Consider the following 110719-nt stretch of genomic DNA (forward strand, 5'->3'; position numbering starts at 1 on the left):
CCTCTCTCAGCGTTCCTTTCTGACCCTTTCGGCAGCGAAAGTCATAAGACAAGCAATTCCAGGAAAAGTGTGAAACGGTTTTCCGTACGGAATTGCGCAAAAACAAAGAGATAGAGCGGTTCGGCGTTTCCGTGAACGATGAACCACTCTAGCCATTGTTGTAGGGGAAGAGCTTGAAATACGGCTGCGCTTCCTCGATCACACGGGCAACCGAGGGGCGTTGCAGCAACCGGTCGTGATAGCGCCTGACCGCAGGATATTCGTCTCCGAACGGCTCGACCTTGTTGGCGTAGAACAGCGCGGGGGCGGCAGCGCAGTCGGCCATGGTGAAGCTCGCACCCACCGCCCATGTCGTCGACTGCATGTCCTGTTCAATGATGGCGTAGGAGCTGCGCAGCTGGGCGCGGGCCTGCTCGACGCCGAACGGATCGGTCTTGCCCTCCGGCCGCAGCCGGTCACCAACGATCTTCTGCATCGGTTCCTGGACGTAGAAGTCATAGATGCGGTCGGCAAGCCGGGTCTGACGGGCGAGATCGAGATCGCCGGGGATCAGCTCGACCGGTCCGGGATAATACGCGTTGAGATATTCGACGACGATCGTCGATTCCGGCACGGTCCGGTCCAGCGCCTCATCGCGCAGCACCGGCATCTTGCCGGCCGGCCACAATTTCAGGAACGCCGCGCGCGACTGTTCATTGCCGAGATCGACGACGACCGATGTGAATGGCGTGCCGTTCTCATAGAGCGCGATCAGCGGTTTCCAGCAGAAGGAGGCCAGCGGGTGAAGATGCATCGTCAGGGACATTTTTGCTCCTATCTTTGGTGCTTCGTCTCGCGGGCATCCGGTGTCAAGGTTCGGCCCGCTGCTACGTGGCCCGGCTGTGGGCGACGATCGCATCGATGATCGCGGCCCAATCGTCGGGATGCAGCTCGTGGCCGCCGCCCTCGATCCGGACCAGTCTTGCACCGGCGACCGCGTCGGCAAGAGCGGCGCCATGCTCGGCTGGAAAGATCGGATCGTCGGTGCCGTGGACAACGAGGAGCGGAATCTTCATCTCGTGCAGCCGCCCCGTCCAGTCCTCGCCGCTCCGATCTTCGCCGCCCTTGAGCATGAAGTGATTGGTCGCGCTGAGAAAGCCGCCGGACCGGTCGTAGTCCTGTTCCACGAACGCTCTCGTCCGCGCCTCATCGAACGGATGCGCGGTGCCGGCGAGCGCACGCGCGTTTTTGACCATGAAATCGACCGCTTGGCCACGGTCAGACCAGTCGACCTTCGCGCCTTCGGCCGAATGTTTCCTATAGGCCTCGGTGGTTCCGGGCAAATGCGACGTATCGATGCCCAAGGGCGAGCTGCTGATCACCGTCAGCGAAGTGACACGCGACGGGTATTTCAACGCAACGAGCTGCGCGATCATGCCGCCCATCGACATGCCGACCACGTGCGCCTTTCGGATTCCCTGGTCGTCAAGGACGCGGACGGCATCGTCCACCATGTCGTCGAATGTATAAGGCGGCTCGCCCGGCGCGTATTTGGTCGAACGGCCGGTATCGCGATTGTCATAGCGGATCACGAAGCGACCCTCGCCGGCCAGCTTCCGGCAAAACGCTTCGGGCCACCAAAGCATGGAAGCCATCGCGCCCATGATCAACACCGCCGGATGGGCCGGATCGCCGAACGTCTGGGATGCGATTTCGGGGTCTTCGGCGTTTTTCATGGCTTTCCTCCTTGGGCTTCCAATCCGATTGCATTTTGCAATCAGTTGCACGATATTAAAACCGATACGATAATGCAACCGGTTTTTGGAGATTCGCATGAACATCGATCGTCGGTCCGGATGCCCCATCAACCTGTCGCTCGAAGTGTTCGGTGACCGGTGGAGCCTGATCATCCTTCGCGACATCATCTTCGGCGGCAGACGCCACTTTCGCGAACTGCTCAACGGCTCGATGGAGGGCATCGCCTCCAACATCCTCGCCGACCGGCTGAAGCGGCTGATGGAGCTCGGCATGCTGACCAAGGCAGACGATCCCTCCCACAAGCAAAAGGCGATCTACAGCCTGACCGAAATGGCGATTACGCTGGTGCCAATCCTGGCGCATCTCGGCGCCTGGGGCCGCGTCTGGCTGCCGGTCAGCGAAGAGCTCTCTATCCGTGCCGAGCTTCTGGAAAAAGGCGGCCCGCCGATGTGGGATAAGTTCATGAACGAGTTGCGCCACGAGCATCTGGGTGCGTCTCCCGCCCCATCTGGACCCACCGTCCGCGCGACTTTGCAGGCCGGATACGATGCGGTAGTCGCCCGCAAGGCTGAGCGAGTTGGCTGCGATCCGGCGCCATGACCAACTTATTTTCCCAATTGCGGGCTGGCTCTGCTATCAAGGGACTGAAGATAATTTACGGATTGGATAACGCTCTTGGTCGAGAACTCTAAGGACACTGCCCGTGCGCGGGCCGATTTGCGTTTCAAGAAACAGGAAGAGGCAGCCACGGTTCGCCAGAAGGCGATGGCGGAATATGTCGCCGAGAGCGACGCTCGCCAAGCCAAGACCAACAAGCTGCGGGCGCTGCGCCTCGCCAAGGAAGCGGAAGACCTGGCCAATGCGCCTCCGGCCCCGGTGAAGAAGCCTCGCGCCAAGAAGAAATAGGCCGGCGCTTCCAGAATGCATGCTTCCTTTCGCACGCGAAACAGTTCACTCGGAGTCTGTTCTGCCGGTTGATAACTGGCGCGTTTAGGAGACGGCCATGACCGCACTGACGCTCGACAAAGCCCTTGAATCATCGCCGCCGCCTTTGCCAAGGGTGCCGAGCTCAAGCTCAGGCCGCTTGGCGTCTCGGTGCTCGACGCCGGCGCCCATCTGGTCGCGTTCCAGCGTCAGGACGGCGCCTCGTTCCTGCGTCCGCAAATGTCGGCCGGCAAGGCCTATGGCGCGCTCGCTATCGGAATGGGCTCGCGCCGGGTGGAAGCTTTCGCCAAGGAGCGCCCGCATCTGATCGCCGGCGTCTCCGACGTGTCGGGCGGGCGCGTCCTGCCGGTCGTCGGCGGCGTGCTGATCCGTGACAACGCCGGCACGATCATCGGCGCCATCGGTATTTCCGGCGACACGTCCGACAATGATGAAACGGCAGCCATCGCCGGTGTCGAGGCGGCTGGCTTCTCCGCTGACCCGGGCTGAGTCGGGATCCTTAACTCATATTGATGTCGCGGGTGGCCGACCGCATCGACACCGAAAAGCCGGCCAGCACGTCGATCAGCGCTATGACCATCAGTGTGAAGAAAACGGAATGGGCGGCGCCCTTCACCAGCAGGAACTCGACCAGATAGGCCACAAAGACGAAGGTCGACAAAAGATGGTCCATGATCGAGGCATTTGTCGTGCGCGTCGACTTCACCACTTCGACGAACAAGAAGATCAGTGCGATCAGCACGATGAGGTCGCCGAGGGTCATCGAGAACACGCCACCCGACATCATCCGGACCGAAAACATTTCGGTGGCCCACGGATCGTCGCCGCTGCCGAATATTCCCAGAAGCCCGAGATTGTAGAGGATGAAAGGCACGATCAGCAGCGGGATGGCACCGAACATGTGGCGGCTCCGGTTGGACTGATCTTTGTAGAGTGCGCCCGGCGTTCGCCGTCAAGAATTTTCGTGCGGCCGATAAACACGGACAAAGACGGCGTGAAACAACAATGTCAGGCCCGGCTGATACGATCAGTTGTCGCAAACGCAAAAAGACCGGCCAATGGCCGGTCGTTTCGCAACCCATAAACCGTCGAAAGCTCTCTCAGCTTTCCTTCGGCTCCAGAACCTGGCGACCGCGATACATGCCGGTCTTCAGGTCGATATGGTGCGGACGGCGCATCTCGCCGGAGTTCTTGTCCTCGACATAGGTCGGGGCCTTCAGTGCGTCGGCAGAACGGCGCATGCCGCGCTTCGACGGAGAGGTTTTTCGTTTCGGAACGGCCATGGATATGCTCCACTACATGGTCAAAACGCCCCGGCGGCCCTCGTGAAAGGGCCACATCAGGGGCCGGAATCTGAGAAAGTCGGGTGCCTATACACGCCCGACGGCGTTTTGGCCAGCGTCGCCGTGTTTTTTTTTGACACTATCGCAGGCAACCGACATAGGCGCCGGCGCGGCCGGCGCGCCGTTCGATCAACGCGGCAAGCCGCCTCAGTCCCGGCCCGGGCTTCGCCGGATTGCGCACGATCGGATTCGGCAAGGTGACGGCAAGCAGCGCTGCCTGCCGGCGCGACAGCTGTTTTGCCGAGACGCCGAAATGATGCTGGGCGGCGGCCTCGATACCGTAGATGCCCGGTCCCCATTCGGCGATGTTGAGGTAGATCTCCATGATCCGCCGTTTCGACAGCACCGCATCGAAATAGACGGCCAGCGGCAGTTCCACGACCTTACGGACCGAGCCCAACGGCCGCGACCATAGATAAAGATTCTTTACCGTCTGCATGGTGATGGTCGAGGCGCCACGTGTCATCTCGCCGGCGAGCGCATCGTCGACGACGCCGCGCAACTCGCCCAGATCGACGCCGCGATGGAAACAGAACTGCCCGTCCTCCGACATGATGACCGAATATGCCAGCACCGGCGCCACATCGTCGATGGAAACCCAGCGCCGATCGTAGCCAGAAAACGTCGCCAGGTCCTTCAGCATCAATGTCGACACCGGATGCACGAATGTCGGCAGGTACAGGAAGGTCAGCACCACCGGCACCAGCGCCAGCACGACGGCGACGGCGATGCCGCGCCGGACCCAGCGTTGAAGACCGATGCGGCTGCCGCGTCTCGGTCTCGCCATGTCCAACCCTTCGGTTTCGTGATCGACGATCGGTTCCGCCAAGCCACCCAGTCCGCGCTACTCCCTGCCCCCGGCATAATGGCGCTTGGCTTCTTGCGCAACGTCTGAGTGTCGGCTACCGCTCCCGACCATGACGAAAGACGATCAAATGGCGTTCGAAGCTGCACTTATTGCCCGGGCAGTTCCGCTCGAGGCGCTGCTGAGGCGGTTGCTCGACGGACGGACGCTTTCGGGCGAGGTCGCGCGGCCCGAACGCCTGATGGCGGCAATGCGACATGGCGTGCTGAACGGCGGCAAACGACTGCGTCCCTTCCTGGTCATGGAAAGTGCTGCACTGTTTTCAGCCGACGGCGAGGCGGCGCTGCGCGTCGCGGCGGCGCTCGAATGTGTGCACTGCTATTCGCTCATCCATGACGATCTGCCGGCCATGGACGACGACGATTTGCGCCGCGGCCAGCCGACCGTGCACAGGGCTTTCGATGAGGCGACCGCCATTCTTGCGGGCGACGCCTTGCTGACACTTGCCTTCGACATCCTTGCCGACGAGGCGACAATGCTGCCGGCCGAGCGCAGGGCAACGCTGGTGCTGGCACTGGCCCGCGCCGCCGGGGCGGGAAGCATGGTCGGCGGCCAGATGCTCGATCTCGAAGCCGAACAAAGCCGGCCGGACGAGGCCGGCATCATCCGGCTTCAGGCGATGAAAACCGGTGCGCTGATCCGCTTTGCCTGCGAAGCGGGCGCTATCCTTGCCGGCGCGCCGTCGGGCGACCGCGAAAGGCTGGCCGAGTTCGGCTCGGCGATCGGGCTTGCCTTTCAGCTTGCCGACGATCTGCTCGACCTGACCGCCGACGCGCATCAGATGGGCAAGGCGACCGGCAAGGATGCCGCGGCCGGCAAGGCGACGCTGGTCGCGCTGCACGGACCGGGCTGGGCGCGGGGCCAGCTCCATGGCCTCGTTGACCAGGCTCATGCGCTGCTCGAGCCTTTTGGCGCACAAGCCGCGCTTCTGAAACAAGCGGCGCAGTTCGTAGCGGCCCGCAACAATTAAAAGCGCTCCCTATGGCGCGCCGGAGAATTGGCGACTGATCGGCCGGACGCCCTCGCAACCGGCCGATCGGGATCATTTCCGGCGATGTCGGACCACATGGACCCGCCATACCAGTTGCCGAGCCATTCTTCAGCCTCGCGGCAGGGTTCCGCGGCTCGGGTGGACAGCGGTCAGCCTTCGCCAGTTGTCTTTTCCACCACTGGCTGCGGAACCGGTTCCATCTCGGCCGCCGCCTCGACCGCCTGCGCCTCGGCCGGCTTGCGCCGGTTGCGGATGAAGGCGGCGATGCGGTCGCGGATTTCGCCGGCGCTGAGGAACACCGGAACGCGCGCCACCGGCGCGGTCGGCTCAAAGGACAGGCCAAGGCCGGTGATCCTGCCCTTGTCGTCGACGTCGCGGACGATCAGCTCGATCGGACCGAGCAGCACGCGGTCGGCGTATTCGGCGTGGCCGCCGAGCCGGGTAGTGACCAGGTCGCCAATGCTGAGCTTGCGTTCCGCTTCGGTCAGGCCCGGCGCGTAGGCGGTCTCCAGTTCCTCGGCGGGGCGTGACGGATCGACGGCGAAGGCCCCGAAGAAATCCGCGTCCTCGGGATCGACCACGGCACGGCTGGCGAACAGCTTGTCGAGCAGGCGCGGATAGCGGTCCGGCACGAAGATGTAGACATGGTCGCCGGCCGCGAGCCGGCCCATATCCTGGAAGCGCATCGAGCGTCCGTCGCGCAGCACCAGCGACGGCCGCGCCCAGCGCGGAATGCGTTCGCCGCGCGCCACCGGGCTGCCAGGTGCCACGCGGTAGGCGAGAAGCTCATGATGGGCGGAGCCCGGCAGTTCCAATTCGACCTTGTCGAGCGGTCCCAGGCGGGCCGGCACGATAAGGCCGAGACGGCGCGCCAGCGGCCCGACGGTCCATCCCTGGATGATCAGCGAGACCAGCACGATGATGAAGGCAGTGTTGAAGATGAGGCGGCCGTTCTCAAGACCGCCGAGCAGCGGCGTGATGGCAAGCAGGATCGACACGGCACCACGCAGGCCAACCCACGAGACGAAGGCGACTTCCGGGCGTGGCAGACGGAACGGCACCAGGCAGAGCCAGACGGCGATTGGCCGTGCCACAAATACCAGGAACAGGCCGAGCAGCACTGCCGGCACCAGGATCGCCGGAAATTGCGAAGGCGTCGCGAACAGGCCGAGGATCAGGAACATGATGATCTGCGCCAGCCACGACATGCCGTCCTGGAAGCGCTTGAGGATGGTGACGGCCCGGATATCGGAATTGCCGGCAATCAGGCCTGCGAGATAGACCGCCAGGAAGCCGGAGCCGCCGACGGCACCGGCGGCAGCGAACACCATAAGCGACAGCGTCAGCACGAAGATCGGCAGCAGGCCGTGATCGAGATTGAGGCGATCGACAAGGCGCACGATGGCCATGCCGCCGAGAATGCCGATGACCGCGCCGAGCCCCATGTTGACAAGGAAGCCGACGGCAAGATCGGTGACCAGCACCTTGGCCTCGGGGTGGGTATTGGCGGCGATGACCTCGACCAGCGTGATGGTCAGGAAGATGGCGATCGGGTCATTTGTGCCGGATTCCACCTCGAGCGTGGACCGCACGCGCTCGCGCAAATTGATCTCGCCGGCGCGCAGCAGGAAGAACACCGCCGCGGCGTCGGTCGAGGCGACGGCGGCACCGAGCAGGAAGGATTCCAGCCAGGTCAGGTCGAGCAGATAATAGGCGGCGGCGCCGAAGAGCCCGGTGGTCAAAAGGACGCCGAATGTGGCCAGCGACAGCGCCGGCCCGGCCGCCTGCCGCAAGGCGTTGAGCGGCGTGCCGAAGCCGGAATCGAAAAGGATGACCGCCAGCGCCAATGAGCCGGCAAAATAAGCAACTCGGGCATTGTCGAAATGGATGCCGAGACCGTCGGTTCCGGTGGCGAGGCCGATGCAGAGAAACAGCAGCAGGAGAGGGGCGCCGAAACGGAAGGCGATCAGGCTTGAAAACGCGGCGGCAACGACAAGTGCTGCGCCAACGAGCGTCACAAGATAGATACCATGCTCCATTCGTTGGTCGCCCCTAGTCGATATGCTCCGGCATCACGGGAGAGTGGGGCGAAGACATGGCCGCTGCAAGGCAGCAGCGTGGCTTTTTGCCCCACGCTGCCGATCGTCGAAAGTTTTGGCACCCCCGAGCAGCGGAGCGTGCCTCGGCGGTTCGTGCTGCAATGAAAAACGCCCGGACTGAGCCGGGCGTCTCCAGGTCGAGAAGCTGGCTCTGCGATCAGGCGATGGTCTTGCCGAAGGCGACGGCGGTATCGCCCATGCGGTTGGAAAAGCCCCACTCATTGTCGTACCACGACAGCACCGAAACGAAGTTGCCGTCCATGACCTTGGTCTGGTCGAGCGCCACGATCGAGGAATGCGGATCATGGTTGAAGTCGATCGAAACATTGGGGTGACGGGTAACGGCGAGGATGCCCTTCAGCTTGCCGTTCGAGGCGGCGATCACCGCGTCATTGATCTCCTGGACGGTGGTCGGCCGCTTGGCGATGAACTTGAAATCGACGAGCGAGACGTTCGGGGTCGGCACGCGGATGGAGATGCCGTCGAGCTTGCCCTTGAGCTCGGGCAGTACCAGGCCGATGGCCTTGGCAGCACCGGTCGAGGTCGGAATCTGCGACAGCGCGGCGGCGCGGGCGCGGTAGAGGTCCTTGTGCATGGTGTCCAGCGTCGGCTGGTCGCCGGTGTAGGAATGGATCGTCGTCATCATGCCCTTTTCGATGCCGACCGCCTCATTCAGCACGGCCGCCAGCGGCGCCAGGCAGTTGGTGGTGCAGGAGGCGTTCGAGATGACGATGTGGTCCTTGGTCAGCTTGTCGTGATTGATGCCATAGACGACGGTGAGATCGGCGCCCTCTGCCGGAGCGGAGACGAGAACGCGCTTGGCACCGGCGGTCAGATGGGCGACGGCCTTGTCGCGGGCGGTGAAGATGCCGGTGCATTCGAGCGCGATGTCGATGCCAAGCTCCTTCCAGGGCAGTTGTGTCGGATCCTTGATCGCGGTGACCTTGAATTTTTCCTTGCCGACGATGATCTGGTCGCCGTCAACCGTCACCTCGTGCGGAAAGCGGCCATGCACGCTGTCGAAGCGCAGCAGATGCGCGTTGGTCTCGACCGGGCCGAGATCGTTGACCGCGACGACGTCGATATCCTTGCGGCCGGATTCATGGATGGCGCGCAGGATGTTGCGGCCGATGCGGCCGAATCCGTTGATGGCAACTCTGACGGTCATTGTTCTCTCCCTGGGAGTTGGAGGCCGAAGATCAAGTCCGCAGCTTCATAACGGCGGACGGGCAAAGAATCCAGCCGCCGAGGCGTGGATTTAAATCGATTAGTGCTCCACCGCCCGGCAAAACCGCTATGCCAGCCTTTGCCGGGCGGGGCTCACTTTCATTTGCCATGCAGACGGGCTTCCGCCGCCTTCACCGTTGCCTCGGCTGTGATGCCGAAATGCGGGTAGAGCTGTTCGATGGTGCCGGAGGCGCCGAAGCCGGTCATGCCGACAAAGATGCCGTCGGTGCCGATGAAGTGATCCCAGCCCTGACGGATGCCGGCTTCGATGGCAATCTTGAGCGGCGCATTGCCGATCGTCCTGCTGCGATAGTCGGCGCTCTGCTTGTCGAACAATTCGAAACACGGCACCGAGACGACGCGGGTCGCGTGGCCGTGCTTTTCCAAGGCCTCGCGGGCGGCCAGCGCGATCTCGACCTCGGAGCCCGAAGCGAAGATCGTCACCGCCGCCTCGCCACTGGCGGCGGCAAGTTCATAGGCGCCGCGGCTGGAGAGGTTTTCCGCAACGAAGTCGTTGCGTACCGTCGGCAGGTTCTGCCGGGTCAGCGCCAATGTCGAAGGCGTCTTTTCCGACTCAATGGCCAACTGCCAGCATTCCGCGGTTTCCACCGCGTCGGCCGGGCGTAAGACATTGTGGTTCGGAATGGCGCGAAGTGCTGCCAGATGCTCGACCGGCTGATGGGTCGGGCCGTCTTCGCCAAGGCCGATGGAATCATGGGTCATGACGAAGATCGAGCGGATGCCCATCAGCGAAGCAAGCCGCATCGCCGGACGGGCATAATCGGAAAAGCACATGAAAGTGCCGCCATAGGCGATAATGCCGCCATGCAATGTCAGCCCGTTGAGCGCGGCCGCCATGCCGTGCTCGCGAACGCCGTAATGAACGTAGCGCTGGCCGTAATCGTCGGCGGTGATGTTCTTGGTCTGGCTGGTCTTGGTGTTGTTGGAGCCGGTCAAATCGGCCGAGCCGCCGATGGTTTCGGGCACGGCGCCGTTGATGACCTCCAGCGCCATTTCCGATGACTTACGGGTGGCGACCTTCGGCTTGTCGGCGGCGAGCTTTTTCTTGTAATCGCCAATGACGGCGTCGAAGTTGGCTGGCAGCGTGCCACTGATGCGGCGTTCGAACTCTGCGCGCAATTGGGCATCAGCCTTGGCAAGCCGGCTTTCCCAGTCGGTGCGCGCCTTGACGCTGGTCCGCCCGGCGGTACGCCATGCGTCGACGATGTCGGCCGGGACCTCGAAGGGCGGCGAATCCCAGCCGAAGAATTTTCTGGCGCCGGCGATTTCCTCGGCGCCGAGCGGCGAGCCGTGCGCCTTGTTGGTGCCGGCCTTGGTCGGCGCGCCGAAGCCGATCGTCGTCTTGCAGGCAATCATCGTCGGCTTGTCGGAGTGGCGGGCCGCTTCGATGGCATAGGCGATCGCTTCCGGGTCCTGGCCGTCGATATGGCTGGCATTCCAGCCGGACGCCTGGAAGCGGGCGACTTGGTCGGTGTTGTCGGCCAGCGACACCGGGCCATCGATCGAGATGTTGTTGTTGTCCCAGAAGACGATCAGCTTGTTCAGCTTCAGATGTCCGGCAAGCGCAATGGCTTCCTGGGATACGCCTTCCATCAGGCAGCCGTCACCGGCCAGCACATAGGTGTAGTGGTCGACGAGATCATTGCCGAAAGCGGCATTCATGATGCGCTCGCCGAGCGCGAAGCCGACAGAATTGGCGAGGCCCTGGCCGAGTGGGCCGGTCGTCGTCTCGATGCCGGCGGCATGGCCGTATTCCGGGTGACCCGCGGTCCTCGACCCCAATTGGCGGAACTGCTTGATCTGGTCGATGGTGATGTCTTCGTAGCCGGTCAGATAGAGCAGCGAGTAAAGCAGCATCGAGCCGTGGCCGGCCGACAGGATAAAGCGATCGCGGTCCGGCCAATGCGGGTTCTTCGGATCGTATTTGAGAAAGCGGGTGAACAGCACCGTGGCGATGTCGGCGCAGCCCATGGGCAATCCGGGATGGCCGGAGTTTGCCTTCTCCACAGCGTCCATGGCGAGAAAACGGATCGCATTGGCCATCCGGTCATGTTGTTCGCGCGAAGTCATGCTTCCTCCAAAATGGGGGTTTGGGCCTTGGGAAAGCCCTTGAAAAGGGTGCGCGACACATAGCAGGCGCGGCCTTTTAGTCAACAAATCGGTGTGCTTTTGCCGGTCTTGTGATGGCCATGCGCGACTTACATTAGCGTTAGCAGGGGACAGTCGCGACAGCTTTATTGACGTGCGGTTCACACGACGCGTAATGTTTCAGGGATAACGCGTTCTGAACGTGGATGATTCGGTGATGGGCAGGGCGCAGGACGAAAGCCATGACCGGGGAAACGACCCTCAAGGAAGTCATTGCCAGGCTGGGTAAGGCCATCGAAGGGCTGGAAAACGCCGTCGCGGCCAAGCTCGAGCACGAGCGGGACTATTCGGAAGCCGAGGCCGAAGTGCAGCGGATGAACGCCGACCGCTCGCGGCTGGCGCAGGAGCTCGACAATTCCGAAGCTCGCGCCGAACGGCTGGAAGATGCCAACAAGGAAGTGTCGCGAAGGCTGGTGACAGCCATGGAAACCATCCGCGCGGTACTGGACAGGTAGGCCAATGGCACAAGTCACGGTTTCCATCGACGGCAAGCAGTATCGGATGGCCTGCGACGAGGGCCAGGAAGAGCATCTGATCGATCTTGCCGAGCGCTTCGACCGCTATGTCTCGCATCTGAAGGATTCTTTTGGCGAGATCGGCGACCAGCGGCTGACCGTGATGGCCGGCATCATGGTCATGGACGAGCTTTCGGAACTGCAGAAGCGGGTCAAGGGCATGGAAAGCGAAGTGCTGACGCTGCGCAAGACGCGCGACGATGCACTGACCAAGGCCGACAAGAACGATTCCGCGCTGACCGGGGCGCTCGGCGCGCTGGCCCAGCGCATGGAAGACCTGGCGACGACGCTGGCAGTGAACAAGGCCTGAGCCAGCGCAGCGAAAATTCCTGCGGCATTTGCCGAGAAGCAATGAAAATATTTCGCCGCCGGCCTTGATGCCGGCGCAACAGGCATTTGAAGGATGACGCCGGAGTGATAGAAAGGCAAAAGCAGCGCCGGTCAACGCCGGCTGCGATCTGCACTCACAGGGTAGGGACACGCTATGAGCCTTCGTATCAACGATATCGCACCGGACTTCACCGCTGAGACCACGCAAGGACCGATCAGCTTCCATGAATGGATCGGCGACGGCTGGGCAGTATTGTTCAGCCATCCGAAGAACTTTACGCCGGTTTGCACGACCGAACTCGGCACGATGGCCGGGCTCGAAGGCGAGTTCAGGAAGCGCAACGTCAAGATCATCGGCATCTCGGTCGATCCCGTCCAAAGCCATGAAAAGTGGCAGAATGACATCAAGACCGCGACCGGTCATTCGGTGAACTACCCGCTGATCGGCGACAAGGATCTCAAGGTCGCCAAGCTTTACGAGATGCTGCCGGCGGGTGCCGGCGAGAGCTCGGAAGGCCGCACGCCCGCCGACAATGCCACGGTGCGTTCGGTTTACGTCATCGGGCCCGACAAGAAGATCAAGCTGGTTCTCACCTATCCGATGACGACCGGCCGCAACTTCGACGAAATCCTGCGCGCCATCGATTCCATGCAGCTGACCGCCAAGCACCAGGTGGCGACGCCGGCGAACTGGAAGCAGGGCGAGGACGTCATCATCACCGCTGCCGTCTCGAATGAGGATGCCATCAAGCGCTTCGGCGCCTACGAGACGATCCTGCCATATCTCAGGAAAACCAAGCAGCCTTCCGCCTGAGCAGGCAGAGGCGGCACGGAGAATTTTCGGTTTTCCTGGTCGTGTGAGTGTGGGGTGCTTGACGGCGCCTGGTTGACGGACAACCATGCCTTTCATTTGCCGTGGCAGAGAAAGTCATTCCTGCCACGGTGAGGATCAAGGGGGGCTGGGATTGGACGCATTATCGGCCAGGTCGCAGGTCACCGGCTTCTATGACAAGCCGAGCGGGTCCGTCCAGTATGTGGTCGCCGACATGGCGACCCGCAAATGCGCCATCATCGATCCGGTGCTCGACTTCGACGAAAGGTCCGGTGCAACGGCAACGAAAAACGCCGACGCCCTGCTCGACTTCGTCAGGGAAAGCGGGCTGGAGGTCGAGTGGATCCTCGACACGCATCCGCATGCCGATCATTTCTCCGCCGCCCATTATCTGAGGGGGAGAACCGGAGCGCCGACGGCAATCGGCGAAAAGGTCATCGACGTCCAGAAATTGTGGAAGGTGATCTACAACTGGCAGGAATTCCCCGCCGACGGTTCGCAATGGGACAGGCTGTTCGCCGACGGCGCAACTTTTTCGGTCGGCGGCCTTCCGGCAAGAGTGCTGTTTTCGCCGGGCCACACACTGGCCTCGATAACTTACGTCATCGCCGACGCCGCCTTCATCCACGACACGCTGTTCATGCCGGACAGCGGCACCGCCAGGACAGACTTTCCCGGCGGCAGCGCCGAGCGGCTCTGGCGTTCGATCGAGGACATCCTGGCGCTGCCGGACGAGACACGTCTGTTCGTCGGTCACGACTACCAGCCGGGTGACCGCGAAGCGCGGTGGGAAAGCACGGTGGCGGAGCAGAAAGCCGGCAACATCCATGTTGCCGGCTGCAAGACGGAAGCCGACTTCGTCGCGCTCCGCCAAGCCCGCGACAGGACGTTGCCGATGCCGCGGCTGATCCTGCACGCGCTGCAGGTCAATATGAATGGCGGACGCCTGCCGGAACCGGAATCCAACGGGCGGCGCTATCTGAAATTTCCGCTCGATTGCCTGTGAGGAGATGGGTCGCTGCCACTACAATGCCGTTCAGACTCGGCGCTGCGCTCATCGTCCCGCGATGGTCATCCAAGTTATTGATCCTGAGTCGATTTTTGCAATGTTTGAATCCGATGATCCATACGGGGACCGCGTCGGCAGCCGGATGAGGAGCGGCGCAGACGCCAGCCAGTCCAGCGTCAGGGTTTTGTTCGGCGGGCTAAATGTTCATACGTGATTTGCCAAGGATCGCTCTCGGAAGATCTTTCCTCGCCGATCCAATGGAAGCTGGTGGCAGTGATCTCAGTGAAACGCCATCGAGTTTGCAGACCGCGCGAGTCATTGCCGAGCTGGACAATGTCCTTACCCTCGGCCCGCCCGATCTGGCGCGAGTGATCCCGGTTGAGCGGGTCGTTCCATATGATATGCCAGCCATCGATCCCAGGGTCGAAGATGCGCAAGGTCGTACCATACATCGTCGACGGCGCAGGGCGCTTGGGCCTGATCCAAACGTCCTGAATCGCGCGGCCTTCGAGCACCCAGCCAAAATGGCATTCGCCATCCCATTTCTGGATTGTGCCGTCGTCGAGGTAGTGGACCGAGTCCATTTCCCAGCTTCCAATTAGCCATCCATACAGGGCCATGTCTTTCGCTCGGTCGGCTGGCGGACCTTCGGATCCGAGAGCGGCCAGAAACGGAGAAATGGTCATCGTCACACTGCCTTTCGTTTTCAATAAACGAGCTCAACTGCCCGGCGCAGCCCCGGCGGCTCGTTGTCGCGCCGCCTGCCGCGAGCGCCGGGTTGTGGAATGCCGCGGTCGGCGCCGCAACATTGCCGCCACAGCTTGCAGTCTTGCGGTTTTCAGGGCTTGGGGAAAATTGCGGTAATGCCGCTATCGATGCGATCGTCTGGGGGCTACTGAGCAGTTATAGCGGCGGATCGGACATCCGCGAAGGCGCCGCGGAACCGGCAACCCGCTAATGCATGTCGCGCAAAAGTGTGCAGCGGTTTTGCGATAACGACATGCACAAAAACAAGACTCTAAAGCGCGTCGCACAAGGCCGGCCGAACGCGACGCGCTTTAGAAAAAAACGGCGGCGCCAGTTACCTGACGCCGCCGTTATTTGTTTCTACCGGAAGGCCTTACGCCGCCGGCTGCGCCTCGATGGTGCGCAGCGCCTGCGTCTGGCGCTTGGCTGCGGCCTTGACCGCGTCCTGCACCTTCTCGAAGGCGCGCACCTCGATCTGGCGCACGCGCTCGCGGCTGATATCGAACTCGGCCGACAGCTCTTCAAGCGTCAACGGCTCATCGGCGAGGCGGCGCGCCTCGAAGATGCGGCGTTCGCGGTCGTTGAGCACGGCAAGAGCGCCCGACAGCATGCCGCGCCGGTTTTCCAACTCGTCCTGCTCGATCAGCATCTCTTCCTGGCTTTCGTGGTCGTCGACCAGCCAGTCCTGCCATTCGCCGGACTCGCCTTCACTGGCCCGGATGGGCGCATTGAGCGAGGCGTCGCCCGACAGACGACGGTTCATCGACACGACTTCCGCTTCCGAGACGTTCAGCCGGGTGGCAATCTCGGTGATCTGATCGGGCTTCAAATCGCCTTCGTCGAGCGCCTGGATCTTGCCCTTCACCTTGCGCAGGTTGAAGAACAGGCGCTTCTGGTTGGCGGTGGTGCCCATCTTGACCAGGCTCCACGAGCGCAGGATGTATTCCTGGATCGAGGCCTTGATCCACCACATCGCATAGGTGGCGAGACGGAAACCGCGCTCCGGTTCGAATTTCTTGACGGCCTGCATCAGGCCGACATTGCCTTCCGAGATCACCTCACCGATCGGCAGGCCATAGCCGCGATAGCCCATGGCGATCTTGGCGACGAGCCGAAGGTGGCTGGTGACGAGCTTGTGCGCAGCCGTGGTGTCCTCATGCTCGGCATAGCGCTTGGCGAGCATGTACTCTTCCTGCGGCTGAAGCATCGGAAAGCGGCGGATTTCTTCCAGGTAGCGGCTGAGACCGCCTTCGCCGGAAACGATACTGGGTAATGACTGGGCCATGATAGCGCCCCCTCTCTATTGGAGTGATGCCCCCGAAACGCGGCGGGCATGTGGCGCGAATGCCAAAGGCACATTCGCACCAACCGACATATATAGGAACAAAACCAGAAAGACAGGCATTTGTTCAACACGAAACAGTGTGTCACGTTGAAGTGAACAGCGCCGGTCAGGTTTTCAGGTGGTTGGTTCAGAGCTTGCGGAAGCCGTCGACGAGTTCCTCCATGTCCCACGGTATCGGTGCTTCGAACCTCATCGTTAGATGGGTATCCGGATGCCGAAATGCAAGGAGGCGGGCGTGCAAAGCTTGTCGCGGAAACGTTTTTACCTTGCTTCTTAGCGGCTCGGGCAACCGATTGGCCTTGGTGCGGAAAGCCTGGCCGTATTCGGGGTCGCCAATCACCGGATGGCCGATATGGGCCATGTGGACGCGTATCTGGTGAGTGCGACCGGTTTCCAGCCGGCATTCGACCAGGCTCGCCGTGGCGAATTCCTGCTGCTGCTCGCCAAAGCGCTCAACGACGGTGAAATGCGTGACGGCGTGGCGCGCATCGTCGCGGCCTTGCGGCACCACGGCGCGGCGTACCCGGTCGGCGGCGCGGCCGAGCGGCGCGTCGACCGTCCCGGTCGGCCTTGCCGGTATGCCCCAGACCAACGCCAGATACGCGCGCTCGAGATCGCCGGTCAGGCCGTGGTCGGCAAAGGCCTCCGACAACGCCTTGTGGGCGCGATCGGTCTTGGCGACGACCATGACGCCACTGGTCTCCTTGTCGAGGCGGTGGACGATGCCCGGCCGTCTCACCCCGCCGATGCCCGACAGGCTGTCGCCGCAATGATGGATCAGCGCGTTGACCAGCGTGCCGGTCCAGTTGCCGGCGCCGGGATGCACGACCAGCCCGGCCGGCTTGTTGATGACGATCAACTCGCTGTCCTCGTAGAGGACGTCCAGCGCAATATCTTCGCCTTGCGGCGCCGCCGGTTCCGGCTCCGGCACGTCGACCGACACGCTGTCACCTTGTGCCATCTTGCGCTTCGTTTCGTCGACCTGCCTGCCGCCGATCCTGACCGCGCCCTGCTTTATCAGCATCTGTACCCGGCTGCGCGACATGTCGGGGCCGAGCCTAGCCGCCAGCCATTGGTCGAGCCGCTGGCCGGCCGCATCGGCGCCCGCCTCCAGCACGATCGGTCCGGCCCCTATTAATTGTCTGACCTCTTCGTTATGAGCGCTCATCGAAAACAGTTCCGGAATCTGCTGCCATGGCCCGGCCGCTTGCCGACGAAGACGAGGAAAAGCCGCTCGACCCCGAGGTCGAAAAGGTGCGGAGGAAGCTCGTCCGCTTCGTCGCCATCAATCTCGGCCTGCTGTTCCTCGCCCTTATGGTGGTGATAGCAGCACTTGTCTACAAAGCGCGCAACGCGCCGCCTGCCGCCCCTCCGCTAAGCAGCGACATCCAGGTGCCGATCGGCGAAACGGTCAACGGCGACATCGTGCTGCCGGTCGGCGCCAGGGTGATCAGCCAATCGCTGTCCGGCAATCACCTGTCGATCGACGCCGAGCTGCCCGACGGCAGCCGCGCCATCTTCGTTTATGACATCACCGAGCGCCGCATCGTCGGGCGTTTTTCGATCAGGAACAAATGACCGGTTTTGCCGAACACCGCAGCATTGCCACGGTCGCGCTTGTCGTCGCAAATTATGACGAGGCGATCTCGTGGTATGTCGACCGGCTGGGTTTTGTCCTCACCGAAGATGTCGATCTCGGCGGCGGCAAACGCTGGGTCACGATCACGCCGGGCAACGGGCAGGGCGCGCGGCTGCTTCTCGCCGAGGCATCCGGCGATGCGCAAAAGCACGCCGTCGGCAACCAGACCGGCGGGCGGGTCTTTTTGTTCCTCGAAACCGACGGTTTTGCCCGTGACCATGCGTTGATGCTCGAAAAGGGCGTCGAATTCCGCGAGGCGCCCCGGCACGAGACCTATGGCACTGTGGCGGTTTTCGCCGATCTCTATGGAAATCTCTGGGACCTGATCGAGCCAAAACGCTAGGCTTGCAGCGGATATTTCACCGGCGCGATCGGCAGCCGTAAGCCTAGTTGCTTTTTCCCAGCCGTCAGCCTATATCGCCGGTTCTTGAACGCGCCCATCGTCTAGCGGTCAGGACACCGCCCTCTCACGGCGGGAACAGGGGTTCGATTCCCCTTGGGCGTACCAAGTCTCTCCAAGCTCTCGGCAAACCATCAATCCGATCCATCGCCTTGAGTCGCGGCGGGTTTGGCTCATTGCCGCTTCTGGCGCAGCGGAGCCGATTGCATTAGCATTGCATCGTGGGTCTTGAGGCACAGCGTTAGCGGCGCGCAGAACGTCGCGCTGAACAGGGCAGTCGATGCCACGCGGGGAGGAGCCAGATACAGAAACTACAATCGCAAGGCGTCCATCACGCTGGTCGGCACTGCCTGGAGCCGACCTGAGCTACAGCTGCCGGCGGCGGATCGTTTTGGCGAGCTCGGCGAAGGCGCCTCTCCCTCGAAGGGTGGATGCCGGGAAGGCCCTTAGCACCGGCCAGCGAAGCTGCGCGCGACGCGCATGGCTGGGCTCTAAACGCGCCATACTTTAGTTGCAGTATCGTAGCTTCTTTGCCGTTCGAATTTCTCTCGGTCATGGCTTCGCACGATACCAAGATATGCTGCGAACGACACATCCACGGCGGGGCTCAACCATTCGATCTATTCCGGCAAGCCGAAAAGTGTTTGCGCGCCTGCTATTCCTCCGAGCGGATGACTGCCCATGGCGATCATCCGCTCGGTAGTTTCTGCCTCGAACACTGTCGACGCGAGCACCGTCCGTCCCAACGGCTTGCACAGCCCTTCGATGCGGCTGACAAGATTTACAGCCTTGCCGATCGCGGTGAAGTCCAACCTGCCGGCAGTGCCGATATTCCCCCAGAGTATCTCGCCGACATGCAGGCCAATGCCATATCCGAGCTCAGGGCCGCCATTGCGGCGCCGAGTTTGGTTGAGATGATCTATCCCGGCGCGCGTGGCCTTCACGGCGCGTACCGCAGCGTCACATGCGGCATTTGCATCGCGCTCGCCAATCGGGAAAATCGCGAGGACGCCATCACCTATAAACTTGAGAACCTCACCACCAAATGCGTGCACCGCGCCGGCGACGCAATCGAACCAGGCATCAAGTACCAATACGATCTCGTCTGCATCATGAACCTCGGATAGATCGGTGAAACCTCGAAGGTCCGCGCACAGAAGCGCAGCCCGTATCGTCTCTCCCTTTAATCGACGAGAATGACCGTTGAGCACATGTGCTGCACTGCGCTTTCCCAAATATGCTTCGAGCAATGCGCGTTTCGCGGACCGTTCTGCGAGTGCGGTCATCGGAGCCGCAGCAAACCGGGAGATTTGCCGCAGCAGCTCTGACTGCGCCTCATCCGGAGTATGATCGAACGCCCACACCAAAGTCGGTGCGACACCGCCCGCTCGCTCGTCGAACACGATCGCCCGCGTTGTGCCAAGCCACTCCCGCAGCACGAGCCGGGGATCGGCATTCTGGCGGTCGGCGCCTATCCCCAAACCCTCGACCACTTCACCCCCAGACGCTCGCCAGAGCCAGATACGGCGTGAAATGATTGGGTCGGGAGCATCCTGCGCCAGCGCGCCGGCGATGATCGGCAAGCCGTCTTCCAGCAAATGCGTTGAGAGCTGCAATAGAAGTCGCCCACCGTCGCCAATATGCGCGGCGTCGTCCAGAAGGAATGAAAGCGACTTTGCGAGAAGCATCGGTAGAAGGTCACTCGGCTCCGGCTTATGCTTACGCCTCGAACATCTTCTTGCAACTCCCCATATTCGCTTCAATCATGCACGGCATTCGATGCGGATGTGACCTGGAGTGAGCGATGGCGGAATCGGTTTACACAGAAATTGAGGTCGCCGCGCCACAAGCGACCGTGTTCGCGCTTTTGACGGATCCGGACCAGATCGTGCGATGGATCGGGACCGAAGCGAATTTGGATGCATCGCCGGGCGGTCTGTTCCTCGTCAATGTCGGTGGTCGCCATATGGCGCGCGGTGAGTTCACCGAGGTGATCCCGGTCCACCGTCTTGCCTACAGTTTTGGCTGGGAAGACAACGAGACAGTGCCGCCCGGCTCCAGCCATGTCGAGATCGACCTGATCGCGAGGGATGCGGGGACACTGATCCGCTTCACGCACAGCGGACTGCCGAACGCAAAGGAGCGTGACAGCCACCGAAGGGGATGGGAGCACTACCTCTCAAGGCTGAAGATCACTGCCGATGGGGGACATGTCGATCCCGATGTGCCGATGAAGAATATGTGATTTTCATCTAAGGGCCACGGATGCCCGTAATCCGAACCAGGCGCGGCATGCGTCAACGAGGCCCCTTTGACCTGCCGTCGCCAAACCGGCCGCTCGGGAAACCCAGCGACCTGCGGGCCGCCGCACCATTACAGCTGCCGGCGACGGATCGTTTCAGCGAGCTCGGCGAAGGCGTCCGCGATCCCGGTGCCGCTCTTGGCGCCTGCGTGGAGTTCTTGAAACTCAGCGCTTCTGGCGCAACGTCTCGGATTGAATTAGCATCCGTTCATCAAAGCTCCGGCCGCACTCCTGCAGGATGCGGAATGCGGAGCGCAGGCGAGCGAGGCCGGGCGCGGTCACATGCCGGGCGCCGATCCAAGCGCGACTGGGCATCCGAACTTCCGTTCGGCGGCAAGACGGCGTGGCCGGGAGGAGTCAGATGCAAAAACTACAATCGCAAGGCGTCCATCACATCACGCTGGTCGGCGCCGGACGTCAGACCTCGATCGATTTCTGGGAGGGCGTGCTCGGCATGCCTTTCATCTTCGAGCAGCCCAACCTCGACAAGCCAAGCGAAAGCCATCTCTATTTCGATCCGGGCGACGGCCGGCTGATCACCGTCTTCACCGACGAGAGCCGCACGCCGGTCAAGCGGCGCACGCCGACCGATACGGGCTGCGTCCATCACATCGCTTTCGCGGTGTCGCGCGTCACCTTCTTGCAGGCGGTCGCCCGGCTCAACGAGCGTGAAATCAAGCACAGCGGCGTCAAGGATCGCGGTTTCATGGATTCGATCTACTTCGAGGATCCGCTCGGCCTGCTAATCGAGCTCGCCTCCTACCGTTTCGAGCCGCCGGCGGGCTTCACCCATGCCGACGTGCTGATGCAGGCGCACAAGATCCGCGTCGCGCGCGGCGATTACAACATCGCCGAAGTGCACCTTGCCGATGCGATCCAGGCGCTTGTCGAGCACTTGCGCGCAACCTTGTCGGAGGATCGCGCACCGAAAAATCCATACTGACGACACGCCAAACAAAGGGAGGACATAATGGCAAAGACAGCAACGAAGAGTGCGAAAAAGCCCGCCGCCAAGGCAGCCAAACCAGGAGCGAAGCCGGCGGCCAAAGCCGCCGCCAAGTCAGCGGCGAAAGTGGCAAAGCCGGCGACGAAGGTCTCCGGCAAAAAGCCCGCGAAGGTCAAGGCGAAGCCTGCGAAAAAGCCGGCGCTCACGCTCAGCATGCTGAAGCCCAGCGTCAACAATATGAGCGTTCGGGTGTTTGCACGCGCCGCCGGGCTCGATCATTCCGAAACCGACGTTTGGGGCCTCACGCGCTCGCCCGAATATATGGCGCGAAACCCGGCCCATCTTACGCCGATGATCGAGGACAAGGGCCTGCCGAGAGGTGTCTTGTGGGAAAGCTGCGCCATCATGCAGTATCTCGCCAACAAGCACGGGCTGGAGAAATTATATCCCAAGGCGCCGGCCAAGCGGGCAATGATCGACAGCGCCATGTTCTACCTGATCGGCACGCTCTACCCCTATGTGGCGCGCGCCACATATCCTGTACTGAATTTCCCGCAATATGCCGGCGAGGTCGGCCACAGCGACGCTCATCCCGACAAGAAGTCGGAAGCCCAGAAGGCCGCTATAGAAGCGATAGCCGAGCCGCTGGAGGTGTTTCACAGCTTCTTCAGGAACGGCAAGCCGTTCATCGGCGGCAAGAACCCGTCGATCGCCGACATCCGTTTGGCGGCGACGCTCGAGTTCCTCGCCGTCATCGACTACGCGCTGCCCCAATGGGCAAAAGACTATATGGCGGCGATCGAGAAGAAGCTCGGCAAGGCCTATGCCGACCCGGCCGCCGACGTGCGCGGCTATATCGCCTATGTGCGGTCGCAGGCCAACGCCTGAGGCACAAGCCAATAGCGGTCGTCCGCACGTCTGCAGGAGCCGGTAATGAACTGGGGATTTTCTTAATCTCCCCTGTTTGCACGATGTGGGGAGCTTAAGGTTTCGTTAACCTAAACCCTTTCTACTGAATCCACCTCCAGCCCGCGACCACGGATGTACTGGCGCGGATGGAAAGCAAAGGTCGGCTGCGCGCCGGCCTTTTGCTTATTTCAGCCCCTGTCGAAGTTGCGCCAGACGGCGTTTCACGACGCCTGCATGGCTGATGAAACGCGTCGCCGCCATCTTGTCATCGCCGCTGTCGGCCCTACCATCGAAGTTCGTCCCGTCCTCGAGGGCGGTTCAAGGACAGAGGCCCTGCCATGAAAAGCATTGCTGGAATGATGGTGATTGCAGGCGCCATGCTGGTGGGCGCAACCGGTCAATCGAATGCAGCGACGCTCAACACCATGCCCGAGGTCGGGGCTGCCATCCAGGCGTGCTGGACCCCTCCGGCGAATGCCGGGAATTCCACCGTCACCCTGAGCTTCAGCTTCAGGCGCGATGGCACGCTGATCGGCCGGCCCAAGCCGACCGCCATCCGCGTCGCCGGCGAGGAGAAGACGCGCCAAGCTTTTGTCGACGCGGCGGTCGCGGCCGTGGACCATTGCCTGCCGTTGAGCTTTTCACCGGCGCTGGCTCAAGGCATCCCGGGCAAGGTGTTCACTCTGCAATTCAACTCGCCCAAACAAGAACAGGTTGCACCGCGAGTGAAGGCTTCGCCTTGATCTTTTCCGACAACCGGATTCCACTTTTCGGGACCTAATGCATGTCGCGCAAAAGTGTGCAGCGGTTTTGCGACAACGACATGCATTAGACAAGAACCTAAGCGCGTCGCATGAGGCCCGGTCGACCGCGATGCGCTTTAGTGGCGCCTTCGTCTCGCCTCGACATGTCGCGCCAGTTCCGGCATCTCGAAGACATAGTCGCTCCAGGCCGATTCCGGTATCTGGCCGGCAAGATAGCACTCCAGCAAAAGCCCCTGCTCGTGGTCGAGTGGCCTCGGTGCGCGTTCATGGTCCAACCCAAGTGAATGGAACAGATTCCTGGTCAGGTCCGCGACAGTGAAGTGGATCGACATTTGCGGTCTCCTCCTTTGGCCGCTCAACGCCGATCCCAGGGCTAAGGTTTCAGCAACGGCCGGCCGGTAACGCCGGATTGATCGCGATGCCGAACCCGCCGCGCGTATCAAACTTCGCCGTGGCGGGCGTCCGCCGGCGTTGCTGCCGGTTCGTCTCAATCTTGAAATAAAAATGTAATATTGAATTTACACGAGTGGATCTAATACACTAGAGCTAAAGTCTCTGGTGGCGGTTTGATCTACTTCAATTAGGAAAGACTGATTTAGCTAGTACTTATCCATAGTCGACAAAGAAATCCTGTTCTCGGTGCAACAAGGATAATGGTCGTTCCAGTGACACGCTTCTGGCCCCTCACGGTTCTGATGCTGGTGTCGGCAATAGCCGTTGCGCTCGGCACATCCTTCTCCTACGCGGATAGCTGCGGTGCCATCAGGAGCCAATTGCTTTCGGCGGGGCGCAGCGGCGGGACCAGCCCCGAGCTTGCCCAACTGCGCCGGCAACTCGCCGCGATTCAAAAGCTTGAGAGACAACGCAGATGCACGGCGAAAACGGCCGGCTTCTTCTTCAATCCCTGCGCCGACCTGGTCAGCAGCAAGGCGGAGGTGCAACGGCAGATCGCCAGACTGTCGAATTCGAGCAGGGACACGTCCAGATTGAAGGCCAGGTTTGTCGCGCTGGGCTGCGCCGCCCCCGCTGCCAAGAAACAGCCGGCGCAGCAACGCACGGCACCCAAGGCCCAGTCCGCAGGCACAACAATTGGCGGCAATCGGATGCTGTTTTGCGTTCGCTTGTCGGACGGATATTTCTTCCCCGCGCCAAAATCGCAGTTCGCCAAGGGCGACGATCTGAAGGAAACGGTCGATCAGTGTCGCTACATCTGCGACGATGCCGGCGTCGACCTCTATACGCTGAGCGACGCCACTCGCGAGACCGAGGAGATGGTCGCGCTCGAGTCGGGAAAACCCTATGTGGAGCTACCTGCCGCGTTCCGGTACCGCGACGACGCGAACTTCAATGCCTGCGACGTCAAGCGCTATTACCGGCGCGTCGCCGAGCTCAGGGCACGAACCGTGACACCGGCCAACATGAGCAACGCCATCATTCCGTTGCCGACGGCAAAGCCGGATCTTGGCGTCGTCGCGGAAATTCCTGAATCCGGGATCGAAACTGCCGGTGCCGCTCTCGCAGGGGCAAAAACGCCGGTTTTCGAGGTGCCAGGGATTGCCCAGCATCAGTCGATCGAGAAAGCGATCGGCGCGCGGCCGGTGAGAGTGGTCGGGCCGGCCTTTTTCCCGGCGGACTGACCAGGGCGGGCGATGTTCCGAGACGGCTGGCCGGATAGCCGCTTCAAGGCCTGGAGCCGTACGCATCGACGGACGTCGGCTGGTTATTCGCAGACCATGCGGGCCCGTTTGCCGGGCTCGCTGACATTCTTGCAAGTTAGCGGCTTCGTCGGCTCCGGCGACAGCATGGGCGGGTTGTTGGTGATCCTCCTCCGAGGCGTTGCAACGGAAGCCGCGCTCCTGCGCACCGCCGGCCTTTTCGGCGTTTGCGGCGCCACTGGAAAGACGTCGGTCTCCAGTTGCGACTGTTCGGCTTGCGCCTGCGGCGAAGGCCTGTCCCAGAAACGGCGAACATCGAGCGGCTTGGGAATGATGACGGTGCCGTCATTGCTGCGCGCGCAGCCGCTTCCCAGAGGCAGCGCCAGGCACAGGAAGACAGGCAGAATCCGTCGAGACATCAGCAATACCCCTGCAAGCTTATAACGCTGCTTCGGCCTAACCGACAACCGGCGGAATAGGGCGAAGGGAGTAGATACCGTGAAGTAGAGTCGTCGCACTTCCAGTCGAAGGCGTTGCTCGAAGATCGAGCGCCGGGTCGGGCGCGGATGGAGGTCCAGCGCGAGTTAGAACCTTGCGATTCGTCAACGCTTCCAGCGTAAGGCCATGGTGCGATCGCACCATACCAAAGCTGCGCTCAGTGGCGACAATGGGATATTCGAAGTTCCGCTCCTCCAGTTACGGGCGGGAGCAGCGACCGCCGGCAAGAAACAGGGTCAGATTTACCCCAACGGACCTGTTTCGGCGATGGCGCGGCCATGACACGTTCTGGCTGCATGCAACGCGCTCCCGTCCGGCTTTTTTCTTTTAAAGCCGGTGGCTACGATCGCCGAGCAGACGATGCCGGCCGGAATTCACGCAAGCTGCTGATTCCAGCGGCAAACCGCGGCCCATGCCGACAAAGCCCGCGGCCGCTCCTTCTTAACCCGGCTGGGCGCCGTTACCGGAGCGACATGAAACTGTCATGCGACTGTAATAATCGGGGGCTATTGGCCTCAGCGGGCGCCGGAGGAATGGCGCCGAGAGACCATATTCCGAACAGGAGCAGGCCACATGAGACATTTCATCCGCTCGGCGGCCGTTGCGATTGCAATGGCTGCGGCGACGACCACCCTCACCCTGTCCGCCGCGCTCGCCGCGGACATCTCCGGCGCCGGCGCCACCTTCCCCTACCCGATCTATGCGAAGTGGGCCGACACCTACAAGAAAGACACCGGCGTTGGCCTTAACTACCAGTCGATCGGTTCCGGCGGCGGCATCAAGCAGATCAAAGCCAAGACCGTTACCTTCGGCGCTTCGGATGCGCCGCTCAAGGGCGACGAGCTTGAAGCGACCGGACTGGCTCAGTTCCCGATGGTGATGGGCGGCATCGTTCCCGTCGTCAATCTCGAAGGCATCAAGCCGGGCGAGTTGGTTCTCGACGGCCCGACGCTGGCCGACATCTTCCTCGGCAAGATCACGAGCTGGGATGACGAAGCGATCAAGAAGCTTAATCCGGACGTCAAGCTGCCTTCGCAGGCGATCGCGGTCGTTCACCGTTCCGATGGTTCGGGCACGACGTTCAACTTCACCTATTACCTCGGCGACGTCAGCGCGGACTGGAAAGAAAAGGTCGGCGTCGACAAGGCCGTGGAATGGCCGGTCGGCATCGGCGCCAAGGGCAATGAGGGCGTTGCCAACAACGTTTCCCAGACCGGCGGCGCGATCGGTTATGTCGAATATGCCTACGCCAAGCAGAACAAGCTCACCCACACCGATATGATCAACAAGGACGGCAAGAAGGTCGAGCCCGCCGCGGCGGCGTTCTCGGCGGCAGCGGCCAATGCCGACTGGAGCTCGCAGCCGGGCTATGGCGTCATCCTCGCCAACGAGCCGGGCGCCGAGTCCTGGCCGATGACGGCGGCAACGTGGATCCTGCTCTACAAGAAGCCGGATGATGCCGCGACCACCGGCGAAGCGCTCAAATTCTTCGCCTGGGCATACGACAAGGGCGACGAGATGGCCGGCGAACTGGACTACGTTCCGATGCCCGACAAGGTGGTTGAGAGCGTCAAGGCCATGTGGGCCAAGGAAGTCGTCGGCGACGACGGCAAGCCGCTCTACTCGGCTATGTAATCTCCTCCAGGGAGGGCGTCGATGGCGCCCTCCCTGTTGCCTTTAATCGCGAGGACCCAATGACCATCGCTTCCGATGCCATGCCATCATCTGCAGCAGCCCGGGCCAGGGAAGCTACGGTGCGGCGCTTCGCGCTCACAGATGCCATATTCCGCGGACTTACCCGCGCTTCCGCAATTCTTGTGCTGGTCATCCTCGGCGGTGTCGCGATCTCGCTGTTTGCCGGCTCATGGCAGGCGCTGTCGTCGTTCGGTTTTTCTTTCCTGACGACTGAGAGCTGGAATCCTGTTACGGAAAAATTTGGCGCACTGGCGCCGATCTACGGCACGCTGGTGACGGCGGCCATTGCCATCCTGATCGCGGTTCCGATCGGCATCGGCATTGCAATCTTTCTCACCGAGCTCTGCCCGCGCCCGCTCAGGCGCCCGATCGGCATAGCGGTCGAGCTGTTGGCCGGCATTCCTTCGATCATCTACGGCATCTGGGGCCTGTTCGTGTTCGCGCCATTCCTGCAGACGACGATACAGCCCTTCATCATCAACATCTTCCATGGCGTGCCGGGACTATCCAGCCTTTTCGCCGGCCCTCCTTACGGCATCGGCCTTCTGACCTCGGCGCTGATCCTCGCCATCATGGTGCTGCCCTTCATCACCTCGATCACCAAGGACGTCTTCGATACGGTGCCGGCGGTGCTGAAGGAATCGGCCTATGGCATCGGTTGCACGACCTGGGAAGTGACCCGGCGCGTGGTCATTCCCTATACCCGCATCGGCATCATGGGCGGCGTCATGCTTGGCCTCGGCAGGGCACTCGGCGAGACCATGGCGGTGACCTTCGTCATCGGCAACGCCCACCGCATCAGTGCCTCCCTGTTCGCGCCGGGCACGACGATCTCGGCGACCATCGCCAATGAATTCACCGAGGCCGACGGCGACCTCTACACCTCCTCGCTGGTTTCGCTTGGCCTGATCCTCTTCGTCATCACCTTCCTGATCCTTGCCGCCGCCCGCTATATGCTGATGCGGATCGACGCCCGTACGGGAGCCTGACCGATGTCGACATCCTCATCGCTCCACAGCCGCCGCAAAGCCAGGAATTCGGTGATGATGGCGCTTTGCGTCGTCGCCGCCGGCATCGGGCTTGCCTGGCTGGCGCTCATCCTCGGCGCACTGGTCTATAAGGGCACAGCCGGGCTTTCGTTCGCGGTCTTCACCGAGATGACACCACCACCGGGCGAGGCCGGCGGCCTGCTCAATGCCATCGCGGGCAGCCTGCTGATGACGATCATCGCCGTTGTCGTCGGCACGCCGATCGGCGTGCTGGCGGGAACCTACATGGCCGAGTATGGACGCTTTTCGCGCATCACCACCGTCGTCCGCTTCATCAACGACATCCTGTTGTCGGCGCCGTCGATCATCATCGGCTTGTTTGTCTATGAGCTGATGGTGCGGCCAATGGGACATTTCTCGGCCATTGCCGGCGCAGTTGCGCTTGCCATCCTGGTCATTCCGGTGGTCGTGCGCACCACTGAAGACATGCTCAGCCTAGTGCCGAACGCGTTGCGTGAAGCCGGTGCCGCGATCGGCGCGCCACGCTGGGTGGTGATCCGTTCGGTCGCCTACCGCGCCGCATTGTCCGGCATCGTCACCGGCATATTGCTGGCGATAGCACGCATTTCCGGCGAGACGGCGCCGCTGCTCTTCACCGCGCTCAACAACCAGTTCTGGAGCAGCAATATCAACGCGCCGATGGCCAGCCTGCCGGTGACCATCTTCCAGTTCGCTCTCAGCCCTTACGAGGAATGGCAGCAACTGGCGTGGACCGGCGCACTCATAATCACCCTGACGGTTCTGGGCTTGAGCATCCTCGCCCGCAGCCTTACCGGACGCAGAGAGGACAGATGACACAGATGTTGTCCCCAGACATGACGATGGCCGAAACGGTAGCCGAGAAGACGAAGATCGAGGTCAAGAACCTCAACTTCTACTACGGCCAGAGCAAGGCGCTGAAGGACATCAGCCTGTCGCTGCCCGAGCGCAGCGTCACGGCCTTCATCGGCCCTTCGGGTTGCGGGAAATCGACGCTGCTGCGTGTGTTCAACCGCATCTATGAGCTCTACCCAAAACAGACGGCCGAGGGCCAGGTGCTGCTCGACGGCAAGAACATTCTCGACCGGTCGCAGGATCTCAACCTCCTCAGGACCAAGATCGGCATGGTGTTCCAGAAGCCGACGCCGTTCCCGATGTCGATCTACGAGAACATCGCCTTCGGCGTCAGGCTCTACGAGAACCTCGGCAAGTCCGAGATGGACGGCCGCGTCGAACAGGCGTTGAAGCGCGCCGCGCTGTGGAGCGAGGTCAAGGACAAGCTCAACGCCAGCGGCTTGAGCCTGTCCGGCGGCCAGCAGCAGCGGCTCTGTATCGCCCGCACGGTGGCGGTGAAGCCGGAAGTCATTCTGCTCGACGAACCGGCTTCGGCCCTCGACCCGTTGTCGACCGCCAAGATCGAGGAACTGATCGACGAGTTGCAAGCCGACTACACGATCGTCATCGTCACCCACAACATGCAGCAGGCGGCGCGCGTGTCGCGCCAGACCGCCTTCATGTATCTGGGTGAGCTGGTCGAGTTCGACCGGACCGAGAAGATCTTCACGTCGCCCCGCGAGAAGCGCACGCAGGACTACATCACTGGCCGCTTCGGCTGAGCCGTTCCGATCATGCATATGAGGACAGGACCATGGGCGAACACACAGTCGCTTCTTTCGACGAGGATCTCGAGCAGATCAGCAAGCTGATCCGCGACATGGCCGACCTCGCCGGTTCGATGGTCGGCGGGGCGACCAAGGCCCTGTTGAATTCCGACAACGTGCTGGCGCAACGCGTCGTTTCCGACGACGCCATCATGGATGCGCGTCAACGCGAACTGGACGACCGCGCCATCACCCTCATCGCCAAACGCCAGCCGATGGCCCACGATCTTCGCCATGTGGTCGGAGCGATCCGCATGGCGGGCGACCTCGAACGCATCGGCGACCTTGCCAAGAATATCGCCAAGCGCGTGAGTGCGGTCGGCCTCAGCGCCACGCCGCGGGACCTGTCGCATTCCATCGACGCGATGGCGCAACTGGTTCTCATCCAGGTGCAGGGTGTCATCGAGGAATATGCTGCAGGCGATGCGGCCGCGTTGGCCAAGCTGCGTGCCGCCGACGAGCGCATCGACGTCAAATACACGTCCGTGTTCCGCGAGCTCTTGACCTACATGATGGAAGATCCGCGCAACATCACCGCTTGCACGCACCTGCTGTTCTGCGCCAAGAATCTGGAGCGGATCGGCGACCATGTCACCAACATCGCCGAAAATGCGTATTATGTGCTGACCGGCGAGCAATTGCCGGTCAATCGTCCGAAGCAGGACGAAACGACAATGTCCGCACCGGTGACATGATGGGGGTGCCCAGCCGATGATCGCACCACGCATAATGGTGGTGGAGGACGAGGAGCCGTTGGGTGTGCTGCTCCGCTACAATCTCGAATCCGAAGGCTACCAGGTCGAGGTGGTGACACGCGGCGACGAAGCCGAGATCCGTTTGCAGGAGAATGTGCCCGACCTTTTGGTGCTCGACTGGATGATACCAGCGGTTTCCGGCATCGAGCTCTGTCGTCGGTTGCGGGTGCGCCCCGAAACCGAGCGGCTGCCGATCATCATGCTGACCGCGCGCGGCGAGGAGAGCGACCGGGTGCGCGGTCTTTCGACCGGCGCCGACGACTATCTGGTCAAACCGTTTTCGACACCAGAATTCATGGCCAGGGTCAAGGCGCTGCTACGGCGCGCCAAGCCGGAAGTGCTGTCCAGCGTGCTGAAGGTCGGCGACATCGTGCTCGATCGCGAATCGCACAGGGTCTATCGCAAGAAGAGCGAAATCAGGCTCGGGCCGACCGAATTCCGGCTGCTCGAGTTCATGATGCGGCATCCGGGCCGTGTCTTCTCGCGCAGCCAGTTACTCGATAATGTCTGGGGCGAGACAATCTACATCGACGAACGCACCGTCGACGTGCATGTCGGGCGGCTGCGCAAAGCCGTCAACAACGGCCGGATGCCGGATGTCATCCGCACCATCCGCGGTGCCGGCTATGCGATCAGGGAAGATTGACCCGCCTGGTCATGCTACGTTCTTTCTGACGCTGGGCCTCATTTGCGCGCCCGGCGCGAAAATCTCCTGGTCGACGAAGCTTAACGCCCGCATCGCGCAGCCTTCGCGGATCAGCGGCAATTCGTTCGGCTCTGTATCGAAGGAGATCGAGCCTGAATGCTGGCCGCCGGCGGTCTGGGCGATTGCCTTCCGCAAGGCCGGCTCGATCAGATCGAAGGCGGCGGCACTGGCGCCGACCATCGCGACCGGTGCCGGATCGATCAGCGCGAACAGCGAGCCGAGACCGAAACCCAGCGCTTCGCCGGCCTTGCGGTAGGCCTCGCGTTCCGGCCCATCTTTCTCGCGCGCCCGGGCCGCCAGTGCTCGCATGTCGGCGTCGCTGACGTCGGCGACCGGTTCGCTGTCTTCGCTCATCTGCCTGGCGTTGCGCCAGATGGCGTAGTTGCCGGCATACGCCTCGATGCAGCCGCGCCGCCCGCAACGGCAGAGCGCGCCGCCCGGACGATGGATCATTTGGCCAAATTCGCCGCCCGAGGAATGCGTCCCGGTGAACAGTTCGCCCTTCAGCACCAGCCCCATGCCGATGCCATGCGAAAGCAGGATGGCGATGAAGTCGTCGCGATAGCGATCCGGATTGCGCCAGCGCAAAGCCACCGCCATCATGTTGCAGTCGTTCTCCACCGTTGCCGGGATGCCGAATTCGCCCTCCAGCATGTCGGCAAAGGCGATGTCGGTCTGCGGCGTGATCGGCGACCACAGCATGGCGCGTGCAGGGGAGTCGGTAATGCCCTGAATCGCCAGGGCGATGCGGGCGACACTGCGGACGTCAAGGTCTGGATCCTGCAGCCGGCGCCGGACGATGGCCATGCATTCACGGATCAGCTCGTCGCGCGGCATGGTCAGCGTGTCCAGCCGGCGCTGTTCCTCGGCGACCACCTGTCCCGTATAGTCGATAATGGCGGCCGACAGGAAATTCAGCGACAACACCACGGTCAGCACCGCCGCCGCTTCCGGATTGAGGGCGAGGCCGACCTGCGGACGACCGCGTTTCAACGAAACGGGCTCACTTGCCTTGCTCTCGGCGAGGATGCCTTCCCGTATCAGGTCGGAAGAGATCGCCGATATGGTCGAATGACTGAGGCCGGTGGTAGCTGCGATCTCAGTACGCGATGGCTGGCCGGCCCGGCGCACCGCCGAGATCACCATCGCCCGGTTGCGCCGGCGCAAATCGTCATGGCGGATTCCGACCGACATTGTTTTGCTTTCCTCCCGGTTGCCGCGGCCGCTCATGAACCGGAAGCCGTCGGTAATGTCCGACAAATAGTGTCGGATGCAGGCAAATAGTGTCAGATGCAGGTGGCGCTGTCATCGTTTATTCCGACGCTCGAAAAAACTCGCAGAGTCATCAAAATCCATCAGAATCGATGTTGACAGCAGCCGGAGATCGGGCCAGTATTTTTTCGAGGCTCGAAAAAATTAGAGCTTCTAAGCTGGTCTTTGAGCCAATTGGTCACGCCGTACGCGGCGCAGGGAGGATATGATGAAGAAATTCACGACCGCCATTCTGGCGGGTGTCGCCATGACGCTGGCGCTGGCGTCGGTGGCGCAGGCTAAAGACAAGGTCATCGGCGTTTCCTGGTCGAACTTCCAGGAAGAGCGCTGGAAGACCGACGAGGCCGCAATGAAGGCGGCCATCGAGGCCGCAGGCGACAAGTATATTTCCGCCGACGCACAGTCCAACCCCGGCAAGCAGCTCACCGACGTCGAGAGCCTGATCTCGCAGGGCGCCAACGCACTGATCATCCTGGCGCAGGACGCCTCGGCCATCGGGCCGGCCGTGCAGAAGGCACTGGACGAAGGCATCCCGGTCGTCGGCTATGACCGGCTGATCGAGAACAAGGACGTGTTCTATCTGACCTTCGACAACAAGGAAGTCGGCCGCATGCAGGCCCGCGAAGTCTTCAAGGTGAAGCCGGAAGGCAACTACGTCTTCATCAAGGGTTCGGGTTCCGATCCGAATGCCGATTTCCTGTTTGCCGGTTCGATGGAGGTGCTGAAGGAGGCCATCGACGGCGGCAAGATCAAGAATGTCGGCGAGGCCTATACGGACGGCTGGCTGCCGGCCAACGCTCAGAAGAACATGGAACAGTTCCTGACCGCCAACGACAACAAGGTCGATGCCGTGGTCGCCGCTAATGACGGCACTGCCGGCGGCGTCGTCGCCGCGCTGACGGCGCAAGGGCTGGCCGGATCGGTTCCGGTTTCGGGCCAGGACGGCGACCACGCCGCGCTGAACCGCATCGCGCTCGGCACACAGACCGTGTCGGTGTGGAAGGATGCGCGCGAGCTCGGCAAGAATGCCGCCGAGATCGCCTCGCAACTGGCCGACGGCAAGCAGATGACCGACATTGCCGGCGTGAAGGATTTCACCACGCCCGGCGGCAATACCGTCAAGTCGCTGTTCCTGACCCCGGTCGCCATCACCAAGGACAACCTCAACGTCGTCATCGACGCCGGCTGGATCAAGAAAGAAGAGGTCTGCGCCGGCGTGACGGCTGGCACTGTTCCAGTCTGCAACTGAGCCGACGATTCCGAGAAGTCCGAACGCCGCGGCCGCTCGCCGCGGCGTTTTTTCAACAAGAGTTGTTTTTCCGCTTCCGGCGGATAACTTCTAGGCTGCTTCCGGCATCCGCGGCAGACGGCAACCCGGCGGGAGAAACATCATGACCGACACGACGTCCAACACGCCGGTCGACAACACGGCAGACCGGGCACGGGAATCCGAGCTCGGCATCGTTGCCCGATTTCTCAAGGCAACCGAACTCGACACGCGCATGCTCGGCATGGTCGGCGCGCTGCTGGTCATCTGGGTCGGCCTGCATGTCATTTCTAGCGTACGGCTCGGCGTCAATCCGTTCGACTTCGACAGCCGGACCTTCCTGACGCCACGCAATCTCTGGAACCTGTCGGTGCAGACTTCGGCCGTGGCCATAATGGCCGCCGGAATGGTGCTGGTTATCGTCATGCGCAATATCGACCTGTCGGTCGGCTCCGCCGAAGGCCTGATCGGCGTGGTCATGGGTTTTGCGCAGGTGCATTTCCTGGTGCGAATGGTCGGTCTGCAATTAGGCAACCCCTGGATCTGGATCCTGGCACTGGCCATCGGCCTGGCGCTTGGCCTTCTGATCGGAGCGTTCCAGGGATACATCATCGCTTATCTCGAGGTGCCGGCCTTCATCGTGACGCTGGGCGGCCTTCTGGTCTGGCGGGGTGCCGCATGGTGGGTCGTCAGTGGGCAGACGATTGCGCCGCTGGATGCCACTTTCCAGCTGATGGGCGGCGGACCGACGGGTTCGATCGGCGCGCGATGGAGCTGGATCGTCGGAATTGTCGCGTGCCTGGCGGTTGTGTTCATGCTGCTCAACGGGCGGGTGCAGCGCAAGCGGTTCCGCTTCCCGTTACGCCCGATCTGGGCCGAGACGTTCCTCGGGGCCGTCACTTGCCTTGTCATCATGGGCGCCATATGGCTTGCCAATTCCTATCCTTGGCCGGTCGGCATCGTGAACAGATATGCGGCGGCCAACAATATAACCGTTCCCGAAGGCGGGCTGTTCATCGCCCATGGCATCGCCATACCCGTGCTGATGGCTGTAGCCGTAGGGCTGATCATGACCTTCATCGCCAAGCGTACCCGTTTCGGCCGCTATGTCTTCGCCATCGGCGGCAATCCGGAAGCAGCCAACCTTGCCGGTATCAACACGCGCTGGGTGACCATGAAGGTGTTCATGATCATGGGCGTGCTGGCGACGATCGCCGCAGCGATCTCGTCAGCCAGGCAGAACTCGTCGACCAATGCGCTGGGCACGCTGGACGAGCTCCTGGTCATCGCGGCGGCGGTGATCGGCGGCACGTCGCTCGCCGGCGGCTCCGGCACAGTGCTCGGCGCCATGCTCGGCGCGCTTTTGATGCAGTCGCTGCAGTCCGGCATGGTGCTGCTCGGCATCGATTCGCCGCTGCAGAGCATCGTTGTCGGAGCCGTGCTGGTGGTCGCGGTGTGGCTCGATACCGTCTATCGCAAACGGGTCTGAGCATGATCCCGCAAGGTGGAAACCGGTTTTCGTACAACTTGGTGCTCAAGCAGGACCTCTAGGGAGGAAGGACGAGCATGGCAGACAAAACCGCTCCCACGCCGCTGATCGACATGCGCAACATCTCCATCGCTTTCGGCGGCATTCGCGCCGTCGACGATGCCTCTGTCGACCTTTTCCCGGGCGAGGTGATGGCTTTGCTCGGTCACAACGGTGCCGGCAAATCGACGTTGACAAAAATCCTGTCCGGCGCCTACAAGCGCGATGCGGGCCAGATTTTCGTCAACGGCGAGGAGGCTTCGATCTCCAATCCCCGCGACGCCAAGAAGTACGGCATCGAGACGATCTACCAGACGCTGGCGCTGGCCGACAATGTCGATGCGGCCGCCAACCTGTTTCTCGGCCGCGAGCTGATGACCGGCTGGGGTACGCTCGACGACGTCGCCATGGAGGCCGAGGCGCGCAAGGTGATGGGCAGGCTCAATCCGCGTTTCCAACGCTTCAAGGAGCCGGTGGTAAAGCTTTCGGGCGGCCAGCGGCAGTCGGTGGCGATCGCCCGCGCCATCCTGTTCAATGCTCGCATCCTGATCATGGACGAGCCGACGGCGGCACTCGGGCCGCAAGAGACGGCGCAGGTCGGCGAACTGGTCAGGCAGCTCAAGGCCGACGGCATCGGCATCTTCCTGATCAGCCATGATATTCACGACGTGTTCGAGCTTGCCGACCGTGTCTGCGTCATGAAGAACGGTCGGGTTGTCGGAACGGCGCGCACAACCGACGTCACCCAGGACGAGGTGCTCGGCATGATCATCCTCGGCAAGTGTCCACCCGGCGCCATTCCGGGGCCGGGCGCGCTGAAGATCGCCGCATGAACGAGAATTAGCCGGCTAATCACAAGCCGCCAAAATGTGCCAGCCGTCACCATGCTTTGGCCTCGCCATTGTGTTGGCGTCGGGACTTGCCCATAAAGATGCCGAACCGTCCACGGGACGTATCAGCAATTGAAGAAGCTTTTTCCGACCGTCGCTTTTATCGCCGTCGCGCTGATCAGCCTGACGATGGCGGGTTTTGCCTATTTTGCCACCCAGGAGGCGGCCCGCATTAAATTCGAGGCGACGGCAGACGACGCGCTTAACCGGATCGAAAGCCGCATCGACCTGGACCTGTCGCTGTTGCGTTCGACCCGGGCGCTGTTCGACGCACGCAATGGCGGTATCTCGCAGGGCGAGTTCAAGGCTTTCTTCAACGCGATCGACATCGACAATAATTTCGCCGGCCTGCGCGGCATCGGTTTCCTCCGCCTGGCGAAAACTGGCAACGAGGCGGCGGTCGAGCGCGACATCCTGCACGATCACGGCGCAAGCCATCCGATCTATCCCGACACGAACTTACCGTGGCGTACGCCCATCGTGCTGTTCGAACCACTGGATCCGTCCAACAAATCCAGCATCGGCTACGACATGTTCACCGGGCCGGCGCGGCGCGAGGCGATCGAAAAGGCGATGGCCGACGACCAGCAGCACGCCAGCGGGCTCGTGCAGTTCGGCAAGGATACGGGTGCCGCGCAGACCTTTACCGGGTTCCTCGTCTTCGTCCGGCTCAATGTCGAAACCGCGCCGGACGCCGTGAACGCGACGAGATCCTCGACTGCCGGCTTCCTTTATGCGGCCTTCCGCGCCCGTGATCTGTTCCAGGCTGCGCTCAGCCGGGCACCATTGCTGCCGGTCAACACCGAGATCTATGACGGCACGGTGGACAGCGACAACCTGCTGTTCCAATCGGAAACGCCGCCTGTTTCGAGCCTCGGCGACAGGCTGCTGGTCACCCGCAAGATCACCGTCGCCGGCCGGCCGTGGGTCGTCCTGTTCAGGCCGACAAGTGCTTTCTCGCAACCTTCCTCGCGCGCCATCCCGGTGATGCTCGGATTGTTCGGACTGCTGCTTGCGGGCGCCATCGCGCTGGTGGCCCGCTATCAGGAGCGGGCCTATGAGGCGGTCTCGCTGCTTCACGAAACGACCGAAAAGAGCCTGCTGGAAAAAGACCTGATGCTGCAGGAGATGAAGCATCGCATCAAGAACTCGATCACGCGGGTGCTGGCAATCGCGCGCCAGACAGCATCGCACACCACCGACGTCCAGGAATTCTCGGCTTCTTTCTCGGCCCGGCTGCAGGCGATGGCGGCTTCCCAGGACATGCTGACGCGCTCACGCTGGCAGAAAGCCGATCTCGGCGACCTGCTGCGCATCGAGCTAGGCCAGGTGTTCGGCAGCGAGCTTCCTGAAGGGCTACTGTCGGGACCGCAGGTCCTTCTCGATGAAAAGACGACGCAGGCACTCGGCCTCGTCTTTCACGAACTGGCGACGAATGCGCTGAAGCATGGCGAAGCCGGCAATTCAGTCGGTGCGCTGAAGGTCGACTGGTCGCTCGAAGCCCGTAGCGGCACCCGGACATTGGCTCTCAACTGGCGCGAGGCCGGTCAGAAGAAGCTCGAGACACCGGCAAAGAGCGGTTTTGGCACCAGATTGATCGATCTCAACGTCACGCGCGAATTGCGTGGCACAATCAGGCGCGATTTTCGCGAAGATGGCTTGAACGTGGAAATCAGGGTTCCGCTGCCGGCCTGAAACGCCGTCTCGTGGGCCGCATCGCAACAGCGCTTTAAAGAGCAAACGCGGAGACAGGTGGCCTGCCTCCGCGTTTGCTGTTCGCCTGGAGCTCGAAACTAGTTGCAGCGAGCTGTGTAAATCCGGCCGTGACGATCTCTGTATTGGCAGTAGCCATTTTGCAGACGGCGAACGAGCAGACCGCCAATCGCACCGGCGCCGGCGCCGATCAAAGCGCCCTTGCCGCCGCCGACAGCGCCACCAATGAGCGCGCCGCCCACAGTGCCGATACCCACGTTCTCTTCCGTGGTGGTGCAGCCGCTGACCGCAACCACGGCAACCATGGCAATAATCATCTTCCGCATGGAGTCATCCTCACTTTGTCCTCACTTTAATAAGCTCCAGCCGCCATTTAGCATGAAAGTGCGGCCTTTGCCCGCACGATTTCATTGTTGATTAAGATAGTCTTTTTCGGGGCGTGCGCCGTTCGATGCTACCACGAACCCGGAAATCTCCAAGGACGCATCGAGCGTGCCGCTGGGACGCACTTCCAGACGATCCCGTCATGGTCGTCCTCGAGCGCCGGATCGACGGCAAGGCATCTGGCGACGACATGTTGGGCCTGGCCTTGCAGGTCGGTGACCGCGAACGGGCACGGCCGAGCACTCGGGCAGTGGTTTCAAAGCGATCAAGCAGAGGCGAGTTCGATTCAGATCAGTTGGGACGCGGCGGTCAGGACGATCGCGGCCATAAGCGCGACGGCGGCGAAGCGGAGGGGCGAAGCACGAGGCGCGGGCGCTGCGGACGCGTCGGGATCCTGAAAACCGCCCATCGAGACGCGAGCGGCCTGTTCCAGTCTGTTCAAGTCGGCAGCCGACAAGGCCCATTCCTTTCATTTTGTGCCAAACTCAATCGATGTCCGGTGGATCGGCACGTTCGCACAGGATCGGACTTTATGGTGAACAGTCGGTTAAAGTCGGCGGTGCGCTACAAGCCTTCTCGCGCCGACCGCCGTTCGTTCAATCGGTCTCGAAATTGCCGTGAGGAACGACAAGGCGGTATTCGAGGCGGTTCCCGGTGATTTCGAGTGTCGCCGTTCCATTCAATGAAGTGGGCACGACGCGTTCAAGCGCGACGCTGCCAAAACGTTTCTCGCTGCGCTGATTGTCGTTGGCTCCGATCACTTCGGCCCATGTCAGCGACAGCGCAGGCTCGCCAGCCGAAGCTGCCGTCAGATCGGCCGTCACCTCGACGAAACCGTCGCTGCGCGACAGTGCGCCATAGCTGACCGAATTGACGGCAAGCTCATGCATGGCCAAGCCGATGTGCAAGGCGGCATTGGGGTTGAGATATGGATTTGCGCCGCGGAAACGCAGGCTGTGCAAGGGATCCGCGCCGTACCTGCCGACCTGACCGGAAACCAGCTCGCGCAGCGCCGCTCCCCGCCAGTTGGATGATGTAACCAGGTCCTGCGAGGAGGCCAGCGACTGCAATCGGCCCCGGAAGCGCGTCAGGAAATCGTCAATGCTGCCGGAGTAACGGCCCGTCTGGGTGGCGATGCTCTGGATAATGGCCAAAAGGTTCTTGGAGCGATGACTGACTTCGCGCAGCAGCGCCTTCAACGTCTGCTCCCGGCGTTTCTGCTCGGTTGTTTCGACCATGGTGGTCACGACGCCCTGCACCGCGCCGGTCTCGCTGCGGTCGGCGTCTATCCACACTTGAAACCAGCGGGCGCCGTCATCGGCCGGCACGCTGAGTTCAAGATGTTGAGGATTGCCGGAGACGATGACGTCGTGCTTGGCGGCGCCGATACGCTCCGCCTGCGCCGGCGGCAAGATGCCGTTGTTGTCGGAGGCATCGGAAGTCCAGGGGGCGCGCATGTTGCGCGCCCACACCGTCTTCATCTCGCGATCCTGGTACAGGACGGAAATCCCGGCATTGTGCAGTGCATGGAGAAGGGCCCGGCCAAGCTGCATCCCGCTTTCGGCGGGATGCAAAGCGATGATCTCATCACTCTGGCCGCGGTCTTTCATTTTTCCGACTCTGGACGCATCGGTCAATTTGCTCAACCCATGTCGGGCTGAACGGTTCGCGGAAAAATGGGTTCCAAAAGGAGGAGGTTCGTATCAAGCCTTAAAAAGCGGTCCGCCGAGCGGCATCCCGTTGGAGGACACTGCCCGGCGGTGGCTGGAAACCGTTTGAGGGGTGCGGCTTCCAGTGTTCGCTTGAATGGCCGCTTGGCATTCACGCTCGTCTGATCAGGCCGGCAATAAGCGATATGATCAGGAAGGCGAGAAAGATGAAGAACAATATCTGCGCTATGCCGGCCGAGGTGCCAGCGATGCCGCCGAAACCAAGCGCACCGGCGATTATCGCCACGACAAGAAATACGAGCGCCCAGTAAAGCATGATCGATCTCCTTCCAATGCTGCGGTGAAAACGTGATTCGCCTCCGTTTGTTCCACCATTTTCCGAAAAAGACGATGCTGAAAATCTTCAGGGCCCGAATTGCCGCGGTGTGTGGAAAGGTCCAGTTGGTTGCCCCAGTTGGTTGCCAGTGAATTGAGCCGGCGTCACGCCCATCTGATCCGAGGGAGCGGCTGTCTCGGCGGACGCAGTTCGGCCGCCCGCTGTTTCATGCCGCGGCTTTCGCGTGCCGGTCAAAGAACAGGGCCTGGCTGATAAGAGCCTTGACCATGTCCGGATTGAACGGCTTGGTAACCAGGAAAGCTGGTTCCGGCCGCTCGCCGGTGAGCAGGCGCTCGGGAAAGGCGGTGATGAAGATCACCGGCACCGAGGTGGACGACAGGATCTCATTGACGGCCGCAATGCCCGAACTGCCGTCGGCAAGCTGGATATCGGCAAGCACCATCTTTGGCCGCGCCTTGCCGAACATCGCCACCGCCTCGGCGTGGGTGCGCGCCGTTCCGACGACGCGGTGGCCGAGGCTTTCGACCATTTCCTCGATGTCCATGGCGATCAGCGGCTCATCCTCGATGATCAGCACGTCGGTTGCCACCTGACGGGAGATCTCGTTGCTCGCCTGCGCGAGAAGTTCGGAGAATTGCTGTTCGTCGACGTCGAGAATCTCCGCCGCCTCGTCTTCGCTGAAGCCTTCGACCGCAACCAGCAGAAAGGCTTGGCGGGGACGAGGCGCAATTGCATTCAGATTGGCCGCGGCGCGCTGTTCCCATGCCGACTGGGCATGCTCCTGCGGAACGCGAATGGCCACCGAGGTGAAGAGCTTGGCAAAGACCTTGTAGAGCGCGATGCGGTCGTTCGATGCGTCCGGAAAGATGTCGACATCGGCAATGATGGCCTCGAGCATTGCGGCGACCAGCGCGTCGCCGCTCTCTTGCGATCCGGATACGGCGCGCGAGAAGCGGCGCAGGAACGGCAGGTGCGGAGCGATGGTTGCTGATAGGCTCATAGTGGACGTCTCCCTCATATGACGTGATTGCATGTTACAGCTAAAAACGGTTTGCAAGCCCAGCAATTGAAACGCTGGCTCCTTGAAAAAGGTTCCAATCGTGCGGAACTAATATGTGAGGCTGGCGTTTAAAGGCGGGTTGGGCAACCAGACGAGGCTGCCGCTTGCCTTGCGTTATGTGTTGAAGGGCGGCTTAAGGCTGGGACGAAGGGCGAAATGAAGAACATGACGAAAGCTACCACGGCTGGCGTTGGCAACGGGCGCCGGGCCGCTTCCCGCGACCCGCTTGGGCCGAACTCGGAAATCGGCCGCAAACTCAAACAATACTATGACGAGCTGGTCTCCGACAATGTGCCGGATCGCTTCGCCCAACTGCTCAGCCAGTTGGAAAAGGCCGAACCTGTACAAAAGAAGGACTGAAGCATGGCGGCCGTCTCTCAGGGCTTCAAGACCGACTTGCTCGGCTCGATCCCGAGCCTGCGGGCTTTTGCCGTGTCGCTGACGCAAAACGCCGACAAGGCCGACGACCTGGTGCAGGAAACATTGGTCAAGGCCTGGGACAAGCATGAAAGCTTCCAGCCCGGCACCAATCTGAAGGCGTGGCTGTTCACGATCTTGCGCAACGAATTCTATTCGCAGATGCGCAAGCGCGGCCGCGAGGTGCAGGACAGCGATGGCGTCATGACGGCCAGGCTTGCCGTTCACCCGGCCCAGCACGGCCAGCTTGACCTCGAAGACTTTCGCGGCGCGCTCGAATTGCTGCCAGAAGACCAGCGCGAAGCCATTATCCTCATCGGCGCGTCGGGCTTCTCCTACGAGGAAGCGGCCGAGATCTGCGGCTGCGCCGTCGGAACGATCAAGAGCCGCGTCAGCCGCGCCCGCACACGGCTGCAGGAAATCCTGAAGATCTCCGGTGAAGACGAGTATGGCCCGGACGCAATTTCGGCTCAGGTAACCGGGTCGACGGCTGCGTGAAGCGCCGGCGTGTTCGAACCGCTCCGCGCCTCAGCGAAGAGGCGTGCGCCTGCAGGCCGTTACCACTGCCTCGACGAGATCGTCTCCCGAATAGGGCTTGGTGACCAGCCTGACGCCGGGAAAGGATTTCTTGATCTCGTCGGTATCCGAATAGCCCGAGGCGAAGACGAACGGGATGTCCGCTTCACGCAGCCGCGAAGCAAATTGGAGCGTCGAAACGCCGCTCAGCATGAGGTCGACGATGGCCACATCGAATTGCGCGGCAACGTCTTGCTGTTCGATCTCAGTCAGATCACGGGCGATGACCACATCGAGCGCGCCGTAGTCGCGGCAAAGCTGCTCGATATCCATGGCAATCAGGAACTCATCTTCCAGGATAAGAATCCGCAAACCGTCAAGCGATGGGCGCACGCAGCAATATCTCCTTAAATTCGTCTCTATCGTGAAACGGGGGAAGTCATGATCGTTATTTGGCATGCTGTCATTTAAAAAAGACGTGCCGGCGCGGATGCGTCGGCCTCAGCCCATGCAAGGCATTTGCAACGCGCGCTGCCGGAGATAGGGTTAGAAGAGGTTCGTGCCGGAACCTTGGGGTCTGTCGGGCGTTTCGACCGAGCAAAAGCATGGAGAGTGAAGCAATGGCGACTGCCGCAGGAAAGGCCGCGAACGAAGCCCGCACGAATTCCGATATTGAGGCCGACATCGCACAATTGAAGGCCGACATCGACCAACTTACCAAGCTGTTGGCCAAAACTGGCGAACATGGCTACGGGGCAGCACGGCGAGCCGCGGCCGAAAGCGTCGAGCAGTTGCGAACCCAGGGCGAGGCAGCCTTCGACAGCCTGCGCAGCAACGCCAGGGACATCGAGGCGCAGATGATAGCGCATATGCGCGAAAAGCCGGTGACTTCGCTGGCGATCGCCGCAGGCGTCGGATTCCTCTTCGCGCTTCTCGCGCGCCGTTAGTTCTGCACGTATGGGAATGCTTGCATCGCTGATCTCGGGCCTCGCCTCGGGCGAAACCATTGCGGCGGTGCAACGCGCACGCGTCGCTGCGATTGTCTATTCGATCGCAGCGCTCGCGGCGCTGTGCGGCCTCGGCTTCCTCGTCGCGGCGGCCTATATCTGGACGGCGGCCCGCTATGGGCCGATGGCAGCTTCCCTGAGCTTCGGGATCGGCTTTCTGGCAATCGCCGGTCTCATCCTGCTCGTCTACCGGATGTCGGCCGGCTCGCGCGCCAGGCGCCGGGCGAAGCGACGCAACGCCGACATGAAGGCTATCGGCATCACTGCGGTACTCGCCGTGCTGCCGGCGCTGCTCAAGGGCAAAGGTGGCGCGGGGAAGGCCGGACTGGGCGCGATTCTCGGCCCGGCGATAGCACTCGCCGCCTACGCTATCTACCGCGAGAACGTGAAGCGCGGCTCCGATGATCCGGATACCGGCAAACGGGAATAGTTCGGAGGGATAGTTCGGGGCAAACGATTCTGGCGCCGGTCGCAAAATGCTGGCGTCACAAATCTTCGAGCGGAATCGATATTTCGGCGACCACGCCTTCCGGCCGGAATTCATGGGTCACCTCGCTGGAAATGACCTTGGCCAGGCTGCGGCGGATCAGGATCGAGCCGAAGCCATGGCGTTCGGGCGGCGCAACCCGCGGGCCGCCGCTTTCACGCCAGGCCAGCAACAGACGCCGTGCGCCCTTCCTGCCTTGTACCCTCCAATCGAGATCGACCTTTCCGGAGGAAACCGAGAGCGACCCGTATTGCAGTGCGTTGCTTGCCAGTTCATGCAGGATTAGCCCGAGCCCGACTGCCTGGTCGGGTGAGAGCAGGACATCGGCGCCGGAGATCGCCATGCGCGATTGTCCGGCGGCTTGGAACGGCTTTAGCTCGATCTCCACCAGCTCGCGGATGCCGATACCGCGCCACTCGCGGTCCGACAGCAGGCTGTGCGCAACGCCCAGTGCCTGCAGCCTGGCGCTGAAGGCTTCGAGGAATTCGCTTGGCTGGCGGGCATGGCGAACGGTCTGCGTAGCCAGCGCCTGTACGGTTGCCAAAGTGTTCTTGACGCGGTGATTGAGCTCGCGCAGCAACAGTCGTTGACGTTCGTCGCCAAGTTTGCGTTCGGTAATGTCGTAGTTGACGCCGAAGATCAGCGTTGGCTTGCCCTCGCCGTCGCGCTCTATGACGCGGCCGCGCGTTGCGATCCATCGCGGCGGATCGAGGCCTTTGACACGGTATTCGCCAAAATAATCGTCGCTGCCAGTCAGCGCGTCGCGAAAGCGTGTTTCGGTCTGGTGAACGTCGCGCGGGTCGATGGCGGTCAGGATGTCGCGCGCCCTCAGCCTGTTCGACTTCGGCAGGTTGAACAATTCGGGCAGCAGGACATCGCAGTCGATCATATCGCTGCGGATATCCCATGCCCAGCTGGCAAGCGAGGCCGCGTCGAGCGCGATAGCGCGCCGCTTTTCCTCTCGAACCAGTGCTGCCTTGGCAATCGCCGCACTGCGGGTTGCATCCTTCAGCGTGAACAGGCTGGCGGCAAGGCCGGCCAGCGCCGACAGCTGGTCGAGCTGGACAGAGGAGGGACGTGCGTGCGGCTTCCGGTCGAGCACGCACAGCGTGCCGATCAGCGCGCCGTCGATTACGATGGGCACGCCTGCGTAAAAGCGGATATGATGCTCGCCGGTGACCAGCGGATTGGCTTTGAACCGCGGATCCGCCGCCGCGTCGGCCACCACCATCGGCACGTTGCCGGCTGCGATGGTATAGGCGCAGAACGATGTCTCGGTTGCGGTTTCGGTCTCGCCGAGGCCGATACAGGACTTGAACCACTGCCGCTCGGCATCGACCAGCGTGATCAGTGCGACAGGCGTTTGCATCGCCGAAGCGGCAAGACCGCCGATACGATCGAAATCAGGGTCGGCAGCCCCGTCCAGCGTGTCGAGGCCGTGCAGCACGGCAAGACGGTCCGCGGCGCCCACCACACGGCGAATATCGGCCGGCAGGCCCGGCGTGTTCTGGCTATTGTCGTCCACTATGCCCCCGGTGGCCGGCTCCGCTGATTGGTCAGGCCAACCGGCCCGTCTGCCGCCTTGCAGAGCCGGAACTTTCGCGGCGGGGGACCGTTACCAGCCAACGCCCCGCCAGTTACGCCTGCCGGCGCCAAATATGGAGCCAGACAATGCCAAAAACCATTCCTGAAAACAAAGCCCGTCAAGGGCGGCGGGGTCGGCATGTCCTTCGTATCCTGATCGCCGCGCTGTTGCTGGCTTTTATCGCCTGGGGCGTCGCCGAAATCTACGGCTGGATGATCGAGACGCCGAAGACCGAACAGGGCAACACGCCCAGCGGCTAGGTTCTCTCCATCGCTCGCGCCAGTTTGCATCACGCAACCCCACATCACGCATCCCACGTCAGGCAACCTTTGCCTCGGCGGCGCGCGCCGGGACGAGAACATTCAACGCGCGCGGATGGATTTCGACGGTCATCTCGCGATCGAGCTTTACCAGTTCGCCGTCCATGACGGCCTGAACTTTCCTGTTCGTCGAATGGATTTTCAAAACGGCGCGGTTTGCCTGATGGATTTCGACATGCTCGTTGCCGCGCCATTTCCCACGGGCGACGTCAAAGAGGAACCTGATCAATTCGCCGCGCCGCCGCGCCACGGTGACATAGATGCCCAGCACGCCGCCTGCCGGATTATCGGCATAGGGCAGGTGGCCCTCGCCAAACAGATTGTTGGTGATGCCGATACCGGTGATCCGCGTTCTGATCTCGGCCTCGCCGATCGTCAGCGTTACGTTCATCGCCGGTGGATTGTTGATCGTCGCCCAAGCGGCTCGCACCGAGGCGCGCATCTTCCCGAACCGCGAGCCGAATTCCATCTTCTGGCGCAGTTGCACCATCCTGGCGTGCATGCCGATCGAGAATTGATGCACGAAAGGCCGGCCGTTGGCTGTTGCAATGTCAATCGCCATCACCTCGCCGTCGGCAAACGATTTCAGTGCCGCATCGAGGGTCTGCGGAATACCGAGGCCGCGCGCAAAAAGGTTCATTGTGCCAGCCGGCAGAATTGCCAGCGCCTTCTCCCCATTCATCAAACGGGCTGCCGCGGCCGAAATGGTTCCGTCGCCGCCGCCAGCCAGCACGACGTCGATGCCGCGCCTGGAAGCTACGCCGTCCAGCGTGGCAACGATATCCTTGCCGGCGACGATTTCGATATCGATCGAGTGGCCGGCAGTCTCAAGCGTGCTGCGCATCCGACTGGCGAAGGCCTCAAGATCGATGGTGCGCAGGGTGCCCCCGTCCTTGTTCAGCACCGCTGCAAACTGCATGGCCGTTCCATTTTCCAGCACCTATCGGGCCGGGACGGAGCCCCAGCCGGGAGTGGAACGGGGCGGCCGAGAAAATGTTCCTTTCGACCAGCGTGGCGAATCCGAGAACCTTCGACATGGCACCGGGTGCGCCACGGCTTTTTTCGGAACAACAGTGTGGTCACAACGTTGTGAACATGCAGAAGACGCTGCGCCCGCAGCGACGCTATGCGGGCACGGCGTGCACGAAATCCCCGACGAGGAGACACTAAGATGATCCGCACCCTTTTAACCACGACAGCAGTCGCAACATTGATTGCGACGGGTGCATTTGCGCAATCGGCGACGACCCCGGCGCCGGCGCAAGCACCCGCCGTAGAGAATTCCGCTCCAGCCGCTCCGGTGCAACGCGCCGAGGGCAGTCTTGTCACCAATATCATCGGCGAGTCGGTTTATAACGGCACCGGCGACAATGCAGAGAATATCGGCAAGGTCACCGATGTCGTCTTCGACGAACGCGGCCAGGTAAAATCCATCGTCATCGGCGTCGGCGGGTTCCTCGGCATTGGGACCAAGAACGTCGCCTTCGACTTCAGCAAGATGCAATGGGCCGAAAGAAATGGCGATCGCTGGCTGATAGCGCAAACGACGAAGGATGAGCTGACGGCTCATCCGGATTTCGACCGCAAGCCCTATGATCCGGCGCCTGCGGCGACAGACACCACGGCTACGGCTCCTGCCGCTCCGTCGACCTCCACCGATACGGCGCAGAACGCCCCGGCGGCGCCGGCCGGTAACAACCCCGCTCCGGTCGTGAAGCGCGCGGAAGGCAATCTTGCCACCAATATCATCGGCGAGACCGTCTACAACGGTACCGGCGACGACGCCCAGAACATCGGCGACGTAAACGACATCGTCATCAACAAGGAAGCCAAGGCGCAATCGCTGGTCATCGGTGTCGGCGGCTTCCTCGGCATAGGTGAAAAGAACGTCGCCTATGATTTCGACAAGGCGCAGTGGGCCGAGAGGAACGGCGATCGCTGGCTGGTCGCCCAAACCACCAAGGAAGAGCTGACGGCGCAGCCGGATTTCGACCGCAAGCCCTATGATCCGGCCCCGGCGACCACAGCGTCGAACGATGCCGCGGCTAATGCGCCAGCCGTCGTCACGCCTACTGTGACGGCCAGCAACACTGCCACGACCGATAACACTGCGACGACCAACAACACTGACCAGGCCAGTAAGACGGCTCAAAATGCCCCAGCGCCCGCAACGACGGCAGACCAGACCAAGACCGGGTCGATCGACAAGTCGACACTGACTGAAATGCCGATAGGCGAAATCCGGGCCGAGGATCTGGTCGGAACAACCGTCTACGGCGCCAACGATGTCAATGTCGGCGAGATCGGCGATATCGTGCTGGGCGGCGACAAGAAGGTCGACGCAGTCATCATCGACGTCGGCGGCTTCCTTGGCATCGGCGAGAAGGAGGTGGCGGTCGGCATGGACAACCTGAAATTCATGACCGACAAGAACGGCAAGCGCTATCTCTACACGAACTTCACCAAGGAGCAGCTTGAGGCGCAGGCCCCCTATGACAAGGCCAGCTATGCGCAAAATCGCGAGAAACAGCGCATGATCATGCGCTAAGCTGCGCACAGGCCGACAGAGAAGCCCGCGCCGGCAACGGCGGGGGCTTTGCTTATCTCGAGGGGAAGCCGGCGACATGGCCGGCAACGCCATTGTCCGTCAATTCGGCGAGCGCCAAAGACTGGTCGAGATGCTCGGCCCGCCAGGCGAGCAACTTCTCGGCAAATTCCAGCCGTGCCAGCAGATAGGCTGGGTCGTCAGCGACATTGGTCAACTCGCGCGCATCCTTCTCCAGGTCGAAGAGCAAGGGCGGCAGGCCTCCGCCGAAATGCACATATTTGAATTTTTGCGTGCGAACGACGGCGAGATTGCACTGACGCGGACCGACGCCGAAATACCGTTCGGCATCACCATCCGCGATCGAGCGGAAATCGAACTCCCAATGCGCCGCATCGCGCCAATTGTCCGGCTCCGTTGCGTCCAGGAAAGGCGCCAGCGAGCGGCCGTCGAGATGCGGCAGCACTTCGCCGCCAGTGAGCTCGAGCCCAGTGAGCTCAAGCAAGGTCGGCGCCAAATCCACCGCCTCGGTGAAGCGGTCGACGCTGCTGCCGGCAGCCTTGCGGCGGCGCGGATCGCGAATGATCAGCGGAATATGGAAGCTGCAGTCGAAGAAGCCGCCCTTGCCCAGCATGAAATGGTCGCCCATCATCTCGGCGTGGTCGGAGGTCAGCACGATGACGGTGTCGTCCCATGCATCGGCCGCCTTGACCGCTTGCCAGACGCGACCAAGCTGCGCGTCGACCTCCGAGATCATGCCGTAATAGAGCGCCCGGATGCGGCGAAAATTATCGTCGCCCCAGTCGCGCACCTTGCCCTCCGAGCCGGGACGGAATTTCGACCGTTCCTGCCGGTCAAGTTCATAGGCGAGATAAGGGTGGCTTGCTGCTTCGGCCTGCCAGCTTTCCGCGCGGTCAAAAGCTGGACCGATGGCCGGATCGTACATGGCATTATAAGGCGCCGGCACGATGAAGGGCGGGTGGGGGCTGATGAAGGAAAGATGCGCGAACCACGGGGCATCGCGCTCCTGCTCGCCGAGCCAGCGGATGAATTCGCCGGCCAGGAAGGCCGACGGCGTCTCGTCCTTCGAATAGATTGGCGGACCGTTGCTGATCGCGCCGTCGTTTTCCAGGATTTCGCCCGCCGGGCGGTGAATGGCGGGGGAGCCGGCACCGGCATCGACGCCGCGCGCCTTGAGCCATGACAGCCAGGGCTTCTGGTGCTCAGGCAGAAGCTGGCGCACGGTGAAGCCGGACAGCACGCCTTCATAGCTTTTCAGCTGCGGGTCGCCAGGCGCCAGCGTGCGCGGGTCGCGCGCCGTGTCGGTATAGCCGAACAGCGTCGGATCATAGCCGAGGGCGCGCGCCCAGAGCGCTATATTGCCGTGCCGGGCGTCGAGCGGTGTGCCGTTGCGGCAGACACGATTGTTCATCTGGTAAAGGCCGGTGTAGAGGCAGGCGCGTGCCGGTGAGCAAGGTGCGGCGCCGCCATAGTGCTTCTGGAACAAAACGCCCTCGGCAGCCAGCGCGTCGGCATTCGGCGTCCTTACCACCTTGTGCCCAGCAGCTGACAGGCAGTCGCCCCGCCATTGGTCGCAGGTGATCAGGAGAATGTTGGGGCGTTTTCCACTCAACCGCTGTATCCTCACGCTGGCTACATGCGTCGCTCATGGAGCGCAATTTCGGCGAGTATGCAAGCCGGTCCAGTTTGCCGAATGGTGAACAAAACCTGCTTCGTCGTTCACTTTAACAGCACAGTCCATTCTGTGTTTGCCGCCTTTGCGGCCAGGAGGCGGATGCTCATATTTGCGTGGACAGCGGCAAGGGCCGCACCAGCACAAGGGAAGGAGCAACAGACATGCTCGACCAGGTCAAGGGCCTGCATCACGTCACCTCGATGGCCAGCGATGCGCGCCAGAACAATGAATTCTTCACCGGGACGCTCGGCCTGCGGCGGGTCAAGAAAACCGTCAATTTCGACGCACCCGACGTCTACCACCTCTATTACGGCGACGAGGTCGGCACACCCGGCTCGGTGATGACCTACTTCCCGTTCCCGAACATCGGCAAGGGCCGCCATGGAGTCGGCGAAGTCGGCAACACCGCTTACTCGGTGCCCGAGGGCACGCTCGGCTATTGGGAGAAACGGTTTGCCGAGCAAGGTGTCACCGGGCTGTCCCATGAGGAGACGTTCGGCGAGAAGCGTCTTGCGTTCGCCGGTCCCGACGGCGACGGGTTTGCGCTGGTCGAAGACAGAGCGGACAACCGTGCGCCATGGGCCAAGGGTGGCATTCCCACCGACGTGGCGATCCGCGGCTTTCACTCGGTGTCGCTCAGGCTGAAAGATGGCGGCGCCACCGAAGAGCTGCTGAAATTCATGGGTTATGAGGAGGTCGACAAGTCCGGCAACATCAGGCGGCTGGCGGTGAAGAACGGCAACGGCGCCGACGTCGTCGATATCGAATCGCTGCCAGGGGCCGGCTTCGCCAATCTCGGCGCCGGCTCGGTCCACCATGTTGCTTTCGCCGTCGAGAACCGCGCCAAGCAGCTCGAAGTGCGCAAGGCACTCCTCGATACAGGTTATCAGGTGACGCCGGTGATCGACCGCGATTATTTCTGGGCGATCTACTTCCGCACACCGGGGGGCGTGCTGTTCGAAGTCGCCACCAACGAGCCGGGCTTCGACCGCGACGAGGATACCGCCCATCTCGGCGAGGCGCTGAAACTGCCGTCGCAACACCAGCATTTGCGGCCCTATCTCGAGCAGCATCTGCAGAAACTGGAAGACTGAGGGCAGGGTTATGAGCAAGGATTCGTATATTCACAAGGTGCTGCCCGGTTCGCTGGGCGGACCGTTGCTCTTCGTCTTCCATGGCACTGGCGGCGACGAGGATCAGCTTCTGTCGCTTGGGCGCGATCTTGCGCCGCAAGCGACGATCGTCGGCCCGCGCGGCGATGTCTCGGAACAAGGCGCCGCACGCTTCTTTCGCCGTACCGGCGAGGGCGTTTACGACATGGGCGATCTCACGCGAGCGACGGACAAGATGGCCGGCTTCGTCAAGGCACATGTCGAGGCGGCAAAGCCATCTTTGGTGCTAGGCCTCGGTTATTCCAACGGCGCCAACATCCTGGCCTCGGTGCTGTTTGCCGAACCCTCGCTGTTCGACGCAACGGTGCTGATGCATCCGCTGATCCCGTTCGAGCCGGAGGTCAAGGGCAGCCTTGACGGCAGCCGCATCCTGGTCACCGCCGGCAGGCGAGACCCGATCTGTCCGCCTGATTTGACGGCGCGGCTCGAAGCCTATTTGCGCGCCGATGGTGCCGATGTCACAGTCGAGTGGCATGACGGCGGCCATGAGGTGCGGCCGAGCGAGATCGAGGCGGCGCGGCAGTTGTTCGCCGTAGCGCCGGATGAAAGGACCGCAAGCCATGTCTGACCTATTGCCGGAGATCGAGCTGGAGGACCGCGGCTCGAAGGGCCGCTACTTCCTGCGTGGGCCGAGCGGCGCCGAGGCGGAGATGACCTTCACCAAGGTCGGCGAGCACCAGATCATCATCGACCATACCGAAGTGCCGGATGCATTTCGCGGCCAGGGCGCGGGACTTCGCCTCGTCACCCGTGCCGTCGAGGATGCACGTGCGGCGGGCAAGACGATCATCCCGCTTTGCCCGTTCGCCAATGCTCAGTTCCGCCGCCATCCGGAATGGGCGGACGTGCTGAAGCGGTAATAGAGACAGCCCCTCGATGAATGACAGGAGAAAGGGTGCGCGGCTTTACCGCGTGCCCCTTCGACCATTGGCGGCGTACAAACCTAAGGCAAACATGCGGGATTTGCGCAGAGCGCCCGTCTTGCCTAAGTATTGGCAACAACCGGCTCGCCGTCCGCGGCCCGACCACTTCAACCGAATGGCCCTCCATGACCGAATCCGATCTCGTTCCCGTCTTCGACGGCCACAACGACACGCTGCTCAGGCTCTACCAGTCGAAGGATGCGGACGTCGAAAAGCTGTTCGTCGAGGGGACGCCGAGTGGCCATATCGACCTGCCGCGCGCGAAGAAAGGCGGATTTGCCGGCGGCATGTTCGCGATCTTCCCGCCGCCTGTCGAGAAATCCAAGCGCGGCGCGGTGCCGCTGGCGCCGAGCGACAGCGAGCCCTTGCCGCCCGAGGTTCCGCGCGCCGATGCGCTCAACTCCACCATAGCGATGGCCTCGATCCTGTTCAGGCTGGAGCGGGCTTCGGCGCTCACTGTCTGCCGCAGCGCCGGCGATGTGAGGAAGGCGATGGCGCAAGGCTCGATCGCGGCGGTCTTCCACATCGAAGGGGTCGAGGCGATCGACCCTGAGCTCACCCTGCTCGATGTCCTCCACGCAGCCGGCCTGCGCTCGCTCGGTATCGTCTGGAGCCGTCCCAATGCCTTCGGCCACGGCGTGCCGTTCCGTTTCCCGTCGTCGCCCGATACAGGGCCGGGGCTGACCGATGCCGGCAAGGCGCTGGTGAAAGCCTGCAACCAGCTGAAGATCATGATCGATCTTTCGCATCTCAACGAAAAAGGTTTCCGCGACGTCGTCGAGATCAGCGACGCACCGCTGGTCGCGACCCATTCCAACGTGCACGCGATCTGCGGCCATTCGCGCAACCTCACCGAATGGCAGCTCGGCGCGATCCGCGACTCCGGCGGCATGGTCGGGCTGAATTTCGCCACCGGGTTCCTGCGTGAGGACGGCAGGATGAACGCCGACACCAGTCTCGACATCATGGTGCGCCATGTCGATTCGCTGCTGCAGGCGCTGGGCGAAGACGGCGTCGGCCTGGGCTCGGATTTCGACGGCGCCATGATCCCGGCCGTGATAGGCGACGTTGCCGGCCTGCCAAGATTGCTCGACGCTTTCGCGGCTCGCGGCTTCGGGCGCGCGCTGATCGAGAAGATCGCCTATCGCAACTGGCTCGGCATGCTGGAAAAGACCATCGGCTAAGCGGGTGATGCCGGCTTGACCGGAATGCGATTTGGAGGCCGACTATTCGAAACCCATGCGTTTAAGCCAGTCCGGGCCAATGCCGCGGTCGCGGATGATCGGCAGCGGATCGGTCGAATCCAGCCTGGCACAAATACGGTAGGCCTCCAGCGTTTCAGCGCTCATCTCACCGCGTTTGTAGAAGAACATGGCCGCAGCATAGCGGGTGCGGCCCGACCATTTTTCGCCGAGCGGTGTGTTGATCAGCTGCCACTGTTCGGCGGCTTCGGCGTCGAGTTTGGGACTGTCGGTGTCGTCGGCCATATTTAGAAATCCGCAGGCGGATTGGCAGTGCGGCGGCCGAGCCTGACGACCAGCCGCGGCACCAGTTTGGCACGCTTCAGCAGCTTTTGATATTGCAGCTCGCGCCTGGCGTGGATCTCGAGCCAAGGTCCGCTGCAGGCGGGCTCGGCGGCGCTGATCTGGTTTGCATCGCCGGGACTGCTGCCCTTCGCCGACGGTGCCTTCGACGACGTTTTCTCCAAGGATGCAATCTCGACGAGAACATTCGAATATGGGCAGCCATGCAGAAGGTGCTTGACAGTGGCAAACACCGTCCCACTGATCTTCGCGGCCGATGCCGGTCGGCTAGCCGGCGATGCTGGAGACCATCACCCCGATGAAGACAACAGAGGCGCGCGAAGCCCTCCTCGAACCGGCGCGAAAAAGCGATTCCGAAAAGCGCGGCCGCAAAGCGTCGAAAGAGACAAGGCAGGTTCAACTGATCGAAGCGACTATCGATTCATTGGCCAAGCGCGGCTATTCGGAAACGACTATGGCCGACGTCGCCGACGGCGCCGGCCTGTCGCGCGGCATCGTCAATTTCCATTTCGAGAGCAAGGAGAAGCTGCTCGTCGCCACTTTGCAATACATGCATGACGAGTATTCGGCGCATTGGCGCAGCGCCTTGCAAAGGGCCGGCGATGATCCCGCCCGCCAGCTGCAGGCATTGGTGGCAGCCGATTTCAACCGCTCGATCTGCAACAAGCGCAAGCTGGCTGCTTGGTGTGCCTTCTGGGGCGAGGCCAAATCGCGACCGAAATATCAGGCGCTGAGCAGCGCACGTGATGCCGTCTACCAGAACATATTCATCGATCTTTGCGCGGCGCTCAAGCAGAGCGGCTTCTATGCCTATGAGCCCCAAGTCATGGCGCTGGCGCTCAGCGCCATGCTGGATGGTCTGTGGCTGCATTTGATGATGGGCACCGAGGACGCCACACGCGAGACGGCGCTGCAGGCCGCGAACGAGTTCCTGTCTGCGGCATTCCCCAAGCACTATCCGAACTCAGCAGCCCGCGGTGCCAGGCCGGCATGAACCATCAAAAAGAGGGTGGACCAGCAATGAAGACAATGATCCGGCCCCTGACATTCGAGAAGATCAAGGCCGGCCAATGAAGTTCAAGATCGAACGAGCCGATGTGGCCATCGTCGGCGCCGGCTTCACCGGCCTGTCGGCCGCGCGTGAATTGAACCACGCCGGCATCGATGTCGTGCTGCTCGAAGCCCGCGACCGTGTCGGCGGCCGCGTCGAAGCCGTGCAGAACGGGCTCGGCGAGCGGATCGACAGCGGCGGCCAGTTCTTGTGCGAAGACATGCCGGAATTAATGGCGCTGGTGCGAGCGCGCGGCAAGACATTGGTCGAGACCCATGTCGCAGGCGAATTCGTCACGCAGCCGCGAATGAGCGAGGCGCAAGCCGGGCGCACTTACGGCACCGCGATGCGAATGCGCGAGCGGATGAACGCGATCGCACCGACCGACCCGGCCATCGCCGGCTTGACAGTCGCGGCATGGCTCGATCGCCAGAACGATCCCGACGATGCCAAGGCCGCCTTTCGGTCGATGATCGAGGGCCTGTGGTGCCTGGCAATGGAAAGGCTGCCGCTGTGGTACTTGATCGACAATGATCGCCGCATCACCAACGAGGTGTCGGAGCTGCAGTATTTCGTGGGCGAAACCATGCATTCGCTGGCAGATGATCTTGCGCGGGATCTCGGCGATCGACTGCGGCTGAATACAGCCGTCGAGGCTATTGAGCACGGCCCGGGAGGGGTTCGCGTCGTTTCGCCTGCCGGCGTGACCGAGGCACGAGCGGTACTGGTCGCGCTACCGCCGATGATGGCCTCGAGAGTCGATTTCGTGCCACCGCTGCCGGCTGCGCTGGAGAGAGCCCTCGGCGTCTGGGAAAGCGGCGCAGTTATCAAAATGCTTGTGCGCTATCCCAAGGCTTTCTGGCGCGACAGGGGCTTGAGCGGCATGCTGATGTGGCGGGAGCCGCACGGACTTTTTGCCTGCGATGCCAGCAAGGACGAGGATCATGCAGCACTTGTCGTCTTCATCGGCGGGCCGCTGGCGCAGCGCTGGCGGGATATGGACAGCGCGGCGCTACGCGCTACGGTGACATCAAAGCTGCAAGATGCGCTCGGTATCGAGGCGGCCGGCGTCACCGCTCTCAGCTATCGCGACTGGACCGAGGATCACTGGAGCGGCGGCGGTTACAGCGATTCGATCGTCGATGCGGCGGCAACGGATGCCGAATGCATTATCCGGGCGGGCGCCCCGCCGGTGCATTTTGCCTCGTCGGAGCTGTCGCCGTCATTTCCGGGCTATGTCGAGGGCGCGATCGTCGCCGGTCGCACTGCTGCGCAAAAAATTATTCAGGTTATCGCCAGCAGAGCCTCAGGGTCATAAGCGAGGCGGATCGAGGTGCCGACTGGCATCGACGCGCATTGCCACGAGCTCGGCCTGTTGGTCCGGCTACTGATCAACATGTGCGTGATGTCGCCGCCATTAATCATCAAGCGCCAGTAGATCGACGATATGGTGTCGATCCTGCGCAAAGGCATTTCGCGCGCGATGGACGATCTGCGCCGCGAAGATGTCTGGCGGGGATAGGCGTTTATCGCCGGCAATCTCAGCCGTGGCATTGGTCGGCCGCTGGCAAGGTGGGCGAGGTCGATGAACTGGGCGGTGCCGCGATCTTCCTGGTTTCCGACGCGTCGAGCTTCATGACCGGCCAGATCATCTATATCGAAGGCGACATGACCGGACCCGTATGAGCGCGACTGTCGCTGTCGGGCGCATGGAAGACCGGTCGGCCTCGGGGCCGCCCCGCAAAAGGCAGGGCTCGTCATTTGCACGCTCTTAGCTTCACCGCTAAGCTTCTTTGGCTGGGGTATTTTCCTCAGATCACATTCGCCATCCCAAGGATCTCATGACACCCGACACAGCAACGCGCGAACAGTTCGCCATCGATCTCGCGCGGCGCGCCGGCGCGCTCGGCCTGAAGTATTTTCGCGACCTCGACAGCCTCGCCATCGAGAGCAAAGGTCATCAGGACATGGTCTCGCAGGCTGACCGCGAGGTCGAGCTGTTCATCCGTGCGGCAATGAAAGCCGCTTACCCGACCGATGGAATTGTCGGCGAGGAGCATGCCTCGGTCACCGGATCGAGCGGGCATGTCTGGGTGATAGATCCGATCGACGGCACCGCGAATTTCGTGCGGGGCATTCCGGCCTGGTGTGTGGTCATCGCCTGCGCCAAGGACGGCGACACTGTCGTGGGTGTCATCCACGAGCCCTCTACCGGCGAAACGTTCCATTGCCGCAAGGGCGGCGGCGCTTTTCTCAACGGCAAGCCGATCAGGGCAAGCGCGGCCACCAGCCTGACCGACGGCTCGTTGGGCACCGGCTTTTCCAACCGCGTCGAAATTCAGAACGTCGCAACGCTCATCGGCTTGCTGTTTTCAAAGGGCGGCGTGTTTTTCCGTAACGCATCCGGCGCGTTGATGCTCGCCTATGCGGCCGCCGGCAGGCTGCTCGGCTATGTCGAAGAGCATATGAACGCCTGGGACTGCCTGGCAGGCATGCTGCTGGTGGAAGAAGCCGGCGGCACTATAGTCAAGCCCGACCCAAAGACGGTGCTGGAAAACGGCGCGCTGGTGATTTGCGCCGGCAACGGCGTGTTCGCCCAGGTCCGCCAGCTCTGCGTGCAATCCTTCAAGCTTTGATCAGAACCGGTCCGCATGAGCAGCGGCGATTTGTATTCCACTGTCAGGCCCTCCTCGGCTGCCCGCAGATGCGGATCGCCGGCTCCGCCCCACCAGATGTCTCCCTTTGGGTTGGCGGCCTCGGCGCGCAATTGCGCACAGATTTCGCCAGCGCTCTTGCGGGTCATATTGACGGTGATGCCGGTCTTCTCCTCGAACGCCCGCGCCGTCTGCTGGCACCAGACCTCGTCAACGCCGCAAGACATGGTCAGGCTTTCGGCGGACGCCGATGACGACGCGGCCCACATACCGGCGGCGAGGATGCCGGCGCAGAGAATTGCCCTTTTATCATGCTGAAATTCCTCCCTAATTTATTTGCCGACTTGTGAAATGCAGATACGCGGAAAATTCAAGTTGGAAGGGTACGGCCGCCTTTGCGCCTTTCGCCGACTTCCCGCTCGATGTGTTCGACAGGTTGATGCGGATCAATCTTTGCAGCCACCTGGCCGACCGTCCTGCGCCGCCGAACATTCTCAGACGATGGCCCGGTCCCAGCCGCCATAATGCGCAGCGCTGCGCGTGCCGCGCGGCAGGCTGAGCCCGACCAGCAGCGCTCCGATCGCCAGATTGGCGAGGCTCGCCGCCGCGCCGCCGGCGAGCATGAACGGAGAGAGGGCGATCCAGGCTCCAAGCGCTATGTTCACAAAGCGGACGGCGCGCGCCACCTCGGCCATCGCCGTAACGGCGATCATGATGACCAGACAGCCGGTGACATGGTCACTGAAGTAGAGCGGCGGGCTGGTGCCGAAGACAAGCGGCGTGATCATCAGCAGGGTGCCGGCGAGTGTGCTGGCGACAAGGGTCCGGGGGAAATTCACACCGCCAGTGACGAAGTCCCGCGCCACTGCCGATAGCGGCCGGTCGAGATCCGGCGTTGGCGTCTGGTCCTCCGAAAGTGCCGGACCTCCGCACCAGAATGTGCGCCAGAACGGCTCTCCCGCTTGTTTCGCATGCCAAAGATACTGGCAGCTCGCCAGCACCTCGTCGACCGAATAAGGGATGAGGACGACGGTGACGGCAGCCTGGACGATGCAGAGCGTGCACAGCGCTCCGATGAGCGGTGGCTGGATGATGATGAAGCCGACGCTGACCACGCCGAGCGGAACGACCAGCAAGCCGAACAAAAGCACCATCCACGGCATGGTGCGCCAGCGGCGGCGATCGCCGATCGCGCCCGCGAGGATATCCAGCGCATAGGCGAAGGCGCCCAGCCCGGCATCGGCGATCGGAAAACCCTTGGAGACCCAGGAGGTGACCACCGCCTCGCTGCCATTGCCGGCCGGCGTTTCGCCCGGGCCGAAGAACGGATCCCAAAGACTGTCGATGTGCCCTAGCTGATAGGCAGCGAGATAGCGCGAGACGAACAGGCCGACAAAGGCGAGGCCGATTATGGGAATGCGCTGGGTGAAGAGGGAGGGCGAATAGCTCCAGCCGAGCGGGCGGTCGTCATCGGCGGCAAGGGCACGCCGGCTGATACCCGGCGTCGGCGGGATCATCACCGCGAACGCGACGATCAGCATGCCGGCCAACGTGTCGGTCGCGTAGGCTCCGGCGCTGGTGGTCCAGAACAGCAGCGGCGCGAACATCACCCAAACCCCGATCGAGGCGGTGATCCATTGCAGCCCGTGCCAGCGCCGGCGCATGCCGACGAGCGCCAGCGACAGGATGGCGAGGCCGGATACAATCTCACTGATGCCGAGCCTGCCGTCGCGCGTCTCCGGCGAGGAGATCTCATGTCCGAGCGCCGGCGGAATCGGTGCTGAAGCGGGATCGAACAGGCCGAGCGTGAAGGGCGACGCCACGAGCAACAGCCCGATCGCAACGTTGGTCAGCGGCGCCCAGAGCGTTGCGGCCCGGTGGCGTTCGGTTTCCGCCTCGACCTCGTCGTCCGAGCGCTCGAGCGGGCGCTGCAGCCGTTCGGCGGCCTGGTCGAGCTCGGGCGCGGAAGCGGCGGCCGCCGACGGTTCAAGCTTGTTCTTCTTGTACCAGTCGGTAGGATCCGCCTTCAGCCGCCGGATCATTTCCGGCAAGGTAGCGGTCAGGCGGTGCCGCGGGTTCCAGCCAAGCAGGCGCCTGGCGCGGGAGATGTCGATCTCGTAGTGATCGTCGGCGTTCTCGATCATCCATGGTTTGATGTCGGTCTCCTGGTCGAGAACCTTCTCCTGCATCCAGGCGCCGAGCTTCGTCACCTCTTTCGGCAGGGACAGGGTCCGCCAGGTCTCGCCATGCAGGAGCTGCCCGATCTGCTTCTGCATCTCGTCGTAGGACGGCGTCTCTTCTTCGCCGATCAGCAGTACGGTCTCGTCGGGAAGCGGGCTGCGCCGGTCGACAGTGCGCACCACGGCGTCGACGAGATCGTCCAGATGCAGGTAGGGCTGGCCGGTGGTGATGTCGCCGGTGAAAAGATAGGCGGTCGGCATGCGCTCGAAAATGCGGGCGATCTGCTGGGCGATGAAGGCCGCGTGACAATCCTCGTCATAGACACCCGCCAGTCGCAGGATCGCAACCTTGATGTCGCCGTGCTCCTTCTGGATCAGCGTCTCGGTCTCGGCCTTCGATCTCGGATAGGCCCAGGCCGGATCGATCGGCGATCGCTCGTCGATCCTGGCGCCCTTTGCCGGGCTCGGCGCATGCACCAGCAGCGTGCTCGAAAACACGAACTGCTCCGTCTCGAACCCCCTCAGCGCGTTCAGCAGCCGGCGCGTTCCCTCGACGGTCACCGCGCCGTATTTCGGATTATCCTCGCCGGTCGTGTCGTAATAAGCCGCGAGATGGATCACCGAGGCAACGCGGCCGCCGCTCCGCTCGCGCACCTCGGCCAGTGCCTTCGCCACGCTCGCGTCCGAGGTAAGGTCGATCTCGATCGTCTCGACGCTGGGCAAGGATCGTCTGGCAACATCAAGGCCGATGATGTCGTAGCGCTCCATCAAGCCGCGAGCGATGGCCTGGCCCAGAAACCCGCTGCTGCCTGTGATCAGGACGGTGGGACGGGTTTTGCCGGTCATGGCGAATCTCCTTGGCGATAGCCGGGTAGAAGAAGCCGAATGCTTCGGTCGCACACTCCGAACCATGTTCGTTGAGAACGGTTCCCGATGAGGTAGCACCACAGAATGGGTGCGCGCGGCGATCCGTCAGACCGACGGCCATTCGTGCCGGCGGATTGCATTTGTGCACAAGTGCAGGACTCCCATTGGTCTACCGGCCGCGAAGGGAAGCGACCAGAATGTCGATCAGCAGCTCGCCACAGCGACGATCCGGATCGCGGTCGGGATCATAGATCGTCACCTCCATCCCAATCACGCGTGGATCGTTGCACCATGTGCGAAGGGCTTCGACAGCTTCGTCGGGCAAGACACCGCCGGCCTCCGGCGTATCGACAGCCGACATGATCTCGCTGTCCAGCACGTCGACATCGAAGTGAACGAATACACCCTCGATGTCCTGCCCTGCGACCGCGTCAAGCGCTATGCGTGCCGCATCGGCGAAGCCGCGCCGCCGCACTTCAGCCAAATCCATCCGGTGAACATCGGTGTCGAAGACGGCCTTGCACGTGTAAGTCGCGGGGTCCTGCACATCGCGATAGCCAAACGCGACTACGTCGGCCTCACGGACCAAAGGAGTGTGCTCGCCGAAATCGGTCAGGAGCGTCGGGCCATGGCCGGTCACGAAGGCCAAATCCATGCCCGCGGCTCCCTTTGACGGCGAGGTATCCGGCAATTTGAAATCGGTGTGCCCATCGAAGAAGATAAGGCCGTAGCGGCCACGACGCCGTAGCGCGAGCGCAGGGCCAAGCAACACACGGCAATCGCCGCCGAGCATGAGCAGGAACCCTCCCGAGTTCAGCTCCTCGTCGACCGCTTCGGCAAGCGTCTTGGAATACTGGCGCAGGGCCTGGGCATTGCGCACGCCCGTCGCAGGATCCACCTCAGGCCGATAAGACGGAGCCCGAACCGAGCGCAACGGACCGGCGCCTAAACGGTCGGCGAGACCAAGCGATTGAAGTGTCTCCGGCGCCTTCCACACGCCGGGCTCCGGCTCACCCTCCTGCGGCATCAGCCCAAGATTAGAGGGCGCGCCGAGCAAAGCGATATGTCTCGTCTGAGTGGTGTCTCGCGGCATTGTCGTGCTGGCAGCTGAGGTCATGATCAGAGTTCTCCGCGTTATGGGCGATACGCATCATGCTCAAGAAACAGGCTGCGCTTTCCTGATCGGTCTCCCGCTGCCCTTGCCGCCGTGTACCTCCGGTTGGTGTCACGCGTCAGGCAGCGTCGCGAGTGACGCGTATTGCTCGTTCAGCGCCACCGTTTCGTCAGCGGTGATTTCGAAGTCGATGTTGTCCCGCGGATGCAGGTTCGCCTTGGGCAGCGGCGTTGTCCCGCGCTGCCGGGGCAGATCTCGATACCGGTCGCTTGGGCCATATCGGATTTCCAGGAGGCGAACTGCCGTCTTTGAACTATGCGTGGTGCGCGCGCGTTCTGGCGGCCTTCTGCGCCGCCGCCTTCCTTCCGCTGGCGCCTTTCGTCTCGGCGGCCTTCTTGGCAGCGGCCGAGCGCTCCTCAGCCGTCCGGCGCGAGGCCGCACGCTTGGCTTGCTGCGCCAGCGCCTCGTGCGACGCCGTACTCCTCGGCTCGTGCTCGAGCACCTTGGAGACGGCTTTCGAGACCCGCGGGCGGCGTTTCGGCGTGCGTTCACCCTGGCCGGCCTCATAGGCGTATTCGGCGCTTTTGCGCGTGCTCTCCTTCACCTTGCCCTTTTTGGGCGGGGGCAGGTCTACGCCTGCGCGTCTTGCCTCGGAAAGCCCGATGGCGATGGCCTGCTGGGTCGAGCGCGCGCCGTGCTCGCCGCGGCGGATTTTATCGATCTCCTCGTGCACGAACTCGCCGGCCTGTGTGCTCGGCGATTTGCCCTCGCGCTTGTCCTTTCGGGCCTTCTCGATGGTTTTCTTGTCCGGCATTGTCTTTCTCCCTCATACGGGTTGCGACAGCCATTCGGGTTGCAGCTGCGCGCGGTCTTATGAGGATCATAACGCGTTGAGGACGCAAATGATCCCGGGACTGGTGATCCAAGCCCCAGCTGTCAGGACGTCGACGCCGATCTGTCCGAAATCAGATGGCGCAAGAACCATCGGCTCGCCAGGCCCGCGACTTCGTCCAGGGCGCCGGGCTCCTCGAACAGGTGCGTCGCGCCAGGGACGATGGCGAGCTCCTTCTCGCAGTGGAGCGCCGCCAGCGCCGAGCGGTTGAGCGCGATCACCTGCTTGTCCGCGCCTCCGACGACGAGCAAGGTCGGCGCCCGGACGCGCGGCAGGGCGTGCGCTGCAAGATCGGGCCGGCCACCACGCGAAACCACGGCCGCGGCCTGGTCGGGCCGCTCGGCCGCCGCCACCAGGGCGGCACCGGCGCCCGTGCTCGCGCCGAAATAGCCAAGACGCAACCCCGATGTTTCCGGCGAGGCGCCGAGCCAATCCGTGACGCCGACCAGCCGCTCGGCGAGCAGTCCGATATTGAAGCGCAACTCGGCCGTGACCTGGTCGATCCGCTCCTCTTCGGCCGTTAACAGGTCGATGAGGAAGGCGGCGAGGTTCGCCTCGTTCAGCCTTCCTGCCACGTAGCGGTTGCGCGGGCTGTGGCGGCTGCTTCCGCTGCCATGGGCAAAGAGCACAAGGCCACGAGCATCCGAGGGCAACGAAAGATTGCCCTCAAGCGTGACAGGTCCCGCGGGAACATGCACGACGTGCTCGCTATCCCGGTCCATATCCATCTCCGCTATGTCGATCTGGTGCCAGGCGCCGGACCCGCGCCCGCGCGCCCAGCCAATTCCTCTTCGGAAGCGGCGGGCTTGGGCCCGGACCTGGCGAGGAGCGCGCGGACCTCTTCATCGCTCGTCTGCGAGAAATCCACGTACCAGCGCCCGACACCCAGCAACGGCTCTGGTGTCGTCGCGCAAACGACCTCGTCGGCGTCCGCCCGCATCGCGTCGCAAGTGTCGGGGCTACCGACGGGAACGGCCGCGACAATATGGGCGGCGTGGTTTTTTCGCAGCGCCTTGATCCCGGCCCGCATGGTCGATCCGGTCGCAAGCCCGTCATCCACGAGGATAATGGTTCGTCCATTCAACTGCGGTGGGGGTCGCCCGTCCCTATAGAGGTGCTCGCGGCGCAGAAGCTCTTTTTCCTCCCTTGCAGCGACCGCGTCGATGACATGTGGCGGGATCGCGAGACCGTTGACGATTTCGTCGTTCAGGACACGTACGCCTGAGGGCGCGATCGCCCCCATGGCCAGTTCCTCGTGGCCGGGGACGCCGAGCTTGCGCACGACGAAGACGTCGAGCGGTGCCTTGAGTGCCTGCGCGACCTCGTAGCCGACCGGCACGCCGCCTCGGGGCAGCGCCAATACGATCACATCGTCGCGGCCGGCAAAGCGAACGAGTTCCCCGGCGAGTTGCCGCCCGGCCTCGCGGCGATCTGAAAAGATGATAGCCATGACCTTCAATCCGCGTGCATCTGTTTTCCCGGCGGATGTTTTTTCACCAGCCTGCGTCCACATTCCGTGGGATGGCTGCGGCACCGGTACCATTTTGGAACTCGCTCGCTGCCTGGACGTTCCAAGAATAGTTTCGATCGCGAGGTGCCGGCACCGGCACGCGCCTCAGCGCGGATCGGGAAGATCGAAGTAGTGATCCGTACATGCCTCGTCCGGCCAGCTGGCAATCTAGCGATGCGTCGCAACAGGTCCGTCTGGCGACTTGTTGCCTCAGCAATCAGGGAAAGGAAGATCCCATGCAAGTTCAGGAGATCATGAGCCGTCGGACCGAACTGGTCGGCCCGAACACGACAATCAGGGATGCCGCCCGGAAAATGCGGGCCGACAATCTCGGCGCCCTTCCGGTCGGCGAGAATGACAGGCTGGTCGGCATGGTGACAGACCGCGACATCGTGATGCGCGGCGTCGCCGAGGAGCGCTCAGCCGGCAACACGACCGTTCGCGAGGTCATGTCCGAGCATGTCTATTGGTGCTTCGATGACGCCGATATCACCGATGCGGCGAAGATCATGGCCAAGCATCAGGTGCGTCGTCTTCCGGTGATCAATCACGACAAGCGCCTCGTCGGCGTCATCGCCCTGGCCGACCTCGGGCGGACCGATGAGGAAGCCGCCAAAATCGCTCTCGAAGGCGTTTCCGAGGCAACGGACGATCCCCGGCGCTAGACGCTCGCTGGGCGGTTGCCGCCGTGCTCGCCGTTCTTCTCCATCTGGGCTGAACGCCGCCTGCTCAGGCAGCCTTCAGTTTGGCAACTATCGCGCTTTCACTTCTATGCGGCGTGTCTTGTCCTTTGCAGCGGGGTTCTTCGGAAGCTCGACAGCCAAAATGCCGTTTCTGAAAGTGGCCTGCACCTTGTCGGCATCGATCTCCGCTTCCAGCGGGATGGTCCGCTGAAACCGGCCATAACTGCGTTCGCTGTAGGTGCGGCCGCCTTCGCCTTCCTTGTGCTCCGAACGCTTCTCGCCCGTTATAAAGAGGGTGTTTTCGCGCAGCTTGAGCTCAACGTCCTTCTGCTCGAGCCCCGGCAATTCGGCGGTGACCTTATAGGCTTGGTCTGTTTCATGTACGTCGACGCTCGGCCAAAGATCGCCGGCCGTAGTCGCTTCGGCCATCGGCGCGAAGAAGTCGTCGAACAGGCGGTCAATCTGCCGGTGGAATGACGTGAGCGGGTCGCGCGCGGATGGGTAGAGGCTGCGCGATGGCGTCCGGGGCGCCAAATCGTGATGTGCCATGGTTCTTCTCCTGTTTTTTGTGTCTGCATCACTCGTCGCCATGTGATCGGCGACGGCAAACAAAACTCGTCCACCCATGAGGATGTTCCGGTGCCGGCCAAGAAAGGTGGTCGAAAAACAGCGGCAAAAAAGCCGGCCCGAATCCCCTCATGACGGGCCGACAACAGACGGGACCTCCGACAATAAATGCGCATCAGGACATGCGCATGGGGGAACAACGGGCAGGTACGGCTGTTTGGTCACATCACCTAGTCGGATTTGAACGGAAGGAGGATCTCGATGAACGCCACCGGACTCGACGTATTCGACAAGACACTGCAGACCACGAACATCTGGCTCGACGAGATCATGGACGAGATTGGACCGGATCGGCAGGTCGCCTGGCACGTTCTCGGAGCGGTGCTGCACGCCCTGCGCGACCGTATGCAGCCGGATCTTGCAGCCCACCTCGGCTCGCAGCTGCCGATCCTGGTGCGCGGCGCCTTCTATGACCAATATCAGCCTTCCAAAGCTCCCGAGAAGATGCGGTCGCTCGACGAGTTTCTGGCCAAGATCAAGGCGGAGCTGGAATTTACCCGCCCGGTCGATTCCAAGGATGCATTCAGGGTCGTGTCCAAGGTACTCGCCCATCACGTCGGAGAAGGACAGATGCACAAGGTCTGGGAATCCCTGCCGGGCGAGATAAGACGCGTCGCCGAAGCTCAGCAAGCGGCGTGAACGGCGCAGGCGCGGGCTTCTCGGTCGCAACCTCCTTGGGGAAATAGCAATGCCACTCACCCTTATCAGCCCGGCGTTCCGGGCAGGCGGAAGAATTCCCGAAAAATATGCGCGTGACGGCCAGAACGTCTCGCCGCCGCTGAAGTGGTCCGGTGTCCCGGATGGTACCAAGAGCCTTGTTCTTGTCGTGCGGGATCCCGATGCACCAAGCGGGATTTTCGGGCACTGGGCGGTGTTCAACATCCCGCCGGATACCGGGGGACTAGCCGAGGCCGAAGACGGCAAGCCCGGCCCGTCGGCACTCAGGCAAGGCACCAACGATTTCGGCAATGCGTATTACGATGGTCCGCAGCCGCCTGCAGGGCACGGCGTCCACCATTACCACTTCCTGCTGGCCGCGCTCGATGTGCCGAGCCTCAGCGTACCAGGACAGGCGGGCGTGCATCAGGTCTGGAAGCAAGCCCAGAAACACGCATTGGAGGAGACGGAGCTGGTCGGAACCTACGAACGGCCGGCGTGACGCGGGCCGTGTCGGTCGCCGCCTTCACAATGTAATCTGGGCAAGCGGTTTTCGGGCAGGGCCGTGGATGACCGAACCGTCGGCGGCGAAGATCGAGCCGTGGCAGGGACAATCCCAGGTGTGGTCCGCATTGTTCCAGGTTACGGTGCAGCCCTTGTGGGTGCAAATCGCCGAAACCGCCTGGAGTGCGCCTTCGGTGTCTCTCCACGCCGCAATCTTTTCGTCTCCCCTGACGATCACGCCGCCCATACCAGGCGCAATGTCGTGGGTGCTCGAGACGATCGATTGACTGCGGCCGTTCTTGTGGAAGGCCTCAGGATAGGGCCGGGCCGGATCGTAGAGTTGTTGCCATGGGCTCGGGCGGCCGCAGATCAGGTCGGCGATCATCGCGCCCACGGCCGTCCCGTTGGTGATGCCCCAGGCGTTGAAGCCCGTGGCAATGTGGAAGCCGGCGGCCTTGGCGGGATCGGGTTCGCCGGCATATGGGATCCTGTCGGCCGTATCATAGTCCTCATTGCACCAGCGCCACGCGACGTCGCCGACCGGAAGGTTCTTTCTTGCCCAGTTTTCCAGTTCGACAAACCGCTTGGCCACGTCGCCGTCCCAGCCGGTGTTGAACTTGGGGCCGAGCGTGACCAGCAGTGGCCCTTCGGCATCACGGCCCGTGCGGATGGAATGCGTCGGGTCGTCGATGCCGATGAACATGCCGTCGACAGGGAGGGGATCGTCGATCCGAAAGGCCATGGCGGTGTGGCAGCGCGGTTGCGTCCGGTTCGCCATGCCGACGGGGCTCTTCACCGTCATGTTGGTGGCGACGACGACGTGCCCGGCATCAACGGCGCCGCCATCGGTGACGACGCGCCAGCGGCTTGCCTCGTCGATCGAGGTGGCGCGGCTGTTTTCGAAGATCCGACCGCCACGGGCCGTCACCGCTTCCGCCAGGCCAACCAGATACATCGCCGGATTGAACTGCGCCTGGTCGGGGAACCGTAGCGCGGCGGCCGTTACGAAAGGCAGCGGCGCGCGGTCGAGGATCTCGGCCTCCAGCCCGACCTGGCGCGCGGCCTCCGCCTCGGCCGCAATCTCCGCGCGCCGGCTTTCACTGCAGGTGTAGCTATAGGCGTCCTTGCTCTCGAGATCGCAGGCGATGGCGTACTCGCGAACCCAATCGCGGATCTGTTTGGCGCCGGCGGAATTCGCATCGGCATAGGTCCGCGCCAGGTCCCGGCCTACGCTGTCAATGAGATGACGATAGATCAGCGCATGCTGCGTGGTGATCTTGGCCGTCGAGCGGCCGGTCACCTGGCCACCTGTCCGCAAGCCTTCCAAGACGATCACCGACCGGCCCGTCTCGCAAAGCCGAAGCGCCGTCGTCAGCCCGACGATTCCAGCCCCCACGACAACGGCGTCCGCACGGACCAAACCTTCGAGCTGGGGATAGTTCGTGGAGGTGGCCGTCGCCACCCAACAGCTCCCCGGTTTTCCCAAGAGAGTGGCCATTTCAACCGCGTTCCTTGCTTTTGCTTTTCGATGCACTTTCATCGACAACCGCGCCGGCAGAGGAACGTTCCCGAGGTTCGTCGCTTTCAATCGTTCTCTCGCCACCCCGGGTCAGAAAAGCACCGGGAAGATGCGAGGTGCAGGCCATCACCCAGGTGATCGCCTCGCGGTCGTATTCGTCGCCGGAGCGCCAGTCCTCGAAGAAGGCGTTCAGCCTATCGACACGCCCCGGCCAGATACCGGCGGCCTGCAGGCCGAGCGAAACGCCGTAATTGGTGAAGGCGAACTTGGTATCGCGCAGCCATGGCGCGCGGCTGAAATAACCGGGCGGGTCGACCCACATCGTTTCCAGGGTTCGCAGCGAACGCCTCGTCTGGGCCTCGGCCCACGGCTCGTCGGGAAAGAAATGGGCGAGCCACAGCATCATGCCGAGGCCGAGGTCCTGGTCGATGTCGAGGCTGCGCCAATCGCGCACCATCAGGTCACGCATCTGCGCGATCTCGGGCGCCAGTTCCTCGTCGTCGAGCATTCGGTAAGAGACGTAGCCGTCATAGGCATCCATGCTGCCGAGGCCGTAGCCGGGGTAAGGACCGCTCAAATCCTCCTGCATCTTCCAGATCACGCCGCGGCCGGGGACCACAAACGCCGGGTGAATGTCCCGCGCCAGCGTAATGCCGCGCTTGCGGTATTCCGGCTTCAGATCGCCGAGACGCGCCAGGGCAAACAGCCACATCGCCAGATAGTGGAAATACTGGCCGTCGCGATCGGCCGCTTCGCCGATCCTCAGTCCGCGCCGGCGGCCGAGCACACGCTCGACATCGGCCACCAGCCGCTCGGCTTCGCCCAGCCAGCGCTCTTCGCCAGTTTCCGCATAAAGCGAGACGTAGAGCACGACCCCGAATGCATCGGTCCACAGATATCGCAAGCCGTTGGGCCAGATGCCTTCGGCGCGCATCCAGTCGAGTTTTTGCAGGACATAATCGACGTCACGCAGCATCGTCACGCAGCATCGCGCCAAGCCCCGAACTGGCAGAGCCGGCCCGTGTTCGGTGTCCCGCGATTGTGAGCATGCAGAATTTCGAGCATGTCTCTCCTCGTCCGATTGATCTATCGCGAAACGATCTGATCGGCGGCGGGTTCCTTGGCCATCTCGGCAAGGACAGATGGGGCGGCATTCCCGGGGCGGCGTAGGCGAGATAACCAAGACTGGTCGAGTGCGATAAACCCGCACTCGCAGCCAGGATTGTTTCAAGAAGCGATCTCATGACGACGCGCAAAGGAAGGCAAAAAGGTGACGCCGTTCAAGCGAAAAGCTATCAAATTCGACTGATCCTCGGTGTCGGCAAGCCGCAAATGTGGTCAATTGGCTCCGTACATGACCTTCGGGAGCCAGACGACGATTGAGGGGAACACGATGCATAGTCCCACTCCGATCGCCTGCAGGCACAAGAAGGGGACTGCGGATCGAAAGATCGTCGCCATCGAGATCTCCGGCGGCGCAACGCTCTTCAGATAGAACAGCGAATAGCCGAAAGGCGGGCTAAGGAACGCCATCTGCATGTTGACCATGAAAATGACACCATACCACAGTGGCACGTCTTCAGGAGCCACACCGGCTAGCCCAAACGTGCCGCCGAATTCGAGTGGCTTTAGGATGGGCAGAAATATCGGTACGGTGAGAAGGAGAATGCCCACCCAGTCCAGAAACATGCCCAGGACGAACAGAATGATCATCATCAGAACAAGAACGCCGTAAGGCGCCAAGCCTGTTCCGAGTATCGATTCGGCTACGAAGTTCTGCCCACCTTTCAGGATGAAGAAACCGACGAACATGGTGGCGCCGAAGAATATCCACATGACCATCGCCGTGGCCTTGAGCGTCGCGACACAGGCCTCCCGGATCGTGTCCCAGGTCAGGCGCCGATGTGCGGCGCAGACGATGAAAGCCCCGAACGTACCGATGCCGGCGGCTTCGACCGGCGTGGCAATGCCCATGAAGATGACCCCGAGCACAAGCAGGATCAGCAGTATCGGCATGAACGTCCGGCGCAAAAGCTTGAGTTTTTGGGCGAAGTCAATGCGCTCGTTCGGCGGCAACGCCGGGCCGAGTTTGGGGTCGATGTAACAGCGCGCCGTCACGTAGGCGACGTACATCCCGGACAGCAGCAGCCCGGGAAATACCGACCCGATCAAAAGCTCGCCCAGCGACTGCTGCGCCACGACGGCATAGACGATCGCCATGACGGAAGGGGGTATGAGAATGCCTAGGGTCCCGCCAGCAAGAAGCGAGCCGCAGGCGAGCTTGGCGTCGTAGTTGCGGCGCAGCATGGCCGGGAGCGCGATCATGCCCATCGTCACTTCCGTCGCCCCGACGACACCGACCATCGCGGCCAGCAGCGTGCAGGAGATCACCGTGGCCGATGCGAGCCCGCCTTTGAGTCCGCCCAGCCATTTGTAGACGACATCGAACAGCTCCTCGATGATGCCCGCCTTCTCGAGAATCGCGGCCATGAAGATGAAAAGCGGCACCGCCGAGAGCTGATAATCCGTCATGAACGGGAAGACCCGAGACGGCAGCATGTTCAGCATGGCCGAATTGCCGAATAGAAAGAGGAAAAGCACGGCAAGGCTGCCGGTGCAAAAGGCCATCGGTAATCCGAGCAGCAAAAGTACGCCCAGACCCCCGAACATCAATATGCTGAGCCACAGGATCGGAAGCTCGAGGCCCATCGCTCAGCCGACCCTTCCAAATGCAGTGGCGATGTCTCGCATCAGCCGGGATAGACCCTGAAGCAACAGGAGCGCTGCCCCGACGGGGATCGCGAGCTTTACCGGCCAGTATTGGATGCCCCATTCGGTGAATGAGCGTTCGCCAACCGCCGTGGCATCGCTCGCAAATCGCCATCCTGTGACCAGCATGGTGCCGGTGAACAAGAAGAAGAAGGCCGAGGTGATGATGTCGCAGACAGCACGACCGCGTTCGGAGAGATGGCTGTAGACGATGTCTACCCTGACATGCGTTTCGTCACGGTAGGCATAGGCGCCTGCCAGCATGTACTGGATGCCGAACATAAGAAACATGCTTTCATGTACCCAGTTGGTCGGTGAGTTGAAAACAAAACGGGCCACCACTTCGTAGTAGTACGCCACCACTGCGAGAACCGACCAATACGCGACGAACTCGCCCGTCACGCGTACCAGCCAGTCGACCGGCTGGAACAACGCGAGCGGTTGCTTGACGGGCGTGGCTGGCACATCGACTACGAGCGGATGGTCGGCCGCGGCGCGCTCGATCTCACGGGTGCGGGCGCGCCGCACAAGACCGGGTATTAGAAGGGCGTCGCCTGCGAGAGCGAGACCAAGCAGAAGTCCGGCAATTCGGCCGATGCTGTTGGCGCGCTCGAGCCCATGGGCGGCGGCGCTCAGATTATCGCGCGCCACCGTGGCGTCTGCCTCAGCTTTCGCCAGGCGATCGGCAGCGCCTTCTTTGCTGGCTGCGACATCTGCCTTGGCACGCGGCAACAGCCTTTCGGCGTGTTCGCTCTGGGATCGCGCGAGCGACACTGCCTCACGTCCGTCGCGTACCTGGGCGCTCGTCCAAAGCACTGCAATGAACAGCGGGATAAAAATGAATCCCCACCTGCTCTTCAGATAAAACCGGTGCATGCCGAGGAAGCCTGCAGTGACCAGGAACAGGTAAGCAAGAAAGAGATTTGGACGGCCGGCATCGCGCTGTGCCCGCTCGCGATGGACAAGGAAGACCGCAACGAGCGGGAAAAGCACGAGGCTTGACCAGTATAGCCAGTGCGGCAGCACAAATGTGAGTGAGGGCATCGGCGACTGCCTCTTGCAGGAGAGTGCGCCCGCCCGGACAGGACGGGCGCGGAGAGCCTCAGAGGTTGATCGACAATCCCTGATACATGTCCGGCGTCACGTAACCGACGGTCGGGTTCTCCATCACACCCTTGAACGGCTGAAATTCGAGTTGGCCTCCGGTCTTTTCCTTGATGGTCCCACACCAGCTCTGGAAAGTTTCAAGTCCGACACCCGCCGGCCACGAGGTTTGAATCTTCCAGATGATCGTGTCAGCGGCTCCGGCCTTTCGAACCCAGGGAGCGGTAAGCGCCGTCGCCGTTAGCCCAGTGACAAGTCCACTCGTCTTCAGAAATCTTCGCCTTGATTGGGAATGCGATTCTCCGTCCATTGTCTTCCTCCCTGTTCGGCAAGCGGACCTGGGCCCGCCGCCGGTCTCAAAACGTAAAATTCAATGACACAACGGATGCCCCTTTCTTGCGGGACCAGAGCTGCCCCTTTCCGCATCGGTTGTGGCTGAATTGCCAAGGCCGCTAACGAGAGCGAAAGGAACTGGCGCGCAGCTTGCAAATAACATAGCGCGGCGCGATGATTTTCAATCACTGCGCGCCCGACCCGCAATGCTCGTGCGGTTTCAATAAATCCACGGTTTTAGTGGGTTATCGGCTAGTCAACGCGGCGTTCCTTCGGCTTATACGAAGCTCGGTGCGGCTTCCGTCCCTGCTTCTCAAGCCGAAACATTGGCCAGGTTGACCTTGCCCCTCTGATCTAATGCGGTTTGAAGTTCGTTCTGGCCCATCGAGAGGACCAGGACATGAATGCGAGACGTTCAGGGAACGAAACAGATTTTCAACAACCTGCTAGTAGTTTCGTCATGACGGCCACTCGCCGCAGCTCGGGTGGGCTGAGCATCCCCTATCATGCTCGATTTCTCGTCACATCACACCTCATCCAAAGCGCTCAAGAGAAGCCGCATATCCGCATAGCGGGCATCATCCGAAGGAGAGCAGAGTATGACCGAGGCTAATTTCGCCCCCGAGGTCGTCTGCGAATAGATGGTAAGGTTATAGGTCTTGGGCCGGAGCGTTCCAGTCTTGCCACCCAAAACATCGTCGCCTTCAATCATTTTTACAGACGACGTGATTTGTTGGGTTCTAGCATTCGGCCCTATGATCGTCATGTTGTAGGTGGCGCGGCCCCACACACTCGAAATCGCTGGGCGCTCGATCGCATCCACCAGGAGCTTCGCTATGTCCGCACAGGTTGTGATCTGTGCCGGGGCATAGAGCCCATGCGGATTAACGAAAGTCGAATTGGTCATTCCGAGACTGGCGGCCGTCGCGTTCATCTCCTGAACGAAACGAGGAACAGAGCTTGCCTCGTTTTCCTCGATATCAATCAGAAGCTGGCCGAAAGTCCGTGCCACGACGTTGGCCGTGACGTTGGAGGACGGCAGCATCATGTTTGCGATCGCATCCTGAAAGGAAAAGCGATCACCCACGTTAATGTTTTTGCCCGACCCCTTTGCTTTGTCCTCTACGATCATCTCCATCATGGTGTTCAAGGAACGTTCGCACCGAGATGCCACATTGAGCGCTGTGATGGTGGTCACTAGCTTTGTGAGGGAGGCAGGGGGGAAAGAGCCCTGCGGGTTCTTTTCAAACACCGCTTGAGGAGCTCCTGCGGATGGGATCTTCAGGACTATCGCAGCTTGAGCTGAGAGCGCGATGGAGTTCAGCACTTCGCGGCGGGTCCGGTCAACATGGTAGCACTTGAGCATGGTAGCATGCCTCCCGCAGCTGCAATGACCCGAGCTCAGTCGACGCAAACAGGACGTTGGTGATGTCTACGCGTCTCCAGAGGCTAGTCTTGATTTGCCCATCCGGTGGTGTTTCGTGTGGTGCCGCGTCCTCCGCCGCGTCCTCTGGTCATTCACGAAGAGCACGCCCCATGGCGGCAGAGACCGGCGCGATACTCCCATGCTGACCTCGCTCCAGTTTCGATCATGACCTGTGTGCTCATCCCAGCTTGCAATGCTACAGGCGCTGCTTTCAAAGACACCGGTCTCAGAACAATTCGAACTGAATAGAAGCTTGACCGGCCCGAGGGTCATTAGTCGGTCAGCTGAAAGAGTGCGAATGTCACCGCTCATCGGTTGCTGGTAACGTTTGCTCACAGCGCTCAGCCAAACCGTCACGTAACCGCCGTCCCCTCCTCAGCTTGTCGCAGGATGAAGGCGATCTGCACCTCCGAAAACTTCAACTCAGTGGAAAATTCCAGCTCAGAACGGTCAGAAATCCGGGATGCAGGTCAATGCCGAACAGGTAGTCCAGCCGCGGGATGCGAGAGCGCCTCAAACTCTGCCTTCGTTAGGTCTTGCTCGGTCTGAAAACACCGCGCCATGAGGACTCCGAGATCTTCGGGGATCCGCAACGCCTTTGCTTGGTCCCGCCCCAACTGCGCCAGGAATGCGCACCATTGATCGTATTCCGTTTTGCCGGTGTCGCTCTTCCACTCAACATAGGCATGCTTGGCCAGAGTCTTAATTTCGTGGCTGGGAATCGGTTCGATGCCGTAACGGTATGCGCCTTGCAGGACCTGATAGCCGAATACAAGCAGAGCGCCGGCCCAGTCCAGCGCACTCCGTCTCAAACGCCGGTTGATGCTGACGGAGAATCCCTCGGTTTCAACCTCATGCCACCAATCGACCGGCATATACAAAACGTCACCTGCATTCAGTACGGCAATCTCTCCATGCAGTTGATTCAACAACGGGAACTGGTCAAAACCGGGATTATTCAAATCCACAAGCGCCCGCCTGGGCTTGTCGGCCGTCTTTTCATGCTGCGGATAGATGAAACTATAATCCCAAGGGGGGAACATTTTTACGGCTTTTGTCCCGTGTAGCTGCACCAGGAATGCGTACCAATGATCATAATGCGCCTTGGCGGCAACCCCTTCGGAAGCAACATAGGGAGACGAGCCAACGAACTCCAGGTCGCTTGGCCAAGGCAATGCCTCCAGAAGGCTGCTCGGGACTTTCCCGCCAAACATGTAGTAGCGCTCGTTTGCATCGATCAGTGGTTGCCATTCCCCCTGGCCTAGGATCCGCTCGAACAACTCACGGAAGGTCATTTCGTGTGTCATCCCGCTCTTGCGTAAGACATAGGATGCAGTGGAAACCGTGGTCTCGTCCCCTGGAACCACCGTAACCTGCCCGGTATGCCGCGCCCATTTGGGGTCATCCAATCCCCAACCGTCGGAGGCTGCAACCCAGCCTCGAACAACAAACGGCCGATTTTGTCGGATTGCCGTGGAGATTTGCTTGCTGTCAATCTCCTCGATCGGTTTCATGTTAAGCTTCGGCGTTTCGCCAGCTGATTCAGCGAGTTTGGCGTTGCTGGCCATGGTTTCCACTCTTATTTCAGTTGGATGATATGTGGCTGTCGGGGGCGATGTCGTCGTGCATTCGAACGGCAGCGATCCAGACACTATGGTGTTCAATGGCCGTGCTGATCGACGAAAGCCGTCACCTGGCAGCGGGACACGCCGATGGCCTGGCAGAGCTTGGCGCTGTTTCCATTCCTCACCGTGCGCGAGAATGTCGAGTTCGGCCTGCGCATGCGCGGCGTCGACAGGGCCGAGCGGCGGCGACGCGTCGACTGGTGGCCGCGACTGGAAGAAGACATAATACTCGATACTCGCCCAAATTATACTTGAACGGGAGCGTAAAAGTCTTTGTCTATTGCTCGTTCTCTTTATTCACGAAGAGCACGTCCCATAGCGGCATAGACCGGCGCGCTGAGATACTCCCATGCTGACCTCGCTCCAGTTTCGATCATGACCTGTGTGCCCATTCCAGCTTGCAATGCTCCAGGCTTCAAAGACTCCGGCCTCAGAACAATTCGGACTGAATAAAAAGCCTGACCGGTCCGAGGGTCAATTAGCCGGTCAGCTGAAAGAGTGCGAACGTCACCGGTCATCGGTTGCTGGTAACGTCTGTTCACAGCGCTAAGCCACACCGTCGCGTGCAGCCCCACTTTCACCTGATCGACGTCGAGGGGGTCAACGTTTGCCACAACAACGAAGCTATCCTCCTGAGGGACGATGTCCATCAGCGGCTCTCCCGCCGTTACGACCCCTCCATTCGTGTGGACCTTAAGTCCCACTATGGTGCCTCCGATAGGAGCACGTATCTCGGTACGCGTCGCCACGTCATCAGCAGCGGCCATTCGCTGCTCGTATTCGTATATTTTGGCGCGGGTTTCTCCTAGTGTCTCGACGATATCGGCCGTCGTCGAGGCGCTAAGTTCGGCAATCTTGAATTTCGTCTCCTCCATCTTTTGCTGGGTCGCGCCGATCGACGCTACATACCCGCTTAGGGCACCTCCCACGTCCGCCTTTTCTCTTTCCAAATCTACAAGGCGCGTCCTGACTACCAACTTCCTTTCGTACAGGCTGCGCACATCACCTAATTGCTCCTCGATCAGCTCGAGCTTCCGGGTAGCCGCTACCACTTGCCCTTCAAAACCCTCTATCTCCTTCGCCATGCTTCCGGTTGCTTGCTGCAGCAGGGAGAGCTGCTCTCTGAAGAGGTTTTGACGTGTCCGAAAGACACTCTCCTGCCCGGAAACAGCATCCGCTGCCAATTTGCCGGACGCTTTCAATTCAGGCGGAATTTCGATCGAGTCCTTTCCATCTCTTTCCGCGACCAAGCGCGCTTCCGTAGCCTTCGCCTCGTACCACTGCGCCTTGATTTCATTTGCAGCAGCCGCCGAAGCGGTGTTTTGCAATCGTATCAACACCTGGCCTGGCGACACGCGATCTCCTTCTTGAGCCAATATCTCTGATATGATGCCGCCTTCGAGGTGCTGAACTGTCTTTACGTTTGACGCGACATTCACCACCCCGGTGGCCAAGACCGCACCCTGGATAGGTGCCGCGACAAGCCACATGCCGGTCAGGGTCGAGAAGGCAGCGACAATCGCGAAACCAGAGATCACTAAACGCCTACCAAACGGCGGCGGATCCTCGGCTTGCTGGGTGCCGGAGCGTTCGGTGTCACGGGCGAGCGAAGCTATCATTTAACGCTCCGCAATTCAGTTTTCCCGAAGCGAACGGGAGGAACCGAACCTTCGGTGAGCTCAGGCGATCGACTTCCTAGGATCAGCGACCTATCAACTAATCCGGCAAGACGGTTGGTCTGTCCGGATATGGTGACAATTACCGAGCTTCCCGCATCCTTCATAAGCCTAACCGCCGACTCGAGGGTCTTCTTCGAGGCAGCGTCCAAATTGGCGAATGGCTCGTCCAAGACAATAAGTCTCGGCGCGCGAAAGAGCGCGCGGGCAAGGGCTACTCGCTTCCGTTCACTCCCGGACAGGCCGACCGAGTCGTTAAGCAAAGTGTCATAACCCTGGCCCAGACGAATGATAACTTCGTGTATCCCAGCTATTTTTGCTGCGGAAACCACGTCGTCGATAGAACTTTGTTGAAACCGCGCGATATTTTCCGCGACGGTTCCCTCGAAAAGTTCAACGTGCTGAGGTAAATAGCCGATGCCTCCAACTCTAACATTATCCGGAAGCCTGGTTATGTCCATGTCTCCCAAGCGGATCTGGCCGGTGCGGGGCTTGAGCAAACCAATGAGAAGACGAGAAAGCGTCGTCTTGCCGGTGGCTGCACGTCCTATGACCAGCAGCAATTCCCCAGGAGCCAGAGAAAGCGACAGTTTCCTAAATACGTCTGCTCGCGATCCAGCATGCCTGAATGTAACTTGATCGAGAACTAACGAGCCTTGCGGCGTTCCAGGAAGCAGAGACGGCTCTACGTCCAACGGTTTGGCAAGCTCCGCCTTGATCTTGGAGTATCCCTCCCGCGCTTCCCTGAGGCTTCTGAGCTCCCGAACTGCCTTTTCCACCATTCTGTAAGCAAATCTGGCAATGAGCCGGGCTGCAAATACGCCTCCGAGGGACGCCGAATCGTTCAGGAACAGCCAGATGCCCGATGCCAATAGAACTATGTAAACGCAACGGTTCAGCGCCCGGATCGCTGCATCAAGGCTCGATCCTCTGGCATTAAGCCGCTCCCGCTGCAAAAAGCCATCTACTCTGTTCCTACCCCAGCGACCGGCGATCGCGTCGGCCATTGCGAAGGCGCCGACTACGTCTTTGTGCCTTTCCGCTGAGATCAATACCTCTTTCGCCTGCTTGGCAGCTTCACGTTCAGCTTGGCGGGGCTCTTGTGTGATCTTTTCTTTGAGCAGGCCCATGCCTGTCAGCAAAGCCATGCCTGCCAACGCGATCAGGCCGAGAACAGGATGGATCAAGTATACACATAACAGGAAAACGGGAGCCCAGACCACGTCCAGCCAAGCAGCTAGCCCTCGCTCAACAAAGCTGGAGACTTTCTCGATGCTGGTCAGAAGCGGCGGATTGGGGACGCCTGCCGTCAATCCGGCTTTCACGGACTGGCTGGTCAAGTGGTGCTCGATCCAAACGCTCCAGCGGGAAAGCATACGATGACGAATGGCTTCCAGCACGACGCCAGTTACCAGAGCGAGCAAGGCGGCCAAGGTCAGAATAACGAGGGTTTCCACGCTCCGGCTGGAAATGACCCGGTCGAATATTTGTATAAAATAAAGCGGCCCAGCAAATCGGAGCGCATTGATACAGACACCAAAACCCACAACCGCAGCAAGGCCAGGTATCGACCTTCGCCACATTTCGCTGAGGGGGGCGCTGTACCGCCGCCTACCTCGTGTTCTCAGCAAGGACACCGTCTTTCACGCCCGTCCAAGCGGGGCATGCTGGTCGGGGTCCTCGTTGAAAATTCCCGAGAAATTCATGATCATCCCATCCAAATCGTCATGAGGGCTCAAAGCAGGTCCCGCAAGAACATTTGGCTGAAGCCGATTTGCTGCCCAAAGGCGTTCATCGTGATCAACTGCCTCGAACATCGACCAAGCTCCGCTCACGAGGTTGTACATTTGGGTGGCGGACAGGGGAGGGCAGCCGAGGGCTTGGACCAGGCTGCCCAGAGATGACTTGAGGGCTCCACGGGTTTTTGCCAGCACTGCCGCTTCAATCAACTCAGCGGGCGCCTGGATCGACATAAATGCGGGGTTCGAGCTTTGCGATAGCAACTCGGGCAACGTGACCGAGACGCTCCCAAAGGGACTCGGCCATGTCGCCCTGCTGTCACTGGCAGGCCTTCCGGGGCCAGGTGTTTCTCCCAACTCTGCCAGAATCAGTTCGTGCGCGAGCTTCCCTAAAAAATCAATTCGCAGCTGGGAAGAGTAGGCTCGACCCTGGTCGAGTGCCGTCATTGGATTTGGGGAATCAGCAATACGCCGTAGATATGGATTATTGGCCTGTCCGTTAGCCAGTTTTTCAGAAGCGCGAGCCTTTAGAACGGGGCTGAGTGCCCCATCCTGGAGCTCCCATGGGGAATAGACATGCAGGCCAGTGGCTTCTTCAGCCTCCCTCACACCGAGCGGCGATCGGCCGATCCTGCCACTAATTGCAAGTACCTTGTGGCCAGCAGCGCGGAGGGTATCAACTCCATACTTTGCTCCCATCGCGTCGTAGGAAGCGAAAATCGCGCCAAGAGCCATGCTCCGAAAAGATTCAGCCAGAATTAGCTCGGAAGTTTCCTTCTGCTGCAGCCCATCGGCAATCTCAATAACAGCGACGTCACATCCATTTTCAGCGGCATGGTTCAGTAGGCGGAACGCGCCCTTCTCAATCAACTCTACCGGGGCTAAATACGTCGTTGCAAATCCGGCATCTGTGAAATCAAGAACGATGTCGGCTCCGGCATCCCGCACAATCCAAGTGTCGCCACCCGAGCCAGTTCCTGTAATTTTCAGTGCCGCGACCTTCAGTCCCGCCTTTTTGAACCCTCGGACCAATGACGTTGCCGTCAATGTCTTGCCGGCGTTCATTGACGTCCCAAGCGACAGAACAATCGGCAGGGAAGGGGGCAAATCGTCGGAGCTGACCTTGTAATCCCACACGTTTAGCCGGCGACCGAATTTGTCGCCAATCAGGCCGAGAGGGGTGATCTTGGTTGGCGCCAGCATGCGAGCATGCCTGGAAAGCTCACATGCCGCGATGCCGCCCCCCGCTACCAAGTCGCACGGCCCCAGATCAGGGCCTATGACAGCCTCGAACTGGTCAGGAGCGTACCTGTTTCCATAACAGAGGATTATCTCATCTCCGCGAAACATGATCGCCTTTCGCCCGCAGATGAGCTCCAGTCTGCTGTGATTGCCGAGTTCATCAACACGCGCCAAAACAAGATCGCCAGCGACGGGCTGTATAGGTCCGGTGACGAGTGTGCGCATGTGAGATGCGGCGACCCGGCGGGTGGCGAATGCTCGTTTAGCTCCCTTCAGGCGCCCGCGCTTAATTCTTGAAACGGACATGAACCCCCCAACTTACATTTGGATGGCATTTAGAAGTCTTTTCTGTTCGATGGTATAAGATTAAGCTCCTTTCTATACTCCTCTCCGTTTGCAATCGATTATCCAATAACCAATATGATTAGATAACTAGTATTAGATGCCTAAAATACATACCCAAGCTGACGACTTTTAACGGCTATTAACACTATAATGTCTGGATCTCTGCCATTCGAATGCATGACGACATCTCCCCGCGAGGCCACATACCATCCAACTGCATTGTCCGGATCAGGCCGACGGGAAATCCACTGGTCTTTCAAGAGAATAAGAACGCGACTTCCGGATGCTGCGGCCGTAGCGTTTAGGCCGACTGAACGCGGGGGATCAGATATAAAGCGTGCTTAAATGTGGTGGAATGCGCCACATCTTCGCCCGTTCACATCGGGTCTTGCCGAAGCCGCTCATGCCCATCGATGCGGTGCCCGTTTCGAGATGCATTTGAAGTGGCTGCAGCGGAAGCGTGGTCAGGAAGTCTGTATTGTGGGAGACGGTCGAAAAGCAGGCGGAGCGTGAACATCCGGGGTCAAAAGTGGGGTTATGGTCAGCCTATCTGAAGAGCTGGGACAAATTGAGATTGTCAGTTTTAAGGTGCTATCGGGACTTAATGTGCATAGCACGAACACGGTGGTCAAATTAACCCTGAATATCGGGCGGCTAGCGGTTTCTTGCATCTTCGATTTTACTGCGCTGGCTCGCTCAGCGCTGTCCGAAATGTTTCCCGGTTGTGCACAAAACGCTTTGGTCCCTCGCTACATTGCCGACGCAATCCTGTCCGCTGATCTTGAGCTTCGCCGCGCGATGAATTTCTATTCGTTTTCGCCGACGGCGTCGCTAATAGGCGATCCGTCCGAAAGCCATCTTGCAATCGTTTGGGAGTCGGATGACCCGCAGATGTCGCGCGCGGCTGCTTCGGCTGTCGTTGAAGCGATAGGTGAGGCGGCGCGAGGCGAGGACGGGGCAGCGAAATACGCTCAGACTCGGGAGCTAAACCTGGAAAGGGCGAAGAGACGACGTCTTTCAAATTCGACCGCTGTGCTTGTAGCTGCAGCTAAGAGAAATCACATCCCATTCGAATTCATTGCCCGTAACCACCTTCGCCTTGGCCAAGGCAAGCACCAGAAGCAGCTGTTCTCGACGATATCGGGTTCTACATCGTTTGCGTCGGCGAAGGTGGCCTTGGACAAAAGGCTGGGCAACAGACTTTTGGCGCAAGCGGGGATCCCAGTACCCCGTCAGATTACCGTTCGCACCAAACCTGAGGCCGTCGCTGCCGCCAAACAGCTGGGTAAGACCGTCGTGGTCAAACCGGTTCAGGGAAATCAGGGGCGGGGAGTCTCGGTTAAACTGCGGGGACGCCGTGCAGTTGAGGCTGCATTCGATATAGCGCACGACGTCACTCAGTCAGAGCGATTTGGCGTCTTGGTTGAGCAGTTCATAGCCGGCCCGGAATTTCGAGCGACAGTCGTTGACTATCATCTCGTTGCGGCGGTCATGTGTTGCCCCCCCCAAGTCGTTGGCGACGGTGAAAAAACGATAGTTGACCTGATTCATGATTTGAACCGAGAACCCGACAGAGACGGGAGACGTCTTTCTCCTGTAGAGATTGACGATGAGCTGCTACGGCACCTAGCCTTGCGTCGTCTTACGCTGGAGTCCGTCCCAATTTCCGGGCAGCCTTTGGTTCTCCGACCTACCGGCCACCTCGCCCGTGGAGGCGTCCCGGTCGATGTTACAAACTCCGTTCATCCAGATAACAGGCAACTGTGCGAGCGCATCGTGAGAGTCATCGGCCTTAACATTGCCGGGATAGATCTCATCATGCCCGATATTGCAAGATCATACAAAGAGGTCGGGTGTACTGTCATCGAGGTAAATGCACGGCCGGGGATCGAGTTTCATCTTTGGCCGCGAGCGGGGACCTCGAGAGATGTGAGTGAGATAATCTTGGCCAATATGTACAATGAGCCGGGCTCTTCGGAAATTGCCACCGTACTCGTCATCGGCGATCGACACACTGGTGCGGTGGCGACAGCAATCGATCATCGGTTCCAGGCGGAAGGGCGAAGAGTTGGTCTCTTGTCGAAAAGAGGCGCTTACATCAACACTGTACCCCAGGAATTTGGGCGGCGGACAACCCCGCAAATGCTGGCCAGAGACCCGTTCCTGGAAGCCCTGGTTTATGCGGCCTCTCCGGACAGACTTTGGGCGAGCGGTCTTTGTCTGGGTGCTTGCCGTGCGGTCTCGATGACTCGAACGGATGCAGACAATGGTACAGTTCTCGAAGATCTCGCTCAGCGAGTGTTGCAGTGCGGAAACCAGGGCTATTTCATTGTCAACAGCGAAGATGAATGGCCCCGCCGTGCGCTGTCGACCTTGCCGACCACACGACTAATATTGGTCAGTTCCGAGCCTGATACTGATACCGACCTACGTCGGCACCTACAGAGTGGTGGTTTGGTTCTAACTTTGAGATGGAGCACTGACGGATCGGGTGCCAAAATGGCGCTTTTGTCGAGATCTGGTGAGCTAGCCGCGGAACCCCTCGCATCTATGTCTCAGTCGCGGCCACAGCAAATAAGGTCTGCCATGCACGCAATGGCAATGTCGTATTTGGCAAAAAAGGATGGCTGGTTCGATGAAGTGGCCCCGTTTCCTTCAGTTCGGCCCGAGACGAACGACGTTCGATAGCAGTGATGAGTTTATCGATTCTGCTCAAGCTAAGGAGAGTAAGGTTATGAACACTGTTTCGCCGATTGCAACACCGAGTGTTTCGCTAAGTGATGCGGCGACACTCGTTGCTTTGACTTTGAAACGCACCACAAACAAAGCGGGACAGCCGCGAACCCGTGCAAGAATGTCGTACAAGACATTCAGGCGCCTGACTGGACGGCGTGTCGGTGGGGCGGCGTTCGTGAGAGGCTTCACGGAGGAATTGTTGAAGCTAGGCTGGCTGATGGTCCGTATGCCATCGGCTTACGGCTTCGTGCGCGCCGCCTCCCTCGACAAGTGGCGTCTCATAAAATCAAATACGGTCACGGAAGAACTTAAGGTGATTAAGGAGGGATCTGCGGCGAAGGCATTGGAGAGTGCTCGGCAAGAGCTCGCTGGATCGGGTGAGAATAACGGTTCAGCAGGCGGCCTCAGTAAGGCAGCTCGAATAAGCGGAGAGAAGAAAAAGCCGGTCGCAAGCATCGGATAGATGTGCCTCGTCAGGAGATTGATTTGTGTAGCCCCCTTCAGGGGCAGGCGAAGTGAGGCCAAAACGCTGCCGGAAGCTGGGCTGCAGACTCGGATCCAGCTTCCCACCATGGAGCGAAAATGCGGCCTCAGAGCATGTTGAAGGACAATCTCCACGCCCTGTAGAGAGTTGGCCTCAGGGCAACCGACGGCATGTCCTTTCGATCAATTTCAGCAACCGTCGGCGAAAGGTTCGCAGGATTGCGGAGCGCAAGACTTGTGAATTCTTGCGTCTCAGCGTTCGCAGAAGAAGCAGTAGCTTTGGGGAAAAAGATGGCGACTGGATCTGTTTACGTCTGGGAGCGTTGCGATTCAGATTTTACTGGCGGCCGGGTGCATTCAACCGAGGTCGAACTGCCTTATCTTTGCCAAAACACGGGGAGGCAAGGGCTGCGTGGGCGGTACGTGGACGTAATCAGTCATCCAGCCACGGATGTTCACTGGCCCACGGGTGAGATGGGCGAAGCACTGCCCGACAAGCACGGTAACTATGTTTTCAAGCCTTTCGGCGGCGGAATTCTTGGTGAACAGGAAGGTTGTGAGGCCGCGGCACGCTTCGGCCAGGTCAACGTCTACTACCACGTCTCCTTGATAGCTCATCGAGTGAACGAAGTACTGCGTTCACTCGGCGAGGGCCCGTTGCCGAAGGTCAGAGCGATCGTTAATGCGCACCAGCCGAAACAAGGGGGAGTTAACGGGGATCTGCTTAGGTTGGTGCCGGTCAAAGGGACCAAATACCGATATCCAGCAAAAATCGAAAATCTCGATGATTTTTCGATCCCCCTCTGTGGGGAATTGCTGTTCGGCCCGGGGCGTGCAGTCACAGCGGAAGGGTGGCTTCCACGAATTTCAGGCGGTGCTTATCTGTGCGACCCCTCGCACAATGCCAGTTTCATATATCAGGCATTCGGGTTTCACGTGGTGCGCCATACCGCTGACATCCAAGCTGACAGGCTGCATGCACCGCGCGCCAGTTTCAGTAGGCCTGGTCCCCTTGAGTACGCCTTGAGCGCATACTTTGCGGCCGCGATGCTGTCGACTCCCTACGTATGGTGTTGGCACCTCCGTCATGATGCCGAGTTCGTACCATCGGATACTCTTGCCAATGATTCGCGTATGGACGATGCCGAGATGCCACCGCCGGAGGCGCTGGTCGCGCAAGTCATAGCGGCGACAATGTGGGACCTACACAAGGCTTTTCCGGGAGACGAACTTACTTGCATTTCGTTAGTTGTAGCTGCCCTTTTGGCGCTGGGACGACTTTCTGATAGCCCGTATGCTCCTTCCGGAATTCGAACGCGTGCCCTCAGGTCACTTCCGGAGAACTTTGCCTCGTGTTTGCTTCATGCAGACCGAATGAGATTCAGCAGCCGTTACGAAACGCTGATCCGAAGCGTTTTTGAGAAGCGTGGGATCGGCTTTAGTTCTTCAGCGGTTGAGACATTGTTGGCACCCTCCGTTCAGCCACCCCTCTACCGCCTCGGTGAATCGGAAGAAGTCCGGCGCCATGTTGTAAAAATTCGCGAGAAGTTTTCAGAGGTCATAATTCCGGATGACATCGATCTCATCGACCCGGACCAACTTGAACAGTTCCTCTCTTCGTCCACCAGCGCTCCGTACCATTTGGCGGCGGTCGGAGATGTGATGACCGGGATGCGGATGCGTCATCGTATCCGCAGGTTTGGCCCAGACTATGCCTTCGCCTGGGTCAGGCCGATCTTTAGACGCTGCGCTTTGATAACGGGAAACCTTGAGGGGCCGTTCTCCACCATTTCTGAGAAAGCAGGTACCACTCGGAACTACTCATACAAAGTCGACCCCAAGTCAGCCTCTGTCTTACGTCGTGCAGGCTTCGCTGCCATGACTGTCGCGAATAACCACATTCAAGACTGCGGTCGGGGTGGCGTGGTTGAGACGCTAGCCACGTTAGAGCGACAGTATATCCAACCGTACGGTGGCGGTAGGAACCAGAGCACTGCTTACCACCCCGCGATTTTTGATGGCGCAGATATCCGCATCGGACTTCTCGGATATTACTGGAACCGTCGAACAGCGGCTCGTGGCGAACTTCCAGGCTCAGCACAAGATGTGCCCGAATTCGTCGAGCGTGATCTGGCCCAACTTCGTCCACTGGTTGATCGGATCGCCGTGATGGTACATTGGGGTTTGCCATACCAGCGCCAACCTACCGAGCAAGACCGCATGAAAGCACGGCTATTTATCGACCTGGGTGCGGACGCAGTCATCGGCCATCATCCCCACATCCTTCAGCCGATCGAGATTTATAATGGTCGGCCGATATTATACAGTGTCGGCAATTTTGCATTTGGGTCCGGAAACAGCAAAGGGGAGTCCATTCTGCCTTGCTTCCACTTTGGTGCGAAGCAGATCTGTTTAGATATTTATCCAGTTTACGTTCAAAACAGAGATCCGCGCCTCGACTACCAACCAAAGATAATGGGAGGAGCAGCCGGTCGCGCGACAATCGATCGGTTGCTGGCGTTGTCGCCTGGACTCGCCGATGTTGTCGTAGCCGTTCAAGACAGATGCCTTAGATTGGCCATCCCTGCACTGGCGTGAGGCTCCGAAGCTCATGCGTATGCCGTACGCGGATTTGCACTGGGTTCCTCGATCGCAATGGCGGCGCGAGCGATACGTGCCGACAAAACAAGGAGCCGATACCCTGTCACGCAGGAGGTGCCGCGGAGGCGTCGCTTGCGAACATTGCGAGGACCAGACGTGGAGAAACGAACTCTTTACTGCTCAGCCGGTTTTGATTTGTTTAGCTGCCGCTAATGGGATATGTCATCCCTGCGGGATCGTCCATGGGAGCGACAGGTGCGATTTCTAATCCGTCTGTTAGGGGCAGTCGTCTTAAGCTGTAGTCTGACGTATTCAGGCCAAGTACTTGCCTGGAAGGTCGGCAAAGGTACGACCTCAGCAACTATTAACGGCATAAAGTTGACAGTATACACCTATCATCCGAAGAACTGTTCCAATCCATCGATCCTGTTCGTGTTCCATGGACTAAGCCGAACGGCCGAATCCTACCGAGACTACGCGCAGCCTCTTGCGGATCGAAATTGCCTGATCGTTATGGCGCCGCTTTTCGACCTGGAAAGGTTCCCAGGCTGGAGCTATCAGCGGGGAGGCATTGTCAACTCGGGCACAATTCAACCTCGGGACAGGTGGACTGTCTGGTACGTGAAGGGCTTGGTAAACTGGGCGAGGGCCCGAGAGGGGCTGCCGACTGCCCAGTATTACCTTTTTGGGCACTCGGCGGGAGGTCAATTCATGTCGCGTGTTGCAGCATTTGCCTTGTCGGATGCCAAGAGAGTGGTCGTAGCCAATCCGTCGACCTACGTATTGCCCTCCCTAGCAGAGGCGGCAGCCTACGGGCTGGGATGTCTCTCCTCGGGTTGCGTCTATACGCCGGATCAAGCCTCTCAGGAGTTGAAGGCCTATCTGGCTTTGCCTCTAACGATCTATCTTGGAGAAGACGACACTGGCGATGTCGATCTAAACGAAAGCGCAGCTGCTATGCGCCAAGGAGAGACGCGTTTGGATCGGGGGCAGTTCACTTTTGAGCTGGCGCAAGCTGTCGCGACCGCTAACGGGTGGCCTTTCAATTGGCGTCTCGTGATTTTGCCGGGTGTCGGACATTCGGCACGCGACTTGTTGCAGTCTGACCAGGCTCAGCAAGTCTTCGGCCTTAAGTAAAGAATTAGCACATCGCTGACTTCAAGGTCTGCCGCGTTTCACTCAGCTCAATGAGCAGCGAGACAGCTTGCATCGCCTTTTTGCCGAGCGTGAATTGCCGCTGCGTTTTGTTGTTCTAATTTAGTAAATTCTAAACCATCTTCGGTCTAAGTTGCTCTTAAGAGAGGGCTTCTGGATGCGGAGACTGAAAGATCTGCCGCCCGAAAAACGGGGGAACTTTGCCGTCGCGATGGCCTTAATGGTGGTGCCACTGGGCTTGGCCCTCGGCCTTAGCATTGACTTTACCAACGCCGCTTCCTGGAGATCCAAGCTGCAAGAGATAGCCGATTCGGCGGCTCTTGTTGCCGTCGAGAGCGATGGAGGAAACGAAGCAGCCGTCCAGGCCGCGAAGAATTGGGCGCTGGCCAATGGCTCCTTCGTGACCGGCGCTGTCGTTGGGGTGAGCATCACCACTCCTTCTGCTGGGACGCGAGAGGCGGCGGTTGAAATCTCAGCTGGAATGCCAACCGCTTTCATGAGTCTTGCTGGAATTCGGAGCATTAACCTTCACGCGGCGGCAACGGCCCGAAAAGCCGCGCCGGATTATTGCTTCTATGTCCTCGATCCTGCCTCAAATGGAGCGCTGACGGTAATGGGTTCCGGGGGCTTTCGGTGCCAAACTGCGGTATCCAAGTGAATTCCTCCAGTCCAAGGGCACTGAGGCACGTTGGAACCGGAAAGATTGTCGCCAGAAAAATCTCTATAGTGGGCAATTACCAAGGCGGCGGTTACACCATCATCCCGAAAACCAACCAACCCGAACTTGCAGACCCCCTTGTCGATCTACCGCAGCCCGTTCCACCGAACGGCTGCGACTACAGTGATCAGATGCTGACCGATGTTACCATTCCGGCCGGCCGGGTGTTCTGTGGAAACATCGATCTCGATGGAAATGTCGTTCTTTCTCCCGGAGTTCACTATTTTCAGAACGCAACAGTGAGCATCGGCAGCCATGTGAATCTCTCGGGCGACGAAGTCACGATATTCGTTGACTCCGAGTCAAGCATTATTCAGTCAGCAGGCAAAGGTGGCGTAAGGATTTCGGCTCCCACGAGCGGCATTTACGCTGGCATCGCTATCTTCGGGTCACGCACAGTTACGCCCTCTGTGCCGACGGTCTCATTGTCCGGAAACAAAAACTACTTAATTGAAGGGGCTATCTACCTGCCCCATCATCGTTTTCGGATGAGAGGGACAACAGACCTGAAGTCGACTGCCAACTCAGGTTGGATTGTTGCGTGGCAATTTTTCTATAGTGGCAACTCGAGTGTGGCCCTGGACTGGTATGGTGCGACTCCGCCGAAAGGCCTTGGAGACTTAGGAATAGTGCTCCTTCGCTGAAGCAATACTGATGTCAGTGCTCGGCACAGGGCTATATCTTTGTTGTTGCTGCATTGGGCTCGGACCAACCAACCATTCCCGGCGACTGCCGTTATATGCATGGCCGAAATGACCGAGCGGGCATGACTGTGCGCAGCACTTCGGTTGGCGGCGTCCAGCCGGCGCTACCCTGGTCACCCGGGGGCAGCACAGATCGAATTAGGCGGCAAACAATTTTCCGCCAAGTGCCTGAGACTGTTTGGTAGTGGAACCAGTCATGGGCGGAGCTGATCTCCGGTCAATTTTTCTGCTTTGGTCCAAAAAAAGCGAAATTCGACGAATCTCAACGTTTCGGGCACTCTCGATCTCAAACACCGATGCTATATCGCGGCGGACTAGCGTCCAAATTGCCGGCGCAAGCGAGTTACAACTTCATGCAGACCCATGGCATTCGAAGCTTTCACAAGAAGGCGGTCCTTCGCGCGCAGGATAGTGGCGAGCTCGGGCAACACATCGTCTGCTGTCGCGAAGTGTGGGCCGAGGAGGTACTCCGGCAGGGCACGACGGAGATATGTCATCTGCGTCCCAACCGTCATCACCATATCCAGATCGGCCGCGAGAACGGGTTCCGCCAGACCGGCGTGAAATTCGGCCGATCGTGGCCCGAGTTCCCGCATGTCGCCAAGAAGGGCAAGCTTTCGGCCCCCACTTGCGCGCTTCCCCTCAGCGAGTGCCGCCAGCACGGCGGCCACCGATGTCGGATTCGCGTTGTAGGCCTCATCGACGACATGGACCTCGCCGGACGCGAGGACGATGCGTATGACTTCGCCACGTCCGTGGATGGCCTGCACCTCCCCGAGCGCGTTGGTCGCAGCTCCCAGATCAAGGCCGAGCGAATCGACAGCCGCCAGCGCGCTGAGGCTGTTGACTGCCATGTGCCGCCCTGGATTACCTAGCTTGTAGGCGAAATCCCGGCCCTTCAGGACCGCACGCACCAGTTGATCTTCGTGCGAATAGTCCACGAGCCGGTAGTCGGCCTTAGCATGTTCACCGAAGGACACGACCTTCGCCCCGAACGACAGCGCGCGGGCTCGGAGATATTCGAAATGCTCGGAATCCCGGGGGACGATCGATGTGCCGCCCTCAGCGACATCGTACAGGCGGGCTTTCAACTTGGCGATGGCCTCACGCGAGCCGTACTCTTCGAGATGGGCGTCGCCGATCGTCGTGATAAGAGCGACATGCGGCTTGAGCGCAGATACCTCAAGGAGCCGCCGAAAAAAGCCAATCGACACCTCGATAGCGTGGATGCCATCAGGAAGGTTGGCGATCAGGCCGAGCACGCCGGAGACGGTATTGAAGTTTTCGCCCGGAAAAGGTGGATAACCAGCTGCGGTGAGAATGACGTTGATCATCGCCGTGGTGCTCGTCTTGCCGACGCTGCCGCCAACCGCGATCAGGCGTCCGCCGTAAGCAGACCGCGCTCGCTCGGCGAGATACTTCATGGCGACGCGGACCGAAGCCACCCGGAGCAACGGCAAGTCTTCGAAGTTGGGCCGGTACTCTCGGTCCGCGAGGAGCGCGAGCCCCTGTCGCCTGAAGCGCCTGATCTTCCTGGGGTGTACGCCGTAACGGTAGGTGCCAACGCGCGGGATGACGAGCGCGCCGGGGCCGATCAGTGCGTCGTAGAAGGCTATGCAGTCGGTCGTCCAGCCTTCCGGCAGGTCGCCTTCCCATATGCCTCCAGTGATCTCCGCAAGCTCAGCCTTCGTCCAAGGGTGCATTTCTCCCCCTGTTTCCGCCGATCGATCCGCGCCTCGGCCGCCTGGATGCGTGGCCGTCCGACACCCCCGTCCTGTGGTTCGATCACTTTCAGCCAATTCCGCCCAATGTGCAATGGTTCCGGGTACCACCGGAGACCTTTGCCGGGTTCAAAGCGGCCTTCGCCAAGCCCGCTACTTTAACGACCACATCCGCAATCACTTTTGAGATCGTCTGGTTGGGACCGATCACGATCTTGGATGAGCGAAACCATCTGTTCGAACGCTGGTCACCTATTCATCGAGTTCAACGGCTCATGGTCGGGGAGACAGTGATGCAGCACCTCGCCAAGGTTTCGCTTGTCGAACGTCTGGCCACAAACGGGGCAGAACTCGAAATATCCTGCTTCGTCGTTGGCCGGCGGCCCGTGGCCCTTGCCCTTGATGCCGGTTGCGGGGTTGTTGGTTCGATCTCGTCTCACGTTGGTCGCCACCGCACGTAACTTTCATGGGGACAGGCCGACAGCCGATCGGGGGTTCCAGCGGCCGCCGGGCCTACCGGCTGCCAGTGGCGCTGCCGGGTAAAGTCAATTGTAGGCCATTTCATGCGTCATTACTAATACAATAAAATGATAGCGTTCCGTTCCTCTAGCCGCCAGACCGGGCGCGTCCATTCCCCCTATGATGCGGAGACGTCGACGCTGAAAAACGGGCAAGTTGATTGGGAACAACGACTACCTACTTCGATTTAGGCATCGTAGCGCCGCGCTTCGCAGCGGTTTTGGGCCGCTTCGCCCTTGGAATATGTGTGCCCAAAGTCTGAAGGTCTGCGAAATTCGCCGTACTTATTTTCGCAAAAATCCTGCAAAAAAAGTACGGCGATTTCGCGCTAAGTACTTGAAAAAACATGGTGATCCCGACAGGAATCGAACCTGTGACCTACAGATTAGGAATCTGCCGCTCTATCCTACTGAGCTACGGGACCATCGCGCCCGACACATAACCGCTTCGGATCGTTTCGCCAAGAGGCAGCTAGGCCGCTCGTTTGGGTTCGACCGCGAACGGGCTCAGGCCCAGCCAGGTCTGCATTTTACGGGCGATATCCTGGTCTCCCGTCAAGATGACTTTCGCCCCTGCCTTCTCGACGGTGATCAGCCCCATCCAGATTTCGGTCATGGTGTGCAGGTCGGTCGAGACGTAGAGATCGACATCGAAGCCCGGGTCGTACCAGCAGAGGTCGACCTCGCCGTGCTTCTCGACGATCAGCCACCACGACCGTTTGGAGGCGGGGAGCTCCTGATACAGAAATTGTATCACCGTGCGCCCGTCGGGCAGCGGCGACGCGTTGAGATTGCGCCGCATGTCCCACATCAGCAGCGACGGATCGAGGTTCTTCAGCGACAGCCGCGACTCGACCCATTTCTGCCCCCAAAAGCCCATCGCCTCGACGACGGACCGCAAATCCCTGCCTGCCTCGGTCATCCGGTATTCGAAGATGCCTTTCTCGCCGCGCACCTCCTTGCGCTCGACGATCCCGGCCAGTTCGAGCTCCTTGAGCCTTTGCGACAGAAGGGTCGGCGACATTTTGGGGACGCCGCGGCGCAGATCGTTGAAACGGGTCGAGCCCGCCACCAATTCGCGAAGCAGAACCATGGTCCAGCGGGTGCACAGCACCTCGGCAGCCATCGATAATGGGCAGAACTGTTTGTATCCGGATTGGGTCATGATGTTGCCTTCCCCTCAAACTCAGCCGGGATCATAGGCCTTCTCCGGCGGCACGGCGAGTACAGAAACTGTACCACACCAGTACAGATCGCGGACTGGCTGGCGCGACCCTTGCCATGCGAGCCTTGGCCGCTGCACGGGATACCCCTGTGCACGACCAGGAGACATGACCATGACCGCTTACGTTATCGCAGACATCAAGGTGAGGGACCCGAAGTGGATGCCGGCCTATGCCGCGTCGGTCCACGACCTCGTTCACAAGCACGGCGGCAGATATCTGTCGCGCAGCGGCAATGTGAAGACGCTCGAAGGCAAGCCGCTCGACACCACGCTGATTGCCTTGATGGCGTTCCCGACCGAGGCCGCGGCGCGCGCCTTCACCGACGATCCTGCCTACGCACCCTTCGTTTCGGCCCGTCAGGGCGGCAGCGACAGCCGTTTCCAGCTGATCGACAATTCCGATCTGGCCGGAACCATCCCCTATCTGCCGAAGGGATGATCGGCATTCGTCGCATCGGGACAGGGATCTCCCAGCAACAACAGCCACAGCGCCCACCTGCCGGACCTCCTTACTTCCGGCGGCCGGCCGGGCTGTGCTTTTCAAGAAGAATGGAATGACTATGACAATCAACTTTCGCAATAGACTTCTCGCTGCCGCGGCGCTGCTGTCGGCCTGCACCGCGCTGGCGCAGGCGCATCAGGCAGCGCCCGCGCCCGGTCCCAATCCGCTGGCCGACAAGGTACGCGCGGCCAACAGCCGCTTCGAGAATGTGGCGGCGGCAACCGCCGAGGGCTATGCGCCGATTCCCTGCGCCAGCGGCATCACCGGCGGCGCCATGGGCATCCATTACGTCAATCCCGGCTACCTCAAGGACGACGCTCTCGATGTCGCCAAGCCGGAAGCGGTAATGTACGAGCCGATGGCCGACGGCACGCTAAAACTGATCGCGGTCGAATACATCACCTCGAAAGGCCCGGCCTCGCTCGATGGGCATCTGTTCAACTTCAACAGCGCGCCCAATCGCTATGGCCTCGGTCCGTTCTATGAGCTGCATGTCTGGGCCTGGAAGGGCAACCCGACCGGCGCGTTCGCGGATATGAACCCGAACGTGTCGTGCGAACCGACGACTGCTGTCAGCCAGTAAGCAGCCGAGCCAGGCGGCGCCGACGCCGCCTGGCCGCGCTGAATTGCGGGGCAGCCGGCAACGGGCGCAAAGACGGCTCAGATAGCGGAACTTTCGGGACGCCGGGGCGCTTTAGTGTCCCGAAGGAGACACCGCATGAGCGCCACCAAAGAGTTCTTTCAAACGTGGCTGCAGGAGAATGTCGGCAATCTGCCGGCCGAGAGCGAGGTGAGCGTCGCCGTCCTGGCGCAGCAATTCGAGCAGGACGCCGACGCTGCCGGCTATGGCCACGAGGTTCGCGAAGACGAGCTCGGCAACATCCAGGAGGCGATCGAGGCAGCCCTGAAAAAGGCGAGAACAGGCGAAGAGCCGCAGGCTGCCGACGACAATGAGCTGGCGCCGGTCATGGAGGCGCTGGAGGTCGAGGATCCGAAGAGCGGACCGTAGCGGTTGCGGCTCTTCCCTTCCACGCTACATGACCGGGCATAATGGATGCCAAACACCTCACACTCGGCGTCGTGATCGGCGTGGCTATCGGCGTCGTGTTGGACAACATTGTTGCGGGCATTGGTATAGGTATTGCTCTGGGCATTGCCTTCGGCCTTGCCCGGAAGTCGTCCGGCCGGAAGTGACCAGCAGGACATGTCCTGCCCGATTTTGCCGCCCAGAGGTGCGGCGGTCGCCGCACCGCCGATGCCGAATGGCTACGCCGCCAGTGCCGTTTCCGCCAGCTTCACCCAATAGCTCATGCCGTGCGGGATGACCTCGTCGTTGAAGTCGTAGGCTGGGTTGTGCAGGCCGGCGGTATCGCCATTGCCGATGAAGATGAAGGCGCCCGGCCGCGCTTCAAGCATGTAGGAGAAATCCTCGCCACCCATCACCGGCTGGATCGCGCGGTGCACATGGCTGTCGCCGGCGACGTCGGCCGCGATGTCGCTGGCAAAGACCGTCTCTTCCGGATGGTTGAAGGTGACCGGGTAATTGGCATTGTAATCAACCTCGATTGTCGCGCCGAAGGCAGCGCCCAGGCCTTGGCAAAGTGCGCGGATGCGCTCTTCGGCCTTCTTGGCAACCTCCTTCTTCAGCGTGCGTACGGTGCCGGCGATCTCGGCCGTCTCGGGAATGACGTTATAGGCGTCGCCGGCGTGGAATTTCGTCACCGAGACGACCACCGCCTCGACCGGATCGGTGCTGCGCGAGGCGATCGTCTGCAATGCGCCGACGAGTTGGCTGGTGATGACGATCGGATCGATGGTGCCGTGCGGCATCGCCGCGTGGCCGCCCCGGCCCTTGACGGTGATGGTGAATTCGGCAGTCGCCGCCATGATCGGACCCGGCCTGATGGCGAACTGGCCGACCGGCAGGCCCGGCATGTTATGCATGCCGAACACCTTGGAGATGCCGAAGCGCTCCATCATGCCGTCCTTGACCATCTCGTTGCCGCCGCCGCCGCCCTCTTCGGCCGGCTGGAAGATGACCGCGACGGAACCGGCGAAATTGCGTGTTTCGGCGAGGTATTTGGCGGCACCCAACAGCATCGCGGTGTGGCCGTCATGGCCGCAGGCGTGCATCTTGCCGGGGACGGTCGAGGCATAGGATTTGCCGGTGATCTCGTTGAGCGGCAGCGCGTCCATGTCGGCGCGCAGGCCGATGGTCGAGCCTTCGCCGTGGCGGCCGCGGATGATGCCGACGACGCCGGTCTTGCCCAAACCCGTCACGATATCGTCGCAGCCGAAAGCCTTCAGCTTCTCGGTGACGAAAGCGGCGGTCTTGAAGACGTCGAAATTCAGCTCCGGCGTCTGGTGCAAATGGCGGCGCCAGCCGGCCACCTCGTCCTGCATTTCGGCGGCTCGGTTCAGGATCGGCATGATGGTTCCATTTCGCTGTTGGAGCAGGCGGTCTTGGCCTGCTGCTTTGCAATTGTGCCTGCTGCCTTGCAACCATGCACGCTGCTTTGCATTGTGCTGCTGCTTCCACATTGTGATCGGCAGCACTTTGCCATGTTGACGTCACATGAGTAAATAGCACCGCGACTGTGGTCCGGGAACAGAGGGCCGGACCATTATCCTGGCGATCGTGTAACGAAATCTTACGGAGCCAGGTGGGACTGCGGCAAGAGGCTATTTCGGTTTTCATGATGCGCTACAGGCATTTCCTCAAACTGTTGGTGGCGGGCACGGTGGTGCTTGCGTCGCTGGCCGGGCCTGCCTTGGCCAATCCGACAATCCTGTTCGACCTGAACAGCGGCAAGATCCTGCAGCACCAGGAGGCGTTCAGGCGCTGGTACCCGGCTTCGCTGACCAAGCTGATGACCGCCTATGTGGCGTTTCGTGCGATTGCCGCGGGCGAGGTCCAGCTCGATTCGCCGATCAAGGTAACGAAACATTCTGCCGGCGAGCCGCCGAGCAAGATGGGCTTCAAGCCGGGCTCGGTGATGCGGTTGGATAATGCGCTGAAGATGATGCTGGTCAAATCGGCCAACGATATCGCCATGGCGGTCGGCGAGAATATCGGCGGTTCGCAAGCGGCTTTCGCCGAACGCATGAACGCCGAAGCGCAGAGGCTCGGCATGAGCGGGTCCCATTTCGTCAATCCGAACGGGCTCTATTCGCCGGACCAGTATACGACAGCGCGCGATCTCGCTTTGCTGGTGATGGCGATTCGCAAGGAATTTCCGCAATATGCCCCCTGGTTCTCGATCGAAGGCCTTGCCGTCGGCAAGAAGGCGATCTCCAACTACAACCTGCTGATCGGCCGCTATCAGGGTGCCGACGGCATGAAGACGGGTTTCGTCTGCTCGTCCGGTTTCAACATGATCGGCTCGGCGACCCGCAACGGCCGCACCCTGGTCGCCGTGGTGCTCGGCGAACGATCGGCAGTCACCCGCGCCGAGGCGGCGGCAAAATTGCTCGACCAGGGTTTTGCAACCCCGGCGCCGAGCTGGCTGACGGTCGCGGCGCTGCCCGCCTATGGCGACACCATGTCGGCCAACGACATGAACGACGAAATCTGCAAGAAGAAACCGGTCGAGGAGCAGTCGGAAGCCGCCCCCGCGGTCGGCGACAAGGGCAAGGACGTGCCGAAATCGCCCTATCAGGAAAAGCTCGACCATGTACCGACGCTGATCGCCGTAGGCCTCGGCGGCGCCACGGGGCCGAAGCCGAAGGCGATGCTCGACGCCTCCGGGCAGGAATATGCCGACGTGCCGCTGCCGACATGGCGGCCGGACCGGGCGCCGCCGGCCGGCGCCGAGCCAGTTGTGGCCGGATCCGCCACCGCCGCGCAGGTCCAGCAGCCGGCCAAGGCGCTGAACTAGCCGCATGGCCGGCTTCCCGATCCCCGTTTCGGTGCTCACCGGCTTTCTCGGTGCCGGCAAGACGACGCTGCTCAACCGGCTGCTCCGGGATCCGGCGCTCGCCGACACCGCCGTCATCATCAACGAGTTCGGCGAGGTGGCGATCGACCATCTCCTGGTCGAGCAGGCCTCCGACGGCATCATCCAGCTCTCCGACGGCTGTCTCTGCTGCACGGTGCGGGGCGGGCTGGTCGACACGCTGGCCGACCTCGTCGACCGCCTGCAGACCGGCCGCATCGACCGGCTTGCTCGCGTCATCGTCGAGACCACCGGGCTCGCCGATCCCGCCCCCGTACTGCAGTCGATCATGGCACACCCGGCCCTGGTCCAGGCCTTCCGGCTCGACGGCGTCATCACCCTGGTCGATGCCGTCAACGGCAATGCGACGCTCGATGCCCATGTCGAGGCGGTGAAGCAGGTGGCCGTCGCCGATCGCATCGTGCTCAGCAAGGCCGACCTGACCACGGATGCAGGCGATGTCGAGGCGTTGCGGGCGCGGCTCAGGCAGCTCAACCCGGGCGCCGTGGTGCTTGACGCGGGCGAGGCAAGCACCGCGACCCTGTTCGATAGCGGCCTCTACAATCCGGCCACCAAATCCGTCGATGTGCAGCGTTGGCTCGGCGAAGAAGCCGGCCACGACCATGACCACGACGGGCATGACCACGGCGGGCATGATCACGACGGGCATGACCATGCCGACCATGATCACCATGACCACAGGCACGATTCCCGCGTGCGTTCGTATTCGCTGGTTCATGACGGGCCGGTGCCGTTTTCGGCAATCGAGATGTTCCTCGATCTGTTGCGCTCGGCGCATGGCGAGCGCCTTTTGCGGATGAAAGGCGTCATCGAGCTTGCCGAAGACCCGTCGCGGCCGCTGGTTATCCATGGCGTGCAGAAGATCCTGCATCCGCCGGTGCAACTGCCGGCCTGGCCGGACAGCCAGCGCGGCACCAGACTGGTGCTGATCACGCTCGACATGCCCGAAGACTATGTCCGGCGGCTGTTCGCCGCCTTCACCAACCGGCCGTCGATCGACACGCCGGATCGCGCAGCACTGGAAAGCAACCCGCTGGCTATTGCCGGATCGTGATCTCCCCCCTTGAGGGGGAGATGTCGCCGAAGGCGGCAGAGGGGGTCGCCTCGGCTGGCGCGACCCCCTGTGGGACGAAAGAAAAGGTTGGCGCTTCACGCGCGGCAACCCCCTCTGGCCTGCCGGCCATCTCCCCCTCAAGGGGGGAGATTATCCCGCTCAGCCGCTTTCGCCAGAACGAGCTAAGTCGAGACTCAGCCGATCCCGCGCTCGACCAGGAAGCGGTGGCCGCCTGACATCGCCGTTGTCTCGATCAGCCGATGGCCGCTCTCGGCGCAGAAGGCGGGAATGTCGATGACGGCGAGCGGGTCGGTGGTTTCGAGCCACAGCCGGCTGCCCGGCTGCATTGCGGCCAGGCGCTTTTTTGCCTTGAGCACCGGCAACGGGCAGTTCAGGCCTTTGAGGTCGTAGACGGCGGCGGGGCTGGTTGAGGGCCTGTGTTCCTGTCCCCCATCGTCTTGCTCAAGCATGAAGTTCAGCCGCCAAACATGCCGAGCAGCTTCTTCTTCAACCTTGTCGCCGTGCTTTCGGCGTCCGCAGCCTGCGTTTCGACTGCCGGGGCGGCGTCCGATGGCGCTACGGTGGCGGTGGCGACAGGCACCTCGGCGGCGGTCTTGGCAGCTTCCTTTTCGGCGAGCGCCTGGGCTTTGGCAGCTTCCTTCTCGGCCAAGGCCTGTGCCTTGGCTGCCGCTTTCGCGGCCTTCGGCGCTTCTATCGCGGCAAGCCGCTGTTCCTCGGCCTTCTGCTTGGCGGCCTTTTCGGCGTCGAGCGCCGCCATCTTGCGGCCCGCCGGCGAATCGATGCGGCCCATGCGCGCCGTTTCGGCCACGGTGCCGTCCGGGTTGAGCGAGGGCGGCTCGATCGGAACGCGTTCGCCGCGCGCACGCCGTTTCGACCAGTCGGAAACGATGCTGGCTTCCTTGATCCCGGCGATGGTCGGCTTGGGTGCCGGCACGCTGGCCTTGACGGCGCCGTTGAAGGCCGCCTCATAGGTGCTTTGATAGGCGTTGATGGCGCTCTTCAGCGAATCGGGCTGGGTGGTCGCAGGGCAAGCGCCGATCGGATTGAAGGTCGAGCCGTCGGCCGCAACCTGGTTGAAGACGTAGCGCTTCTCGCAGACGTCGACTTTCGGCGGCACCTTGGTAACCTCGAAATTGTCGTAGCCGACCTTCAGCATCTTCCAGAATTCGTAGTTCGGATCGTTGCGATAGCGCGCCATGTTGGCTGCGGTCATGCGGAACGGAAAAGCCTGGATCTGGAACTCGGTCTGGCCGCCCTGGAAGGCGTCGCGGCCGAAAGCGTAGATCTGCTCGATCTGCGCGTCGGTCATCGAATAGCAGCCAGACGACGAGCAGGCGCCATGGACCATCAGGTTGGAACCAGTGCGGCCATTGGCGCGGTCATAGGCGTTCGGGTAGCCGATATTGAAGGACAGGTGGTAATTCGACCGCGGGTTCATCTGTGCCGGGCGGACCGTGTAAAAGCCTTCCGGCGCCTGGCGGTCGCCTTCGGTGAATTTTGGCCCGAGCTTGCCCGACCATTTGCAAATGTCGTAGCTGGCGACCAGGTCGTAGCGGCCGTTGGTCTTGGCCTTCCAGATTTCGAGCTTGCCTTCTTCCTTGAAGATGCGGGCCATCACCGAAGAGGTGCGGACCATGCCCTTGGCCTTCATCTCGGCCAGGATCTTGTCCGGCAGCGGCTTGTTGGCTTGCGGCGCAAAATCCTTCATCGAAGCATCATTGCAGCCGGCGACGCCGATCGCAGCGATCAGAACTCCGGTGCGGGCAAGCTTGGCAAACATGGATATGGCTATCGTCTTCATCTCTGCGCCGCGGATGCCGCGGCTGCTAAACTGACCACTGACGGACCCTAAGCCCGTTAACCTTGAAAATTCCTTACTGCAATCATGCTGGCGCGTCCCCTTACGGCAAGCCCACTGAGCCGAATGCGGCGGCATTTTTGTGGCGAAACTGGTTCACGCCGCCACATTTCGGGCCGCGTGCCTGCCGGATGTTATAGATTGCGGCCCATCGCCAGGTATTTCTCGCGGCGATGCTCGCGGAAGTCGGTGTTGGCGCCGGAGAATTCCTTCATCGTCCTGGCGATGAGGTCGCCGGTGGCGGCAATCACCGTTTCGGGGGCGCGATGGGCACCGCCGAGCGGCTCGGCGACGATGGCGTCGATGATCTTCAGCTCCAACAGATCCTGCGCCGTGATCTTCATGTTGGTCGCAGCGTCCTTGGACCGCGTGGTGTCGCGCCACAGGATCGAGGCGGCGCCTTCCGGCGAGATCACCGAATAGATGGCGTGTTCGAGCATGTAGACGCGGTTGGCGGTGGCGATCGCTATGGCGCCGCCCGAGCCGCCTTCGCCGATCACCACCGAGATCGACGGCACCTTCAGGCCAAGGCAGGCCGAGGTCGAGCGGGCGATGGCTTCCGCCTGGCCGCGCTCTTCGGCGTTGACGCCGGGATAGGCGCCGGCCGTGTCGACCAGCGTCAGCAGCGGGATTTGGAAGCGGTCGGCGAGTTCCATCAACCGCACCGCCTTGCGGTAGCCCTCCGGCCGCACCGAGCCGAAATTATGCTTCAGCCGGCTTGTCGTATCCGAACCCTTCTCCTGGCCGATGATTGCCACCGGCTCGCCACGGAAGCGGGCGAAGCCGCCGACGATCGCCTGGTCCTCGCCGAAATTGCGGTCGCCGGCGAGCGGCGTGAAATCGGTAAGCAGACCCTTGATGTAGTCGATGCAATGCGGCCTGTCCGGATGGCGCGCCACCTGCACCTTCTGCCATGGCGTCAGCGCCTTGTAGGCGTCGCGCAGCGCATCGCGCGAGCGCTTTTCGAGACGGGCGATCTCATCGCCGACATCGACCGCCTCGCCGTTCTCGGCAAGCTTCTTCAGCTCAAGGATCTTGCCTTCGAGATCCTGCACAGGCTTTTCGAAATCGAGGTAATTGTACATTCTTGGGCGGACCGGCAAGTCGGAAGGCAATGACTGACGCAAGCCTGAAAATGCAGGCTGGGCGCGGTGGAACGTCGTTCTCACATAGCGACATGACGCCTAGTCGGCAAGCGGATGATGATCGTTGACCAGACGCACCAGCCGCTCCTCCAGCACATGCGTGTATATCTGCGTCGTTGAAATATCGGCATGGCCGAGCAGCTGCTGCACGGCCCTGAGATCGGCGCCGTTCTGCAGGAGATGGCTGGCGAAAGCATGGCGCAGCACATGCGGCGATATCTTCGCCGTGGCAATGCCGGCCCGCGCGGCAAGCCCTTTCAGCTCGCGGGCAAAGACCTGTCTCGAGAGATAGCCGCTGTCGGAGGCAGCCGGAAACAGGAACGGGCTGTCGGCAAGAGCCGGCACCGCCCCCCGTGCAGCAAGCCATGTCCGCATCGCGGTGCGCGCCTTGGCCGACAGCGGCACCATGCGTTCCTTGTTGCCCTTGCCGCGGACCATGAAGAAGCGGTCGTCGCGTTGTGCCACCGTCACGGGAAGGCCGACCAGCTCCGAAACGCGCAAGCCGGTGGCGTAGAGCACCTCGACCAGCGCGTGCAGGCGCAGCGCCGCCAGCCTGTCGCCGTCATGCATGGAGGGGTCCACCGCCTCCTGCGCCGCGCGGTCGAGCAGCCGGCCGGTATCGGCCTCGCTCATCGTCTTAGGCAGCGGCCGGCCTTTCCTCGGACTGTCCAGCGTGCCGGTCGGATCGTCACCCCGCAGGCCTTCGGCGTAGAGGAACTTGAAGAACTGCCGGATCGCCGACAATTTGCGCGCCTGCGAGGTGGCGGCAAAGCCGCGCGCGGCGATGTCGTCGAGATAGGCACGGATGTCGGCGCTGGTGGCAGCGGCAAGCCCACCGCCGATCCCGGCGGAAGCGTCTTCGAGGTCGCGGCGATAGGAGGAAAGCGTGTTTTCGGCGGCGCCGCGCTCGGCGCTCATCATCTCCAGGAAAGCTTCGATGCGGGCGGCGCTGTTCATTTTTTGGGATTGAGCTTTTCCGGAGGGATACGCACGCTCATTTCCGCCTTTCTCGGCTCGACGAACATGACCAGGGCGAACATCGCGCCATAGACAATGCCGGCCAGAATCGCGAGCGTCACGACAAAGCGAAACAGTGTTGGCATTAATTTTCGCCCGTCGTCTTATTCTGCATTTCCAACCCTGTGCCCTTATGAGACGCCAATCCGGCCAATTCAAGGGTGAAGCCCATAGTCCCGGTTGCGCCGCGCTTGACGCAAACAGGCTTTTGATGTCGATACGCCGCCAAAGAGGCCCTAGAAGCATGAACGCGCTACCAGCAAATCCTCCGGGCGAGAGCCATGCCGCGCTGCTCGGCCGGCTGGGCGGCCGTTCCATCGTCTTTGTCGGGCTGATGGGCGCCGGCAAGACGGCGATCGGCCGTAAGGTGGCGGCGATGCTGGCACTGCCCTTCATCGACAGCGACCAGGAGATCGAAACTGTTTCGCGCATGAGCGTTCCGGACCTGTTCGAGCGCTATGGCGAGGCGGAGTTCCGAGCACTGGAGCAGCGCGTCATCCTGCGTGTGCTGGAGCACGGGCCGCAGGTGCTGTCGACCGGCGGCGGCGCCTTCATGAACGCGCAGACGCGCGAGGCGATCGCCAGCCATGGCGTTTCGGTTTGGCTGAAAGCCGAGATCGACCTGTTGATGGAGCGCGTTTCCAAGAAACAGAACCGGCCGCTGCTGAAAAGCGCCGATCCGCGCGCCGTGCTGGAACGGCTGATGGCGGAACGCTACCCGGTTTATGCCGCGGCCGATGTCATCGTGCCGACCCGCGACGACCGCAAGGAGATCATTGCCGCCGAAGTGGTGGACGCGCTGCGCGGCCATCTCGGCGTTGCCGATATTGACGAGGTGCGGTCGTGAGCGCTGATGCAACGGTCTCTGTCGAAGTCGGGCTTGGCGAGCGTGCCTACGATATTTTGATCGGTCCCGGCCTGCTGTCACGCGCCGGCGCCGAGATTTCGCGCTGTCTGCCGGGGACGCGGGCGGCGGTCGTCACCGACGAAAACGTTGCGGCCGCGCATCTCGCGACGCTTGCGGCCGGCCTGGCAAGCGGTGGCATCCAACATGCCGTCATCACGTTGCCGCCAGGCGAAAAGACCAAGAGCTTTGCGCATCTCGAAGAGGTGGTCGACGGCGTGCTGGCCGCCAAGCTGGAGCGCGGCGACGTCGTCATCGCGCTCGGCGGCGGCGTCGTCGGCGACCTCGCCGGCTTTGCCGCCGGCATCGCGCGGCGCGGCATGAACTTCGTACAGGTTCCGACCTCGCTGCTGGCGCAGGTCGATTCCTCCGTCGGCGGCAAGACCGGCATCAACAGCAAGCGCGGCAAGAACCTGGTCGGGGTATTCCACCAGCCGAGGCTGGTGCTGGCCGACACCGAAGTGCTCGACACGCTGCCGATCCGCGAGTTTCGCGCCGGCTATGCCGAACTGGCCAAATACGGGCTGATCGACCGGCCCGAGTTTTTCGCCTGGCTGGAAGAAAACTGGCGTCAAGTGTTTGTCGGCGGGCCGGAGCGGGCTGCGGCCATCGCCGAGGCCTGTCGTGCCAAGGCCGACGTCGTTGCCCGCGACGAGTTCGAGACCGGCGACCGCGCGTTGCTCAATCTCGGCCACACCTTCGGTCATGCGCTGGAGGCGGCGACCGGCTATGACGGCGCAAGGCTCGTGCATGGCGAGGGCGTCGCCATCGGCATGGCGCTGGCGCACCGCTTTTCGTCAAGGCTCAATTTGGCGAGCCCCGACGACGCGGCGCGTGTCGAGGCGCATCTTCGCGCCGTCGGTCTGCCCTGGCGCATGGCCGACATTCCAGGCGAACTGCCCGACGCCGAGACGCTGTTCTCCTTCATCACCCAGGACAAGAAGGTGTCGCGCGGCGAGCTGACCTTCATCCTGACGCGCGGCATCGGCCAGGCCTTTATCGCCCGGGATGTGCCGGCCTCGGAAGTGCTGGCGTTCCTCCGGGAGAACCATCCGGGTCGGCAGGAAAGCCGCCCGGGATGAGCCAGGCCGGCTGGATCGCGGCTGCCGTGCTCGCCGGCCTCGGCCTGCTGGGCTTCGTCTTGCGCCGGCGCCTGCTCGCCGCCTTCGGCTACGAGCTGCAACGCATCGAGCCGCAGCGCTCGGCGCGCGAGGAACTGCGCGGCGCCGTCGACGATTTCCGTCGCGACGGCCAGGCGGTGCGCGAGGACCGCGCCCGCATCGGCGGCCTGTTCGACCTCGAGGAGCTCGAAGTGTCGGACGTCATGGTCCACCGCACGAATATGCGCTCCGTCAACGCCGACGACCCGCCCGAAGCGGTGGTTCGCGAGATCCTGCAGAGCCCGCACACCCGCATGCCGTTGTGGAAGGGTTCGCTCGACAACATTGTCGGCGTGCTGCACGCGAAGGATCTGCTGCGCGCGCTGAACGAGGTCGGCAACGATTTTTCCAGGATCGACGTGATGAAGATCGCGTCGAAACCGTGGTTCGTGCCCGACACCACGACGCTTCAGGAGCAGCTCAATGCCTTCCTGCGCCGCAAGGCGCATTTCGCCATCGTCGTCGACGAATATGGCGAGGTCGAAGGGCTGGTGACGCTGGAAGACATCATCGAGGAGATCGTCGGCGAGATCGCCGACGAGCACGACATCGACATCCAGGGCGTCAAGCAGGAGGCCGACGGCTCCGTCGTCGTCGACGGCACGGTGCCGATCCGCGACCTTAACCGGGCGCTCGACTGGAACCTGCCGGACGAGGAAGCCACCACCATCGCCGGCCTTGTCATCCACGAGGCGCAGTCGATCCCGGACGAAAAGCAGGCCTTTACGTTTCACGGCAAGCGCTTCGTCGTCATGAAGCGCGACAAGAACCGTATCGCGCGGCTGAGGATCAAGCCGGCGATGCTTGGAGAATGACAGTGCGCACCTTGTGGCAGCCGTGGGCAGTCAGGAGTTGATGACGATCGATCGGCGAAGCCTGCTTCTGGCGTCGATGGCGGCGCTGCTGCCGGGACAGGCGGCGGCATTGCGGCTGCGTTCGCCGTCGCCCGAAACCTTCGATTATGGGCCGGCCAAGCTCGATATCTATTCCCGCGATGGCGCAAGCGGCCTGCCGGTCGTCTTCTTCGTCCATGGCGGCGCCTGGCGGGTCGGCAACCGCAACAATATCAACTCCAAGCCTGGTTTCCTGCTCGACAATGGCTTCGGCTTCGTCTCGATCGACTACCGGATGCTGCCTGAAGCCGACGTCGCCACCCAGGCGGCAGATGTCGAACTGGCCTATCGTTACGTCCGCGCCAACATCGCCAGCCATGGCGGCGATCCGGACCGGATCGTCGCCATGGGCCATTCGGCCGGCTGCCATCTCGTAGCATTGACCGGGCTGCGCGGCGGCCTGCCCGGCGTCGCGGCGCTGGTTCTCGACGACACCAGGGCCTACGATCTGGAGGCGCTGGCCAGAAGCGGCGGCATGGCAGGGGTCTATGCCCGCGCCTTTCCCGATCCGGCGCAGTGGCGCGCGCTGTCGCCTGTCACCTACGTCGAAGGCCGCAAGCACCCGCCGACCTTCATCGCCCATTCGCGGGCGAAAGCCCGCGCGGCGGACGCGCAGGCTTTCGCCGAGCGTCTGCGCGCCACCGGAACCAGGGTCACGCTGTTCGACGGCGGCGCCTATTCGCACATGTCGATCAATCGCGACTTCGGCACCGACGGCGATGCATTGACCGCCGCGGTGATGGCTTTCCTGAGGGCGAGCCTCGGCTGAAATTACCAGCGGGTCCTTTCGCCGGGCGCCGCCGGCTCGATCGCCAGGGCGTGGACGCCGGATTTCAACTCTTCGGCCAGGAGATCGTTGACTGCACGGTGACGCTCGACGCGGCTCATGCCGGCAAAGGCTGGCGCGACGATGCGGACGCGGAAATGCGTCTCGCCGGCGCCGTCGAAGGTGGCGTGATGGCCGGAATCCACATGATGATGCCCGGCATGGAGATGGCTTTCGTTGATGACGGCCAGCCGTTCCGGCGAAAACGCCTTTTTCAGCTTGTCTTCCATCGTTGCCTGTATGGACATCGCCGCTTCCCTTCACCACATCTATGTCATCGCACAAAATTCGCAATTCGCCGGTTTTATGCCGCGATTCAGCGGTTAGGGCGATCATCGCGAAAATGTCAATTCTTGTTTCGCATCCGCGAACAGCCCATAAATGGGTGAGATGAAGCCGTACCCAAAATATTTCGAAAAGATTCGCATCCGCCCGGAGAAGGACGCGGAGCTGAAGTCGCGTTCGCCGATCTGCCAGTGGGATGGCTGCAAGGAGGCCGGTACCCACCGTGCCCCGGTCGGACGGATGAAGGAAGGCGAGTATTTCCAGTTCTGCTTCGACCATGTGCGCGAGTACAACAAGGGCTTCAATTATTTCTCGGGCGTTCCCGATACCGAGATCGCCCGCTTCCAGAAGGAAGCCATGACCGGCCACCGGCCGACCTGGAAAATGGGCGTCAACGGCGCCTCGACACGCTCCTCGCCAGACTTCGCCCAGGCGCGCTCCGGCCGCGCCGGCTACTACAATCGCATGCGCGATCCGTTCGACCTGTTCAAAGGCCCGAAAGACCCGCGCGAAGCACGCGAGCGCAAGGCCAAGCCGCTTGAGGCCAAGGCACTGGAAACGCTTGGCCTTGATACAAAGGCAACTGGCAAGGATATCAAGGCGCGCTATAAGGAACTTGTGAAACGCCACCACCCGGATGCGAATGGCGGCGACAGAGGTTCGGAAGACCGGTTCCGCGATGTGCTCCAGGCGTATCGCGTGCTCAAGCAGGCAGGTTTGTGCTGAGCGACCATACGGTTCGTGTCGCTTTCCAACTTTCATAAGGTTGGAAAAGGCTCTAAGACCGCCCCCGAACAAAATCGATTGCCGGCGAAACGCGGCGTTTCGCTTGTGGAGACGTTGATAGAGATGAACAAGGTCGATCGCGACATCGCCAACCTGCCCGACACCACGGTGTCGGTGAAGGAGACATTCGGCTTCGACTCCAAGATGGTGGTGCCGGCCTATGCGGTGACGAGCGAGCATGTCCCCGACATCGATCCGGACTACCTGTTCGACAAGAACACGACCATGGCGATTCTCGCCGGCTTTGCCTACAATCGCCGCGTCATGGTGTCGGGCTATCACGGCACCGGCAAGTCGACGCATATCGAGCAGGTCGCCGCCCGCCTCAACTGGCCCTGCGTGCGTGTCAATCTCGATAGCCATGTCAGCCGTATCGACCTCGTCGGCAAGGACGCCATCGTGGTCAAGGACGGGCTGCAGATCACCGAATTCCGCGACGGCATCCTGCCCTGGGCCTATCAGCACAATGTCGCGCTGTGCTTCGACGAGTACGATGCCGGCCGCCCGGACGTGATGTTCGTCATCCAGCGCGTGCTGGAATCGTCGGGCCGGCTGACGCTGCTCGACCAGAGCCGGGTCATCCGCCCGCACCCGGCCTTCCGCCTGTTTTCGACCGCCAACACGGTTGGGCTGGGCGACACCACCGGCCTCTACCACGGCACCCAGCAGATCAACCAGGCGCAGATGGACCGCTGGTCAATCGTCACCACGCTGAATTACCTGCCGCACGACAATGAAGTGAACATCGTGCTGGCCAAGGCCAAGCACTACCGCGATGGCAAGGGCAAGGAGATCGTCAACAAGATGGTGCGCGTCGCCGACATGACGCGCTCGGCCTTCATCAACGGCGATTTGTCGACGGTCATGAGCCCGCGCACGGTTATCACCTGGGCCGAGAATGCCGAAATCTTCGGCAATATCGGCATGGCGTTCCGGCTGACCTTCCTCAACAAATGCGACGAGCTGGAACGCTCGCTGGTCGCCGAGTTCTATCAGCGCGCCTTCGGCGAAGATCTGCCGGAATCGGCTGCCAATGTGGTGCTGGGCTAAGCAGAGTCTCGATGGCGGGTCCGGGCGACAACACGCGAAACAAATCCAAGACCGGCGCTGAGAACGACAGCTTCAAGCGCGCCGTCACCGTCTGCATGCGCGCCATCGCCGGCGACAAGGATCTCGAGGTCGGCTTCGCCAAGGACCGGCCGGCGCTGGCCGGCAGCCGCGCCCGGCTGCCGGAATTGCCGAAGAAGGCATCGAAGGCGGACATCGCCATCACCCGCGGGCTCGGCGATTCCATGGCGCTGAAGCGCGCCTGCCACGATGCGCGCATCCACACCAGGCTGGCGCCGGAAGGCAAGCAGGCCCGCGCCATCTACGACGCGGTCGAGCAGGCCCGGGTGGAGGCGATCGGCAGCCGCGCCATGCAGGGCGTCGCCGACAATATCGGCTCGATGCTGGAGGACAAATACGCCAGGACCAACCTCGTCGACGTCAAGGACAAGGCCGACGCGCCGATCGAGGAAGCGCTGGCGCTGATGGTGCGCGAAAAGCTGACCGGCCGCACTGTGCCGAAAAGCGGCGAACGGCTGGTCGATCTCTGGCGGCCCTGGGTCGAGGAAAAAGCCAGCGCCGATCTCGACGGGCTGTCGGCAAAGCTCGATGACCAGCAGGCGTTCGCCCGCGTGGTGCGCGAGATGCTCGCCTCCATGGAAATGGCCGAGGAGCTCGGCGATGACCAGGAGACGGAAGACTCCGAGGACAACGACGAAAACCAACCGCAAGGCGAGGAGCAGAGCGAGGAGGGCGGCGAAGACGATTCCGGCTCCGAGCAGTCGCAGTCCGAGGATACCGAGGCATCGTCGGACGACGAGCAATCGGCCGAGACGGAAGCCTCCGACGCTACCGCCGAGGATCTCTCCGACGATGACGACGCCGATGCGGAGACGCCCGGCGAGGCGCGCCGCAACGACAACCCCTTCACCAATCTGCCGAAAGAGATCGACTACAAGGTCTTCACCACGGCCTTCGACGAGACCGTTGGTGCGGAGGAACTGTGCGAGGAGGAGGAACTCGACCGGCTGCGCGCCTTCCTCGACAAGCAGCTCGCCAACCTTTCCGGCGTCGTCGGGCGGCTGGCCAACCGGCTGCAGCGCCGCCTGATGGCGCAGCAGAACCGCTCCTGGGATTTCGACCTCGAAGAAGGCTATCTCGATCCGGCACGGCTGGTGCGCGTCGTCATCGACCCGATGCAGCCTCTGTCCTTCAAGCAGGAGCGCGATACCAAATTCCGCGACACGGTGGTGTCGCTGGTGCTCGATAATTCGGGTTCGATGCGCGGCCGGCCGATCACCGTCGCCGCGACCTGCGCCGACATCCTGGCGCGCACGCTGGAACGCTGCGGCGTCTCGGTCGAAATCCTCGGCTTCACCACCCGCGCCTGGAAGGGCGGACAGGCGCGCGAGAAATGGCTGAAGGAAGGCAAGCCGCCGAACCCCGGCCGGCTCAACGATCTGCGCCACATCATATACAAATCCGCCGACCATCCGTGGCGTCGGGCGCGCCGCAACCTCGGCCTGATGATGCGCGAGGGCCTGCTCAAGGAAAACATCGACGGCGAGGCGCTGCTGTGGGCGCACAACCGGCTGATCGCGCGGCCGGAGCAGCGCAAGATCCTGATGATGATCTCGGACGGCGCGCCGGTCGATGATTCGACGCTGTCGGTCAATCCGGGCAATTATCTCGAGCGGCATCTGCGCGCCATCATCGAGCTCATCGAGACGCGCTCGCCGGTCGAGCTTTTGGCCATCGGCATTGGCCACGACGTCACCCGCTACTATCGCCGCGCCGTCACCATCGTCGATGCCGAAGAACTGGCCGGCGCCATGACCGAGCAGCTGGCCTCGCTGTTCGCCGAGGAAACCGTGCGCGACACGCGGCGCGGCGGCATGCGGCGCGCCGGATGATTTTTTCCCGCGGCGGCTTTTGGCAGAAGCTTTTGGCCGCCATTGCGTTGTTCGGCATCACTTTGGCCCCGGCTGTCGCTGCCGGCCCGGCCTCGGTCGAGCCGGCCGAAATCTCGGCCCGGCCCATAACCCAGTTTCGCATCGGCAATGACGAAAAACAGTTCGGGCCGCTCGAATTCGTCGGCGGGCTCGAAATGACCTCGCCGACGCGCGATTTCGGCGCGCTGTCGGCGCTTCGGTTCCTCAAGCCAGGCAGCGATTTCATCGGCGTCGCCGACACCGGCTTCTGGTTCTTCGGCACCCTCGTTCACGATGCCGACAAGCGGCCTTCCGGCATCCAGAATTTTCGCATGCAGCAGATGGTCGATGCGGCCGGCCAGCCGATCGACGAGAAATGGGCGGTCGATGCCGAAGGCCTCGCGGTCAAGGACGGCATTGCCACGGTCGGTTTCGAGCGCGATCACCGCATCGCCGAGTTCAAGATCGATCCGGACGACATGAAGGCGCCGTTCAGGCAATTGGACTTCCTGATTCCGGCCTGGGAACTTCGGCGCAATCGCGGCTTTGAGACCGTCACCCGCGCCAATCTCAACGGGCAGCACGCGGGCGGACTGGTCGTGGTGTCGGAAAAGAGCCTCGACAAGACCGGCAACATCTTTGCCGCGATCATCGAAGGGCCGCGCAAGGGCGTCTTCACCGTCAAGCGCAATGGCGATTTTGACATCACCGACGGCGCCTTCCTGCCGGACGGCGACCTGTTGCTTCTGGAGCGCAGTTTTTCGATGGCCGGCGGCGTCAAGATGCGGCTGCGGCGCATCTATGGCGAAAGCGTCGAGAAGGGCGCCGTCGCCGACGGGCCGGTGCTGCTCGAAGCCGACATGGGCTACCAGATCGACAACATGGAAGCGCTCGACGTCTGGACCCGCGACGATGGCGCGCTGATCGTGGCGCTGATGTCCGACGACAACCACTCGATCCTGCAGCGCAATCTTTACCTGGAATTTGTGCTGCACGAGGATTGACGCGCGACCGGCCTGCTGGCTGACAGCATCGCTGGCGTTTCCGCGCCGTTTTGCAGCGCAGGCAATTTCCCTTGCAATTTCCCCTGGCAATGACCCGCGTCGCGGGTTTTCCAGCCGGCTCTCACCATCTGCAAAAATACTTTAGTCGTGACTTGACAATTTGTGTCATCGGCGAAATACTCAAGTCCATGCTTAAGTATTCCGAGATTGACAGCATCCTGCGGGCTCTTGCCGAGCCGACGCGCCGGGCAATCCTGGAAAGGCTGAGCCGCGGGCCGGCCACCGTCAGCCAGTTGGCGGAGCCGTTCGGCATGACCTTCGCCGCCGTGCTCCAGCACCTCCAGGTGCTTGAAGCGTGCGGGCTGATCCGCAGCGAAAAGATCGGGCGCGTGCGCACCTGCCGGATCGAGCCCGGCGGGCTAGCCCCGCTTGCCGACTGGATCGCCGCGCGCCGTACGCCGGCCGAACGCCAGCTCGACCGTCTCGGCCAGATCCTGGCGGAGACTG

Annotated in this window: 115 protein-coding genes, 2 tRNA genes and 2 pseudogenes (1 of these 119 cut by a window edge); 66 read left to right on the forward strand and 53 right to left on the reverse strand. The window is 61.5% G+C overall.

Annotation, left to right across the window (positions count from 1 at the left end; all coding sequences use genetic code 11):
* Nucleotides 1-148: 148 nt before the first annotated feature.
* Both NKI24_RS11170 and NKI24_RS11175 read right to left on the reverse strand, forming a co-directional pair.
* The gene (locus NKI24_RS11170) at nt 149-805 is read right to left on the reverse strand and encodes a glutathione S-transferase family protein (RefSeq protein ID WP_352451125.1); all 657 of its coding nucleotides are present in this window, start codon (nt 803-805) and stop codon (nt 149-151) included.
* Nucleotides 806-866: 61 nt separating this feature from the next.
* Complete coding sequence (locus NKI24_RS11175) at nt 867-1715, reverse strand: alpha/beta fold hydrolase (RefSeq protein WP_352745246.1); 849 nt, start codon at nt 1713-1715, stop codon at nt 867-869.
* Between the two features lie 97 nt (nt 1716-1812).
* Here NKI24_RS11175 and NKI24_RS11180 point away from each other — a divergent pair, with 97 nt between their 5' ends.
* The 3 genes and pseudogenes from NKI24_RS11180 (at nt 1813) to NKI24_RS11190 (ending at nt 3171) form a co-directional block, all read left to right on the forward strand.
* Entirely contained in the window at nt 1813-2337 is a 525-nt protein-coding gene (locus NKI24_RS11180) for a winged helix-turn-helix transcriptional regulator (protein WP_352451127.1), read from the forward strand.
* Nucleotides 2338-2412: 75 nt separating this feature from the next.
* On the forward strand, nt 2413-2643 hold the full coding sequence (locus tag NKI24_RS11185) for a hypothetical protein (RefSeq protein ID WP_023678501.1): 231 nt from the start codon (nt 2413-2415) through the stop codon (nt 2641-2643).
* A 97-nt stretch (nt 2644-2740) separates the two neighbouring features.
* Nucleotides 2741-3171, forward strand: a pseudogene (locus NKI24_RS11190) (GlcG/HbpS family heme-binding protein).
* Nucleotides 3172-3181: 10 nt separating this feature from the next.
* Here NKI24_RS11190 and NKI24_RS11195 read toward each other — a convergent pair.
* The 3 genes from NKI24_RS11195 to NKI24_RS11205 form a co-directional block, all read right to left on the reverse strand.
* Nucleotides 3182-3583, reverse strand: a complete 402-nt coding sequence (locus tag NKI24_RS11195) for a hypothetical protein (RefSeq protein WP_023678503.1) — start codon at nt 3581-3583, stop codon at nt 3182-3184.
* Between the two features lie 199 nt (nt 3584-3782).
* The gene (rpmF, locus tag NKI24_RS11200) at nt 3783-3965 is read right to left on the reverse strand and encodes a 50S ribosomal protein L32 (RefSeq protein ID WP_006203806.1); all 183 of its coding nucleotides are present in this window, start codon (nt 3963-3965) and stop codon (nt 3783-3785) included.
* Between the two features lie 139 nt (nt 3966-4104).
* On the reverse strand, nt 4105-4863 hold the full coding sequence (locus NKI24_RS11205; RefSeq protein WP_031212144.1) for a biosynthetic peptidoglycan transglycosylase: 759 nt from the start codon (nt 4861-4863) through the stop codon (nt 4105-4107).
* Nucleotides 4864-4942: 79 nt separating this feature from the next.
* Here NKI24_RS11205 and NKI24_RS11210 point away from each other — a divergent pair, with 79 nt between their 5' ends.
* Nucleotides 4943-5860 carry a polyprenyl synthetase family protein gene (locus tag NKI24_RS11210; RefSeq protein WP_352451129.1) on the forward strand — a complete coding sequence of 306 codons (918 nt, stop codon included), beginning with the start codon at nt 4943-4945 and terminating at the stop codon, nt 5858-5860.
* Nucleotides 5861-6030: 170 nt separating this feature from the next.
* Here NKI24_RS11210 and NKI24_RS11215 read toward each other — a convergent pair whose 3' ends face one another.
* From NKI24_RS11215 to tkt, 3 genes are all read right to left on the reverse strand, one after another.
* Nucleotides 6031-7920 carry a potassium/proton antiporter gene (locus tag NKI24_RS11215; RefSeq protein WP_352451130.1) on the reverse strand — a complete coding sequence of 630 codons (1890 nt, stop codon included), beginning with the start codon at nt 7918-7920 and terminating at the stop codon, nt 6031-6033.
* 217 nt (nt 7921-8137) lie between these two features.
* Complete coding sequence (gene gap, locus NKI24_RS11220; RefSeq protein ID WP_023678507.1) at nt 8138-9148, reverse strand: type I glyceraldehyde-3-phosphate dehydrogenase; 1011 nt, start codon at nt 9146-9148, stop codon at nt 8138-8140.
* 158 nt (nt 9149-9306) lie between these two features.
* Nucleotides 9307-11298, reverse strand: a complete 1992-nt coding sequence (tkt, locus tag NKI24_RS11225; protein ID WP_352451131.1) for a transketolase — start codon at nt 11296-11298, stop codon at nt 9307-9309.
* A gap of 260 nt (nt 11299-11558) precedes the next feature.
* Between tkt and NKI24_RS11230 the strand changes: the two genes are divergently transcribed.
* The 4 genes from NKI24_RS11230 to NKI24_RS11245 all read left to right on the forward strand — a co-directional run bounded on the left by NKI24_RS11230 (nt 11559) and on the right by NKI24_RS11245 (nt 14059).
* On the forward strand, nt 11559-11831 hold the full coding sequence (locus NKI24_RS11230; RefSeq protein WP_006200774.1) for a DUF4164 domain-containing protein: 273 nt from the start codon (nt 11559-11561) through the stop codon (nt 11829-11831).
* A 4-nt stretch (nt 11832-11835) separates the two neighbouring features.
* On the forward strand, nt 11836-12201 hold the full coding sequence (locus tag NKI24_RS11235) for a cell division protein ZapA (protein ID WP_023678510.1): 366 nt from the start codon (nt 11836-11838) through the stop codon (nt 12199-12201).
* A 174-nt stretch (nt 12202-12375) separates the two neighbouring features.
* Nucleotides 12376-13035 carry a peroxiredoxin gene (locus tag NKI24_RS11240; protein WP_023678511.1) on the forward strand — a complete coding sequence of 220 codons (660 nt, stop codon included), beginning with the start codon at nt 12376-12378 and terminating at the stop codon, nt 13033-13035.
* Between the two features lie 151 nt (nt 13036-13186).
* Nucleotides 13187-14059, forward strand: coding sequence for an MBL fold metallo-hydrolase (locus NKI24_RS11245; protein WP_352745250.1), 873 nt, complete (start codon nt 13187-13189; stop codon nt 14057-14059).
* Nucleotides 14060-14238: 179 nt separating this feature from the next.
* Here NKI24_RS11245 and NKI24_RS11250 read toward each other — a convergent pair whose 3' ends face one another.
* The 3 genes from NKI24_RS11250 to NKI24_RS11260 form a co-directional block, all read right to left on the reverse strand.
* Nucleotides 14239-14748, reverse strand: a complete 510-nt coding sequence (locus tag NKI24_RS11250) for a hypothetical protein (protein ID WP_031212145.1) — start codon at nt 14746-14748, stop codon at nt 14239-14241.
* Nucleotides 14749-15182: 434 nt separating this feature from the next.
* The gene (gene rpoH / locus NKI24_RS11255; RefSeq protein WP_023678514.1) at nt 15183-16094 is read right to left on the reverse strand and encodes an RNA polymerase sigma factor RpoH; all 912 of its coding nucleotides are present in this window, start codon (nt 16092-16094) and stop codon (nt 15183-15185) included.
* Nucleotides 16095-16281: 187 nt separating this feature from the next.
* A complete protein-coding gene (locus NKI24_RS11260) occupies nt 16282-17322 on the reverse strand; it encodes an RluA family pseudouridine synthase (RefSeq protein ID WP_352451133.1) in 1041 nt (346 codons plus the stop codon).
* A 26-nt stretch (nt 17323-17348) separates the two neighbouring features.
* Between NKI24_RS11260 and NKI24_RS11265 the strand changes: the two genes are divergently transcribed.
* From NKI24_RS11265 to NKI24_RS11275, 3 genes are all read left to right on the forward strand, one after another.
* Nucleotides 17349-17732 carry a hypothetical protein gene (locus NKI24_RS11265; RefSeq protein ID WP_023678516.1) on the forward strand — a complete coding sequence of 128 codons (384 nt, stop codon included), beginning with the start codon at nt 17349-17351 and terminating at the stop codon, nt 17730-17732.
* On the forward strand, nt 17729-18136 hold the full coding sequence (locus NKI24_RS11270; RefSeq protein WP_352745253.1) for a VOC family protein: 408 nt from the start codon (nt 17729-17731) through the stop codon (nt 18134-18136). The genes NKI24_RS11265 and NKI24_RS11270 overlap by 4 nt, the downstream gene beginning before the upstream one ends.
* A gap of 90 nt (nt 18137-18226) precedes the next feature.
* Nucleotides 18227-18301 (forward strand) — tRNA-Glu (locus tag NKI24_RS11275).
* A 512-nt stretch (nt 18302-18813) separates the two neighbouring features.
* Here NKI24_RS11275 and NKI24_RS11280 read toward each other — a convergent pair.
* Nucleotides 18814-19881 (reverse strand): adenylate/guanylate cyclase domain-containing protein, encoded by a 1068-nt coding sequence (locus tag NKI24_RS11280; RefSeq protein WP_031212146.1) that lies wholly within the window; start codon nt 19879-19881, stop codon nt 18814-18816.
* A gap of 116 nt (nt 19882-19997) precedes the next feature.
* On the opposite strand from NKI24_RS11280, the gene NKI24_RS11285 reads away from it, so the two are divergent.
* From NKI24_RS11285 to tolA, 4 genes are all read left to right on the forward strand, one after another.
* A complete protein-coding gene (locus NKI24_RS11285) occupies nt 19998-20438 on the forward strand; it encodes an SRPBCC family protein (protein ID WP_023678521.1) in 441 nt (146 codons plus the stop codon).
* Nucleotides 20439-20856: 418 nt separating this feature from the next.
* Nucleotides 20857-21438, forward strand: coding sequence for a VOC family protein (locus NKI24_RS11290; protein WP_352619700.1), 582 nt, complete (start codon nt 20857-20859; stop codon nt 21436-21438).
* Between the two features lie 27 nt (nt 21439-21465).
* Nucleotides 21466-22329 (forward strand): glutathione S-transferase family protein, encoded by an 864-nt coding sequence (locus NKI24_RS11295; RefSeq protein WP_352745257.1) that lies wholly within the window; start codon nt 21466-21468, stop codon nt 22327-22329.
* 398 nt (nt 22330-22727) lie between these two features.
* Nucleotides 22728-23093 (forward strand): cell envelope integrity protein TolA, encoded by a 366-nt coding sequence (tolA, locus tag NKI24_RS11300; RefSeq protein ID WP_352703757.1) that lies wholly within the window; start codon nt 22728-22730, stop codon nt 23091-23093.
* A gap of 137 nt (nt 23094-23230) precedes the next feature.
* Here tolA and NKI24_RS11305 read toward each other — a convergent pair whose 3' ends face one another.
* The gene (locus NKI24_RS11305; RefSeq protein WP_352451137.1) at nt 23231-23446 is read right to left on the reverse strand and encodes a hypothetical protein; all 216 of its coding nucleotides are present in this window, start codon (nt 23444-23446) and stop codon (nt 23231-23233) included.
* Nucleotides 23447-23779: 333 nt separating this feature from the next.
* Here NKI24_RS11305 and NKI24_RS11310 point away from each other — a divergent pair, with 333 nt between their 5' ends.
* Nucleotides 23780-24751, forward strand: coding sequence for a DUF2865 domain-containing protein (locus NKI24_RS11310; RefSeq protein ID WP_352745261.1), 972 nt, complete (start codon nt 23780-23782; stop codon nt 24749-24751).
* Nucleotides 24752-24834: 83 nt separating this feature from the next.
* On the opposite strand, the gene NKI24_RS11315 is transcribed toward NKI24_RS11310, so the two are convergent.
* Nucleotides 24835-25188, reverse strand: a complete 354-nt coding sequence (locus NKI24_RS11315) for a hypothetical protein (protein WP_352745264.1) — start codon at nt 25186-25188, stop codon at nt 24835-24837.
* Between the two features lie 652 nt (nt 25189-25840).
* On the opposite strand from NKI24_RS11315, the gene pstS reads away from it, so the two are divergent.
* Genes pstS through phoB form a run of 6 tightly spaced genes read left to right on the forward strand, consistent with a single transcriptional unit; the run spans nt 25841 to nt 31052 of the window.
* Entirely contained in the window at nt 25841-26902 is a 1062-nt protein-coding gene (gene pstS / locus NKI24_RS11320; protein ID WP_352451140.1) for a phosphate ABC transporter substrate-binding protein PstS, read from the forward strand.
* Nucleotides 26903-26961: 59 nt separating this feature from the next.
* Nucleotides 26962-27951 (forward strand): phosphate ABC transporter permease subunit PstC, encoded by a 990-nt coding sequence (gene pstC, locus NKI24_RS11325; RefSeq protein ID WP_352634128.1) that lies wholly within the window; start codon nt 26962-26964, stop codon nt 27949-27951.
* A 3-nt stretch (nt 27952-27954) separates the two neighbouring features.
* Nucleotides 27955-28806, forward strand: a complete 852-nt coding sequence (pstA, locus tag NKI24_RS11330; RefSeq protein ID WP_352677846.1) for a phosphate ABC transporter permease PstA — start codon at nt 27955-27957, stop codon at nt 28804-28806.
* Entirely contained in the window at nt 28803-29606 is an 804-nt protein-coding gene (gene pstB / locus NKI24_RS11335) for a phosphate ABC transporter ATP-binding protein PstB (RefSeq protein WP_352451144.1), read from the forward strand. Before pstA ends, pstB begins: the two co-directional genes overlap by 4 nt.
* A gap of 32 nt (nt 29607-29638) precedes the next feature.
* On the forward strand, nt 29639-30346 hold the full coding sequence (gene phoU / locus NKI24_RS11340; RefSeq protein WP_023678534.1) for a phosphate signaling complex protein PhoU: 708 nt from the start codon (nt 29639-29641) through the stop codon (nt 30344-30346).
* A 16-nt stretch (nt 30347-30362) separates the two neighbouring features.
* Nucleotides 30363-31052, forward strand: coding sequence for a phosphate regulon transcriptional regulator PhoB (gene phoB / locus NKI24_RS11345; RefSeq protein WP_031212149.1), 690 nt, complete (start codon nt 30363-30365; stop codon nt 31050-31052).
* Between the two features lie 9 nt (nt 31053-31061).
* Here phoB and NKI24_RS11350 read toward each other — a convergent pair whose 3' ends face one another.
* Nucleotides 31062-32306 (reverse strand): ROK family protein, encoded by a 1245-nt coding sequence (locus NKI24_RS11350; protein ID WP_352745269.1) that lies wholly within the window; start codon nt 32304-32306, stop codon nt 31062-31064.
* A 286-nt stretch (nt 32307-32592) separates the two neighbouring features.
* Here NKI24_RS11350 and xylF point away from each other — a divergent pair, with 286 nt between their 5' ends.
* The 4 genes from xylF (at nt 32593) to NKI24_RS11370 (ending at nt 37764) form a co-directional block, all read left to right on the forward strand.
* Nucleotides 32593-33633, forward strand: a complete 1041-nt coding sequence (gene xylF / locus NKI24_RS11355; protein WP_352451147.1) for a D-xylose ABC transporter substrate-binding protein — start codon at nt 32593-32595, stop codon at nt 33631-33633.
* A 142-nt stretch (nt 33634-33775) separates the two neighbouring features.
* Nucleotides 33776-35140, forward strand: a complete 1365-nt coding sequence (locus NKI24_RS11360) for a sugar ABC transporter permease (RefSeq protein WP_352745272.1) — start codon at nt 33776-33778, stop codon at nt 35138-35140.
* Nucleotides 35141-35217: 77 nt separating this feature from the next.
* Nucleotides 35218-36012 carry an ATP-binding cassette domain-containing protein gene (locus tag NKI24_RS11365; protein ID WP_352745275.1) on the forward strand — a complete coding sequence of 265 codons (795 nt, stop codon included), beginning with the start codon at nt 35218-35220 and terminating at the stop codon, nt 36010-36012.
* Between the two features lie 129 nt (nt 36013-36141).
* Complete coding sequence (locus NKI24_RS11370; protein WP_352451149.1) at nt 36142-37764, forward strand: CHASE domain-containing protein; 1623 nt, start codon at nt 36142-36144, stop codon at nt 37762-37764.
* 98 nt (nt 37765-37862) lie between these two features.
* Here NKI24_RS11370 and NKI24_RS11375 read toward each other — a convergent pair whose 3' ends face one another.
* The 5 genes from NKI24_RS11375 to NKI24_RS11395 all read right to left on the reverse strand — a co-directional run bounded on the left by NKI24_RS11375 (nt 37863) and on the right by NKI24_RS11395 (nt 41173).
* Nucleotides 37863-38108 (reverse strand): YMGG-like glycine zipper-containing protein, encoded by a 246-nt coding sequence (locus NKI24_RS11375; RefSeq protein ID WP_006328050.1) that lies wholly within the window; start codon nt 38106-38108, stop codon nt 37863-37865.
* Nucleotides 38109-38452: 344 nt separating this feature from the next.
* Nucleotides 38453-38623 (reverse strand): hypothetical protein, encoded by a 171-nt coding sequence (locus tag NKI24_RS11380; RefSeq protein WP_352745279.1) that lies wholly within the window; start codon nt 38621-38623, stop codon nt 38453-38455.
* A gap of 139 nt (nt 38624-38762) precedes the next feature.
* Complete coding sequence (locus NKI24_RS11385) at nt 38763-39776, reverse strand: sensor histidine kinase (RefSeq protein WP_352745282.1); 1014 nt, start codon at nt 39774-39776, stop codon at nt 38763-38765.
* 211 nt (nt 39777-39987) lie between these two features.
* Nucleotides 39988-40152, reverse strand: coding sequence for a DUF1328 domain-containing protein (locus NKI24_RS11390; protein ID WP_023678541.1), 165 nt, complete (start codon nt 40150-40152; stop codon nt 39988-39990).
* 226 nt (nt 40153-40378) lie between these two features.
* Nucleotides 40379-41173 (reverse strand): response regulator, encoded by a 795-nt coding sequence (locus NKI24_RS11395; protein WP_352451151.1) that lies wholly within the window; start codon nt 41171-41173, stop codon nt 40379-40381.
* A gap of 216 nt (nt 41174-41389) precedes the next feature.
* Here NKI24_RS11395 and NKI24_RS11400 point away from each other — a divergent pair, with 216 nt between their 5' ends.
* Together NKI24_RS11400 and NKI24_RS11405 are read left to right on the forward strand one after the other, a co-directional pair.
* The gene (locus NKI24_RS11400) at nt 41390-41593 is read left to right on the forward strand and encodes a NepR family anti-sigma factor (RefSeq protein WP_023720919.1); all 204 of its coding nucleotides are present in this window, start codon (nt 41390-41392) and stop codon (nt 41591-41593) included.
* A gap of 3 nt (nt 41594-41596) precedes the next feature.
* On the forward strand, nt 41597-42148 hold the full coding sequence (locus tag NKI24_RS11405) for a sigma-70 family RNA polymerase sigma factor (RefSeq protein ID WP_023678544.1): 552 nt from the start codon (nt 41597-41599) through the stop codon (nt 42146-42148).
* A 30-nt stretch (nt 42149-42178) separates the two neighbouring features.
* On the opposite strand, the gene NKI24_RS11410 is transcribed toward NKI24_RS11405, so the two are convergent.
* On the reverse strand, nt 42179-42559 hold the full coding sequence (locus NKI24_RS11410; RefSeq protein WP_352451152.1) for a response regulator: 381 nt from the start codon (nt 42557-42559) through the stop codon (nt 42179-42181).
* A 227-nt stretch (nt 42560-42786) separates the two neighbouring features.
* On the opposite strand from NKI24_RS11410, the gene NKI24_RS11415 reads away from it, so the two are divergent.
* Nucleotides 42787-43113 carry an ElaB/YgaM/YqjD family protein gene (locus NKI24_RS11415; RefSeq protein WP_023678546.1) on the forward strand — a complete coding sequence of 109 codons (327 nt, stop codon included), beginning with the start codon at nt 42787-42789 and terminating at the stop codon, nt 43111-43113.
* A gap of 10 nt (nt 43114-43123) precedes the next feature.
* On the forward strand, nt 43124-43603 hold the full coding sequence (locus tag NKI24_RS11420) for a hypothetical protein (RefSeq protein WP_352451153.1): 480 nt from the start codon (nt 43124-43126) through the stop codon (nt 43601-43603).
* 55 nt (nt 43604-43658) lie between these two features.
* On the opposite strand, the gene NKI24_RS11425 is transcribed toward NKI24_RS11420, so the two are convergent.
* Nucleotides 43659-45185, reverse strand: a complete 1527-nt coding sequence (locus NKI24_RS11425; RefSeq protein ID WP_352451154.1) for a sensor histidine kinase — start codon at nt 45183-45185, stop codon at nt 43659-43661.
* Between the two features lie 146 nt (nt 45186-45331).
* On the opposite strand from NKI24_RS11425, the gene NKI24_RS11430 reads away from it, so the two are divergent.
* Complete coding sequence (locus NKI24_RS11430; protein WP_292659198.1) at nt 45332-45505, forward strand: hypothetical protein; 174 nt, start codon at nt 45332-45334, stop codon at nt 45503-45505.
* Between the two features lie 58 nt (nt 45506-45563).
* Here NKI24_RS11430 and NKI24_RS11435 read toward each other — a convergent pair whose 3' ends face one another.
* A complete protein-coding gene (locus NKI24_RS11435) occupies nt 45564-46484 on the reverse strand; it encodes a diacylglycerol/lipid kinase family protein (RefSeq protein ID WP_352745287.1) in 921 nt (306 codons plus the stop codon).
* A 252-nt stretch (nt 46485-46736) separates the two neighbouring features.
* On the opposite strand from NKI24_RS11435, the gene NKI24_RS11440 reads away from it, so the two are divergent.
* Nucleotides 46737-48113, forward strand: coding sequence for a PRC-barrel domain-containing protein (locus tag NKI24_RS11440; protein WP_352451156.1), 1377 nt, complete (start codon nt 46737-46739; stop codon nt 48111-48113).
* 52 nt (nt 48114-48165) lie between these two features.
* On the opposite strand, the gene NKI24_RS11445 is transcribed toward NKI24_RS11440, so the two are convergent.
* Nucleotides 48166-49743, reverse strand: coding sequence for an alkaline phosphatase family protein (locus tag NKI24_RS11445; protein ID WP_352451157.1), 1578 nt, complete (start codon nt 49741-49743; stop codon nt 48166-48168).
* 224 nt (nt 49744-49967) lie between these two features.
* Here NKI24_RS11445 and NKI24_RS11450 point away from each other — a divergent pair, with 224 nt between their 5' ends.
* The 4 genes from NKI24_RS11450 (at nt 49968) to NKI24_RS11465 (ending at nt 53085) form a co-directional block, all read left to right on the forward strand.
* Nucleotides 49968-50900 carry a VOC family protein gene (locus NKI24_RS11450; protein WP_352451158.1) on the forward strand — a complete coding sequence of 311 codons (933 nt, stop codon included), beginning with the start codon at nt 49968-49970 and terminating at the stop codon, nt 50898-50900.
* Between the two features lie 10 nt (nt 50901-50910).
* A complete protein-coding gene (locus tag NKI24_RS11455; protein WP_352451159.1) occupies nt 50911-51546 on the forward strand; it encodes an alpha/beta hydrolase in 636 nt (211 codons plus the stop codon).
* Nucleotides 51539-51838 carry a GNAT family N-acetyltransferase gene (locus NKI24_RS11460; protein WP_352451160.1) on the forward strand — a complete coding sequence of 100 codons (300 nt, stop codon included), beginning with the start codon at nt 51539-51541 and terminating at the stop codon, nt 51836-51838. The genes NKI24_RS11455 and NKI24_RS11460 overlap by 8 nt, the downstream gene beginning before the upstream one ends.
* Nucleotides 51839-52026: 188 nt before the next feature.
* Entirely contained in the window at nt 52027-53085 is a 1059-nt protein-coding gene (locus tag NKI24_RS11465; RefSeq protein ID WP_352451161.1) for a dipeptidase, read from the forward strand.
* Nucleotides 53086-53127: 42 nt separating this feature from the next.
* Here NKI24_RS11465 and NKI24_RS11470 read toward each other — a convergent pair whose 3' ends face one another.
* Entirely contained in the window at nt 53128-53388 is a 261-nt protein-coding gene (locus NKI24_RS11470) for a hypothetical protein (RefSeq protein WP_352451162.1), read from the reverse strand.
* A gap of 2 nt (nt 53389-53390) precedes the next feature.
* Nucleotides 53391-53609 carry a hypothetical protein gene (locus tag NKI24_RS11475; protein ID WP_352451221.1) on the reverse strand — a complete coding sequence of 73 codons (219 nt, stop codon included), beginning with the start codon at nt 53607-53609 and terminating at the stop codon, nt 53391-53393.
* Nucleotides 53610-53722: 113 nt separating this feature from the next.
* Here NKI24_RS11475 and betI point away from each other — a divergent pair, with 113 nt between their 5' ends.
* The 5 genes and pseudogenes from betI (at nt 53723) to NKI24_RS11500 (ending at nt 57132) form a co-directional block, all read left to right on the forward strand.
* Entirely contained in the window at nt 53723-54439 is a 717-nt protein-coding gene (gene betI, locus NKI24_RS11480) for a transcriptional regulator BetI (protein ID WP_502895733.1), read from the forward strand.
* Nucleotides 54440-54515: 76 nt separating this feature from the next.
* Nucleotides 54516-55814: a flavin monoamine oxidase family protein gene (locus NKI24_RS11485; RefSeq protein WP_352451164.1), complete on the forward strand. Its 1299-nt coding sequence runs from the start codon at nt 54516-54518 to the stop codon at nt 55812-55814.
* 12 nt (nt 55815-55826) lie between these two features.
* Nucleotides 55827-56018, forward strand: a pseudogene (locus NKI24_RS11490) (aspartate aminotransferase family protein); the annotation flags it as partial.
* 50 nt (nt 56019-56068) lie between these two features.
* Nucleotides 56069-56182 (forward strand): SDR family oxidoreductase, encoded by a 114-nt coding sequence (locus NKI24_RS11495; protein ID WP_502901445.1) that lies wholly within the window; start codon nt 56069-56071, stop codon nt 56180-56182.
* Between the two features lie 155 nt (nt 56183-56337).
* The gene (locus NKI24_RS11500) at nt 56338-57132 is read left to right on the forward strand and encodes an inositol monophosphatase family protein (RefSeq protein ID WP_352451165.1); all 795 of its coding nucleotides are present in this window, start codon (nt 56338-56340) and stop codon (nt 57130-57132) included.
* A gap of 512 nt (nt 57133-57644) precedes the next feature.
* On the opposite strand, the gene NKI24_RS11505 is transcribed toward NKI24_RS11500, so the two are convergent.
* From NKI24_RS11505 to NKI24_RS11525, 5 genes are all read right to left on the reverse strand, one after another.
* A complete protein-coding gene (locus NKI24_RS11505) occupies nt 57645-60176 on the reverse strand; it encodes an NAD-dependent epimerase/dehydratase family protein (RefSeq protein WP_352451166.1) in 2532 nt (843 codons plus the stop codon).
* A gap of 190 nt (nt 60177-60366) precedes the next feature.
* Nucleotides 60367-61314 (reverse strand): arginase family protein, encoded by a 948-nt coding sequence (locus NKI24_RS11510; protein ID WP_352745296.1) that lies wholly within the window; start codon nt 61312-61314, stop codon nt 60367-60369.
* 310 nt (nt 61315-61624) lie between these two features.
* On the reverse strand, nt 61625-62125 hold the full coding sequence (locus NKI24_RS11515; RefSeq protein WP_352451168.1) for a DUF6496 domain-containing protein: 501 nt from the start codon (nt 62123-62125) through the stop codon (nt 61625-61627).
* A 122-nt stretch (nt 62126-62247) separates the two neighbouring features.
* A complete protein-coding gene (locus tag NKI24_RS11520) occupies nt 62248-62925 on the reverse strand; it encodes a dienelactone hydrolase family protein (RefSeq protein ID WP_352451169.1) in 678 nt (225 codons plus the stop codon).
* An 11-nt stretch (nt 62926-62936) separates the two neighbouring features.
* Nucleotides 62937-63653, reverse strand: coding sequence for a phosphoribosyltransferase (locus tag NKI24_RS11525; RefSeq protein ID WP_352471473.1), 717 nt, complete (start codon nt 63651-63653; stop codon nt 62937-62939).
* Between the two features lie 296 nt (nt 63654-63949).
* Here NKI24_RS11525 and NKI24_RS11530 point away from each other — a divergent pair, with 296 nt between their 5' ends.
* Nucleotides 63950-64378: a CBS domain-containing protein gene (locus NKI24_RS11530; RefSeq protein ID WP_023677862.1), complete on the forward strand. Its 429-nt coding sequence runs from the start codon at nt 63950-63952 to the stop codon at nt 64376-64378.
* A gap of 87 nt (nt 64379-64465) precedes the next feature.
* Here the strand turns inward: NKI24_RS11530 and NKI24_RS11535 are convergent, their stop codons facing one another.
* Nucleotides 64466-65023: an Hsp20/alpha crystallin family protein gene (locus NKI24_RS11535; RefSeq protein WP_352745299.1), complete on the reverse strand. Its 558-nt coding sequence runs from the start codon at nt 65021-65023 to the stop codon at nt 64466-64468.
* Nucleotides 65024-65224: 201 nt separating this feature from the next.
* Between NKI24_RS11535 and NKI24_RS11540 the strand changes: the two genes are divergently transcribed.
* Together NKI24_RS11540 and NKI24_RS11545 are read left to right on the forward strand one after the other, a co-directional pair.
* A complete protein-coding gene (locus NKI24_RS11540; protein ID WP_023677864.1) occupies nt 65225-65662 on the forward strand; it encodes a DUF2267 domain-containing protein in 438 nt (145 codons plus the stop codon).
* Nucleotides 65663-65711: 49 nt separating this feature from the next.
* Entirely contained in the window at nt 65712-66182 is a 471-nt protein-coding gene (locus tag NKI24_RS11545) for a YbhB/YbcL family Raf kinase inhibitor-like protein (RefSeq protein WP_352451172.1), read from the forward strand.
* A 24-nt stretch (nt 66183-66206) separates the two neighbouring features.
* Here the strand turns inward: NKI24_RS11545 and NKI24_RS11550 are convergent, their stop codons facing one another.
* The 7 genes from NKI24_RS11550 to NKI24_RS11580 form a co-directional block, all read right to left on the reverse strand.
* Nucleotides 66207-67682, reverse strand: coding sequence for an FAD-dependent oxidoreductase (locus NKI24_RS11550; RefSeq protein WP_352745302.1), 1476 nt, complete (start codon nt 67680-67682; stop codon nt 66207-66209).
* 1 nt (nt 67683) lies between these two features.
* Entirely contained in the window at nt 67684-68679 is a 996-nt protein-coding gene (locus NKI24_RS11555) for a hypothetical protein (RefSeq protein WP_352451216.1), read from the reverse strand.
* Nucleotides 68680-69041: 362 nt separating this feature from the next.
* Nucleotides 69042-70412: a TRAP transporter large permease gene (locus NKI24_RS11560; RefSeq protein WP_352451174.1), complete on the reverse strand. Its 1371-nt coding sequence runs from the start codon at nt 70410-70412 to the stop codon at nt 69042-69044.
* Nucleotides 70413-70415: 3 nt separating this feature from the next.
* The gene (locus NKI24_RS11565; RefSeq protein WP_352745305.1) at nt 70416-71465 is read right to left on the reverse strand and encodes a TRAP transporter small permease subunit; all 1050 of its coding nucleotides are present in this window, start codon (nt 71463-71465) and stop codon (nt 70416-70418) included.
* Between the two features lie 109 nt (nt 71466-71574).
* Nucleotides 71575-71886 carry a twin-arginine translocation signal domain-containing protein gene (locus tag NKI24_RS11570; RefSeq protein WP_352745308.1) on the reverse strand — a complete coding sequence of 104 codons (312 nt, stop codon included), beginning with the start codon at nt 71884-71886 and terminating at the stop codon, nt 71575-71577.
* A gap of 549 nt (nt 71887-72435) precedes the next feature.
* Nucleotides 72436-73275, reverse strand: coding sequence for a D-alanyl-D-alanine carboxypeptidase family protein (locus tag NKI24_RS11575; RefSeq protein ID WP_352745311.1), 840 nt, complete (start codon nt 73273-73275; stop codon nt 72436-72438).
* Nucleotides 73276-73805: 530 nt separating this feature from the next.
* Entirely contained in the window at nt 73806-74903 is a 1098-nt protein-coding gene (locus NKI24_RS11580) for a cupin-like domain-containing protein (RefSeq protein WP_352745314.1), read from the reverse strand.
* A 144-nt stretch (nt 74904-75047) separates the two neighbouring features.
* Here NKI24_RS11580 and NKI24_RS11585 point away from each other — a divergent pair, with 144 nt between their 5' ends.
* Entirely contained in the window at nt 75048-75215 is a 168-nt protein-coding gene (locus NKI24_RS11585; protein ID WP_352451179.1) for a hypothetical protein, read from the forward strand.
* A gap of 38 nt (nt 75216-75253) precedes the next feature.
* On the opposite strand, the gene NKI24_RS11590 is transcribed toward NKI24_RS11585, so the two are convergent.
* From NKI24_RS11590 to NKI24_RS11600, 3 genes are all read right to left on the reverse strand, one after another.
* Nucleotides 75254-76579, reverse strand: coding sequence for an HlyD family type I secretion periplasmic adaptor subunit (locus NKI24_RS11590; RefSeq protein ID WP_352451180.1), 1326 nt, complete (start codon nt 76577-76579; stop codon nt 75254-75256).
* Nucleotides 76576-78183 (reverse strand): ATP-binding cassette domain-containing protein, encoded by a 1608-nt coding sequence (locus NKI24_RS11595; protein ID WP_352451181.1) that lies wholly within the window; start codon nt 78181-78183, stop codon nt 76576-76578. The genes NKI24_RS11590 and NKI24_RS11595 overlap by 4 nt, the downstream gene beginning before the upstream one ends.
* 96 nt (nt 78184-78279) lie before the next feature.
* Nucleotides 78280-79923 carry a hypothetical protein gene (locus tag NKI24_RS11600; RefSeq protein ID WP_352745318.1) on the reverse strand — a complete coding sequence of 548 codons (1644 nt, stop codon included), beginning with the start codon at nt 79921-79923 and terminating at the stop codon, nt 78280-78282.
* Nucleotides 79924-80499: 576 nt separating this feature from the next.
* Here NKI24_RS11600 and NKI24_RS11605 point away from each other — a divergent pair.
* The 6 genes from NKI24_RS11605 to NKI24_RS11630 all read left to right on the forward strand — a co-directional run bounded on the left by NKI24_RS11605 (nt 80500) and on the right by NKI24_RS11630 (nt 88299).
* Nucleotides 80500-82650 carry an ATP-grasp domain-containing protein gene (locus NKI24_RS11605; protein WP_352745321.1) on the forward strand — a complete coding sequence of 717 codons (2151 nt, stop codon included), beginning with the start codon at nt 80500-80502 and terminating at the stop codon, nt 82648-82650.
* 46 nt (nt 82651-82696) lie between these two features.
* Nucleotides 82697-83161, forward strand: coding sequence for a hypothetical protein (locus NKI24_RS11610; RefSeq protein WP_352745324.1), 465 nt, complete (start codon nt 82697-82699; stop codon nt 83159-83161).
* Nucleotides 83162-83472: 311 nt separating this feature from the next.
* Nucleotides 83473-85779 carry a CapA family protein gene (locus tag NKI24_RS11615; protein ID WP_352745327.1) on the forward strand — a complete coding sequence of 769 codons (2307 nt, stop codon included), beginning with the start codon at nt 83473-83475 and terminating at the stop codon, nt 85777-85779.
* Nucleotides 85780-86493: 714 nt separating this feature from the next.
* A complete protein-coding gene (locus NKI24_RS11620) occupies nt 86494-86919 on the forward strand; it encodes a hypothetical protein (protein ID WP_352451186.1) in 426 nt (141 codons plus the stop codon).
* 175 nt (nt 86920-87094) lie between these two features.
* The gene (locus tag NKI24_RS11625; protein WP_352745330.1) at nt 87095-87595 is read left to right on the forward strand and encodes a TadE/TadG family type IV pilus assembly protein; all 501 of its coding nucleotides are present in this window, start codon (nt 87095-87097) and stop codon (nt 87593-87595) included.
* A 68-nt stretch (nt 87596-87663) separates the two neighbouring features.
* On the forward strand, nt 87664-88299 hold the full coding sequence (locus tag NKI24_RS11630) for a hypothetical protein (protein ID WP_352745332.1): 636 nt from the start codon (nt 87664-87666) through the stop codon (nt 88297-88299).
* A 374-nt stretch (nt 88300-88673) separates the two neighbouring features.
* Here NKI24_RS11630 and NKI24_RS11635 read toward each other — a convergent pair whose 3' ends face one another.
* The 4 genes from NKI24_RS11635 to NKI24_RS11650 form a co-directional block, all read right to left on the reverse strand.
* The gene (locus NKI24_RS11635; protein WP_352451188.1) at nt 88674-90062 is read right to left on the reverse strand and encodes a UDP-N-acetylmuramoyl-tripeptide--D-alanyl-D-alanine ligase; all 1389 of its coding nucleotides are present in this window, start codon (nt 90060-90062) and stop codon (nt 88674-88676) included.
* 266 nt (nt 90063-90328) lie between these two features.
* On the reverse strand, nt 90329-90520 hold the full coding sequence (locus tag NKI24_RS11640) for a hypothetical protein (protein ID WP_352745335.1): 192 nt from the start codon (nt 90518-90520) through the stop codon (nt 90329-90331).
* 426 nt (nt 90521-90946) lie between these two features.
* Nucleotides 90947-91023 (reverse strand) — tRNA-Arg (locus NKI24_RS11645).
* Nucleotides 91024-91070: 47 nt separating this feature from the next.
* Nucleotides 91071-91763: a winged helix-turn-helix transcriptional regulator gene (locus NKI24_RS11650; RefSeq protein WP_352451189.1), complete on the reverse strand. Its 693-nt coding sequence runs from the start codon at nt 91761-91763 to the stop codon at nt 91071-91073.
* A gap of 172 nt (nt 91764-91935) precedes the next feature.
* Here NKI24_RS11650 and NKI24_RS11655 point away from each other — a divergent pair, with 172 nt between their 5' ends.
* The 4 genes from NKI24_RS11655 (at nt 91936) to NKI24_RS11670 (ending at nt 93519) form a co-directional block, all read left to right on the forward strand.
* A complete protein-coding gene (locus tag NKI24_RS11655) occupies nt 91936-92262 on the forward strand; it encodes a DUF1330 domain-containing protein (protein ID WP_023677873.1) in 327 nt (108 codons plus the stop codon).
* Between the two features lie 115 nt (nt 92263-92377).
* Nucleotides 92378-92908 (forward strand): hypothetical protein, encoded by a 531-nt coding sequence (locus NKI24_RS11660; RefSeq protein WP_352745337.1) that lies wholly within the window; start codon nt 92378-92380, stop codon nt 92906-92908.
* A gap of 135 nt (nt 92909-93043) precedes the next feature.
* The gene (locus NKI24_RS11665; RefSeq protein WP_352471460.1) at nt 93044-93334 is read left to right on the forward strand and encodes a hypothetical protein; all 291 of its coding nucleotides are present in this window, start codon (nt 93044-93046) and stop codon (nt 93332-93334) included.
* A 41-nt stretch (nt 93335-93375) separates the two neighbouring features.
* The gene (locus NKI24_RS11670; protein ID WP_198023575.1) at nt 93376-93519 is read left to right on the forward strand and encodes a glycine zipper domain-containing protein; all 144 of its coding nucleotides are present in this window, start codon (nt 93376-93378) and stop codon (nt 93517-93519) included.
* A 72-nt stretch (nt 93520-93591) separates the two neighbouring features.
* Here NKI24_RS11670 and NKI24_RS11675 read toward each other — a convergent pair whose 3' ends face one another.
* A complete protein-coding gene (locus tag NKI24_RS11675) occupies nt 93592-94755 on the reverse strand; it encodes a M20 aminoacylase family protein (protein WP_352451192.1) in 1164 nt (387 codons plus the stop codon).
* A gap of 269 nt (nt 94756-95024) precedes the next feature.
* Here NKI24_RS11675 and NKI24_RS11680 point away from each other — a divergent pair, with 269 nt between their 5' ends.
* Nucleotides 95025-96203, forward strand: coding sequence for a D-alanyl-D-alanine carboxypeptidase family protein (locus NKI24_RS11680; protein ID WP_352451217.1), 1179 nt, complete (start codon nt 95025-95027; stop codon nt 96201-96203).
* A gap of 4 nt (nt 96204-96207) precedes the next feature.
* Nucleotides 96208-97335, forward strand: coding sequence for a CobW family GTP-binding protein (locus tag NKI24_RS11685; protein ID WP_352745341.1), 1128 nt, complete (start codon nt 96208-96210; stop codon nt 97333-97335).
* Between the two features lie 194 nt (nt 97336-97529).
* Here NKI24_RS11685 and NKI24_RS11690 read toward each other — a convergent pair whose 3' ends face one another.
* The 5 genes from NKI24_RS11690 to NKI24_RS11710 all read right to left on the reverse strand — a co-directional run bounded on the left by NKI24_RS11690 (nt 97530) and on the right by NKI24_RS11710 (nt 101462).
* Nucleotides 97530-97805 (reverse strand): sulfurtransferase TusA family protein, encoded by a 276-nt coding sequence (locus tag NKI24_RS11690; protein WP_352745344.1) that lies wholly within the window; start codon nt 97803-97805, stop codon nt 97530-97532.
* Between the two features lie 5 nt (nt 97806-97810).
* On the reverse strand, nt 97811-99136 hold the full coding sequence (locus NKI24_RS11695; RefSeq protein WP_352745504.1) for a L,D-transpeptidase family protein: 1326 nt from the start codon (nt 99134-99136) through the stop codon (nt 97811-97813).
* Between the two features lie 212 nt (nt 99137-99348).
* Complete coding sequence (locus tag NKI24_RS11700; protein ID WP_352451195.1) at nt 99349-100299, reverse strand: acetyl-CoA carboxylase carboxyltransferase subunit alpha; 951 nt, start codon at nt 100297-100299, stop codon at nt 99349-99351.
* Nucleotides 100300-100398: 99 nt separating this feature from the next.
* Nucleotides 100399-101316, reverse strand: a complete 918-nt coding sequence (locus NKI24_RS11705; protein ID WP_352703682.1) for a site-specific tyrosine recombinase XerD — start codon at nt 101314-101316, stop codon at nt 100399-100401.
* On the reverse strand, nt 101313-101462 hold the full coding sequence (locus NKI24_RS11710; protein WP_023677884.1) for a hypothetical protein: 150 nt from the start codon (nt 101460-101462) through the stop codon (nt 101313-101315). The genes NKI24_RS11705 and NKI24_RS11710 overlap by 4 nt, the downstream gene beginning before the upstream one ends.
* 158 nt (nt 101463-101620) lie before the next feature.
* Here NKI24_RS11710 and NKI24_RS11715 point away from each other — a divergent pair, with 158 nt between their 5' ends.
* From NKI24_RS11715 to NKI24_RS11730, 4 genes are read left to right on the forward strand one after another with little or no spacing between them, the layout of a single operon-like run.
* The gene (locus NKI24_RS11715) at nt 101621-102223 is read left to right on the forward strand and encodes a shikimate kinase (RefSeq protein ID WP_352451197.1); all 603 of its coding nucleotides are present in this window, start codon (nt 101621-101623) and stop codon (nt 102221-102223) included.
* Nucleotides 102220-103362: a 3-dehydroquinate synthase gene (gene aroB / locus NKI24_RS11720; RefSeq protein WP_352745348.1), complete on the forward strand. Its 1143-nt coding sequence runs from the start codon at nt 102220-102222 to the stop codon at nt 103360-103362. Before NKI24_RS11715 ends, aroB begins: the two co-directional genes overlap by 4 nt.
* Nucleotides 103359-104255, forward strand: a complete 897-nt coding sequence (locus NKI24_RS11725) for an HlyC/CorC family transporter (RefSeq protein WP_352745351.1) — start codon at nt 103359-103361, stop codon at nt 104253-104255. Before aroB ends, NKI24_RS11725 begins: the two co-directional genes overlap by 4 nt.
* A 40-nt stretch (nt 104256-104295) precedes the next feature.
* Nucleotides 104296-105102, forward strand: a complete 807-nt coding sequence (locus NKI24_RS11730; protein ID WP_352745354.1) for an alpha/beta hydrolase — start codon at nt 104296-104298, stop codon at nt 105100-105102.
* A gap of 2 nt (nt 105103-105104) precedes the next feature.
* Here NKI24_RS11730 and NKI24_RS11735 read toward each other — a convergent pair whose 3' ends face one another.
* Entirely contained in the window at nt 105105-105407 is a 303-nt protein-coding gene (locus tag NKI24_RS11735) for a BolA family protein (RefSeq protein ID WP_352745357.1), read from the reverse strand.
* A gap of 133 nt (nt 105408-105540) precedes the next feature.
* Between NKI24_RS11735 and NKI24_RS11740 the strand changes: the two genes are divergently transcribed.
* From NKI24_RS11740 to NKI24_RS11760, 5 genes are all read left to right on the forward strand, one after another.
* Complete coding sequence (locus NKI24_RS11740) at nt 105541-106170, forward strand: J domain-containing protein (protein ID WP_036238769.1); 630 nt, start codon at nt 105541-105543, stop codon at nt 106168-106170.
* Nucleotides 106171-106293: 123 nt separating this feature from the next.
* Nucleotides 106294-107280: a cobaltochelatase subunit CobS gene (gene cobS, locus NKI24_RS11745; protein WP_352451201.1), complete on the forward strand. Its 987-nt coding sequence runs from the start codon at nt 106294-106296 to the stop codon at nt 107278-107280.
* A gap of 11 nt (nt 107281-107291) precedes the next feature.
* Nucleotides 107292-109190, forward strand: coding sequence for a cobaltochelatase subunit CobT (gene cobT / locus NKI24_RS11750; RefSeq protein ID WP_352743737.1), 1899 nt, complete (start codon nt 107292-107294; stop codon nt 109188-109190).
* On the forward strand, nt 109187-110212 hold the full coding sequence (locus tag NKI24_RS11755) for an esterase-like activity of phytase family protein (RefSeq protein WP_352745362.1): 1026 nt from the start codon (nt 109187-109189) through the stop codon (nt 110210-110212). Before cobT ends, NKI24_RS11755 begins: the two co-directional genes overlap by 4 nt.
* A 188-nt stretch (nt 110213-110400) precedes the next feature.
* On the forward strand, nt 110401-110719 hold the 5' portion of the coding sequence (locus NKI24_RS11760; RefSeq protein WP_352451219.1) for an ArsR/SmtB family transcription factor. Its footprint extends 50 nt past the window's final position; 319 of the gene's 369 nt are visible here — the first part of the coding sequence; the start codon lies at nt 110401-110403; the stop codon falls past the right edge of the window.

It is taken from the genome of Mesorhizobium sp. M0701, from assembly GCF_040320365.1.
GTDB lineage: Bacteria > Pseudomonadota > Alphaproteobacteria > Rhizobiales > Rhizobiaceae > Mesorhizobium.

Excerpts from the sequence above, each read along its gene's own strand:
- NKI24_RS11170 (WP_352451125.1), bottom strand. The coding sequence starts at position 805 with ATGTCCCTGACGATGCATCTTCACCCGCTGGCCTCCTTCTGCTGGAAA.
- NKI24_RS11175 (WP_352745246.1), bottom strand. The coding sequence starts at position 1,715 with ATGAAAAACGCCGAAGACCCCGAAATCGCATCCCAGACGTTCGGCGAT.
- NKI24_RS11180 (WP_352451127.1), top strand. The coding sequence starts at position 1,813 with ATGAACATCGATCGTCGGTCCGGATGCCCCATCAACCTGTCGCTCGAA.
- NKI24_RS11195 (WP_023678503.1), bottom strand. The coding sequence starts at position 3,583 with ATGTTCGGTGCCATCCCGCTGCTGATCGTGCCTTTCATCCTCTACAAT.
- rpmF (WP_006203806.1), bottom strand. The coding sequence starts at position 3,965 with ATGGCCGTTCCGAAACGAAAAACCTCTCCGTCGAAGCGCGGCATGCGC.
- NKI24_RS11210 (WP_352451129.1), top strand. The coding sequence starts at position 4,943 with ATGACGAAAGACGATCAAATGGCGTTCGAAGCTGCACTTATTGCCCGG.
- NKI24_RS11215 (WP_352451130.1), bottom strand. The coding sequence starts at position 7,920 with ATGGAGCATGGTATCTATCTTGTGACGCTCGTTGGCGCAGCACTTGTC.
- gap (WP_023678507.1), bottom strand. The coding sequence starts at position 9,148 with ATGACCGTCAGAGTTGCCATCAACGGATTCGGCCGCATCGGCCGCAAC.
- tkt (WP_352451131.1), bottom strand. The coding sequence starts at position 11,298 with ATGACTTCGCGCGAACAACATGACCGGATGGCCAATGCGATCCGTTTT.
- NKI24_RS11230 (WP_006200774.1), top strand. The coding sequence starts at position 11,559 with ATGACCGGGGAAACGACCCTCAAGGAAGTCATTGCCAGGCTGGGTAAG.
- NKI24_RS11235 (WP_023678510.1), top strand. The coding sequence starts at position 11,836 with ATGGCACAAGTCACGGTTTCCATCGACGGCAAGCAGTATCGGATGGCC.
- NKI24_RS11240 (WP_023678511.1), top strand. The coding sequence starts at position 12,376 with ATGAGCCTTCGTATCAACGATATCGCACCGGACTTCACCGCTGAGACC.
- NKI24_RS11250 (WP_031212145.1), bottom strand. The coding sequence starts at position 14,748 with ATGACCATTTCTCCGTTTCTGGCCGCTCTCGGATCCGAAGGTCCGCCA.
- rpoH (WP_023678514.1), bottom strand. The coding sequence starts at position 16,094 with ATGGCCCAGTCATTACCCAGTATCGTTTCCGGCGAAGGCGGTCTCAGC.
- NKI24_RS11260 (WP_352451133.1), bottom strand. The coding sequence starts at position 17,322 with ATGAGCGCTCATAACGAAGAGGTCAGACAATTAATAGGGGCCGGACCG.
- NKI24_RS11265 (WP_023678516.1), top strand. The coding sequence starts at position 17,349 with ATGGCCCGGCCGCTTGCCGACGAAGACGAGGAAAAGCCGCTCGACCCC.
- NKI24_RS11270 (WP_352745253.1), top strand. The coding sequence starts at position 17,729 with ATGACCGGTTTTGCCGAACACCGCAGCATTGCCACGGTCGCGCTTGTC.
- NKI24_RS11280 (WP_031212146.1), bottom strand. The coding sequence starts at position 19,881 with ATGCTTCTCGCAAAGTCGCTTTCATTCCTTCTGGACGACGCCGCGCAT.
- NKI24_RS11285 (WP_023678521.1), top strand. The coding sequence starts at position 19,998 with ATGGCGGAATCGGTTTACACAGAAATTGAGGTCGCCGCGCCACAAGCG.
- NKI24_RS11290 (WP_352619700.1), top strand. The coding sequence starts at position 20,857 with ATGCAAAAACTACAATCGCAAGGCGTCCATCACATCACGCTGGTCGGC.
- NKI24_RS11295 (WP_352745257.1), top strand. The coding sequence starts at position 21,466 with ATGGCAAAGACAGCAACGAAGAGTGCGAAAAAGCCCGCCGCCAAGGCA.
- tolA (WP_352703757.1), top strand. The coding sequence starts at position 22,728 with ATGCTGGTGGGCGCAACCGGTCAATCGAATGCAGCGACGCTCAACACC.
- NKI24_RS11305 (WP_352451137.1), bottom strand. The coding sequence starts at position 23,446 with ATGTCGATCCACTTCACTGTCGCGGACCTGACCAGGAATCTGTTCCAT.
- NKI24_RS11315 (WP_352745264.1), bottom strand. The coding sequence starts at position 25,188 with ATGTCTCGACGGATTCTGCCTGTCTTCCTGTGCCTGGCGCTGCCTCTG.
- pstS (WP_352451140.1), top strand. The coding sequence starts at position 25,841 with ATGAGACATTTCATCCGCTCGGCGGCCGTTGCGATTGCAATGGCTGCG.
- pstC (WP_352634128.1), top strand. The coding sequence starts at position 26,962 with ATGACCATCGCTTCCGATGCCATGCCATCATCTGCAGCAGCCCGGGCC.
- pstA (WP_352677846.1), top strand. The coding sequence starts at position 27,955 with ATGTCGACATCCTCATCGCTCCACAGCCGCCGCAAAGCCAGGAATTCG.
- pstB (WP_352451144.1), top strand. The coding sequence starts at position 28,803 with ATGACACAGATGTTGTCCCCAGACATGACGATGGCCGAAACGGTAGCC.
- phoU (WP_023678534.1), top strand. The coding sequence starts at position 29,639 with ATGGGCGAACACACAGTCGCTTCTTTCGACGAGGATCTCGAGCAGATC.
- phoB (WP_031212149.1), top strand. The coding sequence starts at position 30,363 with ATGATCGCACCACGCATAATGGTGGTGGAGGACGAGGAGCCGTTGGGT.
- NKI24_RS11350 (WP_352745269.1), bottom strand. The coding sequence starts at position 32,306 with ATGTCGGTCGGAATCCGCCATGACGATTTGCGCCGGCGCAACCGGGCG.
- xylF (WP_352451147.1), top strand. The coding sequence starts at position 32,593 with ATGAAGAAATTCACGACCGCCATTCTGGCGGGTGTCGCCATGACGCTG.
- NKI24_RS11360 (WP_352745272.1), top strand. The coding sequence starts at position 33,776 with ATGACCGACACGACGTCCAACACGCCGGTCGACAACACGGCAGACCGG.
- NKI24_RS11365 (WP_352745275.1), top strand. The coding sequence starts at position 35,218 with ATGGCAGACAAAACCGCTCCCACGCCGCTGATCGACATGCGCAACATC.
- NKI24_RS11375 (WP_006328050.1), bottom strand. The coding sequence starts at position 38,108 with ATGCGGAAGATGATTATTGCCATGGTTGCCGTGGTTGCGGTCAGCGGC.
- NKI24_RS11385 (WP_352745282.1), bottom strand. The coding sequence starts at position 39,776 with ATGAAAGACCGCGGCCAGAGTGATGAGATCATCGCTTTGCATCCCGCC.
- NKI24_RS11390 (WP_023678541.1), bottom strand. The coding sequence starts at position 40,152 with ATGCTTTACTGGGCGCTCGTATTTCTTGTCGTGGCGATAATCGCCGGT.
- NKI24_RS11395 (WP_352451151.1), bottom strand. The coding sequence starts at position 41,173 with ATGAGCCTATCAGCAACCATCGCTCCGCACCTGCCGTTCCTGCGCCGC.
- NKI24_RS11400 (WP_023720919.1), top strand. The coding sequence starts at position 41,390 with ATGAAGAACATGACGAAAGCTACCACGGCTGGCGTTGGCAACGGGCGC.
- NKI24_RS11405 (WP_023678544.1), top strand. The coding sequence starts at position 41,597 with ATGGCGGCCGTCTCTCAGGGCTTCAAGACCGACTTGCTCGGCTCGATC.
- NKI24_RS11415 (WP_023678546.1), top strand. The coding sequence starts at position 42,787 with ATGGCGACTGCCGCAGGAAAGGCCGCGAACGAAGCCCGCACGAATTCC.
- NKI24_RS11420 (WP_352451153.1), top strand. The coding sequence starts at position 43,124 with ATGGGAATGCTTGCATCGCTGATCTCGGGCCTCGCCTCGGGCGAAACC.
- NKI24_RS11430 (WP_292659198.1), top strand. The coding sequence starts at position 45,332 with ATGCCAAAAACCATTCCTGAAAACAAAGCCCGTCAAGGGCGGCGGGGT.
- NKI24_RS11435 (WP_352745287.1), bottom strand. The coding sequence starts at position 46,484 with ATGCAGTTTGCAGCGGTGCTGAACAAGGACGGGGGCACCCTGCGCACC.
- NKI24_RS11440 (WP_352451156.1), top strand. The coding sequence starts at position 46,737 with ATGATCCGCACCCTTTTAACCACGACAGCAGTCGCAACATTGATTGCG.
- NKI24_RS11450 (WP_352451158.1), top strand. The coding sequence starts at position 49,968 with ATGCTCGACCAGGTCAAGGGCCTGCATCACGTCACCTCGATGGCCAGC.
- NKI24_RS11455 (WP_352451159.1), top strand. The coding sequence starts at position 50,911 with ATGAGCAAGGATTCGTATATTCACAAGGTGCTGCCCGGTTCGCTGGGC.
- NKI24_RS11460 (WP_352451160.1), top strand. The coding sequence starts at position 51,539 with ATGTCTGACCTATTGCCGGAGATCGAGCTGGAGGACCGCGGCTCGAAG.
- NKI24_RS11465 (WP_352451161.1), top strand. The coding sequence starts at position 52,027 with ATGACCGAATCCGATCTCGTTCCCGTCTTCGACGGCCACAACGACACG.
- NKI24_RS11470 (WP_352451162.1), bottom strand. The coding sequence starts at position 53,388 with ATGGCCGACGACACCGACAGTCCCAAACTCGACGCCGAAGCCGCCGAA.
- betI (WP_502895733.1), top strand. The coding sequence starts at position 53,723 with ATGCTGGAGACCATCACCCCGATGAAGACAACAGAGGCGCGCGAAGCC.
- NKI24_RS11485 (WP_352451164.1), top strand. The coding sequence starts at position 54,516 with ATGAAGTTCAAGATCGAACGAGCCGATGTGGCCATCGTCGGCGCCGGC.
- NKI24_RS11500 (WP_352451165.1), top strand. The coding sequence starts at position 56,338 with ATGACACCCGACACAGCAACGCGCGAACAGTTCGCCATCGATCTCGCG.
- NKI24_RS11505 (WP_352451166.1), bottom strand. The coding sequence starts at position 60,176 with ATGACCGGCAAAACCCGTCCCACCGTCCTGATCACAGGCAGCAGCGGG.
- NKI24_RS11510 (WP_352745296.1), bottom strand. The coding sequence starts at position 61,314 with ATGACCTCAGCTGCCAGCACGACAATGCCGCGAGACACCACTCAGACG.
- NKI24_RS11515 (WP_352451168.1), bottom strand. The coding sequence starts at position 62,125 with ATGCCGGACAAGAAAACCATCGAGAAGGCCCGAAAGGACAAGCGCGAG.
- NKI24_RS11520 (WP_352451169.1), bottom strand. The coding sequence starts at position 62,925 with ATGGACCGGGATAGCGAGCACGTCGTGCATGTTCCCGCGGGACCTGTC.
- NKI24_RS11525 (WP_352471473.1), bottom strand. The coding sequence starts at position 63,653 with ATGGCTATCATCTTTTCAGATCGCCGCGAGGCCGGGCGGCAACTCGCC.
- NKI24_RS11530 (WP_023677862.1), top strand. The coding sequence starts at position 63,950 with ATGCAAGTTCAGGAGATCATGAGCCGTCGGACCGAACTGGTCGGCCCG.
- NKI24_RS11535 (WP_352745299.1), bottom strand. The coding sequence starts at position 65,023 with ATGGGTGGACGAGTTTTGTTTGCCGTCGCCGATCACATGGCGACGAGT.
- NKI24_RS11540 (WP_023677864.1), top strand. The coding sequence starts at position 65,225 with ATGAACGCCACCGGACTCGACGTATTCGACAAGACACTGCAGACCACG.
- NKI24_RS11545 (WP_352451172.1), top strand. The coding sequence starts at position 65,712 with ATGCCACTCACCCTTATCAGCCCGGCGTTCCGGGCAGGCGGAAGAATT.
- NKI24_RS11550 (WP_352745302.1), bottom strand. The coding sequence starts at position 67,682 with ATGGCCACTCTCTTGGGAAAACCGGGGAGCTGTTGGGTGGCGACGGCC.
- NKI24_RS11555 (WP_352451216.1), bottom strand. The coding sequence starts at position 68,679 with ATGCTGCGTGACGTCGATTATGTCCTGCAAAAACTCGACTGGATGCGC.
- NKI24_RS11560 (WP_352451174.1), bottom strand. The coding sequence starts at position 70,412 with ATGGGCCTCGAGCTTCCGATCCTGTGGCTCAGCATATTGATGTTCGGG.
- NKI24_RS11570 (WP_352745308.1), bottom strand. The coding sequence starts at position 71,886 with ATGGACGGAGAATCGCATTCCCAATCAAGGCGAAGATTTCTGAAGACG.
- NKI24_RS11575 (WP_352745311.1), bottom strand. The coding sequence starts at position 73,275 with ATGCTCAAGTGCTACCATGTTGACCGGACCCGCCGCGAAGTGCTGAAC.
- NKI24_RS11580 (WP_352745314.1), bottom strand. The coding sequence starts at position 74,903 with ATGGCCAGCAACGCCAAACTCGCTGAATCAGCTGGCGAAACGCCGAAG.
- NKI24_RS11585 (WP_352451179.1), top strand. The coding sequence starts at position 75,048 with ATGGCCTGGCAGAGCTTGGCGCTGTTTCCATTCCTCACCGTGCGCGAG.
- NKI24_RS11590 (WP_352451180.1), bottom strand. The coding sequence starts at position 76,579 with ATGATAGCTTCGCTCGCCCGTGACACCGAACGCTCCGGCACCCAGCAA.
- NKI24_RS11600 (WP_352745318.1), bottom strand. The coding sequence starts at position 79,923 with ATGTCCGTTTCAAGAATTAAGCGCGGGCGCCTGAAGGGAGCTAAACGA.
- NKI24_RS11605 (WP_352745321.1), top strand. The coding sequence starts at position 80,500 with ATGGTCAGCCTATCTGAAGAGCTGGGACAAATTGAGATTGTCAGTTTT.
- NKI24_RS11610 (WP_352745324.1), top strand. The coding sequence starts at position 82,697 with ATGAACACTGTTTCGCCGATTGCAACACCGAGTGTTTCGCTAAGTGAT.
- NKI24_RS11615 (WP_352745327.1), top strand. The coding sequence starts at position 83,473 with ATGGCGACTGGATCTGTTTACGTCTGGGAGCGTTGCGATTCAGATTTT.
- NKI24_RS11620 (WP_352451186.1), top strand. The coding sequence starts at position 86,494 with ATGTCGCGTGTTGCAGCATTTGCCTTGTCGGATGCCAAGAGAGTGGTC.
- NKI24_RS11625 (WP_352745330.1), top strand. The coding sequence starts at position 87,095 with ATGCGGAGACTGAAAGATCTGCCGCCCGAAAAACGGGGGAACTTTGCC.
- NKI24_RS11635 (WP_352451188.1), bottom strand. The coding sequence starts at position 90,062 with ATGCACCCTTGGACGAAGGCTGAGCTTGCGGAGATCACTGGAGGCATA.
- NKI24_RS11650 (WP_352451189.1), bottom strand. The coding sequence starts at position 91,763 with ATGACCCAATCCGGATACAAACAGTTCTGCCCATTATCGATGGCTGCC.
- NKI24_RS11655 (WP_023677873.1), top strand. The coding sequence starts at position 91,936 with ATGACCGCTTACGTTATCGCAGACATCAAGGTGAGGGACCCGAAGTGG.
- NKI24_RS11660 (WP_352745337.1), top strand. The coding sequence starts at position 92,378 with ATGACTATGACAATCAACTTTCGCAATAGACTTCTCGCTGCCGCGGCG.
- NKI24_RS11665 (WP_352471460.1), top strand. The coding sequence starts at position 93,044 with ATGAGCGCCACCAAAGAGTTCTTTCAAACGTGGCTGCAGGAGAATGTC.
- NKI24_RS11670 (WP_198023575.1), top strand. The coding sequence starts at position 93,376 with ATGGATGCCAAACACCTCACACTCGGCGTCGTGATCGGCGTGGCTATC.
- NKI24_RS11675 (WP_352451192.1), bottom strand. The coding sequence starts at position 94,755 with ATGCCGATCCTGAACCGAGCCGCCGAAATGCAGGACGAGGTGGCCGGC.
- NKI24_RS11680 (WP_352451217.1), top strand. The coding sequence starts at position 95,025 with ATGCGCTACAGGCATTTCCTCAAACTGTTGGTGGCGGGCACGGTGGTG.
- NKI24_RS11685 (WP_352745341.1), top strand. The coding sequence starts at position 96,208 with ATGGCCGGCTTCCCGATCCCCGTTTCGGTGCTCACCGGCTTTCTCGGT.
- NKI24_RS11690 (WP_352745344.1), bottom strand. The coding sequence starts at position 97,805 with ATGCTTGAGCAAGACGATGGGGGACAGGAACACAGGCCCTCAACCAGC.
- NKI24_RS11695 (WP_352745504.1), bottom strand. The coding sequence starts at position 99,136 with ATGTTTGCCAAGCTTGCCCGCACCGGAGTTCTGATCGCTGCGATCGGC.
- NKI24_RS11700 (WP_352451195.1), bottom strand. The coding sequence starts at position 100,299 with ATGTACAATTACCTCGATTTCGAAAAGCCTGTGCAGGATCTCGAAGGC.
- NKI24_RS11705 (WP_352703682.1), bottom strand. The coding sequence starts at position 101,316 with ATGAACAGCGCCGCCCGCATCGAAGCTTTCCTGGAGATGATGAGCGCC.
- NKI24_RS11710 (WP_023677884.1), bottom strand. The coding sequence starts at position 101,462 with ATGCCAACACTGTTTCGCTTTGTCGTGACGCTCGCGATTCTGGCCGGC.
- NKI24_RS11715 (WP_352451197.1), top strand. The coding sequence starts at position 101,621 with ATGAACGCGCTACCAGCAAATCCTCCGGGCGAGAGCCATGCCGCGCTG.
- NKI24_RS11725 (WP_352745351.1), top strand. The coding sequence starts at position 103,359 with ATGAGCCAGGCCGGCTGGATCGCGGCTGCCGTGCTCGCCGGCCTCGGC.
- NKI24_RS11730 (WP_352745354.1), top strand. The coding sequence starts at position 104,296 with ATGACGATCGATCGGCGAAGCCTGCTTCTGGCGTCGATGGCGGCGCTG.
- NKI24_RS11735 (WP_352745357.1), bottom strand. The coding sequence starts at position 105,407 with ATGTCCATACAGGCAACGATGGAAGACAAGCTGAAAAAGGCGTTTTCG.
- NKI24_RS11740 (WP_036238769.1), top strand. The coding sequence starts at position 105,541 with ATGGGTGAGATGAAGCCGTACCCAAAATATTTCGAAAAGATTCGCATC.
- cobS (WP_352451201.1), top strand. The coding sequence starts at position 106,294 with ATGAACAAGGTCGATCGCGACATCGCCAACCTGCCCGACACCACGGTG.
- cobT (WP_352743737.1), top strand. The coding sequence starts at position 107,292 with ATGGCGGGTCCGGGCGACAACACGCGAAACAAATCCAAGACCGGCGCT.
- NKI24_RS11755 (WP_352745362.1), top strand. The coding sequence starts at position 109,187 with ATGATTTTTTCCCGCGGCGGCTTTTGGCAGAAGCTTTTGGCCGCCATT.